Annotated in this window: 96 protein-coding genes (1 of these 96 running past the window's edge); 60 read left to right on the top strand and 36 right to left on the bottom strand. The window is 33.3% G+C overall.

Translation table 11 applies throughout. The features are described from left to right. The 5 genes from ACFSC2_RS00480 to ACFSC2_RS00460 all read right to left on the bottom strand — a co-directional run. Positions 1-443 carry the 5' portion of a cell division protein FtsX gene (locus tag ACFSC2_RS00480; protein ID WP_379817290.1) on the bottom strand. It extends 433 nt beyond the left edge of the window, so 443 of the gene's 876 nt are visible here — the first part of the coding sequence; it begins with the start codon at positions 441-443; its stop codon lies off the left edge, out of view. A 243-nt stretch (positions 444-686) separates the two neighbouring features. Continuing rightward, positions 687-1,280 carry a molybdopterin-dependent oxidoreductase gene (locus tag ACFSC2_RS00475; RefSeq protein WP_379817289.1) on the bottom strand — a complete coding sequence of 198 codons (594 nt, stop codon included), beginning with the start codon at positions 1,278-1,280 and terminating at the stop codon, positions 687-689. A gap of 18 nt (positions 1,281-1,298) precedes the next feature. After that, positions 1,299-3,302 carry a TonB-dependent receptor plug domain-containing protein gene (locus tag ACFSC2_RS00470; protein ID WP_379817288.1) on the bottom strand — a complete coding sequence of 668 codons (2,004 nt, stop codon included), beginning with the start codon at positions 3,300-3,302 and terminating at the stop codon, positions 1,299-1,301. A 73-nt stretch (positions 3,303-3,375) separates the two neighbouring features. Further along, positions 3,376-5,934, bottom strand: coding sequence for a TonB-dependent receptor (locus tag ACFSC2_RS00465; protein ID WP_379817287.1), 2,559 nt, complete (start codon positions 5,932-5,934; stop codon positions 3,376-3,378). 280 nt (positions 5,935-6,214) lie between these two features. Then, positions 6,215-6,565 carry a winged helix-turn-helix domain-containing protein gene (locus ACFSC2_RS00460; RefSeq protein WP_379817286.1) on the bottom strand — a complete coding sequence of 117 codons (351 nt, stop codon included), beginning with the start codon at positions 6,563-6,565 and terminating at the stop codon, positions 6,215-6,217. Between the two features lie 198 nt (positions 6,566-6,763). On the opposite strand from ACFSC2_RS00460, the gene ACFSC2_RS00455 reads away from it, so the two are divergent. The 4 genes from ACFSC2_RS00455 (at position 6,764) to ACFSC2_RS00440 (ending at position 12,286) form a co-directional block, all read left to right on the top strand. After that, positions 6,764-9,790 (top strand): leucine--tRNA ligase, encoded by a 3,027-nt coding sequence (locus ACFSC2_RS00455; protein WP_379817285.1) that lies wholly within the window; start codon positions 6,764-6,766, stop codon positions 9,788-9,790. A gap of 604 nt (positions 9,791-10,394) precedes the next feature. Further along, entirely contained in the window at positions 10,395-11,243 is an 849-nt protein-coding gene (locus tag ACFSC2_RS00450) for an alpha/beta fold hydrolase (RefSeq protein WP_379817284.1), read from the top strand. Position 11,244: 1 nt separating this feature from the next. Beyond that, complete coding sequence (locus tag ACFSC2_RS00445) at positions 11,245-11,712, top strand: RNA polymerase sigma factor (protein ID WP_379817283.1); 468 nt, start codon at positions 11,245-11,247, stop codon at positions 11,710-11,712. Next, the gene (locus tag ACFSC2_RS00440) at positions 11,705-12,286 is read left to right on the top strand and encodes a hypothetical protein (RefSeq protein WP_379817282.1); all 582 of its coding nucleotides are present in this window, start codon (positions 11,705-11,707) and stop codon (positions 12,284-12,286) included. Before ACFSC2_RS00445 ends, ACFSC2_RS00440 begins: the two co-directional genes overlap by 8 nt. Positions 12,287-12,368: 82 nt before the next feature. On the opposite strand, the gene ACFSC2_RS00435 is transcribed toward ACFSC2_RS00440, so the two are convergent. Beyond that, on the bottom strand, positions 12,369-12,767 hold the full coding sequence (locus ACFSC2_RS00435; RefSeq protein ID WP_379817281.1) for an MmpS family transport accessory protein: 399 nt from the start codon (positions 12,765-12,767) through the stop codon (positions 12,369-12,371). Positions 12,768-12,943: 176 nt separating this feature from the next. Here ACFSC2_RS00435 and ACFSC2_RS00430 point away from each other — a divergent pair, with 176 nt between their 5' ends. From ACFSC2_RS00430 to ACFSC2_RS00415, 4 genes are all read left to right on the top strand, one after another. After that, positions 12,944-14,929, top strand: coding sequence for an ATP-binding protein (locus tag ACFSC2_RS00430; RefSeq protein WP_379817280.1), 1,986 nt, complete (start codon positions 12,944-12,946; stop codon positions 14,927-14,929). Between the two features lie 2 nt (positions 14,930-14,931). Further along, a complete protein-coding gene (locus ACFSC2_RS00425; protein ID WP_379817279.1) occupies positions 14,932-15,561 on the top strand; it encodes a response regulator in 630 nt (209 codons plus the stop codon). A gap of 104 nt (positions 15,562-15,665) precedes the next feature. Next, entirely contained in the window at positions 15,666-16,352 is a 687-nt protein-coding gene (locus tag ACFSC2_RS00420; protein ID WP_379817278.1) for a zinc metallopeptidase, read from the top strand. Positions 16,353-16,556: 204 nt separating this feature from the next. Beyond that, the gene (locus ACFSC2_RS00415) at positions 16,557-16,775 is read left to right on the top strand and encodes a hypothetical protein (RefSeq protein ID WP_379817277.1); all 219 of its coding nucleotides are present in this window, start codon (positions 16,557-16,559) and stop codon (positions 16,773-16,775) included. A gap of 106 nt (positions 16,776-16,881) precedes the next feature. Here the strand turns inward: ACFSC2_RS00415 and ACFSC2_RS00410 are convergent, their stop codons facing one another. The 3 genes from ACFSC2_RS00410 to ACFSC2_RS00400 form a co-directional block, all read right to left on the bottom strand. Then, the gene (locus ACFSC2_RS00410) at positions 16,882-17,352 is read right to left on the bottom strand and encodes an Lrp/AsnC family transcriptional regulator (protein ID WP_091494722.1); all 471 of its coding nucleotides are present in this window, start codon (positions 17,350-17,352) and stop codon (positions 16,882-16,884) included. 273 nt (positions 17,353-17,625) lie between these two features. Then, on the bottom strand, positions 17,626-18,375 hold the full coding sequence (locus ACFSC2_RS00405) for a uroporphyrinogen-III synthase (protein WP_163410085.1): 750 nt from the start codon (positions 18,373-18,375) through the stop codon (positions 17,626-17,628). Between the two features lie 14 nt (positions 18,376-18,389). Continuing rightward, the gene (locus ACFSC2_RS00400; protein WP_379817276.1) at positions 18,390-19,058 is read right to left on the bottom strand and encodes a DUF4271 domain-containing protein; all 669 of its coding nucleotides are present in this window, start codon (positions 19,056-19,058) and stop codon (positions 18,390-18,392) included. Positions 19,059-19,164: 106 nt separating this feature from the next. Between ACFSC2_RS00400 and ACFSC2_RS00395 the strand changes: the two genes are divergently transcribed. The 3 genes from ACFSC2_RS00395 to ACFSC2_RS00385 are packed head-to-tail and all read left to right on the top strand — an operon-like array spanning position 19,165 to position 21,706. After that, on the top strand, positions 19,165-19,890 hold the full coding sequence (locus ACFSC2_RS00395) for a polyprenol monophosphomannose synthase (RefSeq protein ID WP_379817275.1): 726 nt from the start codon (positions 19,165-19,167) through the stop codon (positions 19,888-19,890). 10 nt (positions 19,891-19,900) lie between these two features. Continuing rightward, the gene (locus ACFSC2_RS00390) at positions 19,901-21,241 is read left to right on the top strand and encodes a dihydroorotase (protein ID WP_379817274.1); all 1,341 of its coding nucleotides are present in this window, start codon (positions 19,901-19,903) and stop codon (positions 21,239-21,241) included. Between the two features lie 9 nt (positions 21,242-21,250). Then, complete coding sequence (locus tag ACFSC2_RS00385; protein ID WP_379817273.1) at positions 21,251-21,706, top strand: DUF4296 domain-containing protein; 456 nt, start codon at positions 21,251-21,253, stop codon at positions 21,704-21,706. Here the strand turns inward: ACFSC2_RS00385 and ACFSC2_RS00380 are convergent. Then, entirely contained in the window at positions 21,703-22,704 is a 1,002-nt protein-coding gene (locus tag ACFSC2_RS00380; protein ID WP_379817272.1) for an NAD-dependent epimerase/dehydratase family protein, read from the bottom strand. The two genes, ACFSC2_RS00385 and ACFSC2_RS00380, sit on opposite strands and share 4 nt — an antisense overlap. A gap of 149 nt (positions 22,705-22,853) precedes the next feature. After that, positions 22,854-24,089 carry a porin family protein gene (locus tag ACFSC2_RS00375; protein ID WP_379817271.1) on the bottom strand — a complete coding sequence of 412 codons (1,236 nt, stop codon included), beginning with the start codon at positions 24,087-24,089 and terminating at the stop codon, positions 22,854-22,856. A 197-nt stretch (positions 24,090-24,286) separates the two neighbouring features. On the opposite strand from ACFSC2_RS00375, the gene tyrS reads away from it, so the two are divergent. Both tyrS and ACFSC2_RS00365 read left to right on the top strand, forming a co-directional pair. Beyond that, positions 24,287-25,582, top strand: coding sequence for a tyrosine--tRNA ligase (tyrS, locus tag ACFSC2_RS00370; protein ID WP_379817270.1), 1,296 nt, complete (start codon positions 24,287-24,289; stop codon positions 25,580-25,582). Between the two features lie 128 nt (positions 25,583-25,710). Further along, entirely contained in the window at positions 25,711-26,055 is a 345-nt protein-coding gene (locus ACFSC2_RS00365; RefSeq protein WP_379817269.1) for a hypothetical protein, read from the top strand. On the opposite strand, the gene ACFSC2_RS00360 is transcribed toward ACFSC2_RS00365, so the two are convergent. From ACFSC2_RS00360 to ACFSC2_RS00345, 4 genes are all read right to left on the bottom strand, one after another. Then, positions 26,052-27,032: a LuxE/PaaK family acyltransferase gene (locus tag ACFSC2_RS00360; protein ID WP_379817686.1), complete on the bottom strand. Its 981-nt coding sequence runs from the start codon at positions 27,030-27,032 to the stop codon at positions 26,052-26,054. The two genes, ACFSC2_RS00365 and ACFSC2_RS00360, sit on opposite strands and share 4 nt — an antisense overlap. A gap of 150 nt (positions 27,033-27,182) precedes the next feature. Continuing rightward, entirely contained in the window at positions 27,183-27,521 is a 339-nt protein-coding gene (locus tag ACFSC2_RS00355; protein ID WP_379817268.1) for a T9SS type A sorting domain-containing protein, read from the bottom strand. A gap of 229 nt (positions 27,522-27,750) precedes the next feature. Continuing rightward, positions 27,751-28,878: a hypothetical protein gene (locus ACFSC2_RS00350; RefSeq protein WP_379817267.1), complete on the bottom strand. Its 1,128-nt coding sequence runs from the start codon at positions 28,876-28,878 to the stop codon at positions 27,751-27,753. Between the two features lie 204 nt (positions 28,879-29,082). Next, positions 29,083-31,857, bottom strand: coding sequence for a TonB-dependent receptor (locus tag ACFSC2_RS00345; protein WP_379817266.1), 2,775 nt, complete (start codon positions 31,855-31,857; stop codon positions 29,083-29,085). A gap of 235 nt (positions 31,858-32,092) precedes the next feature. Here ACFSC2_RS00345 and ACFSC2_RS00340 point away from each other — a divergent pair, with 235 nt between their 5' ends. The 3 genes from ACFSC2_RS00340 to ACFSC2_RS00330 all read left to right on the top strand — a co-directional run bounded on the left by ACFSC2_RS00340 (position 32,093) and on the right by ACFSC2_RS00330 (position 35,577). Then, on the top strand, positions 32,093-32,776 hold the full coding sequence (locus ACFSC2_RS00340) for a response regulator transcription factor (RefSeq protein WP_379817265.1): 684 nt from the start codon (positions 32,093-32,095) through the stop codon (positions 32,774-32,776). 255 nt (positions 32,777-33,031) lie between these two features. Next, positions 33,032-34,117: a sensor histidine kinase gene (locus ACFSC2_RS00335; RefSeq protein ID WP_379817264.1), complete on the top strand. Its 1,086-nt coding sequence runs from the start codon at positions 33,032-33,034 to the stop codon at positions 34,115-34,117. A gap of 164 nt (positions 34,118-34,281) precedes the next feature. Further along, positions 34,282-35,577, top strand: a complete 1,296-nt coding sequence (locus ACFSC2_RS00330; RefSeq protein ID WP_379817263.1) for a porin — start codon at positions 34,282-34,284, stop codon at positions 35,575-35,577. Between the two features lie 211 nt (positions 35,578-35,788). Here the strand turns inward: ACFSC2_RS00330 and ACFSC2_RS00325 are convergent, their stop codons facing one another. The 3 genes from ACFSC2_RS00325 to ACFSC2_RS00315 form a co-directional block, all read right to left on the bottom strand. Further along, positions 35,789-36,868 (bottom strand): glycosyltransferase, encoded by a 1,080-nt coding sequence (locus ACFSC2_RS00325; protein WP_379817262.1) that lies wholly within the window; start codon positions 36,866-36,868, stop codon positions 35,789-35,791. Between the two features lie 270 nt (positions 36,869-37,138). Continuing rightward, positions 37,139-37,672: a hypothetical protein gene (locus ACFSC2_RS00320; RefSeq protein WP_379817261.1), complete on the bottom strand. Its 534-nt coding sequence runs from the start codon at positions 37,670-37,672 to the stop codon at positions 37,139-37,141. A 63-nt stretch (positions 37,673-37,735) separates the two neighbouring features. After that, a complete protein-coding gene (locus ACFSC2_RS00315; protein WP_379817260.1) occupies positions 37,736-41,167 on the bottom strand; it encodes a hypothetical protein in 3,432 nt (1,143 codons plus the stop codon). A 197-nt stretch (positions 41,168-41,364) separates the two neighbouring features. Here ACFSC2_RS00315 and ACFSC2_RS00310 point away from each other — a divergent pair, with 197 nt between their 5' ends. Both ACFSC2_RS00310 and ACFSC2_RS00305 read left to right on the top strand, forming a co-directional pair. Then, positions 41,365-42,426, top strand: a complete 1,062-nt coding sequence (locus ACFSC2_RS00310; protein ID WP_379817259.1) for a helix-turn-helix domain-containing protein — start codon at positions 41,365-41,367, stop codon at positions 42,424-42,426. Between the two features lie 180 nt (positions 42,427-42,606). Further along, entirely contained in the window at positions 42,607-44,856 is a 2,250-nt protein-coding gene (locus ACFSC2_RS00305) for a TonB-dependent receptor domain-containing protein (RefSeq protein WP_379817258.1), read from the top strand. Here ACFSC2_RS00305 and ACFSC2_RS00300 read toward each other — a convergent pair. Both ACFSC2_RS00300 and ACFSC2_RS00295 read right to left on the bottom strand, forming a co-directional pair. Next, positions 44,853-45,017 (bottom strand): hypothetical protein, encoded by a 165-nt coding sequence (locus ACFSC2_RS00300; protein WP_379817257.1) that lies wholly within the window; start codon positions 45,015-45,017, stop codon positions 44,853-44,855. The genes ACFSC2_RS00305 and ACFSC2_RS00300 overlap by 4 nt on opposite strands. A gap of 44 nt (positions 45,018-45,061) precedes the next feature. Continuing rightward, a complete protein-coding gene (locus tag ACFSC2_RS00295) occupies positions 45,062-45,298 on the bottom strand; it encodes a DUF5808 domain-containing protein (RefSeq protein WP_379817256.1) in 237 nt (78 codons plus the stop codon). Between the two features lie 190 nt (positions 45,299-45,488). Between ACFSC2_RS00295 and ACFSC2_RS00290 the strand changes: the two genes are divergently transcribed. Then, positions 45,489-45,821: a helix-turn-helix transcriptional regulator gene (locus tag ACFSC2_RS00290; RefSeq protein ID WP_379817255.1), complete on the top strand. Its 333-nt coding sequence runs from the start codon at positions 45,489-45,491 to the stop codon at positions 45,819-45,821. Here the strand turns inward: ACFSC2_RS00290 and ACFSC2_RS00285 are convergent. Continuing rightward, on the bottom strand, positions 45,818-46,147 hold the full coding sequence (locus ACFSC2_RS00285; RefSeq protein ID WP_379817254.1) for an SdpI family protein: 330 nt from the start codon (positions 46,145-46,147) through the stop codon (positions 45,818-45,820). The genes ACFSC2_RS00290 and ACFSC2_RS00285 overlap by 4 nt on opposite strands. A gap of 221 nt (positions 46,148-46,368) precedes the next feature. Here ACFSC2_RS00285 and ACFSC2_RS00280 point away from each other — a divergent pair, with 221 nt between their 5' ends. After that, entirely contained in the window at positions 46,369-46,722 is a 354-nt protein-coding gene (locus ACFSC2_RS00280; protein WP_379817253.1) for a helix-turn-helix domain-containing protein, read from the top strand. Between the two features lie 63 nt (positions 46,723-46,785). Here ACFSC2_RS00280 and ACFSC2_RS00275 read toward each other — a convergent pair whose 3' ends face one another. Beyond that, positions 46,786-48,045: an aspartate kinase gene (locus ACFSC2_RS00275; RefSeq protein ID WP_379817252.1), complete on the bottom strand. Its 1,260-nt coding sequence runs from the start codon at positions 48,043-48,045 to the stop codon at positions 46,786-46,788. Between the two features lie 134 nt (positions 48,046-48,179). Continuing rightward, positions 48,180-48,668, bottom strand: a complete 489-nt coding sequence (locus tag ACFSC2_RS00270) for a GNAT family N-acetyltransferase (RefSeq protein WP_379817251.1) — start codon at positions 48,666-48,668, stop codon at positions 48,180-48,182. A 171-nt stretch (positions 48,669-48,839) separates the two neighbouring features. Here ACFSC2_RS00270 and fbp point away from each other — a divergent pair, with 171 nt between their 5' ends. After that, complete coding sequence (fbp, locus tag ACFSC2_RS00265; RefSeq protein ID WP_379817250.1) at positions 48,840-49,844, top strand: class 1 fructose-bisphosphatase; 1,005 nt, start codon at positions 48,840-48,842, stop codon at positions 49,842-49,844. A gap of 210 nt (positions 49,845-50,054) precedes the next feature. Here fbp and ACFSC2_RS00260 read toward each other — a convergent pair whose 3' ends face one another. Further along, entirely contained in the window at positions 50,055-50,486 is a 432-nt protein-coding gene (locus tag ACFSC2_RS00260) for a tellurite resistance TerB family protein (RefSeq protein WP_379817249.1), read from the bottom strand. Positions 50,487-50,654: 168 nt separating this feature from the next. Between ACFSC2_RS00260 and ACFSC2_RS00255 the strand changes: the two genes are divergently transcribed. The 5 genes from ACFSC2_RS00255 to ACFSC2_RS00235 all read left to right on the top strand — a co-directional run bounded on the left by ACFSC2_RS00255 (position 50,655) and on the right by ACFSC2_RS00235 (position 54,169). Continuing rightward, positions 50,655-51,248, top strand: coding sequence for a HupE/UreJ family protein (locus ACFSC2_RS00255; RefSeq protein WP_379817248.1), 594 nt, complete (start codon positions 50,655-50,657; stop codon positions 51,246-51,248). Positions 51,249-51,253: 5 nt separating this feature from the next. Then, positions 51,254-51,685, top strand: coding sequence for a deoxycytidylate deaminase (locus ACFSC2_RS00250; protein WP_379817247.1), 432 nt, complete (start codon positions 51,254-51,256; stop codon positions 51,683-51,685). Further along, positions 51,685-53,268 (top strand): S41 family peptidase, encoded by a 1,584-nt coding sequence (locus tag ACFSC2_RS00245; protein ID WP_379817246.1) that lies wholly within the window; start codon positions 51,685-51,687, stop codon positions 53,266-53,268. Before ACFSC2_RS00250 ends, ACFSC2_RS00245 begins: the two co-directional genes overlap by 1 nt. 121 nt (positions 53,269-53,389) lie before the next feature. Further along, a complete protein-coding gene (locus ACFSC2_RS00240) occupies positions 53,390-53,755 on the top strand; it encodes a nuclear transport factor 2 family protein (protein WP_379817245.1) in 366 nt (121 codons plus the stop codon). A gap of 96 nt (positions 53,756-53,851) precedes the next feature. Further along, complete coding sequence (locus ACFSC2_RS00235) at positions 53,852-54,169, top strand: hypothetical protein (protein ID WP_379817244.1); 318 nt, start codon at positions 53,852-53,854, stop codon at positions 54,167-54,169. A 118-nt stretch (positions 54,170-54,287) separates the two neighbouring features. Here the strand turns inward: ACFSC2_RS00235 and ACFSC2_RS00230 are convergent, their stop codons facing one another. From ACFSC2_RS00230 to ACFSC2_RS00220, 3 genes are all read right to left on the bottom strand, one after another. Further along, a complete protein-coding gene (locus ACFSC2_RS00230) occupies positions 54,288-54,893 on the bottom strand; it encodes an FAD-dependent oxidoreductase (protein WP_379817243.1) in 606 nt (201 codons plus the stop codon). A 2-nt stretch (positions 54,894-54,895) separates the two neighbouring features. Next, on the bottom strand, positions 54,896-55,096 hold the full coding sequence (locus tag ACFSC2_RS00225) for a hypothetical protein (RefSeq protein ID WP_068842256.1): 201 nt from the start codon (positions 55,094-55,096) through the stop codon (positions 54,896-54,898). A gap of 105 nt (positions 55,097-55,201) precedes the next feature. Continuing rightward, positions 55,202-55,780 (bottom strand): MarC family protein, encoded by a 579-nt coding sequence (locus ACFSC2_RS00220; RefSeq protein ID WP_194140354.1) that lies wholly within the window; start codon positions 55,778-55,780, stop codon positions 55,202-55,204. A 317-nt stretch (positions 55,781-56,097) separates the two neighbouring features. On the opposite strand from ACFSC2_RS00220, the gene ACFSC2_RS00215 reads away from it, so the two are divergent. The 22 genes from ACFSC2_RS00215 (at position 56,098) to ACFSC2_RS00110 (ending at position 90,333) form a co-directional block, all read left to right on the top strand. Next, positions 56,098-56,667, top strand: a complete 570-nt coding sequence (locus ACFSC2_RS00215; protein WP_379817242.1) for a DUF3109 family protein — start codon at positions 56,098-56,100, stop codon at positions 56,665-56,667. A 335-nt stretch (positions 56,668-57,002) separates the two neighbouring features. Continuing rightward, positions 57,003-57,980, top strand: a complete 978-nt coding sequence (locus ACFSC2_RS00210; protein ID WP_379817241.1) for a ribonucleotide-diphosphate reductase subunit beta — start codon at positions 57,003-57,005, stop codon at positions 57,978-57,980. A 260-nt stretch (positions 57,981-58,240) separates the two neighbouring features. After that, positions 58,241-60,634, top strand: a complete 2,394-nt coding sequence (locus ACFSC2_RS00205) for a ribonucleoside-diphosphate reductase subunit alpha (protein ID WP_379817240.1) — start codon at positions 58,241-58,243, stop codon at positions 60,632-60,634. 370 nt (positions 60,635-61,004) lie between these two features. Beyond that, positions 61,005-62,402, top strand: a complete 1,398-nt coding sequence (locus tag ACFSC2_RS00200; protein ID WP_379817239.1) for a DUF1800 domain-containing protein — start codon at positions 61,005-61,007, stop codon at positions 62,400-62,402. A 12-nt stretch (positions 62,403-62,414) separates the two neighbouring features. After that, entirely contained in the window at positions 62,415-63,578 is a 1,164-nt protein-coding gene (locus ACFSC2_RS00195; RefSeq protein ID WP_379817238.1) for a DUF1501 domain-containing protein, read from the top strand. A gap of 474 nt (positions 63,579-64,052) precedes the next feature. Continuing rightward, a complete protein-coding gene (locus tag ACFSC2_RS00190) occupies positions 64,053-64,883 on the top strand; it encodes a prephenate dehydratase (RefSeq protein WP_379817237.1) in 831 nt (276 codons plus the stop codon). 81 nt (positions 64,884-64,964) lie between these two features. Further along, entirely contained in the window at positions 64,965-66,110 is a 1,146-nt protein-coding gene (locus tag ACFSC2_RS00185) for a pyridoxal phosphate-dependent aminotransferase (protein ID WP_379817236.1), read from the top strand. A gap of 90 nt (positions 66,111-66,200) precedes the next feature. Then, on the top strand, positions 66,201-67,058 hold the full coding sequence (locus ACFSC2_RS00180) for a prephenate dehydrogenase (RefSeq protein ID WP_379817235.1): 858 nt from the start codon (positions 66,201-66,203) through the stop codon (positions 67,056-67,058). A gap of 12 nt (positions 67,059-67,070) precedes the next feature. Next, on the top strand, positions 67,071-68,153 hold the full coding sequence (locus tag ACFSC2_RS00175) for a bifunctional 3-deoxy-7-phosphoheptulonate synthase/chorismate mutase type II (protein ID WP_095928247.1): 1,083 nt from the start codon (positions 67,071-67,073) through the stop codon (positions 68,151-68,153). Between the two features lie 347 nt (positions 68,154-68,500). Beyond that, positions 68,501-71,770, top strand: a complete 3,270-nt coding sequence (locus tag ACFSC2_RS00170; protein WP_379817234.1) for a VIT domain-containing protein — start codon at positions 68,501-68,503, stop codon at positions 71,768-71,770. 162 nt (positions 71,771-71,932) lie between these two features. Then, positions 71,933-75,139: a VIT domain-containing protein gene (locus ACFSC2_RS00165; protein WP_379817233.1), complete on the top strand. Its 3,207-nt coding sequence runs from the start codon at positions 71,933-71,935 to the stop codon at positions 75,137-75,139. A 139-nt stretch (positions 75,140-75,278) separates the two neighbouring features. Continuing rightward, positions 75,279-76,256: a ribosome small subunit-dependent GTPase A gene (gene rsgA, locus ACFSC2_RS00160; RefSeq protein WP_379817232.1), complete on the top strand. Its 978-nt coding sequence runs from the start codon at positions 75,279-75,281 to the stop codon at positions 76,254-76,256. A 160-nt stretch (positions 76,257-76,416) separates the two neighbouring features. Next, a complete protein-coding gene (gene dtd, locus ACFSC2_RS00155) occupies positions 76,417-76,869 on the top strand; it encodes a D-aminoacyl-tRNA deacylase (RefSeq protein WP_379817231.1) in 453 nt (150 codons plus the stop codon). A 64-nt stretch (positions 76,870-76,933) separates the two neighbouring features. Continuing rightward, positions 76,934-78,841 carry a DUF3857 domain-containing protein gene (locus tag ACFSC2_RS00150; RefSeq protein ID WP_379817230.1) on the top strand — a complete coding sequence of 636 codons (1,908 nt, stop codon included), beginning with the start codon at positions 76,934-76,936 and terminating at the stop codon, positions 78,839-78,841. 45 nt (positions 78,842-78,886) lie between these two features. Then, positions 78,887-80,899, top strand: a complete 2,013-nt coding sequence (locus ACFSC2_RS00145; RefSeq protein ID WP_379817229.1) for a DUF3857 domain-containing protein — start codon at positions 78,887-78,889, stop codon at positions 80,897-80,899. A 44-nt stretch (positions 80,900-80,943) separates the two neighbouring features. After that, entirely contained in the window at positions 80,944-82,815 is a 1,872-nt protein-coding gene (locus ACFSC2_RS00140; protein ID WP_379817228.1) for a DUF3857 domain-containing protein, read from the top strand. A gap of 5 nt (positions 82,816-82,820) precedes the next feature. Continuing rightward, the gene (locus ACFSC2_RS00135) at positions 82,821-84,803 is read left to right on the top strand and encodes a DUF3857 domain-containing protein (protein WP_379817227.1); all 1,983 of its coding nucleotides are present in this window, start codon (positions 82,821-82,823) and stop codon (positions 84,801-84,803) included. 3 nt (positions 84,804-84,806) lie between these two features. Continuing rightward, positions 84,807-85,133, top strand: coding sequence for a nucleotide pyrophosphohydrolase (locus ACFSC2_RS00130; protein ID WP_012022600.1), 327 nt, complete (start codon positions 84,807-84,809; stop codon positions 85,131-85,133). Positions 85,134-85,213: 80 nt separating this feature from the next. After that, positions 85,214-86,437 carry a 3-phosphoshikimate 1-carboxyvinyltransferase gene (locus ACFSC2_RS00125; protein WP_379817226.1) on the top strand — a complete coding sequence of 408 codons (1,224 nt, stop codon included), beginning with the start codon at positions 85,214-85,216 and terminating at the stop codon, positions 86,435-86,437. 352 nt (positions 86,438-86,789) lie between these two features. Then, positions 86,790-87,839 carry a tRNA preQ1(34) S-adenosylmethionine ribosyltransferase-isomerase QueA gene (gene queA / locus ACFSC2_RS00120; RefSeq protein WP_379817225.1) on the top strand — a complete coding sequence of 350 codons (1,050 nt, stop codon included), beginning with the start codon at positions 86,790-86,792 and terminating at the stop codon, positions 87,837-87,839. Positions 87,840-88,317: 478 nt separating this feature from the next. Further along, positions 88,318-89,592, top strand: coding sequence for a kynureninase (kynU, locus tag ACFSC2_RS00115; RefSeq protein ID WP_379817224.1), 1,275 nt, complete (start codon positions 88,318-88,320; stop codon positions 89,590-89,592). 288 nt (positions 89,593-89,880) lie between these two features. Continuing rightward, positions 89,881-90,333, top strand: a complete 453-nt coding sequence (locus ACFSC2_RS00110; RefSeq protein ID WP_379817223.1) for a YMGG-like glycine zipper-containing protein — start codon at positions 89,881-89,883, stop codon at positions 90,331-90,333. A 57-nt stretch (positions 90,334-90,390) separates the two neighbouring features. Here the strand turns inward: ACFSC2_RS00110 and ACFSC2_RS00105 are convergent, their stop codons facing one another. Both ACFSC2_RS00105 and ACFSC2_RS00100 read right to left on the bottom strand, forming a co-directional pair. Continuing rightward, positions 90,391-92,190: a hypothetical protein gene (locus tag ACFSC2_RS00105; RefSeq protein ID WP_379817222.1), complete on the bottom strand. Its 1,800-nt coding sequence runs from the start codon at positions 92,188-92,190 to the stop codon at positions 90,391-90,393. A gap of 168 nt (positions 92,191-92,358) precedes the next feature. Further along, on the bottom strand, positions 92,359-93,915 hold the full coding sequence (locus ACFSC2_RS00100; RefSeq protein WP_379817221.1) for a hypothetical protein: 1,557 nt from the start codon (positions 93,913-93,915) through the stop codon (positions 92,359-92,361). Between the two features lie 107 nt (positions 93,916-94,022). Here ACFSC2_RS00100 and ACFSC2_RS00095 point away from each other — a divergent pair, with 107 nt between their 5' ends. Further along, positions 94,023-96,413, top strand: coding sequence for a penicillin acylase family protein (locus ACFSC2_RS00095; protein ID WP_379817220.1), 2,391 nt, complete (start codon positions 94,023-94,025; stop codon positions 96,411-96,413). Positions 96,414-96,525: 112 nt separating this feature from the next. Here ACFSC2_RS00095 and ACFSC2_RS00090 read toward each other — a convergent pair whose 3' ends face one another. The 4 genes from ACFSC2_RS00090 to ACFSC2_RS00075 all read right to left on the bottom strand — a co-directional run bounded on the left by ACFSC2_RS00090 (position 96,526) and on the right by ACFSC2_RS00075 (position 101,397). Beyond that, positions 96,526-97,968 carry a serine hydrolase gene (locus ACFSC2_RS00090; RefSeq protein ID WP_379817219.1) on the bottom strand — a complete coding sequence of 481 codons (1,443 nt, stop codon included), beginning with the start codon at positions 97,966-97,968 and terminating at the stop codon, positions 96,526-96,528. A gap of 154 nt (positions 97,969-98,122) precedes the next feature. Next, complete coding sequence (locus tag ACFSC2_RS00085) at positions 98,123-99,652, bottom strand: serine hydrolase (RefSeq protein WP_379817218.1); 1,530 nt, start codon at positions 99,650-99,652, stop codon at positions 98,123-98,125. A 194-nt stretch (positions 99,653-99,846) separates the two neighbouring features. Next, positions 99,847-100,653: a helix-turn-helix domain-containing protein gene (locus tag ACFSC2_RS00080; RefSeq protein ID WP_379817217.1), complete on the bottom strand. Its 807-nt coding sequence runs from the start codon at positions 100,651-100,653 to the stop codon at positions 99,847-99,849. A gap of 171 nt (positions 100,654-100,824) precedes the next feature. Further along, positions 100,825-101,397 carry a hypothetical protein gene (locus ACFSC2_RS00075; protein ID WP_379817216.1) on the bottom strand — a complete coding sequence of 191 codons (573 nt, stop codon included), beginning with the start codon at positions 101,395-101,397 and terminating at the stop codon, positions 100,825-100,827. Positions 101,398-101,695: 298 nt separating this feature from the next. Here ACFSC2_RS00075 and ACFSC2_RS00070 point away from each other — a divergent pair, with 298 nt between their 5' ends. Next, on the top strand, positions 101,696-103,036 hold the full coding sequence (locus tag ACFSC2_RS00070) for an FAD-dependent oxidoreductase (RefSeq protein WP_379817215.1): 1,341 nt from the start codon (positions 101,696-101,698) through the stop codon (positions 103,034-103,036). A 91-nt stretch (positions 103,037-103,127) separates the two neighbouring features. On the opposite strand, the gene ACFSC2_RS00065 is transcribed toward ACFSC2_RS00070, so the two are convergent. After that, positions 103,128-104,645, bottom strand: coding sequence for a helicase HerA-like domain-containing protein (locus tag ACFSC2_RS00065; RefSeq protein ID WP_379817214.1), 1,518 nt, complete (start codon positions 104,643-104,645; stop codon positions 103,128-103,130). A 382-nt stretch (positions 104,646-105,027) separates the two neighbouring features. Between ACFSC2_RS00065 and ACFSC2_RS00060 the strand changes: the two genes are divergently transcribed. The 8 genes from ACFSC2_RS00060 (at position 105,028) to ACFSC2_RS00025 (ending at position 111,500) form a co-directional block, all read left to right on the top strand. Beyond that, positions 105,028-105,852: a MotA/TolQ/ExbB proton channel family protein gene (locus ACFSC2_RS00060; RefSeq protein ID WP_379817213.1), complete on the top strand. Its 825-nt coding sequence runs from the start codon at positions 105,028-105,030 to the stop codon at positions 105,850-105,852. Between the two features lie 50 nt (positions 105,853-105,902). Then, positions 105,903-106,514 carry an ExbD/TolR family protein gene (locus tag ACFSC2_RS00055; RefSeq protein ID WP_379817212.1) on the top strand — a complete coding sequence of 204 codons (612 nt, stop codon included), beginning with the start codon at positions 105,903-105,905 and terminating at the stop codon, positions 106,512-106,514. 18 nt (positions 106,515-106,532) lie between these two features. After that, a complete protein-coding gene (locus ACFSC2_RS00050; protein ID WP_379817211.1) occupies positions 106,533-107,081 on the top strand; it encodes an ExbD/TolR family protein in 549 nt (182 codons plus the stop codon). 42 nt (positions 107,082-107,123) lie between these two features. After that, entirely contained in the window at positions 107,124-107,927 is an 804-nt protein-coding gene (locus tag ACFSC2_RS00045; protein WP_379817210.1) for an energy transducer TonB, read from the top strand. Beyond that, positions 107,927-108,154 (top strand): hypothetical protein, encoded by a 228-nt coding sequence (locus ACFSC2_RS00040; RefSeq protein ID WP_379817209.1) that lies wholly within the window; start codon positions 107,927-107,929, stop codon positions 108,152-108,154. The genes ACFSC2_RS00045 and ACFSC2_RS00040 overlap by 1 nt, the downstream gene beginning before the upstream one ends. 5 nt (positions 108,155-108,159) lie before the next feature. Further along, positions 108,160-109,083, top strand: a complete 924-nt coding sequence (locus ACFSC2_RS00035) for a PstS family phosphate ABC transporter substrate-binding protein (RefSeq protein ID WP_379817208.1) — start codon at positions 108,160-108,162, stop codon at positions 109,081-109,083. 16 nt (positions 109,084-109,099) lie between these two features. After that, on the top strand, positions 109,100-110,767 hold the full coding sequence (locus ACFSC2_RS00030; protein ID WP_379817207.1) for a tetratricopeptide repeat protein: 1,668 nt from the start codon (positions 109,100-109,102) through the stop codon (positions 110,765-110,767). A gap of 100 nt (positions 110,768-110,867) precedes the next feature. After that, positions 110,868-111,500, top strand: a complete 633-nt coding sequence (locus tag ACFSC2_RS00025; protein ID WP_379817206.1) for a 7-carboxy-7-deazaguanine synthase QueE — start codon at positions 110,868-110,870, stop codon at positions 111,498-111,500. Between the two features lie 78 nt (positions 111,501-111,578). On the opposite strand, the gene ACFSC2_RS00020 is transcribed toward ACFSC2_RS00025, so the two are convergent. Further along, a complete protein-coding gene (locus tag ACFSC2_RS00020) occupies positions 111,579-112,124 on the bottom strand; it encodes a YfiT family bacillithiol transferase (RefSeq protein WP_379817205.1) in 546 nt (181 codons plus the stop codon). 18 nt (positions 112,125-112,142) lie between these two features. Further along, entirely contained in the window at positions 112,143-112,850 is a 708-nt protein-coding gene (locus ACFSC2_RS00015) for a class I SAM-dependent methyltransferase (RefSeq protein WP_379817204.1), read from the bottom strand. A gap of 72 nt (positions 112,851-112,922) precedes the next feature. Here ACFSC2_RS00015 and ACFSC2_RS00010 point away from each other — a divergent pair, with 72 nt between their 5' ends. Then, positions 112,923-113,417 (top strand): YkgJ family cysteine cluster protein, encoded by a 495-nt coding sequence (locus ACFSC2_RS00010; RefSeq protein ID WP_379817203.1) that lies wholly within the window; start codon positions 112,923-112,925, stop codon positions 113,415-113,417. 105 nt (positions 113,418-113,522) lie between these two features. Beyond that, complete coding sequence (locus tag ACFSC2_RS00005; RefSeq protein ID WP_379817202.1) at positions 113,523-114,758, top strand: ABC transporter permease; 1,236 nt, start codon at positions 113,523-113,525, stop codon at positions 114,756-114,758. The last annotated feature ends 585 nt before the right edge of the window (positions 114,759-115,343 follow it).

Genomic DNA, 115,343 nt, shown 5'->3' with positions numbered 1-115,343 from the left:
TAAACAATGTCTGAAATCATAGCATTTTTACGAAAGTTGTTTTCGATCTTAACAATACTGTCTCTTTCGACATAATCAGCTTTTAAGTGAATGTCGTATGAGTTTAATAACGGATTTTCTCCCAAGAACGTTAAGAAATCCTCGCCGATAATATCTGTATGTTCCTTAGCTGCTTTTTCTTTAGAAACATAAACAGAAGATAATGCAAAAGGCGCTCTTTTTAATTCGGTGTCAAAAGCTTTAATAATACTATCATTAGCTTCGTTTTTGAAGAAAACCGTCATCGCGATTTTTTCTTTAAAATCATCCGCTAATTTTTTAGAATTAATAATGAATAACCCCAGTACTCCCAATAGGAATAATACCAAGAATACACTTAAAACTACCGAAAAATAAGAGGAAATTAACCTGCGCTTTTGAAATTTATCAAAGTTAGAACTCATAGGATGCTTAAATTATGTGGTAAAAATAATAAAGAATTTCTTTATTTAAAGTTATTAACAAACTTTTATATTATAAATATACGATTCGTTATGGAATAAAAGTTCTTATTTAACCGCAAAGTTTGCACGTAAAAAAGAATAGCCACAGATTAAAGGATTAAAAATGATTTTTTAAAATCTGTGTAAATCCTTTAATCTGTGGCAAAAAAACTTAGCAGCTTAGAATCTAAGTGTCTCAGAATCTTATTTTACTTTGTATACTTCGATACTTTTTAACCAATAAACATGTCGCGGTCCCGTTTTAATGTCATTTTTGCAAATCGCAATCATATCGCCGTTTTTAACTGGTTTTCCATTTTCTTCAAAAAGAATATAAGCATTTTCTCCTGTTGGATTATTGAAAAGTTCTGCCCAAGAAAAAGTTGCTTTATAATCGTCTGAAGCTCTTGCCACGATGTAAAAGTTTCGGTCTTTATGGCCGTTTTGTTTGATTTTGGCTTTTTCTAAAATATCTTTCAAAAGAACACCTTTGCAGACTTTATTGTCTTTTTTTACTTCTCCGCTTTGGCAGACTACTTTAAAATCATCAAGTATGGCCACTTTCATCTTTTTTAAAGAATCGACAGTTAAAGTTAACGGATGTTCAACATCGCCTTTTACTTCGATGGAATGATTTACCATTTTTAAACTGTCTTCTGGAGTAAGAACTGGATGTTTGTCATTATCAGTAATTGCCGTTTTTTCTACGGTGGTTTCTTTTTCATCTCTTTTAGAAGAATTGCACATTGCGCACGAAAATGCAATTAGTAAAACGAGGATATAATTTTGTGTTTTCATATAAAATATAATTTTGAATTAGTTGAAATTGAAAAAACGAAGCGTTACAAAAAAATTGCGTCCTTCTTCTGGATAACCTTCGACAAGACTGTAATTTCTATCAAAAATATTGTTTAAACCAGCATCAAGACTGAAATTTTTAGAGATTTTGCCAGAAGCATATAAATTCAGAAGTGTATAATCTGGAACTCGAGCGCCATAACTTGTGCTGAAACGAGGCGAATTAAATTCTGCATTGGCAATCAATCGAAGAATTTTTATCGGATTATATTCTAAAGTTCCCATAACTTTCGTGTTCGGAACATCTGTAAAATGAATATTGGGATTGGTGATGTTTTTTCTTTCGATATAAGTATAATTCAAATTCAACGATAGGTTTTCTAAAACGACATAATTCAATTGTGCTTCAATTCCTTTATAATCAGCTTCACCAAAATTCTGCATTTGCGATTTTCCAGGTTCAACATTGCTTACGCTTAAGATCGCATCTGAAAGCGAACTGTAGAAAAGTGCTGTTTGAAAAGTGATTTTCTCAAAAAGATTTGCCGTATAATTCAATTCGTAATTAATAGCTTTTTCAGGTTTTAAATCCGGATTCGGAATCGCTGTTCCCATTCTATAAGAGTAACGGTCTTTTATAGTCGCAAATCTGGTTTTCTGAGAAACGGTCGCGCCTAATTTATTTTCGTTGTTTAATTGATAGAAAAACCCAATCTGTGCATTAAAAGCATCACTTGCGCCGGCATTTGGAAAATCTGAAATTACTTTTGTGGTACTGTTATAATCTTCGGCTTCATTGTTTTTTCGAATATTATAACTAATACCCGGAATTACAGTAAACTTTGAAGTGACTTTATAAATATCTTCAATACCAATTAAAACGGTATTGTCTATGAAATGACGAACCGGCTCGCCAAGATTGTTTTCACGATGCACATCTTCTTTAAAATGAAAAGCAATTTTTAAATCGTTTTTTGGAATTATTTTAGTGTTGTATTCCAAGTTTCCTCCAAAAGTGTAATCGTTGTAAATGCTTTCGAATGCATACGGTTTTGTTTGAGTCGAATAATTCGCATCGTCGTAACTGTCTAGAGTATTTTTGAATCGATCAAAATATAATCTTGTTTTGAAACTGTTTTTATCATCAAAAGCAGAATTCGAAATAAAGTAAAAACTCTCTTTATCCCAATTTGGCCATTGCCAGAAACGTGGTTTTAGTAAAAGCGAATTTTGCGTATCATAACCCGTATAAACAGGAGTGCCTTTTTCGCCCTGCTGATTGATGTAACCAATTGCGTATTCGCTTTTTTCAGTCGGCGTCCATCCAATTTTAAAACTGATTTTTTGGTCTGTTCGATACGAATTATCTCTTTGTCCACCGTTTTCATTTGCTGTCGGAATAAAATTTGAAGACATTCTCGTAGAATTTCTGTCTAAATAAGAAAATCCGCCTTGAAAATAGAATTTCCCTAAGTTCGAACCAATATTTACATTTCCTCTATAACCGTTTTCATTAATCATTCCTAAAGAACCATCATATTCCAGTTTTTTAGAAGGTTTTCTAGAAACTAGATTGATCGCGCCTCCAAGCGAATTTGGGCCATAAAGTACAGATGAAAATCCTTTTGAAACATCAACTGCAGCTAAATCAAAAGTGGTAAATCTTGCCAGATCAACATAACCGTCATACGGAACATAAACCGGAATTCCGTCCATATAAACCGGAACTTGTCTTAAATCGAAACCGCGAACAGAAACCATCGATTCGTTTCTTGGCCCAGAAGCAGTCAAGCTAACTCCTGGCAGCATATTTAAAGCTTTTGAAACCTCCATTTTGTTTTGAGATTCCATTGTTTTTGAAGTTATTCGGTTTAAAGTGTCTTTGTCTTGATGATTGGTAATAATAACTTCTCCAAGATTAAAGACGTTTGAAATTTTTGAAGAATCTGCTGGTTTTGAATTGTTTTGCTGTGAAAATCCGATCAGTGGAAAGAGCAGAAAGACTAATAATTTTGGTTTCATAAAAATGGTTTTTGCAGTATGTTTTAAAATGAATACTGCTGATTGAAAATAGATTATTTGGTTAATTATTTTTTTAAATTTTACCCGTTTCCCAAACCAGCGAGAGATAATATAAGCCGCCGATTGATGGCCCGCCGAGAATTGATGTATAAGCTTTATTCAAAATATTAGTACCGCCAAGTTTGGTTGTTATTCCTGATTTTTTGAAATAATAATTAACCTGCGCATCCATCGACCAATAAGCTGGAACCGTTCCGCTTACTAAAAATGAAACATAATCAAAGTTGTTTTGATAACGTGCCGTAATGCTTGCACCAAGATTTTTCCAGATATTTTGAGCGATCAAAGTTCCGTTAACGTTAAATTCGGGAGTATTAAAACCGTCTTCCAATCCATCTTTGTCATCAGTTCTGTCTAGTTTCGTGTAGGTCAGATTTGTTAAAGCTGTAAAAGTGTTATCAATTCGGTATTTTAAACCTAAACTTCCACCGTAATTGTAGATTTTACTTTTAGAATTCGTCCATAAACGGTAACGACTTTGAGTTGTTCGAGAATATAAAGAGGTCGGAATTAAATTAGGGTCTGTTGTATTCGGAATACTCGCTTCAACCTGAGCAATAAAATTTTTATAAGAGTTGTAATAAAAATCGGCATCGATAAAAAGATTGTTTTCTAATGCAATTCCTCTAAAACCAATTTCAAACGAATTCACGAATTCTGGTTTCAAATAAGTATATGGATTTTTTTGAAGCGTACTTTTATTTTTTTCGATGGCTTGTGCCTGAGTCAAACCTGCCGTATTTACGTCGCTGTTTACTTGAGATTGAAATTTATCAATCGAAGCTTTTGTATATGAATTCTCAAAAATGCCGTCAGACATAATTCGTAAACCGCCGACACGTTTTACACCACCCGAATTCACGTTCGAAAATCCTTCGAAAATACTTGGGAAACGATAACCATTTTGATAGGACGCTCTAAAACTCAAACTTTGTTTTGGCGAATAAACTGCTGTAAACTGCGGTGTAAATTTAGCTTCAAAATAATCTGCTTTGTCAATTCTTAAAGTCGCTCCCAAACGTAATTTTGATTCGAATAAATCTTTTGTCAATTGCGTAAAACCTCCGAATTTTTGATACGTTAAATTTCCGCCGTCATTTTTTGGGTTGATGAAATAATTTCCATCAGGAACAATAATATAGTTTCTATAATCGACACCGCTCAACAATTTAGCATCAATTTTTTCGAAGAAAGAAACAAAAGCTTTGTCCCAATTAATCAAACCTTCGCCATGAACCAAAGTAGATTTTACGCGCAAGGCTGCGCCGATGTCCCAATTATTGATATCGACTAATTCGTTTTTCTTGTTTTCGTATGCCTCAGTTCCTGGTTCAAAACGTCCTTGATCAGAAAGCATACGCGCAATTTTGTGCGCGTCCGCAACAGCAGAACCGTTTGTTACAGCATTTTTATAAGCTGTAGAATAATCCGCAAACCATTTATCGTCTGATTTAAAAGCACGATCCATATTTTCGGCAAGCGAACGTAAATTATAGGAGTTTCCAGTATTTTCGGTTGTAGCATACGCTTTTACCTGAAAAATGGGTGTATGATAATCGGCCGAAAACTGATTTAAAGTATAATCATCCAATCTAAATCGGTTCGAACGCTGATAAATCGTATTGATTAAAACCGTTTTATAAGTTACAGAAAGTTCGTGCCCTGCTTTTGGACGAAAATAAAGTCCAACATCAGCTTTATAATTTTGGATGTCGTAATCAGAAATATCTGTTTCGCGATAACCTGTTCGGGCCACTACATAATTTTTTCCGTTTAGATTTAAGGTTTTTCGATTTGCCGATTCATTTCCATAACCATTTACTTCATCATAAGCCGGATTATCAGCTCCAAATAAATTGGTCGAAGCATTGGCATTTGGCGCTAAATCGGTTCGATCATCGGCAAACCAATCTGTTCCGCCTGTTGTGGAGGCATTTATTTTGAAAGCCCATTTTTCATTAAAAGCTTTAGCCAATCTAAGGTTAAACTGCGAATACACTTTTGGTGAAAACCGATCCACATTCCCGACATGATTTACACCCGTTAATTGTTGAACACTAATGCCTTCATATTCAAATGGATTTTTGGTTTGAATATTTGCCAGACCGTTAATCGCGTTCATTCCATACAAAGCAGCAGCCGTTCCCGGAATAATTTCGATTTTGTCAATATCCAAATCATTTGCACCCAAAGCATTTGCAATTGGAGCACCCAAATGCGGTGCCTGATTATCAATTCCGTCAACCAATTGCGCAAAACGAACGTTGGTCGAATTGGCAAAACCTCTCGTATTAATGACTTTAAAACCCAAACTCGGCGTAATAATCTGAACGCCTTTTACATTTTCTAAAGCTTCATAAATACTTGGCGAACCCATTTTTTTGGCTTCCGCCGATTTTAATTGCTCGATAGTTATTGGAGAACGCATTAAATTCTCAGAACGACGCGATGCTGTTATGACAATTTCGTTGAGTTCTTCTTTTTTAATACTGTCTTGTGGTTTTTTATTTTCGTTTTGAGAAAAGCTTTTTAGACTTAAAAATAGAATTAATAAATAGAGTTTTTGGTTCATGGTTTTGGTTTGATTTCAGTATGTTTCAAAATGAATACTGATGGGTTTGAAAAATGGTTTTTGGTTGTTAGTTTTTTTTTTAAATTAATTAGATTATTTTTTTTTAACACATAGAAACATAGGTTTTTCTTACTTAAAAAAGTAATTAAAAAGAAACTGGTTTCCAACACATAGCTATGTGTTAAATGACGAGTCATTTTTTGTTTAATCTCATTAAGAAAAGAAAAATCTATGTTTCTATGTGTTTAATTTTCCCTCGCAGTTTAAACGGATTTATTTTTTAAAACTTCAAATTTTCAGTTTCCTTCTGAGCAAATTCTTTAATTCGTTTATGAAGTTCGTTGAAAACGACAATAGCTCTTTCTCCAGCTTCGGTCAATCGCGCACCGCCGCCGCCTTTTCCGCCCAGAAGTTTTTCTACAAGCGGAGATTCTGCCCGCTGGTTCATTTCTTCAACCAATTGCCACGCTTGTCGATACGCCATTTTCATTTCTTTAGCTGCATTGGTAATCGATCCGGTTTTCTTGATATTTTCTAGAAGCCACATTTTTCCAATTCCAATAAATGGGCCTTCAGTTGTCTCTTCAACCCAAACACGGATTTCGATATTGTATTTCTTGGTTTTTGCCATTTATTTCTGAACAAATAAGTATTATAACAATGCAATGATACGTATTTTTACTTAAATTTAAATACGTAATTTGTTATTTTATTTGTTTGTCAATGAAATAGCTTTGCTACAATGCGCAATAAATGTAAATTTGCGCCATAATTCATAAAGTGAGAAAACCTTAGAAGCTTTGTCACTTTGCAACTTTGAACCTTTAAGATGAAATACAATCCAAACGAAATAGACGCCAAATGGCAGAAGTATTGGGCAGAAAATCAAACTTTTGCTGCTAAAAACAATTCTGAAAAACCGAAGCATTATGTTCTCGACATGTTTCCTTATCCGTCAGGAGCAGGATTACACGTTGGGCATCCGCTGGGTTATATTGCTTCAGATGTTTATTCTCGTTTCAAAAGACATCAAGGATTCAATGTTTTACATCCGATGGGATACGATAGTTTCGGATTGCCAGCAGAACAATATGCAATTCAGACAGGGCAGCGTCCAGAAGATACAACACGTGTAAATATTGACGGTGGAGTAGATAAAGAAGGAAAACAAATTGCCGGATACAGAAAACAATTAGATAAAATTGGATTCTCATTTGACTGGGCGCGTGAAGTGCGTACGTCAAATCCTGACTATTACAAACATACACAATGGATTTTTATCCAGTTGTTCAATTCTTGGTATTGCAGAAAACAAGGCCAAGCTTTTGATATTTCTGAGTTGGTAACTGTTTTTGAAGAAAGCGGAAATGCTTTAGTTGAAGCAGTGTGCGACGATAACGTTGCCATTTTTACTGCTGACGAATGGAATTCTTATTCTGAAGAACAAAAAGAAAAAATCTTGTTGCAATACAGATTGACTTATTTGGCAGAAACAGAAGTAAACTGGTGTCCAGGATTAGGAACAGTTTTGGCAAATGACGAAATCGTAAACGGAGTTTCGGAGCGTGGAGGATTTCCTGTTATCCGTAAAAAAATGACACAATGGAGCATGCGAATTTCTGCTTATGCGGAACGTTTGCTTGACGGTTTAAATGATATTGACTGGAGCGAATCGATCAAAGAATCGCAAAGAAACTGGATCGGGAAATCAGTTGGAGCAATGGTTACTTTTAAAGTGAAAAATCAAGATGAGGTAATTGATGTATTTACAACTAGACCTGATACTATTTTTGGAGTTACTTTTATGACTTTGGCGCCAGAACACGATTTGGTTGCTAAAATTACAACTTCAGAACAAAAAGAAGCTGTTGAAGCTTATATCGAAAAAACTTCTAAACGTTCTGAGCGTGAGCGTATGGCCGATGTAAAAACAATTTCTGGAGTTTTTACAGGAGCTTATGCGGAACATCCATTTACAAAAGAACCAATTCCGGTTTGGATTGGAGATTATGTTTTGGCAGGTTACGGAACAGGAGCAGTTATGGCGGTTCCTTGCGGAGACGAAAGAGATTATGCTTTTGCTAATTTCTTTAAAGGTCAAAACGGAATGCAGGAAATAAAAAATATCTTCGCCAATGTTGATATTTCTGAAACTGCTTACGGATCTAAAGACAACGTTGAAATCGCAAATTCTGATTTCTTAAACGGATTAAATTATAAAGAGGGTACTAAAAAAGCAATTGCTAAATTAGAAGAAATTGGTCAGGGAACTGGAAAAACCAATTACCGTTTGCGTGATGCTGTTTTCTCTCGCCAGCGTTATTGGGGTGAGCCTTTCCCAGTTTATTATGTAAACGGATTGCCTAAAATGATCGATTCTCAGCATTTGCCAATTATTTTGCCAGAAGTAGAGAAATATTTACCAACTGAAGACGGATTGCCTCCATTAGGAAACGCTGCAGTTTGGGCTTGGGACACAAAACAAAACAAAGTTGTTGCTACTGATTTAGTTGACAATGTTTCAATTTTTCCTTTAGAATTAAACACCATGCCAGGATGGGCAGGAAGTTCATGGTATTGGATGCGTTATATGGATGCACATAATGAAAATGAATTTGCAAGTAAAGAAGCTTTGGCTTACTGGGAAAGTGTAGATTTATACATTGGAGGAAGTGAGCACGCAACAGGTCACTTATTGTACTCTCGTTTTTGGAATAAATTCTTAAAAGATAAAGGTTTTGCTCCAACCGAAGAACCATTCAAAAAACTGATTAATCAGGGAATGATTTTGGGAATGAGCGCGTTTGTTTATGTTTATTTACTTAAAACAAGAACTAAAGAAGGATATAATAAAGGAAATATAGCAATAGATTTACCATATCCTGAAAAACTATTAATTTCTAAGGCGTCTTATGAACAAATAATTTCAGGAATTGTACCTAATGAAGTAGAAAATTGGGTAGAAAAGAAATACGGTGCAAAATCAGAAAGATCATTTGATATTATTTCTTCAAATGAGGCAGTTCTTACTAGACATATCGATATAAGTTTGTTGAAAGGAACTACGGATGAATTAAATGTTGAAGCATTTAGATCTGATAATAGATATGAAGATTTGAATGACGTAGTTATTTTAAACGAAGAAGAAAAGTACATTTGTAATCGCGAAGTTGAGAAAATGTCAAAATCGAAATACAATGTAGTAACGCCAGATGATATTTGTGCAGAATATGGTGCTGATACATTACGTTTATACGAAATGTTCTTAGGGCCATTAGAGCAGGCAAAACCTTGGAATACTGCTGGAATTTCAGGAGTTTTTGGTTTCTTGAAAAAATTATGGAGATTGTATTTTGATGAGAATGGCTTAATCGTAAACAACGACGAACCAACAAAAGACAATTTAAAATCGTTACATAAAACAATCAAAAAAGTAGCAGAAGATATCGAGAATTTCTCTTTCAATACTTCGGTTTCTCAGTTTATGATTTGTGTGAATGAATTGTCTTCTCAAAATTGTCATTCAAGAGCGATTTTAGAACCATTAGCGATTTTGGTTTCGCCTTATGCACCGCATATTGCTGAAGAATTATGGTCACAATTAGGACATACAACTTCTATTTCGCAAGTTCCTTTTCCAGTTTTTGAAGAAAAACATTTGGTTGAAACTAATAAAGAATATCCAGTTTCTTTTAACGGAAAAATGCGTTTCACAATCGAATTACCTTTGGATTTAACCAAAGAACAAATCGAAGAAATCGTAATGAAAGACGAAAGAACTCAAAAACAATTAGACGGAAAAACGCCAAATAAAGTGATTATCGTTCCTGGAAAAATAATTAACCTTGTTGGTTAATTATTTTTAAATTCCAATATAGAAAATTCCAAATTCCAATTTTAAGATTGGGGTTTGGGATTTTTTTTGTGTTGATTTTTTTGCTACGAATTACACTAATTTCCCCAAATTAAATTCGCGCAATTCGTGAAATTCGTAGCAAATAAAACTTGCGTCCTTTGCGGTTAAAAATGCCCACCAAGATTGGAGTTTGGGATTTTTTTTGTGTTGATTTTTTTGCCACGAATTACACTAATTTCCCCAAATTAAATTCGCGCAATTCGTGAAATTCGTGGCAAATAAAACTTGCGTCCTTTGCGATTAAAAACGCCCACCAAGATTGGAGTTTGGGATTTTTTTGTGTTGATTTTTTTGCCACGAATTACACTAATTTCCCCAAATTAAATTCGTGCAATTCGTGGCAAAAAACTTTACGACCTAGCGCCTTTGTGGCAATAAAACTTGCGTTCTTTGCGTAAACCTTTGCGCCCTTTGCGGTTAAAACCACCCGCCAAGATTGGAATTTGGATTTTTTTATTGAATTTTTCACTTCAGTTGTAACATTTTAATAGTTGTCGTATCCAAAGCATGGATCCGATTATTTATAAACTTAAAAACTATTAAAATGAAAAAGTATATCATATTAGTTATCGCATTCTTATTTTCAGCATTATGTTTAAATGTTTTCGGACAAACAAAATCATATCCGTTTGAAGTCGTAAAAACCGGAAACGGAAAAAAATCAATAATTTTCATTCCGGGATTTGCTTCTTCCGGCGAAGTTTGGAAGGAAACCAAAGCCAATTTCGAAAAAAAATATACTTGCTACACTTTGACAATGGCCGGATTTGCAGGGACAAAACCAGAAGCGAATCCCTCATTTAAAAATTGGGAAAACGGAATTGCGGCATTTATCAAAGACAAAAAAATAGAAAAACCAATTATTGTAGGGCATAGTATGGGCGGTGGACTTGCGCTTGCAATCGCTTCAGATTATCCAGAATTGGCAGAAAGTATTGTAGTTGTAGATGCTTTACCGTGTTTGGCCGCACTTTCAGATCCTTCATTTCAATCAAAAGAAAACAATGACTGCTCACCAGCTGTACAACAAATGACGGCTATGAGTGAAAAACAATTTTATGATATGCAGAAACAAACGATGCCAAGACTTTTGGCAGATCAATCAAAACTAGAAATGGTTGTGGATTGGAGTGTAAAATCGGATCGAAAAACGTTTGCTGAAATGTACTGCGATTTTTATAATACGGATTTGAGAAGTAAAATTGCTTCGGTAAAATGCCCGTCATTAATTTTATTAGAATCTTATTTTATAAATTTAAAACCAGCAATCGAATCGCAGTATAAAAACTTAAAAACAGCTCAATTTCAATATGCCGAAAAAGGAATGCATTTTATTATGTACGATGATACAGCTTGGTATTTGGCTCAGTTAAATAACTTCATAAAATCTTAAAATGGAATTTGAAGAAATCTACAAAACGTATTGGGACAGGATTTTCAGGCTCTGTATGGGTTTTGTCAACAATCACGATGCCGCGCAGGATCTGGCTCAGGAAACTTTTATTATTGTCTGGCAGAAATTGGAAACTTTTAGAAATGAATCTAATATAGGAACTTGGATTTTCAGAATTGCTTCTAATAATTGTTTGCGGCAGATTGAGAAAGAAAAACGTTTCCCAAAATCAGAACTTCCGATAAATTTAAGCGAAGAAAAACAGCGATCAATCGAACCGCAGATTCAATTTTTGTATAAATGTATTGCCGATCTTCCCGAAACCGATCGTATCATTATTTCGTTGGAATTAGAAGAAATCAAACAGGCAGAAATTGCTAAAATCGTCGGACTTTCTGAAGCAAATGTTAGAGTGAAAATTCACAGAATTAAAGAAAAACTGACTCAAAAATTTAAACAAAATGGATAATATAGATTTCAACGATTTATGGAAAAAACAAACCGTAAGTCAGTCCAATATAGAAGATTTAAAAAACAGATTAAAACAGTTTAAAAAAGCCTCTCTGCGCAGTATCTGGAAAACCAATATTATGCTTTTTGCTACTTCGGCTTTTATCATTTTTATCTGGATTTATTATCAGCCACAATTTATTTCAACCAAGATCGGAATCGTTTTAACCGTCTTGGCAATGGTAATTTACGTAGTAGTTTATAATCGTTTATTAAAACATTATAAAGAAATAGATACTAATTTGACCAATCAGGAATACCTTCAAAAACTGATCGAGATTAAAAAAGAACAGCAGTTTATGCAGACCAAAATGCTGAGTTTGTATTTTGTATTATTGATGCTCGGAATCTGTTTGTATATGTATGAATATGCCTCAAGGATGAAATTGCATTTGGCTTTAATTACCTATGGCGTAACGTTGTTGTGGATTGCTTTTAACTGGTTTTATATTCGTCCAAAACAAATTAAAAAGCAGCAGGATAAGATAAATCTCCTTATCGGAAAATTTAAAGAAATAAATAGTCAATTGTAATCATAAATAAAGAAAGCTTCGCCAGATGACGAAGCTTTTCTTTTACCAAAAACAAAAAAAATTAAACTCTAATTTTTGTAAATTATTGTCCAAAAACATAAGATCCAGGCGCAGCTACGATAATACCGTCACTAGTCGCCTTTGCGGTAGTTTCTTTTTGTACTTTTCCGCCTACAATAATCTTAACAGTTAAAGTTTGATTTACAGTTCCACCGTGTCCACTTACTGTTATTCCAGCGCCGTATGTATCTGCAGAAGCAGTAAATTCTTTACTCCAAGGCAATGCAGTAATATCTACATTTTGTCCTCCATTACCAGATTCGATATAGTTAGCACTAATTGTTCCAGTGTAATTTCCACTTACTTCATACTTTACATCTCTAGAGCCTCCTGATACTTTGTCATCGTTATCGCTGCTGCAAGATGCAAATGTGAATACAAGTGTAAACATTAGCATAATTTGTTTCAAATGTGTTTTCATAGTCATTTTTTTTAAGTCATTAATATTTGAAATAATCTATGAACAAAGTTAAAACCTATACAAAGTGAGCACAATACCTGATAAAGTGTATTTTTTTTTACCTGATATCAGGTAAAAAACGCATTCTTTCTTTTGTGGGGTATTTTGTTTTAATAACTTTGAACAAATGCCACCCAATGAAGAAATTTTACGTCTGCTTTATATTCTTTTTTTCTATCTGTTCTTATTCTCAAGTTATTCTTTCTTTGGATGATGACAGGGTTTACATTGATAGTATAGTTAAGATTACCAGAAATACTAAGTCAGACAGTGTAAAATGTTTGAATAGTTTTAGGCTTTCAAAGTTGTTTTTAATGGTTCAGGATGCAAAAAGTTCTAAAGAATATTTGGATCAGGCGAATCGCTTAAAAACTAAATTTCCTTTTTTACAAGATGCCGCACTTTTCTACAATGCTTCTAGTTTTGTAGAAAAAGGAGATATGGACGGTTTTGAGAAAACACTCCTCGATGCCAATTCAAAACTCAAAAAATATTATAATAAAGAGGCTTATCGTCTTCGCGCTATTGTGCTCCAGAATTACGGAATTATGCAGCAGCACAAGAATAACGAAAATGCTTATATGAAACTGTTGGTTAATGAAGCTATTCCGGTTGCGAAAAAAAGCGGCGATTATGAATTAATAAGCGCACTAAATAAAGCGGTTGCGATTATTTTTATGAATAATAACGAACGCGAAAAAGCAGCAGAATATCTGGATCAGGCACAGAAATACATTGAATTCGCAACCAAAAAATCTCCCACTCTCGCAGAATCCAAAATGGAGACTTATATTATAAATGCTGAGAATTTAGTAGAGCTTAAGCATTTTTATGATGCAGAAAAAGTGTTGGAAAAGGCTTTTTCGACTTTAAAAAATCATCCCGACTCCAATTTAAACGATTCTTATTATTATTCTGAAGGAATTTATTTTGCGAAACAAAACAAACATAAAGAAGCTCTAGAAAGTTTTGAAAAAGGCGTAAAGTCCTCCGAAAAACATCAAAACACGGTTGCCTTAAACCGATTGAAATTTGCCGAATATGAAGTGTTTTTTAAACTAAGAAACTTTGATGAAGCCAAAAAAAATCTCGAATATTTAGTAGAAAAAACACCTTTTATAGTTGATAAAAAGAATTACTACAAAGAGCTGTCAAAAGTTTATAATGCTACGAAAGAGTTTTCGAAAGCCTATTATTATTCCAATAAATACAATGTTATAAACGACAGCCTTAACGGAGCGCAGTTGAAAAACGAAATTGTCGAGCTTGAAGCGAAATACAAAAAAGCCGAAAGTGAAAAGAAGATTTCGCTGCTGCAGTCAGAAAATGAAAAAGCGGTTTTGCAGGTTAATAACAACCGATTGAATTCGATGCTTTTTGCGGTGCTTTCGTTTCTGTTGTTTTTGACGGTTTTGTTTTTATGGATTTACAATAATTATCAAAAAAAATTAAGCTTTCAAAAAGAAGTTAATCTCCAGCAAGAATTAGATTCGTTGGAAAATAGAGAGAAATTATCGATCTCAAATGCCTTGATTGAAGGGGAAGAAGTGGAAAGAAAAAGAATCGCGAGAGATTTACACGATGGACTCGGAAGTATGCTTTCGGGACTTAAAATTCACTTGAATCTTGCAGATAAAGAAAAAAAGGTTGATACGACAAATATCAATTTGATGCTTAATAATTCTATTAAAGAACTCCGAAATATTTCTCAAAATTTAATGCCGGAAAGTTTAATGAAATTAGGCTTAGAACACGCCTTAAGAGATTTGTGCGTCTTACATTCTAATTCAGAAACGATAATTGAGTTTCAATATTTGATAAAAAAATCAGCTTTTCCGCAGCATTTTAAAATCGTGATTTTTAGAATTATCCAAGAATTATTAAACAATGCTTTAAAATATTCCAAAGCCTCAGAAATCTTAGTTTCCTGTTCAGAGAATAAAGACATATTTTTTATTACTGTAGAAGATAACGGAGTTGGTTTTGATGTTGAAAAAGTTGAAAAACGAGACGGAATGGGATTGCGTAATATAAAAAACCGTGTAGCATTCTTGAACGGAAAAATAGAAATAGATTCAGAAATTGGTAAAGGAACTTCGACTTACATCGAATTAAAAGTATAAAAATGAATTATAAAACGGTAATTGTAGACGATCATCCAATTGTGATTTCGGGAATAGCAGGTTTGCTTTCGGATTTGGAAAATATCAAAATCGTTCAAAAATTTGAATCGGGAGTTGCACTTTTAGAATATATCGAAGATCATAAAGTCGATTTGATTTTAATGGATATTTTTCTGCCGGTTATAAACGGTGTCGATCTTTGTAAAACAATCAAACAAAAGTATCCAAAAATGGTTATTATCGGTATGAGCAGTCAATCTGAGCGAAGTCTGGTAATGCAGTTTATACAAAATGGAGGAAATGGATATGTTTTGAAAAATGCATCTTTTGATGAATTTAAAGAATGTATTTACAAAGCGATTGATGGAGAAATTGTCTTCAGTGAAGAAGTAAAAACTATTATCAGTCAGCCTTTATCTGAAGAGTTGGAAAGAATTCCGAGTTTGAGCAGAAGAGAACGTGATATTGCATTACTGCTTTCTCAAGGAAAATCGACGCAAGAAATTGCCGATGATTTGTTTTTAAGTTTTTTAACCGTTCAGACGCATCGTCGCAACATTCTTCAAAAATATAAAATGAAAAATGTGGCAGAATTAATCGCTTTTCTGCTTAAAAATAATCTCTTAAATTAGACAAAATTGCTTGAAAAATGTCAAATTGGCATTTTGTTAAATTGGTTCATATTTTGCTGTTTGTTTTGTAACTTTAATTATTAAATCAAAAAACACAAAGAAATATGGGAACAGGATATTTAATTATTGCTGGAGCTATTATGTTATTCAGCTGGCTTGTAAGCTCCCAGCTGAAGAGTAAGTTTGAATTATATTCGAAATTACAATTAAGAAACGGAATGAGCGGCCGTGAAATCGCTGAGAAAATGCTTGCCGATAACGGAATTAGAGACGTTCGTGTAATCTCAACTCCGGGCCAGTTAACCGATCATTATAATCCTTCAGATAAAACAGTAAATTTAAGCGAGGCAGTTTATAATCATAGAAATGCGGCGGCGGCGGCAGTTGCTGCGCACGAATGCGGACATGCAGTACAACACGCAATTGGTTACGAATGGCTGACGATGCGTTCTAAATTAGTGCCGATTGTAAGTGTTGCGTCAAATTATGTACAATGGATTTTGATTGCTGGAATTTTGATGATCAAAGTGTTTCCAAGTTTGCTATTAATTGGGATTGTCATTTTTGCCGCTACAACTTTATTTTCTGTAATTACACTGCCGGTAGAATATGATGCAAGTAACAGAGCTTTGGCTTGGTTAGAAAATAAACATATGCTGACGCAGGAAGAACAAGCGGGAGCAAAAGATGCTTTAAAATGGGCAGCAAGAACGTATGTAGTTGCTGCTATTGGTTCAATAGCAACCTTATTGTACTATATCTCGATTTATTCTGGAAGCAGAAGAAACTAATTTGATAATTGAGATAATTAGTCAATTAGATAATTGGTCAATTAGATAATTTATAGCAAACCCGACAGGTTCTTAAAACCTGTCGGGTTTTGTTTTTAGACGATTATATATTTGAGAATCAAAAATAGGGAAACCTAAATCGCTAATATTACATAATGCAGTTGAGTTATTTTTATTTCCTGATTTAAAATATTTTTTTAACTGTTGAAACTAAAAAAAATAAAAAGCAGCATCCATATTCCTGCAATAAGAAAGATGCAATTAAGATATTGCTTGTTTTGGGATCTATTGTATTTAAATAAAAATATCAAACTGGCAATAATACTTACTGGAATAGAAAGTACAAACAATAGAAAACCTCCTCCAGGTGTGCAAACACCACTCGGAGCAGCTTTTTCTGTTAAAAATGCTGTTGCAAAATAAATTATAAAAAAGAGTATAGTTTTAACTTCTGGGCGAATAGTAGCTAACATTAATTTGTAGAATTTTATTATTGAATTTTAAAATTATCTAATTGACACATTTCTAATTACAACTGAATCTGTCTGTCAATTTGCTGGTCTAAGGAAATAAAAGTTTCTGTTCGCGAAACACCTTCAATAGCTTGAATTTTATTATTTAAAAGAGACATTAGATGTTCGTTGTCGCGGCAAATGATTTTAATCAAAACAGACCAGTTTCCTGTAGTGTAATGGCATTCTAAAACTTCTGGGATTTTTCTAAGTTCTTTTACGGCTTCAGAATTTCGGGAAGCTTTGTCCAGATAAACCCCAACAAACGCCATAGTGTTATAACCCAAAACTTTTGGGTTTACAGTAAACTTAGATCCTGAGATAACGCCGGATTGTTCCAGCTTTTTTAATCTTTGATGAATTGCAGCGCCGGAAATTCCGATTTTATTTGCAATCTGTAAAATTGGTTTTCGGGCGTCGTCCATTAAGTAGCGTAGGATCTCTTTGTCGATACCGTCAATTTCAATTAAGAGCGAGTTGATTTTCATAACTTAAAATTTGAAACTATTTTATGTGATTTGGGTTTAGAATAGAAATCAAATGTAGTTAAAATGCAGGGGAAATAAAATTCCAATTTTTTAGATTCTAAATTCCAATTGTGTATTTAGTATAAAAGCTTTGTCAAAGTTTCAAACTTTGACAAAGCTGTGCTTAATAGGTTTCAACCACGGGAAACGAAAGGAGTTGATCAAAAACAAAAAAATCCAAATCCCAAGTGATTAGTTTGGAATTTGGATTTTAAATATCGTAATTTCTTAGGTTTATTTAGCTTTGTTTGCTTCGGCAATGTACTTTTCAAGAGCCATTGTCATAGAAGGTGTTTCTGGAGTTGGAGCAAGAATGTCGATTCTTAAACCGTGATCCAAAGCTTCTTTTTGCGTTGTGCTTCCAAAAACAGCGATTCTTGTGTTGTTTTGTTTAAAATCTGGAAAGTTTTTAAACAAAGATTTGATTCCTGTTGGGCTGAAAAAAGCCAATACATCATAATAAACATCTGCAAGATCAGACAAGTCACTCATTACAGTTCTGTAAAAAATAGCCTGTGCCCAATCTACTTTAAGTCCGTTTAATGTAATCGGAGCATCAGCGTTTAATTGGTCAGATGCAGGTAATAAAAACTTCTCGTCTTTATACTTTTTGATTAGAGGAGATAAATCTGCAAAATCTTTTGCCCCAACGTAAATTTTACGTTTTCTGTACACAACATACTTTTGAAGATAAAACGCTACGGCTTCAGATTGACAGAAATATTTCAATCCTTCAGGAACTTTGTAACGCATTTCATCAGCCACTCTAAAAAAATGATCTACAGCATTTCGACTTGTTAAAATGATCGCAGTGTAATGATTAAGATCGATTTTTTGTAATCGGATCTCTTTTGCGCTAACCCCTTCCACATGAATAAATGGTCTGAAATCAATTTTTATTTTGTGTTTTTGTTGGAGCTCAAAGTAAGGAGAATTCTCCACTTTAGGTTCAGGCTGTGACACCAAAATTGTTTTCACTTTCATATTATAAACATTTTCTAAGCACTCCCTTTTGTTATCCAATAATAAAGAAAATAATAAGGGGCTATTTCAAGAGCGCAAAGATATAAAATAAAATAAAATAATTTACCGATAATTGCGTTTTGATAAGTTTTGATCGAAATAAAGTAAGAGTATACACTAATACACAGCGAAATGCCTATGATTGTTAGCGGTACAATTTTTGGAATATTGTTGTAATAAAACAAAATCGCGTTAATTGGAAGGATCAAAACACCAATATAAGTTCTATAAGTTACCTTTTGTAAGTTAAAAAGTTCTACAAACTCGTCAATGTTGAAAGAAGCTGCGACAATTTTTTCGATTAAATATTTTCCTAGAATAAAATAAAGCAGAAAAGTAGCAATCCGAATAAAGAGAATCCAATCGGTTTTTTCGGCATAACCAAAAATATTAATCGTAAGCAGTATAAAAAAAGCATACGACACGATTTGCACAAAAAACAAACCTACCGTAAAACTGCTTCGCATGTGGCTGTTGTCGCGATAAATTTTAGCATACTTATCAGAGAAAATAAGCTTACTAAATTCACTGAATCTAGTTTCGTAAGCAGATTTTGTCATAGCAACAACGGCAAAGGTCAGCACAAACAAAAGTGTTGCCCAGTCTTTGTTTTCTAGAATTCGAGGATGAAGTTGTTCAATCATAGCGATGCAAAATTAATAATTTTTTGGTGCAATACTTTTATTATATATTTATTATGAATCAAATGCTATAAAAAGTTTACTTTTGCGGTGAAATTACCCAGAAAAAATGAATGATAGTATTGTCATAATTCCCACATATAACGAAATTGAGAACATAGAAAGTATAGTGAGAGCTGTACTTTCGCAGCATAAATCTTTTCACTTACTGATTATCGATGATAATTCTCCAGATCATACTGCAAAAAAAGTGATTGCTTTACAGGAAGAATTTCCAGATAGACTTTTTTTAGAACAAAGAACCAAAAAGTCAGGTTTAGGAACGGCTTATGTTCATGGTTTTAAATGGGCTTTGGCGCGTGAATATCAATTTATTTTTGAAATGGATGCCGATTTTTCACATAATCCAAATGATTTAGAAAAACTTTATGATGCCTGTCATTTTGGTGGGGCGGATCTAGCTATTGGTTCGCGTTATGTAAAAGGTGTAAATGTGGTAAACTGGCCGTTAAGTCGTGTGCTGATGTCCTATTTTGCGTCGGTTTATGTGAAGTTTATTACTGGAATGAAAATTCATGATGCTACTGCAGGTTTTGTATGTTATAAAAGAGAAGTTTTAGAAAAGATCAATCTCAATAAAATAAAGTTTGTTGGCTACGCGTTTCAAATCGAGATGAAGTATAGAACATATTGTGCTAAATTTCAAATTACCGAGGTTCCGATTATTTTTACGGACAGAACAAAAGGAGTTTCTAAAATGAGTAATGCTATTATCAAAGAAGCTATACTTGGAGTAATTTCGCTTAGATTGAGAAAATTAGTCAATTCATTATAAACCAATCACGATGAACAGGATTTTAATAAAGAATGCCAAAATTGTAAACGAAGGGACAATTTTTGAAGGTGATGTTTTGATTGAAAACGATTTGATTGTTGAAATTGCAGACAGCATTTCGTTGAAAACTTCAGATTGTATCGTAATCGATGCCGAAGGTAACTATTTAATGCCGGGCGCGATTGACGATCAAGTGCATTTTAGAGAACCAGGATTAACTCACAAAGGAGATATAGAATCAGAATCTCGTGCTGCGGTTGCGGGTGGCATCACTTCTTTTATAGAACAGCCAAACACGGTTCCGAATGCTGTTACTCAAGAAATTTTAGAAGATAAATATGTAATTGCTTCTCAAAAATCATTTGCGAATTATTCGTTTATGATGGGAGCAACCAACGATAATTTGGAAGAAGTTTTAAAAACAAATCCAAAAAATGTTGCCGGAATTAAAATCTTTTTAGGTTCGTCTACAGGAAATATGCTGGTAGATAACGAAGCGGTTTTGGAAAGAATTTTTTCTAGTACTCCAATGTTAATTGCAGTTCACTGCGAAGACGAAACGACAATTAAAAACAACCTTGCTTCTTTTAAAGAACAATATGGAGATGATGTTCCTGTAACGGCTCATAATCTTATCAGAAGTGCTGAGGCATGTTATATCTCTTCTTCAAAAGCGGTTGCTTTGGCAAAAAGAACTGGAGCGAGACTTCATATTTTTCATCTATCAACTGCAAAAGAAATGGAATTGTTTACGAATAAAATTCCATTAGAAGAAAAGAAAATTACAGCTGAAGTTTGTGTGCACCATCTTTGGTTTACTGACGAAGATTATAAAACAAAAGGTAATTTAATTAAATGGAATCCTGCTGTAAAAACTGCTGATGATCGAGCAGAACTTTGGAAAGCTTTAAACGATGGCCGAATCGATGTAATTGCGACGGATCATGCTCCTCATACAAAAGAAGAAAAACAGCAGTCATATTTAAACGCACCTTCTGGAGGTCCGCTTGTGCAGCATGCAGTTGTAGCTATGTTCGAAGCTCATCATCAAGGAAAAATCACGGTAGAAAAAATTGTGGAGAAAATGTGTCACAATCCGGCAAAACTTTTTAAAATTGAAAAAAGAGGTTTTATTAAAGTAGGCTATCATGCCGATTTAGTTATCGTGAATCCGAGTCTGCCTTGGAGCGTTAAACCAGAAAATATTTTATACAAATGCGGCTGGTCTCCGTTTGAAGGATTTACTTTTAAATCTAGAATTACGCATACTTTTGTAAATGGAGAATTGGTTTACAATAACTTCAAGGTAAAAGATACCAGAGCTGGAAAAAGATTATTGTTTGACAGATAAAAGATAACGATGAAGAATTTTATAGTAATAGTATTGGTTTTAATTCTTTCTGTAAGCTGTAAAAAAGAGCTTGTAAAACAGCCTGCAAAGCTTATTGACAGAAACAAAATGGTTGATATTATGTACGATTTATCACTATTGGACGCCATTAAATACCAAAAACCACTGTCTTTGGATTCTCTTGAAAGCAGTCCGACAAAATTTATTCTGAAGAAATACAAAGTAGACAGTCTTCAGTTTGCGCAGAATAATATCTATTATGCTTCTGATTACGAAAATTACAAAGATATGTTTGATGAAGTTGGAAAAAGACTTGCCAGAAACCAAAGAGCGATAGACTCTATTGTGAAATTGGAAGAGAAAAAGGCTGCCAAGACAAATAAAAATAAGCCGTCATTAAAAACACAGGATACGATAAAAAAAGCAGAACCAATCACTGATCCGAATATTCCTCAAGATCGTTAGTAATTAGATGAACTTTTTATATAGTGATGAACATCAGAAAAAACCGTTCCTAGAGCGGTTTTTATTTTTTCATTAGAATATAAGTTTTTAGAATACGAAGCTTTTGCAGTTGCTTTGGTGACGCTTCTTCTTCTGAAAAATAAGTTTGAAAATAACCAGTCAGCCATCCAAAGAAAATGCATAAAAACAGGTTTGGCGTGAATAGTAGCTCTCTTTGCTTTTAGTGCATCGGCAATTGTATGTAAGATTTCTTTAAAGATAATATTTTCTGCGATTAATGTAAAACGTTCGTTTTTGATTTCGCTTTTCATTAATTCAGAAGTAATTTTTACGACATCGTCTATAGTAACAAATCCAGTACTGCCGAGTGTGTAAAATGAAAGTCCATTAGATACTTTTTTATAAATTTCATTACTTCCTTGTTCAAAAACAGGAGTTAACTTTGGAGGTCCAAGAATTACTCCAGGATTTACAATAATAACATCGAGACCTTCTTGCTGTCCGCGCCATACTTCCATTTCGGCGCCATATTTAGAAATAGCATAATCACTATGGTGTTTTTCTGGATTCCAGTCGGTTTCTTCTGTGATTTCTTTTTCGTGCGGTGCCAAATCTCCAAGTGCTGCAATGGAACTCACAAAACAAAATTTTTGAATATTATTGGCAAGAGAGAAATTAACCATATTGGCGGTGCCTTCAATATTTGTTTTGCGAAGCGCTTCTTCATCTTTGGGATCAAATGAAATTAATGCGGCACAATGATAAACCTGCGTAATGCCAGTAAAAACATCTTCAAGTGAAGGAACGTCTAGAATGTCAGCTTCAATCCAATTGATTTTTTCGAACAAAGCCTTTTTTTGATACAATTCAAAAACTGATTTTGTTTTATGAATATTGTTTTTGCTTCTATAAATAGCCTTGACGTTTTCTCCATTTTCTATTAAATGAAGTAATAAATGTGCACCGACTAAGCCTGTTCCTCCAGTTACTAATACCATTTTGTAAAGATAAGTTTTTGCTTTAAAGAGGCAAAGTTACAGAGAAACAAAGTTCCAAAGGTTTTGTTGGTCTGGTTATACAAGAATAAAGCAGTTATATTAAATGTTTTGATCTAATGTAACTGCTTTTGTTATAAGAAATGTTCTTTTTATAAAATAGTGTAAGATAAAAGAAGATCTATACTGCTGAAATTTGTAGAAAAAGGCACATAGTTGTTTAAGAGGTTTTTGCCTGCATTGTATCTGATTTCGGTGCTGATTTTGTTTTTAAAATTATAGCCGAGACCGTAACCAAAGTCGCCTTGAGCCTTTCCATCTAAATTTATATATTTAGATTTATAAGTAAATTTCCCGTTAAGAGTAATGGCATAAAATGCATTTATGAATATTTTTGAGTTTTGACTTATAAAGAAATAGTGTCGCAGACCTACGGGTAAAGATAATCCAGTATATTTCACTGTTGATGGAAATTCAACATGCTTACTGTCCGTAATACTATAAATTACACCGTATTCTTGGTTGTCTTCATATTTTTGATAGAATAACCCCATGAATGCGCTCCATTTATTTTTGTTGAATGGGAAAATATATTCTCCTTCCAAACCAAATGTTGGTTGGGTTTTGTTATTATATTCAGCGCTTTGGTATCCACCACTTTGAGCTCCGTCTACTGTTAGAGAAGTAAAACTTACACCTGCTGATACTTTCAAAGAAAAAATGCCTTTGTTTTTAGAGCTTATCGCTTTTTCAATTGTGTGAGCGTCGGAATTGTTGTATTTTAAAAAATACTTAACCAATGGCTCTGTCTTGTATGTCAGTCTTTTGATTTCGTTTTCAGTGATATTTTCGTTCTTTATGTTGTTGAATATCTGTTGTTTGAAATAATTGTTTTCTTCTGTTGTTTGAGCTCCAGTTTGGTCATTTACTAAAAGGAATTCTTTATAAACAAGTTGTTCAGTAGGAATATTGTCTGTTTCGTAAAAGAACCTTGTCATATCTTTACTTAAATAATTGTATAAAGTAGCTTTTCCTTGCACTAAAACTCTTAAAAAAATAGTATCTTCTTTCCAGACAGGATTTTTTGTAGTCGAAATATTTTCTAGTCGATTATCCGACATATCAATTTTTACTTTTGCTCTTTTAAATGCTGCATTGTTTTCTATTCCAAATTCTTTTACAGTTGCAATAGTTTCTGTTTTGATTTCATTGTCATTAATAGAAATTTTGTACTTGAAGTCGACTGGGTTATTGCTCCAGTCAATATTTTTTATGTAACATTCGGTTTTTGTTCCGTCATTTGAAATAAAATAACCTTTTTCGAAAGAAATTTGAGCGTTAATTACCGAGAAATAAAGAAATAATGTAATGAGTAAAATTTTTTTCATATAAATAATTTAAGTGGCCGAAAGTATATAAAATAATTTAGGTTTTTTTACGGTTTTCCACATTTAGCTTTTTTTAAAGATTTAAAGTTTTTGGACTGTTCTTGAAATCTATTTTTAGAATTGTTTTTTTGATATTGTAATTGCATTTTGATATTGCCATTACCATTGATTATATTTGCGCAAATTATTTTAAAAAAATGAAGAATCTAGTTGAAGAATTAAAATGGCGCGGGTTATATCACGATAGTATGCCTGGAACAGAAGAGCAATTACTAAAAGAAGTAACAACGGCATATATTGGTTTTGATCCAACGGCTGATTCACTGCATATCGGCAGTATGGTTCAGATTATTTTATTGGTTCATTTAAAGAATTTTGGGCATCAGCCAGTAGCTTTGGTTGGAGGCGCAACCGGAATGATTGGTGACCCTTCTGGAAAATCTGACGAAAGAAACTTGTTGAACGAAGAAACGCTGGCTAAAAACGTTGCTGGTATTAAAAGTGTTTTATCTCGTTTCTTAGACTTTAATTCAAACGAAGCTAATGCACCAGTGATGGTAAATAACTACGATTGGATGAAAGAATTCTCTTTTATCGATTTTGCACGTGAAGTTGGAAAACGAATCACTGTAAATTATATGATGGCGAAAGATTCTGTAAAAAAGAGAATCAATGGAGAAGGGGAAGGAATGTCGTTTACGGAGTTTACTTACCAATTAATTCAAGGTTACGATTTTTATCATTTATATAAAAACAATAACTGTATACTGCAAATGGGTGGTTCTGACCAGTGGGGAAATATTACCACAGGTACGGAATTAGTCCGCAGAATGGGTGGCGAAAATGCAAAAGCTTATGCCTTAACAACTCCATTGATTACAAAAGCTGACGGTTCTAAATTCGGAAAATCGGAAGGCGGAAATGTTTGGCTGGATGCTGATAAAACTTCGGTTTACAAATTCTACCAATTTTGGGTAAACACAACAGATGCTGATGCTGAAAAATATATTAAAATCTTTACTTTCTTGGATAAAGATACAATCGATGAATTAATTGCTGAGCATCAAACAGCACCGCATTTGAGAGTTTTACAAAAGAAATTGGCTGAAGAAATTACAATCTTTGTTCACAATCGCGAAGAATTAGAAAAAGCAATTCAGGCGTCAAATATTTTGTTCGGAAATTCGACTGCGGATGATTTGAAAAAGTTGGATGAAAAGACTTTCTTAGAAGTTTTTGACGGAGTGCCACAAGCTGAAATCGCAAAAGCTGATCTTGAAAACGGATTGGAAATTATTACTGTTTTAAACGAAAAAACTGGTTTCTTTAAATCGAATGGAGAAGCAAGACGTGCTTTAACTGCAAATTCTATTTCGGTAAATAGAGAAAAAATAAAAGAAGACTTTGTTTTAACTGCAAATGATTTGATTAATAATCAGTTTGTGTTATTACAAAGCGGAAAGAAAAATTATTTTGTGATTCGAGTGGTTTAGTTTTCAATCAATACGTATAAAAGATCCCAATATTTCAGAAGAAGTGTTGGGATTTTTTATTTATTTTTTTTGAATGAAATCAATCGTATTTTTTAGTAAGTTTATTCACTGAAAAAAAATACAAAAAGATGCTGGGATTTTTATTTATTTACTGGATATGGAAGGCGTTTGCCAATTTGGCTCTTCAATATAATAAGAACAAATGGACTTACTTCATAATCGGAATTGTGGCATATTACGGAAGCACAATGATTTCTGGCTTTACCGCAGGTTTATTGATGGTCTTAGTAAGTGGAGCTGTTGGTGTAACTGAAGATAGTTTTAATAATGCAGCCTGGAATATACTTTTTGTGCTTTGCGGTATTTTAGGATGCTATGGTACTTATAAGCTTTTAGAAAGAAAAGCGATAAAAGAATGGGCATTGTCTAAAAAAGAAGGAATTGAAAGTATTGGGATGACAGATGAAAATTAAAGAACCATCAAGTTACAACCACGAATATCAGAATTATCAAAACGTCCCAAAACCTCAAAAGAGTTGTTGGGATTTTTTTTACCTAAATCCTGCGTAGCGATAAAAGAGCATGAATTAATGTTAGCTAAATCAATAACGTTGATACCGCCAGTTTTTCCGTCTTTTACATAAGTTAAAGCATCTTCTGGATCACGAACGAGAATATGCATCCATGACGGACATTCGAAAACACCTTCGCCTAAGGAATAAGCTTGCGCTAAAAGTTCGGTCATTCCGTATTCGGAGTGAATGGCAGAAACTCCAAAACCTTTGCAGAGGATCTCATGAAGTTCTTCTCGAATCATTTCTTTACGTTTTCCTTTCATACCGCCCGTCTCCATAATAATGGTATTTTGAAGATTGAATTGATGTTTTTCGATTAAATCTAACAAAGCATAAGTCACACCAATCAAGATTACATTTTGTCCTCTTTCTTCTAATTCTAAAAGCTTTTGTGTAAGTTCTTCGTGATTGTGTAAATAAAATCCACTTTCGGGCTGATTAGAGAGTTTTATAAGGTCTTCGACCATGTAAATTAAAGAAGAGGCTTCACGTTCTAAATAAGACGGTAAAAGAGCTAAAACAACGTAATCTTCGATATTGCCATAGAATTCTGAAAATCCTTTGCGGTAACTTTCTTCGTAAAGTGTAACATCTGTTACCAAATGTCTGCTTGTTATCATTCCAGTTGTACCGCTGCTGGTAAAAGTTACCTGCGCAGGATCATTGTTAGAAACAACATCATGGCTTTTGAAAAACTGAATAGGTAAAAAAGGAATTTGTTCTAATGATTTTACCTGTTGTGGATTTACGTTTAAAAAATCACAAAAATCACGGTAAACTTTATTGTTCTCGTGCTGCAAACGAAACACTTTTAGTGCTATTTTTTCAAATTGTTTCTGACTCGAAATGGTAAAGATGTCGCTGGCTGTGATCAAAACTTTTTTTTGCAAAGATATTGTTTTTAGTCTTCAGTGTTTAGTTTTTTAGTCTTCAGTCACTATTTTCAATTTAGTTTAAACTGAATACTTGAAGGCAGAGCACTGAATACTAAAAAAGCTCCCGTTAAAGGAGCTTTTTAAAATATTTTATCGAATAATTAATTTTCGTGTTGCGGAAGCATTTTGTTCGCTGATTTTTATGATATAAACACCAGGTGGTAAATCGGCAACATTAAGTTCTTTTGAAGATAAATGGGATTGAAGTACTTTTTTTCCTAAAATGTCAAACACAATAATTTCCTTTTCAAGATCGTTTTTAGAAGAAATATATACTTTTCCGTTTGTTACGGGATTAGGGTACATGCTAAGTCCCTCAATAGTCGTAGACTCTTGAGGTTTTGGTAATTGTTTACTGTCTTGGGCGGAAACGCTCAGAGTAAAGAAAAATGCCAATAAGAATGTAATATAAAAGTAGTTTTTTGCCATCGCGTGTATTTGGATATAGTAAATATACAAAAAAAATTACAAAAATGACGCCAAAAAAAAACATCCTAAAAAATTAGGATGTTTTTAACATTTTGTACTGTAAGTTGTTATACACTTTTATTAAATATCGATGGTCAGATTAGATTTATTCTACTGCGGATAGATAAAAATGAAAAAATCTGTCTGAAGTGTTTCAGACAGATTTTCTTATTTGGTATTTAGACTTTAATTATTTTGTCCAGTTAGCCCAAGTTGGTAATTCAGCACCAGCACCAGCACCTACGTTACCAGTAGTTGTTCCTGATAATTTAGCACCTGTAGTGTCATTGATTTGAGCACCGAAAGTGTAGTTAGTGATAGTAAAGTTACCAGCAGCGATATTTGCAACTGCACCAGCATCTGTAGAGATTTTAGTAAGAGCTGCAGGCATATCGTCAGCAACATATAAGTTTGTGTAAGCTTGTTTTCCACCACCTTCTTTGTAGTTGATTGCTTTTTCGTCAGCTAAGAAAGCAGCACCACCTTTAATGATAGAGATATTAGTGATTTTAGCATTTGTCATTGGAGTAGCTCCACTTGGATCTTTTGCGTTTGTAGATCCTTCAACACCAGCTTTAGAAACACCTTTGATGTATACGTTTGTAGCAGTACCTTGCCATCCGTCAGCAAAATCTAATGAATCATCATAAGAGTTAATGATTGTTAAGTTAGAAGCGTTTACAGCACCTCCAAAGAACTCAATTCCGTCATCACCACTTTCGAAAGTGTAGATATCAGATACTACAGTTCCAGAACCTACTCCGAAGAAAGAAACTCCGTTGTATTCTTTTTCAGAAGTATATTTAGAACCTGTGTAAGAAATTTTCAAGAAGTTAATGTTTCCAGAAGAATCTGTATTATCATTACCTCCGTAGCTTAAACCACCTACTTCAGAAGTACCATTGTCTCCAGTATTTACTTTACCATTACCAGCGATAATTAATCCACCCCAGTCACTTTGAGCTGGTGTAGCTTTTCCAGATGTCATGATAACTGGTTTTGCAGCAGTACCGTTGATGTTGATTTTAGCATTTCTTTCTACAGCGATATATAAAGAAGTTGGCTCTGCAGTAGCAGAACTTTTGATTACTGTTCCGGCAGGAATAACTAAAGTTGCTCCACCTTTTACTACTAAACCTCCAGTTAAAGTGTAAGTTTGAGTTGGGTCTAAAGTAACAGTACCGTCATTGATGTTACCTTTTAAATCGTCAACTTTTAAAACGAAAGAGCTTTTGTTATCGTTTTTGTTGTCATCAGAACTACAGCTTGTTAAAGCAAGTCCTAATATTGCAGCCATTGCAAATAAACTTTTTTTCATTTTGTTGTGTTTTATTGTTTTATTTATTCAAGGCAAAGTAAATCAATGTATGTTTTTGCTGAGTTAAGTCGATATTAACAATCTATTAAGTATATAGAGGTAAAAATCCTTTGTCTTAATATAAAATTTACATTGTAGTTTAAAATAAAAAAAGGTGATTAGTTTTTCTAATCACCTTTTTTATATTTATTTTGAATCTATTTCTTAGAATGTATAGTTTAATGTAAGTCTAAGATCTGAACCTGCTTTGTATGATGTAACTGTAATGTCACCAACAGATTCTTTTCCTGGTACTTTTCCTTGTTCTTGTACGCGCTCGAAAGTTGGGTTCAAGATGTTGTTGTAGATTATACCCAGCTTTAAACTTTTAGTTAAACTTGTATTGAAGATGAAATCTAATTTATTTACTGCTTTGTCAACCATGTTTCCAACTCTTGAAGTTCCAATTACTGCTAATTTATCAGAGAAATAAGAGTAAGATACCGTAGCAGAAATGTCTTTACTATTTGCAAATTCAGTCAAGAATGATAAGTTAGCATTTGCTAAGAAATTAGAAGCTCCAGTCAATTTACTTTCTGTAAAAGTAAAGTTTGCTCCAAAATCATTTTCATTGTTTACTTTTTCATTGCTTAGATCTTGATTTGTGTATAAATATGATCCGTTTGCGTCAAAAGAAAGTTTTGTCTTTAGATTGTCAGTTTTTTCAATTTCAAAAATATCTTTTCTAACCTCTACTTCAACTCCTGCTACTGTTCCTTTATCTCCAGTATTTGCATAAGAGATATCATTTGAAGATGAATTAAGGAACATCTCGTTAATTGGGTTTTGAATAATTTTTCCGAATGCTGTTACAGATATTAATTCTCCTGCTTTTGGAAAATATTCCCATCCTAAATCGAAGTTATAGTTTGTTGAAGCATATAATCTTGGGTTTCCTTCGTAAGCTTGTGCAACATCTTCGTAGATAATTGGCACTTTTTCTTTAAACTGAGGAAGTGTATACGTTTTACTTGCAGAGAATTTTAAATTCTGTTTATCATTCAATGAATATTTTGAAATCAAACTTGGTAAAATGTTAAACTTTGAGTCATTAGAATTGTCACCACCTGGAACTGTTGTTGTAATGTAGAAAACATTCTGAGTCAATTGTTCTAATCTAGCACCTAATATTACACTCAATCTCTCAGTTAAAGAATATTGAACATTAACAAAACCAGCATTGATATCTAGGTTTCCAGTATATAATTGGTGAATTCTGTTTGAGTAAGATGAACCCCAATGTGCAGGATCTAAATAATTATCTACATGGTGGATATCTTCCTTAGGAAAAGAAATTGTAGTTCTGTTTGGGAAGAATGAATATTGTTCCATGTCATAATCTACATCTTTGAATTTTCCAGAATAACCAACAGTTACTTTTCCTTTGTAAGTATCATCACTGCCTTTTTTGAAGTTGTATGAAAGAGCAACATTTGCTGCGATTTCATTTTCTTTTAAGTTCTGAAAAAATCGGTGATTATTGATGTTTGAATTGGTGAAAAAAGTATAATCTACAGCATTAGGAGCAAATACAAAAGAGTTTTGCATACGATCTGGAACTGCACTGTTAGACATACTGTATCCTACTCCCCAGTTTAAATTCCACTGGTCGTTGAATTTGTTTTTTCCTGTTAATTGATTTACAATTAATTGAGTTCTTTCAAAAGTTCCACGTTTGATGAAACCTGTGATTTGCTGCATAGCATCTCCACCACCATCAAAATTCTGGTTTGTTCCTTCGTATTCGCTATAATCTTGATCACTTGAATTTAAGAATAAAGAAGTAAAGAAGATTGAATTTTTGTTGTTGATTTTGTAATCAGCAGTACCCATAACGGTTGTTGTAGTGTTATGTTTGTAAGCTGTTCTCACAAAGTCAGAAAATATATCTCCGTCAGAAGTAATTCCTCCTCTGCTGTAACCTTGTGTGTATTTGTTTTTTGCGCTGAAAGATCCAGTGATAAAAGTACCAATTGAACTTTCGTCATTGATATTAAATTTCTTTCCTCCAGATAATGTATAGAAAGCATTTAATACGTTTTTGCTATTTTGTCTATCCCAGCTTGTTGAATAACTGTAAGGCTGAAGCGGTGCATTAGGAACACCAACTTTTTTAAATCCAAAATAATTAGGTCCGTCTTGCAGGTAAAAGTTATCTTGTCCTAAAACATTTGTGTTTGCACCAGAACCGATTGAAACACTAACGAAAGGTTTTCCACTGAATTTTTTTGCAGCAATATCAATATTTGCCCCGCCAAAATCGGCATAGTTTTGAGCTTCAAAAGTTTTACTGATTCCAATATTGTCTACAATATTTGTTGAGAAAATATCCAAAAGAATATTTTTGTTTGATGGATTGTTTGATGGCAATGGAAGACCATTTAAAGTTGTTACATTGTAACGGTCACCTAAACCTCTTACGAAAACATTTCCAGAATCATCTTGTTTAGAAACACCGCTTACTTTCGCAACAGCATTCGCAACGTCATTTACACCTTTTCGCGAAATTTCTTCAGCTCCGATAGCCGCTTTAAAAGAAACTGCATTTTTTTGATCTAAAAGTAAAGCCGATTCTTTCTGCTTGTTTACTGCAGCAGATTTTACTACAACATCTTTAAGAGTATAACTTCCAGAAGAAAGTGCTTGATTGACAACTACAGTTTCACCTGCCTTTACAGCGACTGGAGTTTCAACAGATTCATATCCTAAAAAACTAAAAACAAGTGTATAATTTCCTGGATTTACAGCCAACGAATATTTTCCGTCAACGTCGGTATTTACGCTAATATTTGTACCTTTAATTAAAACATTAGCAAATGGTAAAACTTCGTTGTTCATTTCCTTGTCGGTTAGAACGCCAGAAATTGTACCTTTGTTTTGCGCGATCGAAATCGTACAGATAAATAATGCAATTAATAGAAATCTTAAATTGAATTTCATTTGTTCAGTGTTGTGTTAATTTATTTTGGTGCAAAGAAAGAACTGCACCGTGAAGTCGATGTTACGTACTTGTTATGTTTTTGTGTTGTTAAGATTATCAAATTGTTACCAGATTAAATTACCGTTAACACCAATTTTTAAAGGTTCTTTTGTTAGTATATTTACGCCGTGAAAAAAAAACATCGGATAAATAATTACAAACATTTGATGTAAAAAATCTCAATTTTTGCTATTTATGAAAAAAACACAAACTAAGATTTTATTAGTTGACGACGAACCAGATATCTTAGAAATCGTTGGCTATAACCTAGCTCAGGAAGGCTACCAGATTGTTACAGCTTCTAATGGAAAGGACGCTATAGCAAAGGCTCAAAAAGAATTGCCTGAATTAATTATCATGGACGTGATGATGGCAGAAATGGATGGAATGGAAGCTTGCGAACATATTAGAAAAATTCCTGAACTAAGTAATGTTATCATAACATTCCTTACTGCTAGAAGTGAGGATTATTCTCAAGTTGCTGGTTTTGATGCAGGTGCTGATGATTATATTACCAAACCAATCAAACCAAAATTGTTGGTTTCTAAAGTAAAGGCTTTATTAAGAAGGTTAAAAGAACAAGAAGTCGTTACAGATACAATAAATGTAGGCGGAATCGAGATTAACCGTGAAGAATACAAAATCATAAAAGGGAATGTCGAAATTGCTCTGCCAAGAAAAGAGTTCGAATTGTTTTATCTTTTAGCTTCTAAACCTGGAAAAGTTTTTAAAAGAGACGAAATCTTAGATAAAGTCTGGGGTAACGAAGTTGTTGTTGGAGGAAGAACAATTGATGTTCACATCAGAAAACTGCGCGAAAAAATCGGAGAAGATCTTTTTAAAACAATCAAAGGAGTTGGTTATAAATTTGAAGTTTAATTTTTTAGAGTTTCTAAGACGCTAAGCTTCTAAGTAATTAAGGCTGGCTGACTTGAACTTTAGCAAAGATTAAATATTTTCAAATCATCTTAAAATATTCAATACATTTAAACCATATAAGAATTGAAGGTGTACAATCTTCATTTTCTTATATGGTTTTTGAGTTATTCATTTTTTGTTTTTGATTTACTCAAAAGAATACAGTTTAAAAACAAAACTTAAATTTCTTAATATCTTAATGGTTCAATTTTTTCAATGAAAATTAATTTTAAAAAAACATACAAATTTGCTATTAAATCGGCGTTGTACATAAGTCTATTTGCAACAGGATTTGTTCTTATACTGATGTCTTTATTTTACAAAGAACAACAGCTGAAACACCAAGTAGCATTCGGAATAATTTTCATTATAAGCATTTATATCTTCTCGTTTTTGGTTTTACAATACCGCGTAGAACGTTTTATTTACAGAAGAGTAAAGAAAATCTACGATGAGGTTTCGCTTTTAGAATCGACAACGCTTATCAACCAGCCAATTAATACGGATATGGAAACACTTTCGCGTGAGGTGAAAAAGTTTGCAACCGATAAAAAGCTAGAAATCGAAATGCTCGAAATTCGTGAACAATACCGCAGGGAGTTTTTAGGAAACGTTTCGCACGAATTAAAAACACCATTATTTACTGTTCAGGGTTATGTCTCGACTTTACTTGACGGAGCGATGGACGATAAAAACATTAGAAAAAAATATCTAAAACGTGCCGAAAAAGGAGTGGAGCGTCTTATCTATATTGTAGAAGATTTGGATATGATTACCAAATTAGAATCGGGCGATTTAGATTTAAATATGACCGATTTTGATATTGTTGAATTGATTCAGAATGTTTTTGAATTATTGGAAATGAAAGCTGATAAAAAGAAAATCAAATTGGCTTTTGAAAGTAAAAATGTACAGTCGGTTATTATTCGCGGAGATCAAGACAGAATTCAACAAGTTTTAGAAAACCTAATTGTCAATTCTATTAAATATGGAAAAGAAGGCGGTTTAACAGAAGTCGGCGTTGTAAACTTAACGAAGAAAAAAGTCTTAATTCGCATTAGTGACAACGGAGAAGGAGTTGAAAAACAAAACATTCCAAGACTTTTTGAACGTTTCTACCGCGTTGATAAAAGCGGCACGCGTTCTGAAGGAGGTTCTGGTTTAGGATTGGCGATTGTAAAACATATTATTGAAGCACATAAAGAGAAAGTTTACGTAGAAAGTGAGTTCGGAATTGGTTCTGAGTTCTCTTTTACACTCGAAAAAGCCAATAAATCGCAAAAAGCTGAGGTTAAAAAATAGTAACCAAACTTTCGCTAAAAGGCGTAAAAACTAGGGTCTTAACAATAAATAAACTTTTGGTTTTGACCCGTAACATTAAATTTTTATTATGGTAACATCTGGTTAATGATTTCTTAACATAGGTGAGTCATCTTTGCATCCTGTAATTAAGGGCATTAGAAAAAATGATAAAAAAATTAATTGTTGCAGTTTTATTAACGATTACTTGTGCAGCTAATGCACAAGAATTAAATAAACAGGATGTAAAAAACGAAGTAATGCGTATTTTAGATTCGATTAATAAAGCAAAACTACCGGAGACTAAATCTGGAGGGGGTGTTGAAGAGCATTGGTACGACAGAATCTCCTTAAGAGGATATGCTCAAATTAGGTATAATGGCCTGCTTTCTACAAACGATAAAGTTTCTTGTGATCAGTGTGATAGATCTTGGGGGACAACTTCTACAGCTCCAGACGCCAAAGCCAACAACGGTCTTTTTATTAGACGTGCACGTTTAGTGTTTTCTGGGCAGGTACATCCGAACTTATTTTTCTATTTTCAGCCTGATTTTGCCAGTTCGCCAAGCACCGGCGTTCAGAATTTTGTCCAGATTCGTGACCTTTATGTTGATGTTTCTTTTGATCCTAAAAAAGAATATCGTGTTCGTCTTGGGCAGAGTAAAATTCCATATGGTTTTGAAAATATGCAGTCAAGTTCACAACGTTTGACTCTGGATCGTGCAGACGGAATCAATAGTTCTATACAAAACGAACGTGATTTGGGTATATTCTTTTATTGGGCTCCGGCAGAAATCAGAAAACGTTTTGCCATGCTGGTAAATGACGGTTACAAAGGTTCAGGAGATTTCGGGGTATTTGCTCTTGGAGTTTATAATGGGCAAATCGCCAATAAACTAGATGGAAATAGAGATTTGAATGTAGTAGCGAGAATTACGTATCCGTTTGTTGTTGGAAGTCAGATTATTGAGCCTGGAATTCAGGCTTACACAGGAAAATGGGCTTTTACAGGAGAAATTTCATCTGGTGTTTCAGTAGATAATCCGCAGTATGTAAAAGATCAGCGTGTTGGCGCTACTTTTGTTTTGTATCCAAGACCTTTTGGAGTTCAAACAGAATACAACTTCGGAACAGGACCTCGTTATAATACACTAACCAAACATGTTGATGTTACAGATTTAAATGGAGGTTACGTTTTATTAAATTATAAATGGGATATCAAAAAGATGCATGTTTATCCTTTTGCTAAATTTCAATATTATGATGGAGGGAAAAAATATGAAAAAGATTCCAGAAGTTATGTAGTAAGAGATTTTCAATTTGGTGTCGAGTGGCAGCCAATCAAAGCTTTTGAATTAACTGCTGAATATGTCCTTGCCGACAGAACATTTGAAGACAGCGCATTGCCAATCAACAGACAACAAGGAAATGTTTTGAGATTACAAGCTCAGTTTAATTTCTAAAAATGTAGAGAGATAAGATTTCGTATAGCATAAAAAAAATGAATTGCCTCCAGCTTTAACTGGAGTTTTTTTTATAGCAGAAAAAGGCTTTAGCCAAATTAGTTTGGTAAAGCCTTTTGTTGTTTTATTTTAATACCAGTTAAAGCTGGCAATTGAAATTTTTCGGAAGAAAATAATAAGAATAAATTTGGCTAAATCCGAGTTCAAAATATTAAGCAGTTTTATCTTCAAAAACAGAAAATAAAGAATCCCAATCAATTTCATTTTCAAACTGAGACAACCCTTTAAAAGATTTTACTTTATCAAGATTTGAAATGGTAAAATCGTCTTGCAAAGCATACGGAACCAAATTTTCATCCTGAAGTTTTATAGCCAGATATTCCTGTTCGTATTGACCTGGAGTCGGAATAAAAAATGCTTTTTTACCCAATTTTGCCAAATCCATAACGGTAGTATAACCCGAACGACAAAGCACAAACTCACTTTCGTTAAAAGTCTGTTCTAGTTGTTTGGAGTTCATGAAATTGTAATAAGTCACATTTCCAGCCTGCCATTTCTCCTGCGATTTTTCTACAATTCCTTGTACAAAAACCACTTTCCCATCAAATTTAGCTGCTTCTTTCTGTAGTTTTTCATCTAAGAAAGTTCGTTGTGGCTCGGGTCCAGAAAGTATAATCATCAAATCGTAAACTTTTGGAGTTTCCTTTTTCTTCATACGACTCAACGGACCGATATATTTAAGGTTTAGTTCATTGGTTTTAAGATGACCTAAATCTCCCGTAAGATTTATTTCTCCATTGGTATCCGGAACCCAGCATTCATTGTACTTTTTAATTACATGCTGATGACATTTACTCGTAAACCAAGTGGTGTTTCCAGTCATTACATTCAATTGATGCGTCATAAAAACAGAAGGTATTTTTTTACTAAAAACACCTAATCGGTTATCCGAGATTATGCCGTCGATACCGTGTTTTTTGATCCAGCTGTTAACCATTTTTTTCTCATCTAAAATCGCTGTGATCATTTTCGGAAGATTTTTAATCAGCTTCCATTTAAAGTTTTTACCATTCTTGGCATATTCAATATGATAAGAAGGCAGTTCTAAAGTTTGTATATAAGGAAATTCTTTTCGTAATAAAGCCAGCGCAACTCCGTCTGAAGCAATGATCGGAATATAATTGTTCTCTTGAAGCGCCTTTATAATCGGAATGCATCTTGTAGCATGTCCTAAACCCCAATTTAATGGAGCTACTAAAATAGTTTTATTCGCAGAATAGTCGATGCTCATTTTTAACACGTTTTAAAAACGAAGATAAAGAAATATGTTTTCCATGTTATTTCGAGCGCATTACTAAATTATTAAGTGTAATTTAAGTTTCTAAGCAGCTGAGAGTTGAGTTTCTAAGTTTTTTTTCCGTTAAATAATTTTATTGAGATTATCCTATTTCTGTAAATATGATACTACTCTGGAGTATTTCTTATACTATTTAAATAAAAAAAACCGAACGTTATGTTCGGTTTTAATAAGTTTTTGGATTTCATTTTAAAGCTTAGAATCTTAGTCCTGAATATAAGTCTTATTACCATTTTTATTGATGTAGTACTTACCGCCTTTTGGACCTGTATACACTTTTTTTCCGTTGTATTCTCCCGTAACCTTGTCTGGTGTTTTTGGAGCTTTTTCATTGGTTTCTTTTACAGTCTTTGTGGCAGATTTTTTTGCAGCTGCGGCATCTTTTTTAGCAGATTTTGCTGTTGCGTCTGCTTTGTCTGCGGCTTTTTTAGCTTTGTCAGATTCAGCAGTTGCTTTTTTTGCATCGCTTTTAGCTTTTGCCGCTTCTTTGTCAGCCGTTTTTTTGGCTGCATCAGACGATTCTTTTTTTGCTTTTGATGAAGCTGCTTTTGCGTCATCCGCTGCTTTTTTAGATTTTGAAGCTTCTTTTTTCGCATCAGCAGCAGCTTTGTCTGCGCTGGATTTCGCTTTTTTAGCTGAAGCTTCTGTTTTGCTTTTCGCAGCTTTTGTTGTTGTTTCCTGAGCGTAAAAATTAGAAGAGAAAACAACTAATAAACAGATTAATACTAATTTTTTCATAAGGTTATATGTTTAAATTTCAATTAAAATTAAACAATTTATAGTCATCTTTTTCGCAGTCAATTAAAAATATGCACGAAGCTGAATATTTCCAGTATGAATTGTTGGTCCTGTCTCACTTTTACGGCCTTGATAGTTTACATTAATGTCTAAAAATGAAGTAATATTTTTTTGCACAAGCAGTTTCCAAACCAAGTTAGAGCCCGCCTGTAAACCTTCTAACATCTGAAAACCCACAGAAGAAAATTCGTTGCCGTTAAATTTATTTTCATAAAAAGAAAACTCGCCATTTACCGTTATTTTCTTTTCGCCGGCATAAGAAAATGAAGTTCCTATGCGGTTTTGATCTAAAGTTTCAAAATTTCCAATTTGATTTTTTTTGTTTTGAAGTTCATAAAAGAAATCCCATTTGGTGTTTTTAGAAAACAAATAGCTGATTTTCGGTGCAATCTGCCAGCCGTTTATGTCATAATTTTTCTCCACAAAATCTTCTGAAACCAAATCTGTTTTTATCGTTTTTGCAAAGAAATTAAACAACCAGCTTTTTTGATACAAATGTGTGTATTGCAATTGGTGCGAATAATTCTGAACATTTTGAGAACCTATAGAAAGCAGACTTTTTCCTTTATTAACCAAATAAGAATAGGTAACAGAATGTTTCTGTTTGCCTCTATTATAAAACAAACTGTTTCTGAAACTCGAATTCAATCCTAAAATATTTTCTTCAGAAGAATTAAACGGATTGAGTTCCAGTTTTTCGCCTTCGCTTCTCACTTTTCGATCCATCAAAAAAGAAGTCTGATTGTAGAAATACGAAAGCAGTTTTTTAAGCCCTTTTTCATTCTGCCATTGCAGCGGATTCAAAATCAGCGACTGCGAGAATTTATTCTGATTGGTTTTTATATAAATCTGATTCGGTAAAAAGATGCGGACATATTTAGCTTGATCTGGGAAAGGAGCAATTTCAAATTCTTCCAATTCCTGAATTCCGTTGCCATTGTAATCATTCCATGTATAAACTCCTTGACCGGTTGGAACTTCAACATATGTAAATTCCTGTTGCGCGATTGTTCCAGAACTAGTTTCGTACGCTGTGCTGATCTGCATTAATTGATTAAAAAAACGATCGTTGTATAAAATTCTTGAATTCAGCGAAGGTTCATTTTTTTTGGCAGTATCTGTAAAATCCAAATTTCTATAACTTGCATAAACCGCTAAATCAGTGTTTTTGTTTTGAATCAATTTCGATTTTAAATAATACGTCTGCGAATTATTGACATGTTGTAATAAACCGTTTTGTAAACTATCATTTCTTCTCTGTAGAAAACCGATTTCGACAAAAACTTTTGTACTGTCACCGCGTCCTGTAAAAACGCCGTATTCAGAAAACCTTTGGCTTAAAGCCGAAAGTTGATTGGTAACTTTATCTTTTTCCTGATTATCTTCAAGCTGAAAACTGCCGCCAACCCAATTTTTTCCAAAATGATATTTAGTTCGGGTTTGATTGCGAATGAATTTTGAAGTCGAAGCCGTTGCATCAGAATTTAAAAAACTGCCATTGTTTTCAATCGTCCAATTTTTTAATTTGAATAGAGCAGAAGTAGTATGTCTTACGCCAGTATAACTTTCGCTGAAATCTAATTTTTCAAATTGATAGGCAAACAAACCAAGATCCGAAGTTTTCTTTTCTTTAAATAAGTCAAAATTTAAACCCGTAACCAATAAACTTTGATTTCCCAAAAGTGTTCCGGTTAAATTCCAATCACGATTAAATTCGATATTGTATAATCGTTCGATCGATTTAAAATCCTGCTGTACATATTGATAATTGGCAAAAGCATCCAAAGTCCAGCTTCTCGAAAAAAGACGTTTTTTAAGATTGGTTTTAAAAGCGATTCCTTTATTATCATTGTCATCAATTCCCGAAAATAAATTCTGATCGTTGTTGCTAACCGCTAATTCAAAATCAACCAAAGTTTTTTCGTTCGGATTGTATTTTCCTAAAAATGTAGCTACTTGAAGTTTAATCGGTGCAACCAATTGTACAATTGGCTCGTAATTTCCTTGCAGAATTCCGTTAACGGGCGAAACATATTGATAAATACGTTCAACCGAATTATTGTTTTGAATGATATAATTTCCTGCGTTTGCTCCAACCAGACTAAATTTTACATTATAAAGAACATCAGCAGAATTGTTTGAATATTCGTAAGCTTCAATACCGTTGACGAGAATCTTTTTATACAAAATTTTATTTTCAGAATAAGTGTCTTCGTAGGCAGAAGGAGCTTTCATCAGATTTGTATCATCGCCGGCCTGACTCAAAATCTGGACTTGTTCTGTAGAAAGATTTTGCTGTAGAGGCTGATTTTTCATGTCATTTTCAGAATAAATATAACCTCCAAAACTCCAGTTTTTATTCTCGTGCGTAGCGCCCGCATACGTTACAAGACGATTGTAATTTCGCTCCGAATATTGGTATTCAATATTGATACGCATTTCAGACGTAATCGTGAAAAGTGAAGTAAAGACAATTTCTCCCGCATTGTAATCAATAACATAATCGTTGTTTTCCCCGCGTTTCAGCAGAACACCATTTACATACACACGTTCTGAACCCGAAATAACCAAAACGTACAATTCGCCATTTTGTCCTTTCAATTTATACGGACCCTGATTTCCTTCTTGACCAATAAAAGTACTTTTAGCGTATTGTCCTTTTACAAAAGCTACAGAAGCAAAAACATTGGTTTTGTTTTGTTCCCCACCAAAGTTAAAACTGGCAGAAAGTCCCTGTACTTTTTTATTAAAACTTAGAAATTGCGTTTTCCGATTTTCCAGAAAGACATCGCCGGCGCGAATGTTCCAATCCTCACTGAAAAGTTCCATGAAAATATTATCAAACTGATCGAGTTTCTGCGAATAACCGCCGTCTTGAAGCGGAATATTATTATCCTGCAATGAAGCACGTAAACTAACCTTGTCGGATATTTTTCCAGTAATCTGTAAATCGAGATTGGAGTTTAAAACCGTATTTTGATTGTTTCCCACAGTAACACCTCGCGTGATGCTTCCAGAAGTATTTAAGCCGTCAAAAGGCGTAACTTTTTTGGTGTTATTGTTTTCGATTCGATACAGTTTTTCGGTACCAAGATCGTTGCTTACAATTTGATCCGATTTGTAGAGACTGTATTCTTTTGTCAATAAATCGGGATATTTGAGATAATTGACAATTAAAGTATCGGGAGCAGCAGTTATTCTTTCATTTAAAATCAAATAGCCTTTTTCAAAATTGATCTTGTAAAAAGTAGAATCTAGAAGCTGTTTTTTAGAGTCCAAAAGTTCAAAAAAACCAGAGTTAATGCTGACTTCTTCCAGACGGATGGTATCTTTTGATGCGATTACTTTTTTTGTTTTATACAACGATTCATTTTCCTGAGCCTGAAGCACAGAACATAACAGAAACACCGTAAAAAACAGTAATTTTTTCAACATAAATACTTTAACTCTAAAAAAGCCAAAAGTAGTATTTATAATCAACAAATTAAGGCGCTTTTATTTATTGAAAAATGATAGGCTTTTGCGTTGATTCTCTATTTATTAAAATTTTAGATTTAAAAATAATTGAAGCAAAATTCTCATAATAAGCCAATCTTTTTTTAGCTTTGTTTAGGATATAACGAACTTAAATTATGGATACTAGCAAAGAAATTTTATTCTTTTTTAGTGCTTTGGGAGCTTTCAACGGAATTATTCTCGGAGTTTATTTTTTCTTTTTTACCAAGAAAAAATATCTGACGAATTATTTTCTCGGCGCCCTTTTGTTTGCCTTAAGTATTCGAATCGGAAAATCGGTATTCGTTTATTTTCACCCCGATCTGCCAAAAATGTATCTGCAATTTGGGCTTACGGCATGTTTTTTCATCGGACCTTGTTTGTACTATTTTATTAAATCGGCAGTTGATGAAATTCAGATCATGCCAAAATCTTGGAAATTGATATTTGCATTTTGGGGAATTTTAATTGTCTCTGTTGGCATTTTGTATCCGTACAAAGTTTATCCAAAACTTTGGGGCGGTGCACTTATCAGAATTATTTACCTGCAATGGTTTGTTTATATTGTATTTGCAGGTTTTGAATTTCGTAGTGTTTTAAAGAAAATCGTAAGCAGAAAAGAAAAAACGACTCCAGCCGAAATGTGGTTCGGAATGTTGTTTTTGGGCACTTTTTTATTATTTCTATTTTATTTTCTATCTATTATGGGGGCACCGGGCGCTACCTATATAAGTGGTGCAGTAGTTTTTTCATTCATTTTATATTTAGGCATTTCGATTCTTTTGTACCGAAAAAAAACAGACGATTTGTTTTTATTGAATGCAAAGATTTCTAATAAAAAAATAGATTCTGAAGAAGCAGCAACGTGGACTGAAAAATTAGAAAACGCCATGAACGAAAAGGCTTTGTATAAAAATCCTAACCTCACGCTTCAAGATTTATCTCAAGAAATTAATATTTCAAGTCATCAGTTGTCGCAATTCTTAAACAATAATTTAGGCAAGAATTTCACCAGTTTTGTCAATGAATTTAGAATAGCTGAAGCGTGTAAAATTATAGCTTCAAATGATAAACTGACTTTGGAATCTGTTGGTTATGATGTTGGCTTTAATTCGAAATCAACTTTCTTCGCAGCATTCAAAAAACATACAGGAACCACGCCTTTAAGTTATCAATTACAAGAATTATCGCCTAGATAAATTTATTTTGCGTTTCAGAAAAAAAAACTTTGCACCTTGGTAGCTTAGAACCTTTGTACCTCAAAAAAAGTGTACTAATTTATAAATCCGTACTCCCGATTTCTCTTTCTGCGACCTCATTCACTGATTTTTAGGAGACTTTTGCTTCAAATCAAAGTCAAACCACTAATCATTAAGTTTATGAGATTTCTTATCGTTGTTATCATTTCTGTTTATTGTCTGATTTTTTCATCAATAGAAATAAATGCACAAGCTGTAAAAAAAGTCACAGATAAATCCTTTGTAGAAGAGGATAAATTAATCGTAAAGACAGAATCGTCATTATCTTCCTTAGATTCAATAATTGTCAAAGATCAAGAGCGCAATAAGTTAAATGAAGTCGTTGTAAAAAGTCAAGCTTCATTGGTAAAACATACAGCAAACGGAAATATAGAAGTTGCCGTAGCTAATACTTTACTTGCGACAAGCAGTTCTGTAAACGAATTATTGTCGAGAGTTCCGAATGTTGTGGTTGCTGATGGAGAAATAAGCCTTCTCGGAAAAGGGGAAGCGATTATTTATCTCAACGGAATTTTGATTAATTATGAAAGATTTGCTGCAATTCCAGTTTCTCAAATTCAGAAAATTGAAATCATTTCGAATCCGTCTTCCAGATATGATGCCGAAGGAAAAGCTGTTATCAATATTATTACAAAAAAAAAAACTCAAAACGGATTGATGGGAACGGCTAATCAGCATGTATCAGTTTCCAAATTTGGAGGTACAAGCTATAATACACTTTTAGATTTTAGTTATTCTAAAGGAAAATTCGCTTTTATAACCAATTACGGTCTGCAGTTAGGAAGAAATCGCGAATTATTATATACGACAAGAACACGCCAAAATCCAGACGAATATATGAAATCTGAATTAACAACCGATTGGAAAAGAAGGTTTAATAATTATTCGAATTTCGGAATTGGATTTCAATATAGTTTTTCTCCAGATAATTATATTTCACTGGCTTATAGCGGAAATGTAAATGATTTAGGAGGAATTACAGAAAGTCGAAATTCAATTACTGATAATTCGAAAACCAGTTTTTATGCAACAGATGTAGACCGAAATGATGTTCTGCTGAATCAGTTTGTTAATCTAAATTATAATATGAAAACCGATCAAAAAGGTTCAACATTATTTATAGGTTCGCAATTTTCCAATTACAATCAGAGTATTGGAGATTTTATTGAAGAAAACAGCTGGGTTGACAAAACGGATGCTGAAAGATATTTGAAGAATAATGTAGGAAGCAGAATTAACATCATAGCCCTTCAAGCTGATTATTCGAAGAAATTGAATGAAAAAGCAAAGCTGGAAATAGGAGCAAAGTTTAGCCATGCGACTATAAAATCTGAAACAGATTTTTTGATTGCTGATGCCGATGATATGAATTATGAGTTAGATGACGAACTTTCGAGCGATTTTGAGTATAAAGAAAAAATTGCTGCCGCATATTTAAATTATTTTGGATCGTTGAGCGAAAAAGTCAATTTTTCGCTTGGAACAAGAGCCGAAAAAACAAGCTACAGTTTATTTACGGATGCCGGCGGAATTCAGCAATTTGAGAAAACATACAGTAATTTTTTCCCTAACTTACTTTTAAATTTTAATCTTTCAGAAGACTGGAAAGGACACTTTTCGTACGTGTCAAGAATTACACGACCAAGATATCAGGCTTTAAATCCGTATGTGATTTATCAGGATCCTTTTACTACGATTGAAGGAAATCCGAATCTGCTTCCAGAAAAAACACATGCTTTTGAAATTGGAATGATATACAAAAAGGTTGATTTCAAAATCGGATATACTTATAAAATTGATCCAATTTCTGCCGCTGCATTGCATGGAGATACTCCAAACAGTTATATTTTAAGAGCTTTGAATCTAGAAAAAGGACATGTCTTATTTGCTTCAATTTCAAGGTCATTCGCTCTCAAATGGTGGAATTCTACTAACATAATTAGTATGAATTTAACCAAATCTATAGACAATTATTATTCGTTTGAGTTTAGTCCAGTACAACCACAATTTTATTTTTATTCTAATAATACATTTACAATTGCACAGCTTTTTAAATTACAGCTTTTGGCTTGGTATTTAAGTGACAGAAGTTATGGTTTGGGAAGTGAAAACAGCCGTTCGACGGTAACTTTAGGGATAGAAAGAAATTTTTTTAAAGATGCGCTGAAACTCAATTTTACAGCCAATGACATCTTTCATAAATTCATGGTATCTGGGGATTATAACGTTGGTCAGACGCAGATTTATTATCATAGAACTTATACAAGTAACTATTTTAAACTTATAGCCACCTACAATTTTGGTGATTCTAAAAAAACAAATTACAAAAAGTCTGAGATTGAGCAGTCGGAGAATAATCGTGCGCGTTAACTTTTGATTTTGTCATAAAGAGAAAGCGAAAAACTAACCGCTAGAAAAACCGAAATACCGGCTTTAATTTCGCATCCCGAATGATTGGACTGATAAAAAGAAGCTGCAAAATAGAGGGAACCTAAAATTGGAGCGATGTATTTTATTAAATAAAGTTTCATTTTTTTTTGGATGAATAATATGTTGTAGGTAAAATTTAAAAAGTTTATTGACCCAATTTCATTTTTTCAGAAATTATAAGTAAAATGCCAATAAAAACAAATACTAAAAAAACAGAATTTGGGTTGGCAAAATTAACCGTCCAGCCGAGTTCTTTAATTCTTTTGGGCGGAAGTAATCTTGTATCTTCCGGATTATAGTAAAATATTCCCCAGATCCAATTATCGGGATCTTGATTCCACCGTTCTTTCGTTTCTTCAGATGGCTCGTTATTGTCTTTCATTTTAGTAGGTTTTTAAAATCAAGGGCAATTGTCTTTGTAAGACGAAGTTAAGGTTTTTGTAAGTGGTTGTCTTATTCGTTTTTCGGGTAATTTAGGATGTTCTTATAGATTTAACAGAAAAAAAGTTTTTTTATGTGAGTATATTTTTACATTGCTGTCCTCTATAGTGTGAAAGTAAATTCTTTTTAGTATGAATACCATTATTGCCTCAAAGCTTAAAATACTGCGGAAAACCAATAACTTATCTCAAGAGCAAATGGCAGATCATTTGCGTATTTCGCAATCTGCATATGCCAGAATGGAAAGCGGCGAAAGTCATTCCTGGGCAAATCATATACTTAAAATTTGTTCCATTTTTGAAATTGCACCAGAAGATTTGGTCAAAATGGAAAATCTAGAAAATAATCCAGACTTCGCTTATCCAAAAACTTTTTCTCAAAAAGCAATTGAAGAATACGAAAGCAAAATTGAAGAACTTAAAAGGGAAATTGAAAACTTGAAGAATGGTAAAACAGAAAATTAAGAAGGCATTCTTTTTAATTTTCTTTCTGTTTTATAAAAAACAATCCCAATAACTACAAACAAACCAATAAGAGACATAAAGTCAAAATAAGGGTAATTTGGATCTATATTATACAGCACTACTTGGAACCCTAATAGGATAAAAAGTAAAATTATAATAAGTGTTGTACTATACTTTTGAGCGAAATCCCAATTTGATTTGTTTTTCTTAGAGTTAGAGGTTCTGTAGCCATAAAAGTCATTTATATTCTTTGGCGGAAATATTCTTGATATTATAAAAATAATGAGACAGATTATATAAATAGGACTTTTGTAAATTATTTCCATGTTTTTTTAATTTTGAAAATCGAGTACAGTAAATTTAACTCAAATATTTCACGTAGGAAAATGATTAAACTAAAAAAGATAATTTATGTGATTAACAGGGAATGTTTTTCAAATTTAAAATGAATCGACAGAAAGTTTTACCCGAAAACAGGGTGATAAAAATCTATAAGCGAATAATTGTAACTTATTTCTCATGTTTATATTTGTAAAAATAACTAAATATGAATAAAACTGTAGGGAATAATTTAAAAACATTACGCAAATCAAAAAATATGTCGCAGGAAGAAGTTGCAGATCAATTGAATATTTCGCAATCTGCTTATGCAAGAATGGAGCGGGGCGAAAGCACTTCTTGGGCAATACATTTTAATAAAATCTGCCAGATTTTTGAAAGAAGTCCAGAAGAATTGGTTAAAGAAAAATTAGGTCTTGATAAATTTGAAAACTTAATCAGCATCGAACGTCAGACAGAGCTTGCAATGATAAATGTTTATAGAAAAATAATAAGGCAATACGAACTCCAGATAGAAGACCTTAAGGGAATAATCAATTATTTAAATAAAGGTAAAAACTAAAAAATGTTCCATCAATTAAGATGAAACCTTTATAAGGAATTGAAATAATTAACGCTAAGAAAATTAGTTAAGCTCTTTGGTTACAATCTGCATTGTTTCGCGGCTAACTTGTTTCAATAAAACTTCTTTGTTAGCTTCAACAGTATGCGATGCTTCTTCTGTAAAGTGACGAATCGTATATAAGGTCACATTCTCACTGTAATCAACTTTGAATTTTTTAGAAAGAATTGCATTTAGTTCAGGGAAATTTCCAAACTTATCTTCTACACAAACAGAAAAACTAATAGCCGAATTCTGAATCAAGTTTACTTTGATTTTAAATTCATGGAACAATCCAAAAATCTCACTGATGTTTTCTTCCATGATAAAAGAAAAATCAATAGACGAAAGCGAGATTAATAACTGCTCTCTTTTTACAATAAAACAAGGATATTGCGGCTCTAAATCGACACCTTTAGAAACACAAGTTCCTTTTAAAAGTGGATTAATAAACGATTTTACGTATAACGGAATCTCTTTTTTCTGTAACGGCTGTAATGTTTTTGGGTGAATAACAGTCGCTCCGTAAAATGCTAATTCGATTGCTTCACGGTACGAAATCTGGTTCAACAAACTTGCATTTTCAAAATAACGAGGATCGGCATTCATTACTCCGGGAACATCTTTCCAAATCGTTACGCTTTCAGCATTCAAACAATAAGCAAAAATACCCGCAGTATAATCAGAACCTTCACGGCCAAGAGTTGTGGTGAAATTATTATCGTCAGCACCAAGGAAACCTTGTGTGATATTCAATACTTTTCTTGGTACATTTTTACTGATGTTTTGCTGTGTAACTTCCCAATCAACTCCTGCATCTCTATAATTTGCATCAGTTTTAATAAAATTACGAACATCCAGCCATTGCGTCTGAATTCCTCTGAAACTCATATAATGACTTAGAATATTAGTAGAAATTAATTCTCCAAAACTTACAACTTGATCATAAACAAAGTTATAATTAGGAGATTTATTATGAGCTAAGAAATATTCTAATTCCGAAAATTGTGCATTTACAGCAGCAAATACTTCATGATTTTCGTCGTCAAATAAATCCAGCAAGATTTGATTGTGATATTTTTTTATTTGCTGTACAGAAGAACCTAATTCTGTTGATTTTTCGAAGTAATTCTTAATGACAACTTCCAGAGCATTTGTTGTTTTTCCCATAGCAGAAACTACAAGAATTACGTCTTCGTAACCTACTTTTTGTAAAACGTCGTATACGTTTTTAATTCCATCTGCATCTTTTACAGATGCTCCTCCAAATTTAAATACTCTCATTTTTAATTTATAGATTTTAGATTTTAGATTTCAGATTTGGGGCTAAATCTGGTATTTATGTCTTTTGCCACTAATTTCACGAATTAGCACGAATTGGATTTGTGTAAATTCGTGAAATTCGTGGCGATACTTTTTTATAATTTTTCTAAGAACGAATTAATTCCGATTTCGTCCATTTGAACGACCTGCCAATCATCAAGGATTTTGGCACCTGAGTTCTTGTAGAAATTTACTGCTGGTGTGTTCCATGCAAGAACATTCCATTCTACTCTTCGTACATTATCTCTTTTTCCTTGTTTCATAATTTCAGAATAAAGAGCAGATCCTAAACCAGTACCGCGCATTTTTTCTTTTACAATTAAATCTTCAAGGTGAATTGTCTTTCCTTTCCAGGTAGAATAGCGGTAATAGTATAATGCAATTCCAACAATTTCTTTTTGTTTTTCTTCATTTTCAATCTCTGCAACAAAGACATTAAATAATGGTTTTTCGCCAAAGCCGTCACGCACTAAATCTTCTTCTGTAATTACAACCGCCTCGGGTTCTTTTTCGAATATTGCCAGCTCCTGAATTAGCTCCAACACCGATTTCATGTCTTCAGGATTTCCTTTTCTAATATTCATATATTCTTATTATTAATCTCTTATTTTCTAAAAAAGCGTTTTTTTAAACAGTACTTTTTGCTGATTATTAGCAAATATACAATAAGAGCAAACTAACAAAATAATTTTTAAATCATTCTCACAAAAAAAACGATATTTGTGACTTAAATTTAAAACTACAACGATTTAGCAATGGAAGAACGCAATAAAACACTGGGAGAGTTTATTATTGAGAACCAGAAAGCATTTCAGTATTCGTCGGGAGAGCTTTCCCGAATTATCAACTCGATTAGATTGGCCGCCAAAGTGGTCAACTATAAAGTTAACAAAGCAGGTTTAGTGGATATTATAGGCGCCGTCGGCGAACAAAATATTCAGGGTGAAGATCAGCAAAAATTAGATGTCTATGCAAACGAAGTATTTATCCAGACGTTAATAAACCGTGAGATTGTCTGTGGTATTGCTTCTGAAGAAAACGACGATTTTATAACAGTTCAGGGGAGCGACAACTGTCATAATAATAAGTACGTGATCTTAATGGATCCGCTTGACGGATCTTCAAACATTGATGTGAATGTTTCAGTTGGGACTATTTTTTCTGTTTTTAGAAGAATAACACCAATCGGAACTCCGGTAACAAGCGAGGATTTTTTACAACCGGGAATCAATCAAGTTGCAGCAGGCTATGTAATTTATGGAACTTCGACCATGCTGGTTTATACAACGGGTTATGGAGTAAATGGATTTACATTAAATCCGGCGATTGGAACATTTTACCTTTCGCATCCAAACATGAAATTTCCAGAGAATGGAAACATCTATTCGGTAAACGAAGGGAATTATGTTCATTTTCCGCAAGGCGTAAAAAATTATATAAAATACTGTCAACGCGAAGAAGAAGACAGACCTTACACATCAAGATATATCGGAAGTTTGGTTGCCGATTTTCATCGAAATATGATTAAAGGAGGTATTTATATTTATCCGACAAGTTCAAAAGCACCAAAAGGAAAATTACGTTTGTTGTACGAATGTAATCCGATGGCATTTATAGCCGAACAAGCAGGCGGAAAAGCAACAGACGGTTTCGGAAGAATTATGGAAATCCAGCCGACAGAACTGCATCAAAGAGTTCCGTTTTTCTGCGGAAGCAAAAAGATGGTAGAAAAGGCTGAGGAATTTATGAAGGCTGAATAGAAGTAATTCAGTGATCAGTTTTTAGTGGTCAGTAACAGTTCAAACCTAACAGGTTTTAAAAACCTGTTAGGTTTTTTTGTTTCAAGTTTTAGGTTTGATAATGAGTATAAACAGCAAACCCGACAGGTTTTTAAAATCTGTCGGGTTTAACTATTAATTTCTTTTCGAGCTAAGTAGAACTGAATACTAAAAAACTGAATACTTGAAATTCTATTTATTCATATTTTCCATTTCGAAAAGGAAAGTATCCAAATCTACTTTTTTATCTACAAGAGAAAGTGCTTTTGATACAATATAGTTTACGTTTCCTGGAGTAAAGCCCAAAGCCAGTCCCATACGTCTTAACATTACTTCTTGTAAATCTCCTAAATGGTGGTCAACATGTACCATTCTTGCTAAATCATACAAACGCTCCAAACGCTGTGTGTATAAGTAAGGAGGATTTATTGGATGTTTCCACGGATCAGCAAGTATTTCTTTATATTCCTCATCCGAAATTTGTAATGTAGAAGCAATTTTGTTCAAGAACTCTTGTTCTTGTTGATTTATTTTTCCGTCAGCAAATGCTACGCGCACAATCGCAGAGAAATGACCTCTGTTTCTTTGTTTGAATTCGTTATCAAATAATTCTGAAAATGGCATAATTAATTAGTTTTTAAAGAACAAATATAGTCCTATTTTTAAATTATTGATTTTAAATTTCTCATAAAATTTAACTTAATTTTGTTGTACGATTTGAGAGTGTAAATCTTTAATTTTGAAAATTAATCGTAAGTTTACAACCCCTAATTATTTAATTTAAATATACCTATGTCACAATTTTGGATTTATTTTCAAATAGGATTAAAACACGTTTTAGATATCAACGCTTACGATCACGTTCTTTTTTTAATCGCCCTAACGGTGCCGTATTTGTTTAAAGACTGGAAAAGAATTTTTGTCTTAGTTTCGATCTTTACGATTGGCCATACTTTAGCTTTAATACTTTCGGTTTACGGAATTGTAACAATTAAAGTAAATCTGGTCGAATTCCTAATTCCGATAACAATATTAGTTACAGCATTATATCATTTATTTACAGCAGGAAAGACCTCAAAAAATGATAGTATTAATCTGGTATTTTTCATAACTTTATTCTTTGGAATTATTCACGGTCTAGGTTTTTCAAATTATTTCAAAACAATATTAGGAGGATCGCCAACATCAAAACTAATCCCTTTGGGAGAGTTCGCTTTAGGAATCGAAGCCGCTCAGTTGATAGTGGTTTTTGTAGTGTTAGTAATTTCATATATAGTGCAGACCGTATTTCGTTTTTCAAAACGCGATTGGGCACTTGTAATGTCGGCTTTTATTATCGGAGTAGTAATTCCGATGATTATCGAAAGTCCGATTTGGAACAGATAAAATAAATGGAAGTAAAACAAAGTAATAAATACGATAAAGCGTATCTTAGAATTGCCAAAGAATGGAGTTTACTCTCTTATTGCAAACGCAAACAAGTTGGTGCAATTATCGTAAAAGACAGAATGATTATTTCTGACGGCTACAACGGAACACCGTCTGGATTTGAAAACTGCTGTGAAGATGAAGACGGATTAACAAGATGGGATGTGTTACACGCCGAAGCAAATGCAATTTTGAAAGTAGCGCGCTCGACACAATCCTGCGAAGGAGCAACATTATACATCACACTTTCGCCTTGTAAAGAATGCAGCAAACTAATTCACCAATCGGGTATAAAAAGAGTGGTGTATAAAGATGGATATCGCGATGATTCGGGAATTCAATTTTTAATAAAAGCTGGTATAGAGGTTGAACATATTCCTGTTTTAGAAGAATAATGAAATTTAATTCGAAATATTTACCAATTGTAATCGGTGGGACTTTTGCCCTCGGAACTGTTCTCGGAAGCCTTATGAGCGCTCCCGCAGATGATCAGCTTTTGGCTAAAAATTACTCTAAAACCAAACTCAATAAACTTATTGATTTTATCAATAACGAATATGTTGACAGTATCAATACCGATTCTATAGTAAATCTTACTGTCGACAATATTCTTTCAAAATTAGATCCACACTCCGTTTATATTCCGCCGACAGAACAAGCAGAAGTTGCCGAAAGCATGAAAGGTGATTTTGTTGGAATCGGAATCAATTTTTATATGTATAAAGATTCGGTTGCGATTATAAAACCAATTGAAAATGGCCCTTCAGCGAAAGCGGGATTAAAATCGGGAGATCGAATTCTCTTTGCTGGAAAAACAAAATTGTACGGACGAAGACTTCCTTCTGATAGTTTGTTTTCTAAATTAAAAGGACTTCAAGGGTCAGAAATCGAATTGACCGTTTTTAGAAAATCAGAACAAAAGAAACTGAAATTTAAAGTAAAACGTGACGTAATTCCAATCAAAAGTGTTGATGCTTCAATTATGATTGGAAACAAAACGGGTTATATCAAAATCAATCGTTTTGCAGAAACTACTTTTAACGAATTTAAAACTGGTTTAGCGCGTTTAAAACAAAAAGGAATCGAATCTTTGGTAATTGATCTTCGTGATAACGGAGGCGGTTATATGGAAGAAGCGATTGCTATTGCAGACGAATTCTTAAAAGACAAACAGCTGATTGTTTTTACAAAAAGTAAGAATGGCTCAACTGAAAAAACATACGCCACAAAAGCGGGAAGTTTTGAAAGTGGAAAAGTATATGTTTTAATTAATGAAAATAGTGCTTCTGCAAGCGAAATTTTAGCTGGAGCGATTCAGGATAATGATCGCGGTACGATTGTCGGAAGACGTTCTTTTGGAAAAGGTTTGGTGCAGAGAGAAATGGATTTTAATGACGGATCGGCTGTACGATTAACTGTGGCGCGTTATTACACTCCGACAGGAAGATCGATTCAAAAACCATATAAAAAAGGAAACGAAGAGTATTTTAAAGAATCTGAAGCGAGAGTAGCGACAGGCGAATTGTATGCAAAAGACAGTATAAAAGTTGCCGATTCATTAAAATTTAAAACACCAAAAGGTAAAATTGTTTACGGTGGCGGCGGGATTGTTCCCGATGTTTTTGTGCCGATGGAAGCGGAGCATGGAAATGAAAATGTGGCTTACTTAATGCAGACAGGAATTGTCGGCCATTTTGTTTTTGAAGAATTAGATAAAAACAGACATGCTTTTGACGGCATTCAGTTCAGTGAATTTTTGACTAAAATGAAAAATTCTGACGTTTACTTCAAAAAGTTTAAAAACTATATTTTGCAAACCGGTTTAGATTTAAAGCTGGATAATACAAAGGCGTTGGTAAATCGTTACATTACGGCAGAATTTGCCAGACAATTGTACGGAGAATTGTATTATTATGACGTAATCTTAAAAGACGACGCGATGATCAAAACAATCCTAAATCCGAAGCCGAAGAAATAAATAAAGATTAAAAAAAGCAAATAATAGCTCTGCCGAATCTGCTCAATCTGCGAGAAATACTTTTTTCAGCTCGCAGATTGAGCAGATTCGGCAGATTTTTTTTAATTTTAAATAAAAAAAGATGGATATAGCCAAAGTTGTAAATGCTGAAATTGAACTTCTAACAGCAGTCAAAAACTCTGATATTGCTGTTTTAGAAAAACTGCTTCATGACGATCTTCTTTTTAATCTTCCGGACGGAAATACAATCACAAAAGAGTTTGATTTGGAAACTTATCGTTCTGGAAAAATGAAAATAGAATCGATAGAAGCTTCAGATCAAATTATTAATTTGATTGAAGAAACAGCAGTTGTAGCTGTTACAGTTTCATTAAAAGGAACTTATGATATAACTGCAATTAACGGAGTGTTTAGATATATAAGAGTTTGGAAAATATCTAATGAAATTTTGAAAGTTATTGGTGGAAGCTGCATACAGCTGGCATAAATTTTGTCTCAAAAAAATAATAGTAACTTAAGATAAAAATTAGCCGAGATTACGTTAATCTTGACGTAATTTGCGGTAAAGAAAAACCCAAATTATATGAAAAATTTAAAGAGAATAAGCGCCTTATTGCTGCTGGTAACATTTATGATTTCTTGTACAACTATGAAAAATGATGCTAATACTGCAGTTTCTGGAAAAGTAGAATCAATTGAAGGAGGAAAAGATGGTTATACTGCAAAAATTACAACAGACAATAAAGAAGTGTATTTTGCAACGATCAGTATCGTAAACGTTGGCGGCCCTCAAAATTACAAACAATTAAAAATTGGCGACGTAGTTTCTGTAAAAGGAGAAAAATGGAAAACCGAAGATGAAAATCATATTAAAGTGACGGAAATCGTTTCGGTTAAATAAGAGAGTTTACCATACAACAAAAAATAAACCATATAAGTGATATAAGTTCATTTAAATTTTATGCACAAAGCATATATGAACTTATATCACTTATATGGTTTAATAATTTATGAGATTTTTATCGAATGCTGTCGTGTGCATGAGTCTGCACGCCGTTGTTCCATAAAGTTAGAATATCTGTTGCTACAGCAGCACCGCTTCCGGCAGCGATGGCTAGTTGGCTTCTCCAGCCTGCAAGTGTTCCGATTACGTAAATACCGTCAGCTACTTTATGATCTTCGTTTTTAAGCTGAATTCTTTGTTTTTCTGCAAGCGCTTTTTTATGAGGTTCTACAAACTGCATTAAACCTTCAATATCAAAAGTATTAGCAGAACCAATTCCGATCACAATATTTTTTGTCTGATAAGAATTTTTATTGGTCACTACAGTGAAATCAGAATAACTGCCTTCAATACGAATTACTTTTTCATTTGGAATTTGAGTGATATGCGGATATGAAGCTGCTAAATCCTGAGTGCTTTCTGTAAGAAGTTCAGAGCCCAATTTACCTGGCGTTACTCCATAAGCATTGTAGAAAATTGCTTCTTGAAGAGAAGAATTTTTCTGATGCGTAAAAATTCCGATTTTTTTGTCGGCAGCAAAAGCTTTCTTATGAGCAGAACCTAAGACCAAGGCACAGGACATTCCTGATACGCCTCCGCCGATAATTAAAACGTCAAACATTATTATCTGCCGTTTGTTTTTTCTTCGATTCTTTTTGAAATTCTAAAAATCAAAAGAATCAGAACAGCGCAAAATGAAGCTGCAATTCCAATAAAAGCTACAATACTATCTCCCTGAAAAGGATTTTTAAAGTCTAATAGCGTAATATTAAAAACAATTAAAGCTAATGCTAAAAGCACTAAGATTGAAGTGAAAATTTTCATAAGATTGTTTCTATTTGTCTAAAATAATAAAGTAGAACTACAAGCAAAAAATGGCTTATAATTGTATTTTAGAAATTTTATGGGGTAAAAGTATAAAAATTAATTTTAGACGAACAAACCTTTAACATTAGCAGCGAATAATTTAACAGCAATTGCTAAAAGTATTACTCCAAATGTCTTGCGGACAACGCCCAGTCCGTTTTCTCCTAACAAATTTTCGATCTTTTTAGAAGACTTCAAAACCACATAAACCAATATAATATTTAATAAAATCGCGATGATAATATTTATGGTGTGAAATTGTGAACGAAGCGATAACAAAGTAGTCATAGTTCCTGCTCCGGCAATTAAAGGAAATGCCAATGGAACAATAGAAGCAGAGCCCGGTTCTTCGTCACGATAAATTCGGATTCCTAAAATCATTTCTAATGCCAGAAAGAATAATACAAAAGAACCGGCAACGGCAAATGAATGAACATCGATACCGATTAAGTTTAATAAACCTTCTCCAACAAATAAGAAAACAATCATAATAGCGCCGGCCACAATTGAAGCTTTTTCAGATTCAATATGCCCAACCTTTGCTCTTAAGTTTACAATAATCGGAATTGAACCAACAATATCAATTACTGCAAAAAGTACCATACTGACCGTAACAATTTCTTTAAAATCGATTTCTAACATATCGTTTGATTTTTAGTGTTTAAAAAACTGCTGCAAAAGTAGTTAATAAAGTTAGGTGTTTTTTCTGTAGCTTGTATTTTTGTTATAAAAACACGTTTTATTGGTTTAAAAAGTGATATTTGTAACATTTGTGTTTTTTACCCCGAAGTTTCGCAAAGATTTTTCGCAAAGTTTCTCGAAGATTAAATTGTGAAAAGAACAAAAATGAAATAATTCTTTGTGAATCTCTGTGAAACTCTCTGCGAATCTCTGTGTTGTATTTTTTATCTGTTTTCTTTGACTATCTTTGCACTTTATAATTACAGTATTTTAAGATCATGTTTCAGTTAGGAAAAACGATTATTTCGGAGGATATTCTTGAAAAAGAATTTGTGTGCAATTTGTCTGCTTGTAAAGGAGCTTGTTGCGTGGATGGTGATGCAGGTGCGCCTTTGAACGAGGCTGAAACTAAAATCATGGAAGAGATTTACCCAACAGTAAAGCCATTTTTGCGTAAAGAAGGAATTGAGGCAATCGAAGCCCAAGGAACTTGGGTTACAGGAACAGACGGCGATTTGGAGACACCGCTGATTGATAATAAAGATTGCGCTTATGTAATTTTTGATGGTCAAACTGCTCTTTGCGGTATCGAGCAAGCTTATAATCAAGGAATCGTAGATTGGAAAAAGCCGGTTTCTTGTCATTTATATCCGATCCGTGTAAAAGACTTCACAGAATTTGCAGCAGTGAATTACGATAAATGGGATATTTGCGATGATGCTTGTTCTTTAGGAAGAGAATTGGAAGTTCCGGTTTATAAATTTGTCAAAGAAGCGTTGATCAGACGTTTTGGAGAAGATTGGTATTTGGAACTCGAAAAAGTAGCTCAAGAACTTAAAAACTCGTAAAAAAACATATCCGCTTTGTAGTCTTTTTGACTACATGTTTTTAACTCAAAAAAATAAAGTTTTAACTCAAAAAAAACTTTTCAAAACAATTAAAAATTACTTGCTTTTTATATTTTAAAGTCTATATTTTACAGCACTTTCCGAAGAATTAAGGCTTTTAAATATCTCATTTACAAATATTTAAATATTGTCTGAAAATTATCGCAATTTTAAGCCTTTGTTAAAAACTACGTCAGATTGTGAATAAGTTTGAGTTTGATTTTTGGCGTTAATTGACAATCTTTGTACTGCTTGTTCAAGAGCAAAAAATCAATAAAAAATTAACAAAATCTGTCATGTCTCAAATCGAACCAATATTACAAGAAAATAAAAACCGATTCGTTATTTTTCCGATTAAACATCATGACATTTGGGAGTGGTATAAGAAGATGGAAGCTAGTTTTTGGACTGCAGAAGAAATCGACTTACACCAAGATTTGACAGATTGGAATAATAAATTGAATGATGACGAAAGATATTTCATTAAGCATATCTTAGCATTCTTTGCTGCGTCTGACGGAATCGTAAATGAGAACTTGGCAGAAAACTTCGTAAACGAAGTGCAATATGCTGAAGCTAAATTTTTCTATGGTTTCCAGATCATGATGGAAAACATTCACAGCGAAACTTATTCTTTATTAATTGATACATACGTTAAAGACGAAGCAGAAAAAACACAACTGTTTAATGCTTTAGAAGTTTTCCCTGCAATTGCTAAAAAAGCAGAATGGGCTTTAAAATGGATTGAGTCTGATTCTTTCGCAGAAAGACTTATTGCTTTTGCTGCTGTAGAAGGAATTTTCTTTTCTGGAGCTTTCTGTTCAATTTACTGGTTGAAAAAACGTGGATTAATGCCGGGATTAACTTTCTCAAACGAGTTAATTTCGCGTGACGAAGGCGTACATTGTGATTTTGCAGTTCACCTTCATAATCATCACTTGATTAATAAAGTGCCAAAAGAAAGAATTAAAGAAATTATCGTTAATGCTTTAGATATCGAAAGAGAATTTGTAACAGAATCACTTCCGGTAAGTTTAATTGGTATGAATGCAGCGTTAATGACGCAATACTTAGAATTTGTTGCAGACAGATTATTAGTAGAGTTAGGCTGCGAGCGTGTTTATGGATCAGCAAATCCGTTTGATTTCATGGACATGATTTCTCTTCAAGGAAAAACTAATTTCTTTGAAAAACGTGTTGCAGAGTATCAAAAATCAGGTGTGATGAACACTGACAGCGATGCTCAGAAAATTTCATTTGATGCAGATTTCTAGACAACAAGAATAATTTAGTGACTGCTCTTCAAGCGGTGCTAAAACGATTAACAACATTTTTTTAGGTTGAATCTCTTTCCCAAATCGAAGATTCAATAGCAATTTTTGACCCTTTTAAATTTGATTTTCGAATTTGAAAAGGGTAACTATTGAGAATGTCATAATTCTCTAAAATTAATTTTAAAACACGCAATGTTTAGGCACTTGGATTCGTTTTCAATGTGACTTTCATTTTTTCAATAACTAAAAATAGTAAGCTTATGTATGTAGTAAAAAGAGATGGCCACAGAGAGCCCGTAATGTTTGATAAGATTACAGAGAGAATTAAAAAATTGTGTTACGGCTTAAACGAGCTTGTAGATCCTGTTAAGGTAGCGATGCGTGTTATCGAAGGATTGTATGATGGTGTTTCTACTTCTGAATTGGATAATCTTGCAGCAGAAACGGCGGCTTCTATGACTATTGCGCATCCAGATTATGCACAATTGGCAGCGCGTGTGGCAATTTCAAATCTACATTCAAATACCAAAAAATCTTTCTCAGAAACGATGAAAGATATGTATAACTACGTTAATCCAAGAAACGGACAAGATGCGCCATTACTTTCGGATGAGGTATTTAAGGTTATTCAGGAAAATTCAGCTTTCTTAGATTCGCATATTATTTATACGAGAGATTTTAATTACGATTACTTTGGTTTTAAAACTTTAGAGCGTTCGTATTTATTAAAAATAAACGGAAAAATTGTAGAGCGTCCGCAGCACATGTTAATGCGTGTTTCTGTTGGTATTCACTTAGACGATTTAAAATCGGTAATTGAAACTTACGATTTAATGTCTAAAAAGTTCTTTACACATGCAACGCCAACGTTGTTTAATGCAGGAACTCCAAAACCGCAAATGTCTTCTTGTTTCCTTTTGGCGATGCAGGATGATAGTATTGACGGAATCTACGATACATTAAAACAAACCGCAAAAATTTCGCAGTCAGCGGGAGGAATCGGACTTTCTATTCATAACGTTCGTGCAACTGGATCTTATATTCGCGGTACAAACGGAACTTCAAACGGAATTGTTCCGATGCTTCGAGTTTTCAACGATACAGCTCGTTACGTAGATCAAGGTGGTGGAAAACGTAAAGGTAGTTTTGCGATTTACATCGAAACTTGGCATGCTGATATCTTCGATTTCTTGGATTTAAAGAAAAATACAGGAAAAGAAGAAATGCGTGCGAGAGATTTATTCTTCGCGATGTGGACTTCAGATTTGTTCATGAAACGTGTTCAGGAAGATTCAACTTGGACTTTAATGTGTCCAAACGAATGTCCAGGATTGTATGATGTTTACGGAGAAGAATTTGAAGCATTATATACCGATTATGAATTTCAAAATAAAGGAAGAAAAACAATCCGTGCTCGTGAATTATGGGAGAAAATCCTAGAATCTCAAATCGAGACTGGAACGCCGTATATGTTGTACAAAGATGCAGCAAACCGTAAATCGAACCACAAGAATTTAGGAACAATTCGTTCTTCTAACTTGTGTACAGAGATTATGGAGTTTACTTCTAAAGATGAAATTGCAGTTTGTAACTTGGCTTCGATCTCATTGCCAATGTTTATTGAAAATGGAAAATTTGATCACGAAGCGCTTTACAATGTTACAAAACGTGTAACTCGTAACTTGAACAAAGTAATCGACAGAAATTATTATCCAGTAAAAGAAGCAGAAAATTCAAACATGCGCCACCGTCCGGTTGGATTAGGAGTTCAAGGTTTGGCAGATGCTTTTATCATGCTTCGTATGCCGTTTACAAGTGACGAGGCTAAAAAATTAAACCAAGAGATTTTCGAAACTTTATACTTTGCTGCAGTTACTGCTTCTATGGAAATGGCAAAAGAAGAAGGTCCGTATTCAACTTTCGAAGGTTCGCCAATGTCAAAAGGAGAATTCCAGTACAATATGTGGGGAATGAAAGATGAAGAATTATCTGGTCGTTGGGACTGGGCTTCATTAAGAAAAGAAGTGGTAGAACATGGAGTTCGTAACTCTTTATTAGTTGCGCCAATGCCAACAGCATCGACTTCTCAAATTCTTGGAAACAACGAAGCTTTCGAACCTTATACTTCAAATATTTACACACGTCGTGTATTGTCTGGAGAATTCATCGTAGTAAACAAACATTTATTGCACGATTTAGTAGAAAGAGGTTTATGGAACGAAGACTTGAAACAAGAAATTATGCGTCATAATGGATCTGTTCAAAACATAGATATTATTCCGCAAGACTTAAAAGAGCTTTATAAAACGGTTTGGGAAATGTCGATGAAAGATATTATCGATATGTCTCGTCAAAGAGGTTATTTTATTGACCAATCTCAATCGCTGAATTTGTTCATGCAGGATGCAAACTATTCTAAACTAACGTCAATGCACTTCTACGCTTGGCAGTCTGGTTTAAAAACAGGAATGTATTACCTAAGAACAAAAGCAGCTGTAGATGCGATTAAATTCACATTAAATAACGATAAAAAAGAGGAAACAGCTCCTTCTTTAGTTGCGGAAACTGAAGCAATCAGTGTTGAAGATTACAAAGCAATGTTATTGAAAGCACAAGCGGCGGATCCTGAGGATTGTGAGATGTGTGGGTCTTAATAATTTTAGATTTTAGAATGTAGATTTTAGATTTTTTAATCTGGAAATAAATATATAAAGCAGTTGTCGTTTTGATAACTGCTTTTTTGTTTTTAACGATATAATTTTAAATATAGCCCGTGGTTTCAACCACGGGAACACAAAGGAGATACATTGTATTCTTCCAGTTCGTTTCCCATGGTTGAAACCACGGGCTATATTTTGATTATGATAGTCTATATTGTGTTAACAATATCCCCAAAAAATCCCCGTTTTAATTAATACCAAAGACTTTTTAAATCTTAGCACCTCAGAATCTCAGCGACTTACTTCCTTCAAAAATTAAACCTTTTTTAGAGAACGAAGTCTTATTAGTAATAATTTCCAAATTATGAAAAAGAACAGTCTTTGGTCCTTACGCTTGGGGTTTTCTGGAAAAGAAGCCGAAAAGATAGAAAAACTTGGATTAGAAAAATTTCTAAAGCATTCCTATAATTCCAAATTTGATACAACACTTCCGGACTTTCTGCAAGATCAGCCTAAAACAACTTTAGAACTTAAACAATTACGGGAATTAATCAAGACATCCGATCCCGAAACCAAAAAAGTATTTCAGAAAAAAGAAAATCAGGCAAACGTCGCATTTAAAAAATGGTGGATTAACAAAATGCGAACGGATGAATTTCCGCTTCGCGAAAATATGGTTTGCTTTTGGCACAATCACTTCGTGTCGACTTCACAGAAAGTAAAAGTCAATTACTGGATTTATCAGCACAATATGATTTTAAGGGAAAAAGCTTTTGGTAATTTTAAAGAATTGACCAAGCAGATTCTGAAATCGAACGCGATGGTAAAATATCTCGATAATGGTGACAACAAAAAAGGAAAAGTAAACGAAAACCTGAGTCGTGAATTACTGGAATTATTCACTATCGGAATTGGGAATTATTCGGAAGAAGATATTAAGAACGGCGCAAAAGCTTTAGCAGGTTTAAATGTCGGCGACGATGGTGCTGTTTACAGAAAAAATGCAGAAGACAATACCGATAAAACCTATTTCGGGAAAACGGGAAATTGGAAAGCCGATGACTTGGTTGATATCATTTTTGAGCAAAAAAACATTCCGTATCTCATTACACGAAAATTGCTGAAATGGTTTGTATATGATAATCCGCCAGAAAAACTAGTAACTTATTATGGTGATTATCTCCGAAAAGTAAAGTTTGAAATTGAGCCTTTATTGACCAAGATTTTTACCGAAGAATATGCGAAAGAAACGGCTGGAAGTAAAATTAAAAATCCGCTGGTTTATATTCTGCAGTTGACGAATGAATTGCAAATGGAAGATTTTGATAACGGCATGGTGCAATATTTTCTGAAACAACAAGGGATGGATTTGTACAATCAAACCAATGTGAAAGGTTGGGACGGAGGAAATTCGTGGCTGACTTCGCAGATCTATTTACAGCGAAATAATACTTCGGATTTGTTGTGTAAAGGAAGAACTATAACAGGGAAATTTTTAAATAAAATGAATTCAGAACCTGAAAAACCTGTTTTGGAAATCAACAAAGTTAAAGTCAAGGTTCAATTTGATGACAGTGGCAATAATAAAACCATTATTTCTGAATTGTCAGATCGCTTGCTTTTTAAAACAAATGAATCGATTCAAAAAGATATGGAAAACCTTTTGAAATATGATTTTGATCCCAAAGAACCTAATGCCGATGCAGCAGTAATTCGGTTATTCAATTATATTACAAAACTGCCCGAATATCAATTAATTTAAAAGTTTGATTTCATGAATAGAAGAACTTTTTTAACGTTGACAGGAACTTTTACAGGTGGAATGCTTGTGCTTCCAGATTTTCTGCACGCTTTTGGAACGCAGCAAAATTTAATTGTAGGCGAACAATGCGTTGTTTTTGTACAGTTGAATGGAGGTAATGACGGATTGAATACTTTTATTCCTTACGATGATCCGCTGTATTATGATCTGCGAACAAAAATCGCTTTTAATAAAGAAAGTGTTGTTGGAAAAAATAGAGGAATGGGATTTCATCCGTCCTTAAAAGATTTTGCCCAAATGCAGCAAAACGGCGATTTGACAGTAATTCAAAATGTGGGTTATCCAGAACCTGTTCGCTCTCATTTCAGGAGTCAAGAAATTTGGCAGACAGCAGTAGATTCTAATAAATATGTAAACGAAGGCTGGCTTGGGCGCTATTTAGATCTGCAATGTAACGGACATCAGCCAACGGCGGGTGTGAATTTAGATTCGATTGATAATCTGGCTTTGAAAGGAATTGAGCCGAATTCGATTACGGTAAAAGACCCGAATCGTTTTAAAGTGAAAGGCGGTATGGAAGATTCTAAATTATCAGATAATCCGCAATTGGATTTCGTTCGAAAAATTGCCAATTCGGTTAGCGAAGGTTCAGATGAAATTCAGAAAGCATTGTTGAAATCAAAATCAGAAACCAGCTATCCAAAAACCGAATTATCCAAAAACTTAGAATGGATTGCACGTTTGATAAAAGGAAATTTGAATTCAAAAGTATATTACACGTCTTTAAACGGATTTGATACACACGACAATCAGCTTTCTATTCATGAAAGAAAATTGACAGACTTAAACGATTCACTTTTTAGTTTCTACAAAGATTTAAAGCAAGCGAACTTATTGCAAAATGTAACAATTGTAGTTTTCTCAGAATTCGGAAGACGCGTAAGAGACAACGGCAACGGAACCGATCACGGAACGGCAGCACCAATGTTTATTATTGGAGGGAATAATAAAGGAGCTATTTTAGGAAAAAATCCAAATTTAGCTGATCTGGATAATGGCGATTTAAAATATGAAACTGATTTTAGAAGTGTATACGCTTCGTTATTAAAAGAAAAACTCGATTTTAATTATTCTAAAATCGGTATTAAGAATAAGCCAGTTTCTGGTTTGTTTTAAAAGTTTTTTTAGCCACGAATTTCACGAATTTCCGCTAATTTTATTTTGAATTCATTAAAGTAGATTAGTGAAATTAAATCTAAGTTGAGAATAATTCGTGTTCATTAGTGAAATTCGTGGCGAAAAAACCTTAGTACCTTAGCATCTAAGAACCTTAGAACCTCATTTTAATATTCTCATTTTAAGCTGATTTTTTTACATTATCATACAAAACCTCCTAAATTTGTTAAGAAATCCTTTTTTGTTTCATAAAATGCAATATTTTTTTTGGAGGGGTGAAAATAATTTATACATTCGCAGAGAATTTAAACAATAAGACAAACAAAATGGCAAGTAACCGTTTTTATTTTAGCAACAATTTTTATTTCTTCTTTAGTAGAAGTCAGGATTGTGCTATGGTTATTTGAGATAAAATTTAAGACAAATAAAACTAATATACAATCCTGATGCAAATCAGGATTTTTTTTTGACTATATGACAACTAAAATTGCAATACAAGGTATTAAAGGTTCTTTTCATCATCAGGTTGTGAAAGAGTATTTCTCTGAAAATGTGGGTATTGATGAATGTTTGTCTTTTGAAGAATTAATCGACAGCCTTCTTGCCGGAAAATCTGATCAGGCCGTGATGGCGATAGAAAATTCGATTGCAGGGCCGATTATTCCGAATTATGCTTTGATTGATAAGAATAATTTACACATAATTGGAGAGCATTATTTAAATATTCAACAAAATTTAATGGCTTTAAAAGGTCAGAAAATTGAAGATATAAAAGAAGTTCATTCGCACCCGATGGCACTTTTGCAGTGTATGGATTTTTTGAAACAATATCCAAATATCAAATTGGTTGAGGATAAAGATACGGCAGAAACTGCGAGAAGAATTCAGGAAAAACAGTTAACCGGAATTGCAGCAATTGCAAGTCAGACAGCTGCCGAAATGTACGATCTTGATATTATTGCACCGGCGATTCAAACGATTAAAAATAACATGACTCGTTTCGTAATCATTAAAAAGCAAAATTCATTTTTACCAGAAAGCGAAATCAACAGAGCTTCGGTAAAATTTGAATTGGATCATAAAAGAGGAAGCCTTGCAGCGGTTTTAAATGTAATGAGCGACTGCAAACTGAATTTAACCAAAATTCAGTCGCTTCCAAAAATTGAAACACCTTGGAAATATTCGTTTTTCGTAGACGTAACATTCGAGAAATATGAAGATTATGCAAAAGCAAAAGCCTTATTAACGATAATGGCAGAATATTTTAAAGTGCTTGGGGAATATAGAGATACTAAGCCTTTGTAAAGGAAATTCAAGTTTAAAAATCCAAGTTCCAATTTTTTGGGAGTAAAAATAGAAAACTCTAAAAGAGAATAAATAAAAATCATGATAACAACAGCAAAACGATTAGACACAGTTGAAGAATACTACTTCTCATCAAAACTAAGAGAAGTAAGACAGCTGATGTCTGAAGGAAAACCGATCATCAATATGGGAATTGGAAGCCCGGATTTGAGTCCATCGAAAGCAGTAATTGAAGCAGTAGCTTCGGCAATTCAGGACGAGAATGGGCATGGTTATCAAAGCTATCAAGGATTACCAGAAATGAGACAGGCGATGGCAGATTTTTATAAAGATCAGTTTGGAGTTACTGTAAATCCCAATAATGAAATTTTACCATTGATGGGTTCCAAAGAAGGAATTATGCATATTTCGCTGGCATTTTTAAACGAAGGCGATCATGTTTTAATTCCGAATCCAGGTTATCCGACTTATACTTCGGTAACCAATTTGGTAGGAGCGGTTCCAGTTTATTATGATTTGAAAGAAGAAAACAGCTGGGAACCAGATTTCGAATCTTTAGAGAAATTAGAGCTGGAGAAAGTAAAATTAATGTGGCTTGGTTATCCGCACATGCCGACAGGAGCGAGAGGAAGTTTAGCGTTATTTGAAAAATTGGTTGCTTTTGCTAAAAAACACAATATATTATTGATTAATGACAATCCGTATAGTTTTGTTTTGAATGATAATCCGATGAGTTTATTGCAGGTTGAAGGAGCGAAGGATGTGGCTTTAGAATTAAATTCATTAAGTAAAACATTCAATATGGCAGGCTGGAGAGTCGGAATGGTTTTAGGAAATCCTGAAATTATAGATGCAGTCCTAAAAGTAAAAAGCAATATGGACAGCGGGATGTATTACGGAATTCAAAAAGGTGCTATTGCAGCTTTAAAATGTGATAAATCTTGGTTTGAAGATAACAATAAAATCTACAGACGAAGAAGAGAATTAACCGAAAAGCTGGCAGAAAAATTAAACTGCAAAGTATATAAAGAAGGAGTTGGATTGTTCGTTTGGGCAAAACTTCCAGAAGGAATAGAATCAGCAGAGAAGTTCATTGACGAAATATTATATGAGAAACATATTTTCATTACACCAGGAACCATTTTTGGAAGCAACGGTGAAGGTTATATCAGATTCTCATTGTGTGTAAAAGAAGAAAAAGTACAAGAAGCGATTGATCGATTTTAGATATTAGAATGTAGATTTTAGATTTCATATTTTACGAACCTTGCGGTTAAATAAGGTTGGAATTTTAAATCTTGGAATTTTTTAAAAATTATGAAAGTATACGTAATAGGAATAGGGTTAATAGGTGGTTCGATGGTGTTAGACATCAAAGGACGTTATCCTGAAGCGACTATTTTAGGAATCGATAATAACGAAAAACACGTACAGGAGGCAATTGAGTTAGGTGTTATCGATGAAGCGGGAAGCTTTGAAGATTTACAAAAAGCAGATTTTGTAATCGTTTCGGTTCCAGTTGATGTGGCGCTGACAGTTTTGCCAAAAGTATTGGATTTAGTGGGAGATAAAACAATTGTTTTTGAAGTAGGATCGACTAAAAAGCCAATTTGTGAAGCAGTAGCTGGTCACCCGAAAAGAAGAAATTTTATTGCAACGCATCCAATTGCCGGAACGGAGTTTTCGGGACCATCGGCAGCAATAAGAGGTTTGTTTCAAGGAAAAACGAACATTATTTGTGAAGTTGAAAAAACGGCTTTTAAACTGCAGGAAAAAGCATTGAACCTTTTCAGTTCAATTGGAATGAGGATTCGGTACATGGATCCGACTTCGCATGACAAACATATTGCTTACGTTTCGCATTTGTCGCACATTAGTTCGTTTATGCTTGGGAAAACGGTTATGAATAAAGAAAAAGACGAACAGGATATTTTTGACATGGCGGGAAGTGGATTTGAAAGTACGGTGCGTCTGGCGAAAAGTTCACCAGCAATGTGGACACCGATTTTCAAGCAAAACAAAGAACACGTTCTGGAAACTTTAGAAGAATATATTGCAAATCTCAGTCGGTTTAGGGATTTGTTGAAAGATGAAGATTACAATGCCATTTTTGAAGAAATGGAAAGTACAAATAAAATAAAAGAAATATTAAACGGATTAACAATTAAAAAGTAAACACAATTAAAAATGGAAAATAAAAAAGAAATGAGAAAGTGGTTAGAAGATTTCAATTTAAATCACCCACTTGTGATAGCTGGACCTTGTAGTGCAGAAACGGAAGATCAGGTTTTGAAAATTGCTCACGAATTAAAAGATTCTAAAGTAAGCGTTTTCAGAGCTGGAATCTGGAAACCAAGAACGCGTCCGGGAGGATTTGAAGGTGTTGGTGAAATCGGATTAAAATGGTTACAAAAAGCTAAAGCTGAAACTGGTTTATTAATGGGTACTGAAGTTGCTACTGCAGCGCACTGTAAACTAGCTTTAGAACACGATATCGACGTATTATGGGTTGGTGCACGTACAACTGCAAACCCTTTCGCAGTTCAAGAAATTGCTGATACATTAAAAGGAACTGATAAAATTGTTTTGGTTAAAAACCCTGTAAACCCAGATTTAGCTTTATGGTTAGGTGGTGTTGAGCGTTTACACATGGCAGGTATTGAGAAATTAGGTGTTATCCACAGAGGTTTCTCTACTTACGAAAAAACAAAATACAGAAACATTCCAGAATGGCAGATTGCTATCGAATTACAAAATAAATTCCCTGATTTACCATTAATCATCGATCCATCTCACATTACTGGAGATCGTAAAATGATTTTCGAAGTAACGCAGGAAGCTTTAGATTTGAACTACGATGGTATGATTATCGAAACGCACTACGATCCAGACAACGCTTGGTCTGATGCTGCACAGCAAGTAACTCCAGATTCTTTGAAACAAATCATTAAAGATTTGACTATCAGAAAAACGGATGATACTACAGATGAGTACAGCCAAAAAATGACAAAACTAAGAGCGAACATCGACGTACTTGATGCTAATTTATTAGAGCTTTTAGGAAAACGTATGAAAGTAGCTGATGAAATCGGTCAGGTGAAAAAAGATGCTAACGTTGCGATTCTTCAAAACAACCGTTGGAACGAAATCTTAGGAAAAATGATTTTAGAAGGTGAGAAAAAAGGTCTTACTGAAGAGTTTGTTTTAAGAATGTTCAAAGCAATTCACCAAGAAAGTATTGGACACCAAGAGAAAATTTTCAACGCATAATTTTTTCGAAACCATATAAGTGATATAAGAAAATTTAAGTTTATTGTAAGCTTTGTTTTAAAGTTTTCTTATAACATTAATTGAAAATAGATTGTTTTTTAAAATCCCTATTACTTTGAAAAAGGTAATGGGGATTTTTGTTTTTAAAACATAGCCCACGGTTTCAACCGTGGGACGCAATGCATATTTACAATCTTATCCCCACGGTTGAAACCGTGGGCTATGTTTTCAATCTTTATCTAATATTCTCTTATATAACTTACATGGTTTAATTTTTTTTAAAATTCCTCCCAACCTTTTTGATTTTTTTATTCTCTATATAAATATACAATCTAAACTTTCGAGTCATGAAATCAAAAATGTTTATGCCAGTAGATTTTCAAGCCAGTTTGAAATTATTATTTTATGTTTTGTTGTTTTTCGGAACAAAAACTTTTGCGCAAAGCCCAGAATTAACCGTTAAAGGAGACGAAGCCGAAAAAGTCAAAATGAGTCAGCTTATTGTGAATGTAAAAGTGGTTGGGAATATTGCTTACACAACAACGGAAATGCATTTTTTTAATTCAGGAAATCGCCAGATGGAAGCTGAATTAATTTTTCCGCTGCCAGAGAATGTTTCGGTTTCAAGATATGCAATTGACATTAACGGAAAAATGCGTGAAGCCGTTCCAGTAAATAAAAACAAAGGCAAACAGGTTTTTGAAGCAATTGAACATCGTAGAGTTGATCCGGGATTGTTAGAAAAAGTAGACGGAAATAATTTTAGAACAAGAATTTATCCTTTAATGCCAAATGGCGAAAGAATCGTAATTATTGGTTACGAAGAAGAACTTTCGGCATCAGACAAAAATAATCTGGCGTATCAATTAGTAAGTCGTTATCCTAAAAAGCTTGAGAAATTTGAAATCAATGTTTCCGTTTTAGGAACCGCAGCTTCGCCGACTATTGCAGAAAATTCGGGAGAACAAATTATCTTTTCAAAATGGAATCAGTCTTTTCAGACTTCATTAAAAAAAGAAAATTTTCAGCCTTCAGAAAAAATAGTTTTTACTATTCCAATTAAAGAAAATATTCCAAGTGTTCTAACACAGTCAGTTGGCGGACAATATTATTTCTACGGAAATACTTTTGTTGAAGGAAATAAAACAGCAAAAAAAGCACCAAATTCTATTGGTTTGATTTGGGATAATTCGCTGAGTTGTCAAAATCGGGATCTAAAAAAAGAATTGAACTTACTGGATGCTTATTTTCAGAAAATAAAAAATACAAAGGTGACACTGTACTTTTTAAATTACACTTTTGAAAAACAAAAAGAGTTTAGTATTTCTAATGGAAATTGGAATGAATTAAAAACGGTTTTAGAAAATACAAAATACGATGGCGGAACTCGTTTTTCAAAAATAAATTTTCCTGTTCATGATGAATTTTTATTCTTTTCTGACGGATTATCTTCTTTAAGCGAGAATATTTTACCAAAAACAAATAAACCCGTTTATACAATTACATCTTCTGTCTCTGCTGATTTTGCTTTTATGAATTTTTCTGCCATGAAAACGGGCGCTGCTTTCATTAATCTGAATCAGTTAAACGGAGCAAATGCTTTGGATAAATTAGTAAACAATAATTTGAAGTTTTTGGGTGTAAAAGAAAATTATACCGTTACAGATTTGTTTCCTATGAAAGGCACTTCGGTTTCTGGAAGTTTTAGTTTTTCGGGTATTTCTTTAAATCCAAAAAATCAAATTACGTTATTATTTGGTTATAACAACGAAGCGATTTTAGAACGAAAAATTACTTTAGATGCATCTTCTCAAAATACAAATGAAGTTACTATTGAGAAACTTTGGGCGCAGAAAAAAATCGCAAACCTTGAATTGCAATATGATAAAAATGCAGAAGAGATTGAGACTGTAGGCAAGAAATATGGAATCATTACCAAAAACACTTCGTTGATTGTTCTGGAAAACATTCAGGATTATATTATGTATGATATAGTACCGCCTGCAGAATTGCGTGTCGAATTTGACAGAATAAAAAAACAAGAACAAGCTAATAATCTGGCAGTACAAAAAAATAATTGGCAGAATGTCGATCGTTATTTTAGTGAATTAGAGAGATGGTGGAAAGAAGATATCAAACCAAAACCGCTGCCAAAACCTGAAGTTGTAAAACCTCGGGCATCAAATAACGTTTCTCAAACAACAGGCAGCAGAAATTCCCAATTAGCTGTGGGATCTGTTTCAGGAATTGTGGTAGATCGGGAAGGCTTGCCTTTACCAGGTGCAACCGTTTTAGTATTGGGACAAAGAGAAGGAGTTCAAACTGATTTTGATGGTAAATTTTTAATAAAAGCACCAGAGAATAGCACTCTTCAAGTTTATTATGTTGGTCTTGATACGAACTCTTTTAATATTGGAAGAAACAATCAGTTTACGATTACTATGCGTGATACTTCAGTAGAATTAGAATCAGTGGTTGTAACTGGGTATGCATCACAAAAAAGATCAATGGTAACTGGTTCTGTACAAACAATTTCTTCAGAAAGTATTGCCGAGGATAAAGATATTTCAGAAGAGATTACAAGTAAAGTTTCAGGACTTCAAGTCACACCTGCTCCGTCTGTTAGTGCTGACAAAGCTATCGAAAGCAATAAAGAAACAAATTTGGAAGCAAAAAATGATGCAATTGCAGAAGAGGAATCACGAGTTGTTGAAAGTTCTCCAAAAAAATGGAATCCAGATAGGCTTTATTTAAAAGCTTTGGCATCGGCACCAAAAGAAAAACAATACGATTTGTATTTTGAATTGAGAAAAGAACAAGAGAGAAATCCGAGTTTTTATTTTGATGTTGCTCATTTTTTCTACAATCAAGGAGATGTAAAAAAAGCACTTTCGGTGATTAGCAATATTGCCGATTTAGGTTTAGAGAATCATCAGCTTTACAAAACGTTGACTTACACTTTGCGTCAGTGGAAAGATTATGAAGATGCATTATTTACGGGAAAACAAATTGCAAAATGGAGAGCACACGAACCGCAGAGTTTGCGTGATTATGCTTTGGCTATGGAAGATGCAGGAAAATACCAAGAAGCTTTTGATGAATTGATTAAAGCACTTGAAGTGAATTATTATGGAGAAATGAGTGGACAATATCAAGGCGTTGAAGATATTATTTTGATGGATCTTAATCGTTTGATGGCAGCACATTCTGGATTAAAATCGGGTAAATTAGATAAAAAGTATCTTGCGAAAATGCCAATTGATATCCGAGTTATAATGAATTGGAATTTAATGGATGTTGACTTGGATTTACATATTATTGAGCCAAATGGAGAAGAGTGTTATTTTGCGCACAGAAATACGCAGGCTGGAGCGAGATTTTCAAAAGATTTTACACAAGGTTATGGCCCAGAGCAATATTTAATTCGAAATGCAATGAAAGGTAAATATCAAATCAAGACAAATTATTTTGGTGAAAGAGAATTAACAGAAAGTGGTCCTGCAACGGTTATGGTCGAAATTTATACAACCAAAGCCGGAAAAACGACAAGAACTTTAAAAACAATTCAATTAGGAAAAGTAAAAGAAAATGAGATTTTAGCCGAAATTGTTTGGTAAGAATATATGCTCTTCCAAGGTTGAGACTGTGATTTTTTTTAACCAATGGAAATTATTTTTCTAAAAAATAATTAAGTCAAAAACTTAAAACGACTTCATTTTATTGTAAGTTTATTTTTGTTTTTTATCCCACTATTAATAGACTATCTAAACTCCTGTGTAATGAAATTAAAAATGTTTAAGCCTGTAGATTTTCAAGTTTATTTGAAATTGTTATTGTATGTTTTGTTGTTCTTTGGAACCAAAACTTTTGCTCAAAGTCCGGAATTAATGGTTAACGGTGATGATGCTGAAAAAGTCAGAATGAGTCAGCTTTTGGTTAATGTAAAAGTGGTGGGAAATATTGCTTATACGACTGCCGAAATGCATTTTTTTAATTCGGGAACTCGCCAGATGGAAGCAGAACTTATTTTTCCGCTTCCCGAAAATGTTTCAGTTTCAAGATACGCCATTGATATTAATGGAAAAATAAGAGAAGCCGTTCCAGTAAATAAAAACAAAGGCAAACAGGTTTTTGAGGCAATCGAACATCGTAGAGTTGATCCAGGATTGTTGGAAAAAGTCGATGGCAATAATTTTAGAACCAGAATTTATCCGTTAATGCCAAACGGAGAAAGAATTGTAATCATTGGTTACGAAGAAGAACTTTCGGCTTCAGATAAAAATAATCTGGCCTATCAATTAGTAAGTCGTTATCCTCGAAAATTAGATAAATTTTCAGTGAAAATCGCTGTTATTGGGGCTTCAACTTCACCAAAAATTACCGAGAAATCATCTAGAATTTCTTTTTCAAAATGGAATCAGTCTTTTGAAGCTTCTTTCGAAAAAGAAAATTATCAGCCAACAGAAAAAATAGTTTTTGAAGTTCCGATACAAAATAATACACCCAGTACTTTGATGCAGGATGTTGGCGGTCAATATTATTTTTATGGAAATCTTTTTATTGAAGGTGCCAAAAAAGAAAAAAAAACACCAACATCAATTGGTTTAGTCTGGGATAATTCGTTGAGTTGTCAAAATCGCGATCTTAAAAAAGAATTGGATTTATTGGATGCTTATTTTCAAAAAATACAAAATACAAAAGTGACTTTGTATTTCTTGAATTATACTTTTGAGAAACAAAAAGAGTTTGTTGTTTCTAATGGAAATTGGAGTGAATTAAAAACGGTTTTAGAAAATACAAAGTACGACGGCGGAACACGTTATTCGCAATTGAGTTTTGCAGATCATGATCAATATTTATTTTCTACGGACGGATTGTCTTCTTTGAGTGAAAATTCATTTCCTAAAACTAAAAAAACGGTATTTACCATCTCCTCCTGCGTTTCGGCAGACTTTGCTTTTTTAAATTATACCGCTTCTAAAACGGGAGGGAGTTTTATTAATTTAAATCAGTTGAGTATCGAAAATGCTTTGGATAAATTAACTACAACGAATCTGAAATTTTTGGGAATAAAGGAAAATCTTTTAATTACTGATTTATTTCCGATGGAAGGAACTTCTGTTTCAGGAAATTTTAGTTTTTCGGGCATTTCATTAAACCCAAAAAATGAAATTACGTTGTTGTTTGGTAATGGGAACGAGGCTGTTTTAGAGAGAAAAATAACTTTAGACGGTACAATTCAAAACACAAATGAAGTTATTATTGAAAAACTTTGGGCGCAGAAAAAGATCGCCAATCTCGAACTGCAATATGAAAAAAATGCTGAAGAAATTGAGACTTTGGGAAAGAAATACGGAATCATTACCAAAAATACTTCATTAATAGTTCTGGAAAATCTGCAGGATTATATGATGTATGATATTATTCCTCCCACAGAATTACGAGCAGAATTTGACAGAATTAAAAAGCAGGAACAAGATAGAAATATCGCAAAACAAAAAAGCAGCTGGGAAAATGTAGATAGTTATTTTACAGCATTAAATACTTGGTGGAAACAGGATAAAAAATATGTCGCGCCAAAAGTTTTACCAAAGTCTAAGGCAAAAAGAAGATCTGGAACTATTTATGGTAATGCTGATGCTGTTTTAACAGTTGATGAGCCGGTTGGTTCAGGACCAGTTAGCGCAATGGTGACAGAAAATAGTGCACCACAAGCAACGCCTCCATCTGCAATGAAACTAGAAAGAGCAGAAAATCAAGCCAAAAAAGAAAAATCGTATCGACCTGCGAGAGTTATTACTCCAGGATTAGCGACGGCTGTAAATCAATCTGTTGCTACACGCGATGGGGACAAAGCAGTAAAAGAAGATGATTATAGTACCGCTGTTGTGAGAGGATATTTATCTAATAATTCGAATAAGGAACTTTTAATAGTTGTAGATGGACAAATTTTTGAAGGAAAACTTGAAGATATAGTGAATGCTGATATGGTTTCGGTAGAAAAAATTACAGATCGTTCTATTACCTCAATTTATGGAAACAGAGCGGAAAATGGAATTATTAGTGTTACTACAAAAAATCCAAACAAGTTTAAAGTTTGGAATCCCGACAGATTGTATTTAAAAGCATTAGCATCGGCGCCAAAAGAAAAACAATACGATTTGTATTTAGAATTAAGAAAAGCGCAAGAAAAAAATCCGAGTTTTTATTTTGATGTTGCGCACTTTTTCTACAATCAGGGAGATGTGAAAAAAGCATTACAGATCATTAGTAATATTGCCGATTTAGGATTAGAAAATCATCAACTCTATAAAACATTAACTTACACTTTACGTCAATGGCAGGATTTTGATGATGCTGTATTTACAGCAAAACAAGTGGTAAAGTGGAGATCGCATGAACCGCATAGTTTACGTGATTACGCTTTAACTCTTGAAGATGCTGGAAAATATCAGGAAGCTTTTGATGAATTAATCAAAGCACTGGAAGTAAATTATTATGGCGAAATGCGCAGCCATTATGAGGGAGTTGAGGATATTATTCTGATGGATTTGAATCGAATGATTACAGAACATTCAGGATTGAAAACCGAAAAATTAGACAAAAAATATCTAGACAAAATGCCAGTAGATATTAGAATAATCCTGAACTGGAATCAAATGGATGTAGATTTGGATCTTCATGTTATTGAACCAAATGGTGAAGAATGCTACTACAGTCACACTACGACTGAGGCCGGCGGAAGATTTTCAAAAGATTTTACGAGAGGTTACGGACCTGAGCAGTATTTAATTCGAAATGCTATTAAAGGAAAATATAAAATAAAAACAAATTACTTTGGCGAAACAAAACTAACCGAAAATGGTCCGGCAACCCTTATGGTAGAAATTTATACAACCAAAGCCGGAAAAACGACAAAAACTTTAAAAACAATTCAGTTAGGGAAAGTAAAAGAAAATGAGATTTTAGCCGAAATTGTTTGGTAAGAGTAAGAAATACAAAGGATAGATTTTAATTTTAAAAGGCGAAGTTGCGTTGTTCAATTCTAAAAACGTAATTTTGCCTTTTACTTTTTAGGTTTAATGAGAAATCTAAAATCTAAAATCAGAAACCTAAAATTAAAGAATGACAGGAACCGTTTATAAATCTACAGGAAGCTGGTACACCGTAAAATCTGAAACAGGAGATTTTGTGGAATGCCGTATGAAAGGGAAATTTAGAATAAAAGGTATCAAAAGTACCAATCCTATTGCTGTAGGCGATATTGTTGATTATGAATTAGATGAAACTTCTGATGCCGTAACGGGAACAATCCACAATATTCACGAAAGAAAAAACTATATTGTTCGTAAATCGGTTAATTTATCTAAACAAATTCACATTATTGCATCGAATATTGATCAAGTTTTTTTGCTGATTACAATCGATAATCCGCCAACAACGACAAGTTTTATTGATCGTTTTTTGGTTACTGCAGAAGCATACGGAATTGAAGCGATTCTTGTTTTCAATAAAATAGATACACTTACAGAACAAACTTTAGACGATCAGCTTTATCTGCAGCATATTTATACTGAAATCGGTTATAAATGTCTTCGAATTTCATCTACAGAAAATAAAGGTGTTGACAAGCTGAAAGAAATGATGATTGGTAAAGTCAGTATGTTTTCTGGACATTCTGGAGTTGGGAAATCGACTTTAGTAAATGCAATGGAACCAAGTTTACACTTAAAAACTTCGGTAATTTCAGAACAAAGTAAACAAGGACAGCACACTACAACTTTTGCTGAAATGTATGATTTGTCTTTTGATGCGCGAATTATTGACACTCCAGGAATCAAAGGTTTCGGAATTGTAGATATGGAACCATCAGAAATCAGCGGTTATTTTCCAGAATTTTTCAAATTAAAAGATCAATGTAAGTTTAACAATTGTTTACACAAAGAAGAACCGCATTGTGCTATAAAGACAGCATTAGAAAAAGACGAAATTGCTTGGTCTCGTTACAGCAGTTACCTTAAAATCTTAGAAGGCGACGACGAACACTATCGTACAGATACCTACGGAGAAGATCGCGCGGCGAGTGATGAAACCAGAAAGTAAGGTTTTAAATTCCAATATCATCTTTGTCAAAATGAAATTCCAAATACCAATTCAAGAACGAACGTTTGTATTGTAGAGATGCACTGCAGTGCATTTAACGCATAGTTAAAATCTGTAAAATCCTTTAACCTGTGGTAAAAAACCACAATTTACAATTATAATGAAAGTAGTTATCCAAAGAGTTTCAGAAGCATCCGTAACAGTAGATCAAAAAAAAGTAGCCGAAATCCAGAAAGGGCTGTTATTATTAGTCGGGATTGAAGATGCAGATACTCAAGAAGACATTGATTGGCTCGTTGGAAAAATTATAAAAATGAGGATTTTTGGAGACGAAAATGACGTCATGAACTGCTCGGTTCAGGATGTTGACGGCGATATAATTGTTGTAAGCCAGTTTACACTTCATGCTTCAACAAAAAAAGGAAATCGTCCGTCTTATATAAAAGCGGCTAAACCAGATTTTGCAATTCCGATGTATGAGAATTTCGTAAAAACTTTAGAAAAAGAATTTCAAAAGACAGTTCAAACCGGAATTTTTGGCGCCGATATGAAAGTAAATCTGTTAAATGATGGTCCTGTAACGATTCTAATTGACAGTAAAAATAAAGAATAAAAATAAACTAAACATTTGTTAAGAGTTTCTCAAAATAATATATATTTGACGAAATTCCTTACTAATGAAAAGCCCTTATTACTCGTTTATTTTTTTATTATTCTCGCTATTTTCTAATGCTCAAAAACCAGAATATTCTGTTCTGACTATTGCTGATAGTTTAAAAGAAAATGCAAATGCAGTTGTTCGTCTAGATCAGAACGATATTAGTATTTTATCACAACGAAGCATGGTTGCTAAGACACATCGCGTTGTAACGGTTTTTAATGAAAGCGGTTTTGATGTAACAGATGCTTATGAATTTTACAATAAGTCAACATCAGTAAAAAATATCGAAGTCATAATTTATGACGGTACTGGAAAGGAAATCAAAAAAATCAAGCGAAAAGATTTTAGAGATCAAAGCGTAGTAGGAGGCGGAACACTTTTTTCAGACAGTAGATATTTGTTTTTAGATTACACTCCAGTTTCCTATCCTTTTACAGTAGAATTTAACAGCGAAGTGCAGACTTCTGCAACGGCATTTATTCCCAGATGGATACCACTTCATGGTTTTAATTACAGTATAGAAAAATCGGTTTTAAATGTTACGTATCCTGCCGACTTAGGTTTTAAGAAAAAAGAATACCAATTTGAAAATTTCAACATAAAAAAAACGGTTGATACCAACACACAGCTTTCCTATACGATAGCCAATATTCCTGCGCAGAAAAGAGAAGATAAAAGTCCTTCATATTCAACGCTTTTTCCAAAAGTATTGATGGGCTTAGAGCGTTTTCATTTAGAAGGCGTAGACGGAAACGGAACAAATTGGAACGATTTCGGAAAATGGTATTATGATAAAATTTTAGCCGGAACAACAGATCTTCCAGAAGAAACCAAAACGAAAATCAAAGCCTTAGTCGGAAACGAAAAAGATCCTATTAAAAAGGCAAAAATAGTTTACGATTTTGTACAGAAAAAATCAAGATACGTAAGCATTCAGGTTGGTATTGGAGGCTGGAAACCGATGCTGGCTTCAGATGTAGACAGGTTAGGATATGGCGATTGTAAAGCTTTAACCAATTATACGAAAGCATTGCTGCAGGCAGTAGATGTTCCGTCATACAATACTGTTTTATATGGAGATCCTAGTAAAACAAATATCGAAGCCGATTTTGTTTCTATGCAGGGAAATCATATGATTTTGTCAATTCCGAATGGCGATCATTATACTTGGCTCGAATGTACCAGTCAAGACGATCCGTTTGGTTACCAAGGAACATTTACAGATGATCGAGATGTTTTGGTAATTAAGCCAGAAGGAGGCGAAATTGTCAGAACAAAAATATATGAGGATAATGGCAATACACAAAAAGACAAAGGAGTGTATACTATAGATGAAAACGGAAATTTTTCTGGAACGCTTTCAATCATTTCTGAAGGATCTCAATACAGCATAAAATCAAGAGTAGAACATTTACAGCCAACAGAAAAAGAAAAACATTATAAAGAATATTGGGATAACATCAATAATCTAAAACTTGGTAAAATCAATATTACAAATGATAAAGAAAATATTCGCTTGATCGAAGATATCCAGTTGAGCGCTTCCAACTATGGTGCAATTTCGGGAAACAAAATGATGTTTGTTCTGAATTCATTTAATCAGACAGATGGAAGTGTAAAGCGTATTCGAAACAGAAAAAATCCATTCGAAATTCAGAGAGGTTATTTGGATACAGATGAAATTGAAATTAATCTGCCATCGGGTTTTAATATCGAATTTATTCCTTCTAACTATGAATTGAAAGGGAAATTTGGAGAATACAGAACAGAAATCATCAAAAAAGAAAACAATAAACTAATTTATAAAAGATCAATGTTTCTTAATAAAGGAAAATATTCAAACAAAGAATATGATGAATACCGCCTTTTTATGGAACAAGTTTCCAGAAATGATAATGCCAAAATCATTCTGACTAAAATTTAATAAACATACCCAAAAATAAATCAAAACCAACCAAAACCAAAAACAATGAAAATCGCTAAATTATTAAGTAGTACTCTTTTTTTACTCCTTGCGACTTTTGTAAGTGCACAGGATCTTAAATTGGGAAAAGTATCTATTGCTGAATTAGAACAAAAAACGCATCCAAAAGATTCTGCCGCGACAGCTGCTATTTTGTACAAAAGAGGAAACGCTAGAATAGAGTTTAATGAAACTGATGGATTCATCCTTGCGACAGACGTAGAAACAAGAATAAAAATCTATAAAAAGGACGGTTACGAATATGCGAATCAGCAAGTAGCTTATTATCTAGATGGTAACAGCAGAGAAATGGTCACTTTTTCTGATGCTTATACCTACAATCTTTTAAATGGTAAAGTAGAAAAAGTAAAAGTAAAGAGCGACGGTTTTTTTGATGAAGAAGTAAATAAATATCGCGGACGAAAAAAAATTGCTTTCCCGAATGTTAAAGAAGGTTCTATTATAGAATACAAATATACTGTTCGTACCAAAAATATCGGCTGGATGCCGGATTGGGAATTTCAAGAAGAAATACCGGTGAATTTTTCACAATTCTCCACGTTTGTTCCAGAATATTATGTGTTTAATATCAGACAAAAAGGATATATTTTTCCGAAAGTTTTGGTAGAGAAAAACAACAAAAGCATTATGTTTACGGAAAAAGAAAGGGAAGGTTTTTATGTCGTGCAGACTAATTTTTCAACAAGTAAAGTAGATTATCTAGAAACAAAAACAACATATTTACTGGAAAATATTCCAGCAATGAAATCAGAAGATTTTGTAAATAATATCAATAATTACAGAGCAAGCTTAGAGCAGGAATTATCAATGATAAAATACCCAAATGCGCCAATCAAAGTGCTTTCGCATGATTGGGAATCTGTAGCAAAAACGATTTATGATCTGGATAGTTTTGGTTCAGAATTAAATAAAACCGGCTATTTTGAAGATGATTTAAAGCCTTTATTAGCAAATGCAAAAACGCCGGAAGAAAAAATACTGATTGTTTTGAATCTTGCAAAATCAAAAGTAAAATGGAATGATTTTATGGGTTATGGAACCGATAAAGGAGTTAGAAAAGCTTACAAAGAAGGTTCTGGAAATATTGGCGACATTAACTTGATGCTTACAGCAATGTTAAGATATTCAGGTTTAGATGCCAACCCGGTTTTAGTTAGTACACGTTCAAATGGTATTTCGATTTTCCCAAACAGAACAGCTTTTAATTATGTTATTGCTGAGGTAGAAACGCCTGCAGGAAAGGTTTTATTAGATGCTTCGGATAAGTTTTCGGCACCAAATATTCTTCCGGTTCGAACTTTAAACTGGCACGGAAGATTAATTAGAAAAGATGGAACTTCTGAAGACATTGATTTAATTCCGAGAAAGAACTCAAATGATATTGTTTTTATGAGTTACGATATTGCGCCAGAAGGTAAAATTACGGGTAAAATTAGAAGACAATGTACGGATTATAATGCCTTTCAAACAAGAATGAGTCTTGAAGGAGTTAAAGAAGAAGAATACTTAGAGAAATTAGAAAACAAAAATCGAAAAATTGAAATCAGCGATTACTCACGTAATAATGTAAAAGACATTTTGCTTCCTACAATCGAAACGTATTCTTTTGCTGGAAACGATTTATGTGAGGTAATCGGCGGAAAAATTTACATCAATCCATTATTGTTTTTTGCCAACGAAAAAAATCCGTTTAAACAAGAAGTTAGAGAATATCCAGTAGACTTCGGTTTTCCGTTTTTAGATAAATTCAATGTAACAATAAAAATTCCAGAAGGTTTTACGGTAGAAACTTTGCCAACGCCTTCTGCAATTAACATGGAAGATAATGTCGGAAGCTTTAAATTTAATATAGCTGTTAATGAGGATGTTCTACAATTGACTGTTGTCAACCAGATCAATGAGGCCATTATCTCGACAGAACAGTATGATATGCTAAAAGAATATTACAAAGGACTAGTTGCGAAACAGACAGAAAAAATTGTTTTAAAAAGAATCTAGTATAAATGCGTAATATATCTCTACTTTTTTTGCTGTTTTTTATAATGCTGAAAAGTAATGCTCAAGATTCAAAATTTGGCACTATTACTATTACAGCGCTCGAAGAAAAAGTCCATCCACAAGATTCGGCTGCTGTCGGCGCTGTGTTATTTAGTCATGTAAAAATGAATCTGAAAATGAATGGGAGTACAGAGAAAGTTACTCGCAAAAAAGTAAAAATTTATAAAAACGGGGGATATAATCTATCCAATATTCAATTCTATTGTCCGGCAGGAAAATCAAATAATGTCGAAATAGTAAATGCCGCTACTTATAATTTGGTTGACGGAAAAATTGTTAAAACAAAACTGACTTCTGAGAGCGAGTTTGTTGAGAAAACAAATAATGATTTCTGGATAAAAAAAATAACATTCCCTAATGTAAAAGAAGGTTCTATTATTGAATATGAATGTAAAGAATGGGGTGGCTATTTGAGTGATTGGAGTTTTCAAGAAAATATTCCAGTAAATTATTCTGAACTTGTAACCATTATACCCGATCCGTATGTGTTTAAGAAAAATATTAAAGGAATATATACACCAAAGGTGATTTCTAAAGTTGCCAATACTTATGGTTACAGTGCAATAGAAACCAGCTATTTGTTTCAGAATCTTCCAGCAATGAAGGAAGAAAGTTATGTCAATAATATTAATAATTACAGAAGCGGTATTTCTTTCGAATTAGAAAGCGTTGCCATACCAGGACAGTTTTACAAATCATTTTCTAATGACTGGACAAACGTTGCTAAAACAATTTATGATTTTGACAATTTTGGACCAGAACTTAATAAAACAGGTTATTTTGAAGATGATTTGAAAAAGCTTTTAGAAGGAAAAAATACTTCGAACGCAAAAATTACAGCAATATTAGATTACGTAAAGTCAACCGTTACTTGGAACGACTATGTGGGATATTCCTGTGCAAAAGGGGTAAGAAAAGCATATAAAGATAAATCAGGAAATTGTGCCGATATTAATTTAATGCTGACGGCAATGCTTCGTCATGCAGGATTAAAGGCAAATCCGGTTTTGACAAGCACACGTTCTAATGGAATTGCTTTTTTTCCGACTTTATCTGCATTCAACTATGTAATCGCTGCGGTCGAAAACGGGGATGAATTGATACTTTTGGATGCCACAGACAAATATTCGGCTCCGAATGTACTTCCGTTAAGAGCTTTAAATTGGTTTGGAAGATTAATTCGTAAAGACGGAACTTCTGAAAGTATCGATTTAGCGCCTAAAAAAACATCCTTAGATAATATTACCGTTGACTATGCAATTGAAGCAAACGGACAGATCAGCGGAAAAGTAAGACATCAGTTTACAGAATACAATGCAATGGCTTTTAGAAATAAGTTTGAAAAAGCTAAAAAAGACAACTATTTGGACAGTCTTGAAGAAGAACTGGGGAAAATTGAAATTAGAGATTATTCTCAAATCAATATAAATGATATTTTACTGTCTCCGGTTGAAATTTTTTCTTTTTCTGGAACCGACTTGTGCGAATTGATCGGTGATAAAATTTATATTAATCCGATGCTGTTTTTTGCCAGTACTAAAAATCCTTTTAAGCAAGATAAAAGAGAATATCCGATAGATTTTGGATTTCCTTTTTTAGAGAAATACAATATTAATATTAGAATTCCAGATGGCTTTGTTTTAGAAACAATTCCTTCAGCCAATGCATTAGTGATGGAAGAAGGGCTGGGGACTTTTAAATACAATATTGCAGTTAATGAAAATATGCTGCAACTCCTGATTATCCATCAAATTAACGTACCGATTGTAACCACAGATCAATACGGAATAATACGAGAATATTACAAAGAAATGATTGCAAAACAAACGCAGAAGATAGTTCTGAAAAAGATTTAAAAAAAATGAGATTTTATACAATTGTGTTTTTACTTTTTTTGGTTTCTAAAATCAATGCTCAAAATTATGAATTAGGAAAAGTAACTGTTGCAGAGTTACAAGAAAAAGTAAATAAAGTGGACACAACTGCTCCAGCTGCAATTTTGTTTAAAAAAGGAAGAACTTTTTTTACCTACAATGTAAAAACGGGTTTTTCGGCCAGCAGTGTTTATGAATTTAAAATTAAAATTTATAAAAAAGAAGGGCTGAAATGGGCCGATCAGAAAGTGCGTTTTTATATTGGCTACGAAAATTTAAATCCGGATCAATTAGAATTTAAAAACGCGGTAACCTATAATCTCGAAAATGGTGCTGTCGTAAAAACGAAATTAAATAGTCAGGGAACTTTCAAAAAGAAAATTAATCAATATTGGGGAGAAAAAACAATAACACTTCCTAATGTAAAAGTCGGCTCTATTTTAGAATACAGCTACACCGTAAAATCAGAAAATATTGTAAAACTTCCTGATTTTGATATTCAATATGAAATTCCGGTCAATTACTTCGAATACAAAACCAATATTCCAGAATATTACATTTATAAAACCATATTAGTCGGCAGGCAGCCTATAGAAAGTGATACAAAATTTACAAGCGGAAGCAGTTCTTTTGAAAATGAACATTCGCAAACTACTAATATTTCATATAAACAAATAAGCTCGATTTATAGTGGGAAAGATATTCCGCCTTTGACCGACGAACCATTTGTTAATAATCCTGATAATTTTAAAGGAAGCATTCAGCACGAATTAGAAAGAATCCGTTATCCGGATCAGCCGGTTAAGGATTATACAATGACTTGGGATGGCGTGGCTTCGACAATTTATAAAAATGAACATTTTGGAAAAGAACTGGATAAAAAAGACTTTTTGCTGGACGATGTAAAACGACTTTTAGGAAACGTAACCAGTCTGGAAGAAAGGATGAATCTTGTTTTTCAATTCGTTCAAAATAAAATAAATTGGAACGAAAAAAACGATTACTATACCGATAAGGGAGTTTTAAAAGCTTATACAGAACAAACAGGAAATGTAGCCGAGATTAATTTTATTCTGATAAATATGTTGAAACTGGCAGGAATAGAAGCAAATCCTGTTTTGGCCAGTACTTTAGAAAATGGAGTTCCGGTTTATCCGACAAGAACTGGATTTAACTATGTAATTGCGGCAGCAGAAATAGACGGAAACCAAATTTTGCTTGATGCCTCTCGTAAATTTACAACTCCAAATATTCTTCCTTTAAATCTTCTAAACTGGAAAGGAAGACTTATTAAAAGCGACGGAACGTCTAAAGAAATTGATCTCGTTCCAGCTGTAAATTCTAAAGAAATGTCCAACCTATTGGTACAGCTTGATGATAAAGGAAAATTAAAGGGAAAAGTTAGAGTACAATATACTGATTATGATGCTTATCGTTTTAGAATTCGCAACAGCGATAAAAGCGAAGAAAATTATCTTGAAAAATTAGAACAACAACTCGGAGATTTAAAAATTTCGGGATATAGTGTTGAAAATAAAAAAAGCAATTTTTCTAAACCGATCACAGAAACTTTTTCATTTGAATCGGACAATCAGATAGAAATTATTGGTGACAAGATTTTTATCAATCCAATGCTGTTTTTTAGAAATTCTAAAAATCCTTTTAATCAGGAAAACAGACAAATGGCAGTGTATCTCGGTTATCCAAGTTTAGAAAAGTATAATCTCAATTTAGAGATTCCTGCTGGTTATGTGGTAGAATCGATGCCGGCTCCTGTGCGATTTTCGCTGGAAGATAAAACAATCAGTTTTACAATGAATATTTCTAATGACGGAAACAAAATTCAATTTAGCAGCTTACAGGAAATTAATAGTAGTATTTTTGCGGTAGAAAATTATCAAGGTTTAAAAGATATTTTTCAGAAAATAATTACCAGTCAAAATCAAAAAATAGTACTGAAAAAAGCTTAAAAAATGGATTTAAAAAACGCACAATTAGACGTTGATACCTGGATTAAAGAACACGGTGTTCGTTATTTTAACGAATTAACTAATATGGCACAGCTTACAGAAGAAGTAGGTGAAGTTGCCAGAATTATTGCACGTCGTTACGGAGAACAATCTGAAAAAGAAAGCGATAAAAATAAAGATTTAGGAGAAGAATTGGCAGATGTTGTTTTTGTTGTTTTATGTCTGGCAAACCAAACAGGGATAGATTTGCAAGCCGCTTTTGACAAAAAAATGGATTTAAAATCGGTTCGTGATAAAGACCGTCATAAAAACAACGATAAATTAAAATAATGTGATATGTGCAGGGAAAGTTTTGGTGTATGCTTTTTTTAAAATAAATTTGCCAAAATGCACAAAATAACACTCCTAAAATGAATTTATTACTACAAACCAATCATAAAAATTTACAAGGTCAAATTGCGGTTACAGGCTCTAAAAGCGAAACCAATCGTTTATTACTTTTAAAAGCTTTATTTCCGAATATTACTTTAGCCAATACTTCAAACTCTGATGACAGCGAAGTAATGCAGAAAGCCTTAGTAGGAAATGACGAAATTGTAGATATTCACCACGCCGGAACTGCGATGCGTTTTTTAACGGCTTATTTTGCTGTAAACGCAGACAGAGAAGTGGTTATGACAGGTTCTAGCAGAATGCAGGAACGCCCGATTAAAATTTTAGTTGAAGCTTTAGCACAATTGGGTGTTGAAATCTCTTATGAAAAAGAAGAAGGTTATCCGCCAATTAGAATTAAAGGAAAAAAAGTTACAGCTTCAAAAGTAAATTTGGCTGCAAATGTAAGCAGTCAATATATTTCGGCACTTTTATTAGTAGCTTCAAAACTAGAAAATGGTTTAGAATTGACTTTAGAAGGCGAAATTACCTCAATTCCGTACATCAAAATGACTTTGGCTTTGTTGAAAGACTTAGATATTCAGACTAGTTTTGAAGGAAACGTAATTAAAGTTTTTCCAAAAGAAGCTGTTGAAAGCAAAGAAATGGTTGTAGAATCAGATTGGAGTTCGGCATCGTACTTTTTCAGTTTGGTTGCTTTGGCAGATACAGCATCAATCACTTTGACCAGTTACAAAGAAAACAGTCTTCAGGGAGATTCAGAGTTAGTTTCTCTTTATGAAAAACTGGGTATTAAAACTACTTTTGACGGAAACAAAATGACTTTGGTAAAACAAGAAAATTTCAATTACCAAACAGTAAATTTTGAATTAAACAATACACCGGATATTGCACAAACAATCGTAGTAACTTGTTTAGGTCTCGGAATCGGATGTCACTTGACAGGTCTTCATACTTTAAAAATTAAAGAAACAGATCGTTTAGAAGCTTTAAGAATCGAGTTAACAAAATTAGGAGCGGCTATTTCAGTTACCAACGACAGTTTAACTTTGAATGCTTCCCAGAACATCAATCATAATGTGAGAATTGCTACTTACAACGATCATCGTATGGCGATGGCTTTTGCACCGCTGGCATTAAAAGTGCCAATTATCATTGATGATGCCGAAGTAGTTTCAAAATCATATCCAGATTTTTGGAATGATTTAAAAGCATTAAAATTTGAAGTTTCAGAATTATAGTTTTTAAACCATATAAGTAATATAAGTTCATTTTAGTTTAATTGCTAAATTTTCAATATCAATTGCCTCCAGTTTTGACTGGAGGTTTTTTTATTGTTTTTTGGGATTTAATAAAAATAACAATTCCAGTTAATATGAACTTATATTTCTTATAGGGTTTAAAATTATATATGGTTAAAAAATTACAAAAAAGCAATTTTTTTATTGTTTGAAACAACACAAAATCAAGCACTTTTGAAAATAAACGCAAAAACACTTGACAACGCCTATCTCACAATCGTATATTTGCAACCGATTTACAATTTTGGATAAATAAGTCTAAAATAGATATTTAAAAATCTACCATTCAAATATGAAATTATCACACTTCAATTTCAATTTACCAAAAGAACTTTTAGCTGAATTTCCAGCAGAAAATAGAGATGAATCTCGTTTAATGGTAATTGATCGCCAAAAAAACACAATCGAACATAAAATGTTTAAAGATGTTATCAATTATTTTGATGACGGAGACGTTTTAATTCTAAATAATACAAAAGTTTTTCCTGCACGTTTGTACGGAAACAAAGAAAAAACTGGAGCTAGAATTGAAGTTTTCTTGTTAAGAGAATTAAATTCTGAGCAAAGACTTTGGGATGTTTTAGTTGATCCAGCTAGAAAAATCCGTATCGGAAATAAACTTTATTTTGGTGACGATGATTCATTAGTTGCTGAGGTAATCGACAATACAACTTCTCGTGGTAGAACTTTACGTTTCTTATATGATGGTTCTTACGAAGAGTTTAGAAACAAATTGACAGAACTTGGAGAAACTCCAATTCCTAAATATATCAACAGAGATGTTACTCCAGAAGATGCTGAGAGATACCAAACTATCTACGCAAAAGAAGAAGGAGCTGTAGCGGCACCGACTGCTGGTTTACACTTCTCTAAACACCTTTTGAAAAAATTAGAAATCAAAGGAGTTAATTTTGCTGAGGTAACTTTACACGTTGGTTTAGGAACTTTTAATCCAGTTGAGGTAGAAGATTTATCAAAACACAAAATGGATTCTGAGGAATTAATCATTACTCAAAAAGCTTGTGATATCGTAAATGAAGGAAAAGCTAAAAGAAAACGTATCTGTGCGGTCGGAACAACTTCTATGCGTGCGATCGAAAGTTCTGTTTCTTCTGCAAATACATTGAATCCGTACGAAGGATGGACAAATAAATTTATTTTCCCTCCTCACGATTTTAGTATTGCAAACTGTATGATTACAAACTTCCACACGCCAAAATCAACATTATTGATGATGATTTCTGCTTTCTGTGGACATGATTTAATGAAAAAAGCATACGAAGAAGCGATTAAAGAAGGATACAAATTCTATTCTTACGGAGACGCGATGTTAATTCTATAATTAGAATTTATCTTATAAAGAAACCCGACAAGTTTTAAAGACGTGTCGGGTTTTTTGTTCTTAAATGGTTTTAAGTTTCACGTTCGTTGTGAAATTTACCGCAAAGTACGCAAGGAATTTATTAGCCACAGATTATAAAGATTAACACAGATTTAAAAATCCCTTTAATCTTTTAATCTGTGGCTAGCTTTTTATATAATCATTTCGCAATTTATTCAGAACATAGCCCAAGGTTTCAACCTTGGGTAAGTATCGTGTTCCAATCTTTGTGTACCCAACATTGAAACCTTGGGCTATATTTTATATAAAGCTCGCAAAAATGTTTTTAAGACAAAGCTTTGCGTTCTTTGCGTTTGTAAACGTTAACCTTTATAAAAAATCTTTGCGCACTTTGCGGTAAATCACGCAAAGAATATCAACATGAAACTTTAAACAAAACAAACAATTTTTGTTATTTTAGCAGGCAAAACAAAACACAATGACTTTTCAAAATACACGCGAGTTTGCACAGCAGCTCGATACTCAAGATACTTTAAATCATTATCAAAACGAATTTATTTTTCCTAAAGTAAATGATAAACGAGTAATTTACTTCACAGGAAATTCTTTAGGATTACAACCGAAACGCACCAAAGCTTATATTGATGAAGTGATGAACGATTGGGCAGAACTGGCTGTCGAAGGTCATTTTTATGCCGAAAAACCTTGGTGGGATTATCAAGAAAGATTTGCAGAACCATTGAGTAAAATTGTCGGTGCGTTTCCGTCAGAAGTTACGGTTATGAACACTTTAACGGTAAATCTTCATTTATTGATGGTTTCTTTTTATCAGCCGACAAAAACACGTTATAAAATTATCTGCGAAGAAAAAGCATTTCCGTCAGATCAATATATGTTTCAAAGTCAGGTGAATTTTCACGGATATAAACCTGAAGATGCCATTGTTGAAATTAAAAGAAGAGAAGGCGAACACAATATTCGTCTAGAAGATGTTTTAGCCAAAATCGAAGAAGTTGGAGATGAACTTGCTTTAGTTTTAATTGGAGGAGTTAACTATTATACAGGTCAGGTTTTTGATATTAAAACCATCACTGCAGCCGGACAAAAAGCGGGAGCAAAAGTCGGTTGGGATTTAGCACACGCTGCCGGAAATATCAAACTGGAACTTCACGATTGGAATGTAGATTTCGCAGCTTGGTGCAGTTATAAATACATGAACTCAGGACCTGGAAATGCTTCTGGATGTTTTGTACATGAAAAACATCACAATTCAGATCTTCCAAGATTTGCCGGTTGGTGGGGACATAATAAAGAACGTCGTTTTAAAATGGAACCGAATTTTGATCCTGTTCATGGTGCAGACGGATGGCAGATTAGTAATTTACCAGTTCTTTCATTAGCGCCATATTTGGCTTCTGTAGAAATGTTTGCCGAAGTTGGAATGGATGCTTTGATTAAAAAACGTGATCATATTACCTCTTACTTAGAATTTATTCTTCACGAAATTGATAAAGAAGTTGCAGGTAATTTTGAAGTTATTACACCTTCAAATCCAGCAGAAAGAGCTTCTCAATTATCGGTATTTTTGCATGGAGAAGGTAGAGCTTTATTTGATTATTTGATGAAAAACGGAGTAATTACAGACTGGCGCGAACCAAATGTAATTCGTCTGGCTCCAGTTCCGCTATATTGCTCTTACGAAGATATGTATGACTTTGGACAAATCTTGAAAAAAGGAATTTTAGGGAAATAAAAAAGAATATTTCGCAAAGGCGCAAAGTTTTTATTTAAGTAGATGAAAATCATACAATTTGTCATTTCGACGAAGGAGAAATCTTCGTAAGAAACTCCACAAAGATTGGCGACATTCTGTGTAGAATTTTTACTTCTTTCGAAATGACAGAGAGTATAAAAGACGCTCAGTTAATCTGTGTAATAAATGTAATCTTATAATTTTATAAACTTTACGTAAAAATCTGTAATAATCAATATAGCAGATTTTTAGTAATTTGTAGTGTATAATTTTTTAAATACTACAATCATGAAAGCCTTATATATATTTATCGCAGCCATGTCTTTGTCTATTGTCTCGTGTCAGAAGCAAAGCAAAGAAGAAATAAACAGAGCAAAACAAGCCAGCATAGATTCGATGAGAGTTGAAATCAATAAACAAAAAGTTATTGATTCTATGAAAGTTGAAATGCAAGCTTTACAAGAAAAGCAACAAGCTCAACAAAAAGCGGCAGAACAAAAAGTTGTAGTTGTGCATCAAAATGACGGAACAGCAACAGCAGCATCAGCGCCTGCAGCAAAAAAGAAAGGCTGGAGCGCAACCGCTAAAGGTGCCGTAATTGGTGCCGGTGTAGGTGCAGCGACTGGAGCTATTGTCAGTAAGAGAAAAGGGGAAGGTGCCATTATTGGCGGTTTGGCCGGAGCTGCTTTAGGAACTGGTACCGGAGCTGTAATTGACAGTAAAAACAAGAAGAAAGAATAATTTATATATTAAAAATAGAAAACCCCAAATTATCAATTTAATTTGGGGTTTTTCATTTTAAACCAACTCGTTAACCGGAATTGCAATACCTACTAATTCGGATCTACAAGAATCGAGTTGTGGTAAGTCTCCCTTAAAGGCTGTGGTCGATTCAAATAAATTTTTATAATACTCAATTCCATCTAACAAATTTGATTTAAAAGCATTCCATTTTTTTAATTGAGCGTTTGAGAATTCCCCAGAAAATGATTGGATTTCATTTCTAAGATAATCCACGTACATTCTCAACTCCTTGATAAAAAGGTTTGGTCGATTGGGGGTTCTTAAAACCGATTTATGTCCGTAAATGTGATGCATCATATCATTAAGGCTTACTTCCTGATCAAAATAAGCTAAGTTGGGCCCAGGGCAAATTACAACACCTTGCGCCTGACCTTTAATTTTAATATCATTTTCTAAATAAGAAGCATTTGCCAAACCAACGCACAAACATGATTTTTCGGTAATTTTGATTTTGCTTTTTTCAAATTCTTCTTTAGAAATAGTATCTTTTCTGCTTTCTAATTCCTCTAATTTAATATCCTGATATTTTTTTGAAGCCGTACAAATTCCGTGCGGATCATATTCTTTGCTCAATGCTAGGAATTTTTTTGGACATGAACTTCCTGCTTTATTTTCCTCGATTCGTTTTTGTTTTAAAAATTCGTTAGAAGTTCCTTTCAAAGTATTAAACGGAACTCCCAAAGGCGAAATGTTACTCAGGTAAAAATCATCTTCTTTGGCATTCATCAATAAATTTCGGGTTTCCTGATCGACAGAAGTCGCTTCTGGAACTAATAGAAATGGTGAACCCCAGCCAATAGAATCGACTTTATATTCGTCTAATAAAAAATCATGTTCCTGAGAAGTTCCCACACCGCCCTGAACCGTAATTTTTATCTCTAAAGGAGTGTTTGGAATTCTTTTATTTTTTAGCTCTAAAGCTTTAATCATTAAATCATGAGCTGATTGTACCAATTGTTCTTTTTTTGCCTTGAATTCGTCTAAAATCGGCCCTAATAAAAGTCCTTCTGTAGCAAAGGCGTGTCCGCCGCAATTTAATCCCGATTCAATTCGATATTCAGAAACCCAAAGTCCTTTTTTCGCTAGGAAATTTCCTTGGATCATTGCCGATCTAAAATCACTTACTTTTAAAATGATTTTCTTTTTCAGTTTGTTATTTTCATCAGGAAAAAAAGCATCGAAATTTTCAAAATAACTAAAAAGTCTCGGATTCATTCCTGCAGAAAGTACAACAGACGATTCTAAATTACTTTTTGCAAAACCTCTCAAAGCAGCATGCGCATCGTTAAACTCAATCGGAAGCTGTTCATTTTTGATGAAATTGTCTTTGTCTAATTTCGTCATGATATTTACGTCTATTTCTCCAGGAAATAGATGCGACTCGATGTAATTTTGAATGTTTTCTTTAAAAGAAATTCCGTCTTCCAGCAAATTTTGAAAACCTTTTTTTATGTCAGAAGTATTCGGAAGTGTGTTGATGAAATTTTCTACCGCGGTTTTGCTTTCGGCTAATTCGGTTTTGAAATTTTCGAATTTTTCTTTTACAATTTTATCGACCAAGTTGAGATAAGAAGTAATTCTTTCGGCGCGATAATCGTGAAATTTCTGGCTGATTTCCTCGTACGGAAAATTAAATTTTGTACTGTAAAAGTTTCGCATCTTTTCGATCAAATCATCATCGGCAAGGGCAATAACAGACGAAATTCCGTATTGTGCCACTCGAATCGGACTGTCAATGGTATAAGCAAGTCCCATAACCGGAATATGAAAAGTATGCAGATTATTTTTTGTCATTTGTATTCGGATTAAAATAGAAACAAATGAAAAAAAATATTTTTTTTGAAAACCTGATAATTGTCAGGTTTGTAAAATGCAGCCACGAATTGCACAAATTGCACAATTTTTTGCACACCATTTAAAAATAATAATTCGTGAAAATTCGTGTAATTCGTGGTAAAAAAATTAAATCAAAATCTTCTTCAAAGATTCGGCGATGTTGCGCCATAAAAAGTTGTAGAATGATTTTTCCTGAATACGTTCTAATTCAACATCGGCGGTTTTTGCATTGTCTTTAGAATCATTTTTGACTAATAAATTGGCAATGGCACTTTTTAATTTTGCTTCTTTTTCAGGATTCTTCTTTTTGAAAAGTTTTACTTTAAGATCGTCATAATCAAGAGAAGCATTTCCTTTTGAAGTAATATCATTTCCGTAAAAATTAAATCTGTATTTATTAAAAACTCCTGTAAAAGAAGCATTCATATACGGTTTGCTGAAATTTCCCATTGCTCTTACGTCAAAATTGGTAATAGAACCTTGAATGTGAAAACTGTCTTTTTTATCCAAAACATTAAAATTCCAATTGACATTCAGCGGAGACGTTTTCATAAAAATACAATTGATTTTGATTTTTACATCGTCGGTTTTCTTTAGTCCAAAACCACTTCGCAGATTTGTTGCCTGCAAATTAAAACGATCAAAATTTAAAACGCCCGGACCTTTAGAAAAATCAATTTCTTCTTCATAAACCAATTTGGATTTTAAAACTTGTAAAGTATCAACTTGCAAAGGAAATTTGATATTTCGCAGTAAATGATTGTAGAGGTATTTTTTGCTCAAATCATCTTTCGGCATTTTACCACGGTAAATATTAGCATTTACATGATTCATGACGATAGAATTGACTTTGAAGAAAAAACGTTCGTTTTTAAATCCCCAATCCATTTTATTAATGTCGGCGGAATCTAATTTTATGGTATAAATATCTTTTTCTTTCTCTAACTGACGAACAAAAGTTTTTCGTTCATACTGCGGAATTAGACTGAAATTATTAATTTTTGCATAATTGTTTTCGGTGCTGATTTTTCCAATATTGATATGATAAAAATGACTGGGTCTGTAAAATAAACTATCGCAGATTAACGTATATTTTTCGTATCGAAGCGGTAATTTTTCATTTAGAGTTGTATCTGTAATTAAAATTCCTTCGAGTTTTAAAATGATTTTTTTAACACTGAAAAGAGGTTTATCATTGTCTAAAGAAACGACGTCAACAGTTCCTTCATTCAAATAAATATTTCTTACGGCAATGATTTTTCTAAAAGGCTCAACAATTTCTGTCTTGATGCTTTTTTTATTGTTCAGCAGTTTTTCGCCTTTTTTGTATAAAATAATTCGGGGTTTATTGACAATAATACTTTCTGCCTGAATAATATCGTTGAATGCTAAATCCCAAATATTAAAATGTTTGATGGTTATAGATTCGATTTTAGAAAACAAACCGTTTTTACTGTCTTTTGGTTCGTTTTTAGGACTTACCAAAAGTGTCTGAGCGTAAATATTTCGAGAAAAAAGAGAAACTTCTATTTTTTCATAGTTGATATTATAAGCTGTTTTATTGTTCTCATGTATCAATTTGGGTAATTGTTTTTTTATCCAATAATTGAGACCAATATTGATTAAAATCACAAAAACGAAAATAGAAACTACGGCAATTGCTATTTTTTTATAGATCGACATTTATGCTATTAATTTTTATTACATAAATTTAGACTTTTAAAAATGATGTCCCTTATAAAATTTATCAGAAAAGTTACATCATGCAAATTTTATTTATTTTTTAAAATATGAGAATAATTAGAAAAATCTTTCTGGCTCTTTTAATTGTAATTGTCGTGCTTGCGATTGGTATCTGGGCATATATTTTTCATCTAAAACCAAAATACGAAGGTGAATTAGAATTAAAAAACATCGAAAAAGAAACCACAGTATATTTTGATGAATTTGGAGTACCGCATATTTATGCCGATTCAGAAAAAGATGCCATGACCACGCTGGGTTATGTACACGCACAGGAAAGATTATGGCAGATGGAATTACTTCGTCGTATTGCGCCGGGAAGACTTTCTGAACTTTTTGGATCGGTGGCATTGCAGAACGATAAGTTTTTTGCTGGAATTGGAATTGAAGAAGCTTCCGCGAAAGCGATTGCCAAACTGGACAAAAACAGCGAAAGTTATAAAATGACGCAAGCTTATCTAGACGGAATTAATCAATATTTGGAGGAAGGAGTAACGCCGATTGAATTTACTTTGGTTGGGGTTAAAAAAGAAAAATTTACCATAAAAGACGTTTACAATATTTTTGGATATATGTCTTTCAGTTTTGCTATGGCGCAGAAATCAGATCCTTTGCTGACAGATATTAAAAACAAATATGGGGTTGAATATTTGAAAGATTTAGGAATCGAAGGCGAATTTAATACCACAAGAATTAAAATCTCGAAAGAGAAAACCGAAGAATATACCGAGATTTCAAAATCTATATCGGCAATGTTGGATCAATCACCGATCCCGCCTTTTATTGGCAGTAACAGCTGGGTTGTAGGACCGCAGAAATCAAAAACGGGGAAAGTAATTTTTGCTAATGATCCGCATATTGGTTTTTCGCAGCCGGCAACTTGGTACGAAGCACATTTGATAACGCCAAAATTTGAATTATACGGTTGTTATCTGGCCGGAACTCCGTTTCCGCTTTTGGGACATAATCGAGATTATGCGTACGGATTGACAATGTTTGAAAATGATGATATTGATTTTTATCAGGAAAGAACCTTAGGCGGTGATCCAAATCAATATGAAACTCCAGATGGTTTCGGGAAATATGAAATCAGAAAGAAAACAATAAAGGTAAAAGATACTTCGGATGTGGTTCTGACAATAAAATCAAGTCGTCATGGACCAATCATGAATGATTTTATAGACCGTTTGGAAAAGAAAAATCCAATCGCAATGTTGTGGACCTATACGAGTCAGCCAATCCAGATTCTGGATGCGGCTTATGGACTTTCGCATGCTAAAAACAAAGAAGATTTTAAAAATGCTGTCAAATTAATTGCAGCGCCTGGATTAAATGTAATGTACGGCGATGCGAAAGGAAATATTGGCTGGTGGGCTTCTGGAAAATTATACCGTCATAATGAAGGCGTAAACACACATTTAATTTTGGACGGAACAAGCGGTAAAGATGATATTGTTCGATTTTTAGATTTTGATAAAAATCCATCGGCAGAAAATCCAAAATGGGGATATGTCTATTCGGCGAATAATCAGCCGGAAACTATTGATGACGGTTACTTGTATCCAGGGTATTATCTGCCCGAAGACCGCGCAAAAAGAATCTCAGGATTATTGGATGGAAAATCAGATTGGGATAAAGAAGCTATTTCAAAAATGATTTACGATAATACCTCGAATGTAGCACCAGAAGTGGTTAAAAATTTGATTTCGAGTTTAGATAACAAACCACTTTCCAACGAAGAAAAAGAAGCGCTAAATATTTTAAAATCTTGGAAAGGATCAACCAATCTAGAAGACGTCGCGCCAACGATTTACAACAAATGGATTTATCTGTATTTGAGAAATACTTTTGAAGACGAAATGGGCAAAGAAAATTTTAAATTGTTCTTAGACATTTCTGTCGGAAAACAGATTATTGCAAGACAAATTACAAACCAAAATTCGGTTTGGTGGGATAATGTCAAAACCAAAAACGTAAAAGAAACCAGAGCAGAAATTGTTTCAAAGTCATTTCATGATGCCGTGGCGTCATTGCAAAATCAATTAGGGAATACAATTTCAGATTGGAAATGGGGAAAAGTACATACCGTAGAACACGAGCATCCGTTAGGAAAAGTAAAAGCATTACGCGGTATATTTAACGTCGGTCCGTTTGATTCTCCAGGCTCCAATGAAGTAATTAATAATTTGTTTTTCGGATTTAATAACGAAGGAAAATATTATACCAAAGGCGGTCCGTCAACCAGAAGAATCATCGATTTTGCAGATATAGAAAACAGCTGGAGTATTCTGCCAACAGGACAATCTGGAAATCCATTTAGTAAACATTACGACGATCAAGCCGAAATGTACAATGCAGGGAAGTTTAGAAAAATGAAATTGAATAAAGAGGAAATTGTAAAAACGTCTACGAAGTTGATTTTGAAACCGAAGAAATAAATTTTGTTTAAGGTTTCAAGTTTCAGTTAAAAAAAATCTGCCTAAGTTTTGAATTTAGGCAGATTTTAATTCTTAGCAGCTTAGAATCTCAGTATCTCAGTATCTCAGAACCTTATTTCGAGATCTCTGCTAAAACTTTTTTCCCAGCTTCATTAGTTGGATCGAGTTCTACCGATTTTTTATAGTTTACAATAGCCAGCTTTTTGTCGCCATTGGCTAAATAAGCTTCACCCAAACTGTCATAAACATTTCCAGATTTTGGGAAAGTTTCTGCATTGATTTTAAAAACTTCAATAGCCTCTTTCTTTTTTCCGTCTTGCAGTAATTGATAACCCACACGATTCATATCGCCTTCTTTAACAGCATACGTAGGGTCATTTTTAAATTTTTTGTAAGCTTCAGTTCCAGCCAAAGCACCTTTTTCTGCATAAATATCTAATAAATCCAGAGCCAATGATTTTTTCGGCTGATTGAAAGACTGATTGTATAAAATGGCACGAATCGCAGTATTCATTTCGCTCAAAACAGTTCCGCCAGTATTATTTAGTAAAACGACAAGATTTTTATCTGCAGGAATTCGCGAAATAATGGTGTTGAACCCGTTAATGCCTCCGCCGTGTTCAATAACATTTAGTTTCTTGTCACCATTTGGTACTTCATAAGTAGACCATCCATAGCCATAGAAACCATTCCAAGCTTTGATGTAAGGTTTGAATAACAATTCTCTTGATTTTTCTGAAAGCAGTTTATTGGTATAAAGTGCTTGATCCCATAAATACAAATCTTCTACAGTAGAATACAAAGAACCTGCTGCATACGGAATGCTCATATCAAGATACGCTGCGTTAACAACTTTCTTGCCTTGTTTTTCGTAACCTGCAGCTCTGTTTTTTAAGATAACATCGCTGTGATCGTAACCCGAATTAACCATTTTTAAAGGCGTAAAAATTATTTCCTGCAAATATTGCTCGTAGGTTTTGCCGGTAGTTTTTTCGATAATATAACCTAATAAGAAATATCCCGAATTACTGTAATTGAATTTTTCTCCCGGAGTAAATTCAAGTGGAAGACTCGAAAAGGTCTTTACAAAATCTTCTGGAGTATACGGATTTCTTGCTTTGTCTTTAAAAAAATTAGGCGCATTAGTATAATTCGGAATTCCAGAAGTATGTGTCAATAAATGATGAATGGTGATTTTATCTCCATTTTCTTTTGGATAGTCTTTCAAATAAGTCGTAATCGGAACATCTAATTTTATTTTGCCTTCTTCGGCTAATTTTACAATCAACAAAGCGGTAAATTGTTTAGAAATAGAACCCAGCCTAAATTTTGTATCTGGTTGGTTTGGAATATTCCATTCCATATTAGCAGAACCAAACCCTTTTTTAAAAATTATTTTTCCGTTTTCTGCCACCAAAGCCGAACCGTTAAATTGTCCGTATTCGTTGTATTTATTTAAAAGATCTTCGATTTGTTTTGCTTTGTCTTGTGCAGTGACAACAGTTGTAGAAAGCAAGACAAAAAAGCAAAGTGAAAGTAGTTTGATTGATCTCATAATGATTGATGATTATGGTTTAGGATTAATAAATGATTCGTTTTTGATTGATGATTGAAACTTGTAATAAAAAGATATCCAGTATATTAAATCGAAATTACGATTTTTTTAATGAATATTTTTAACGTCTTTAAAATGTTAGACGACCGAATTTCTATTTGGTTTCAATTTCAATCAATTTTTTTCCATTTTTTCCTAAATAATGCGTAATTACCTTTTCATAAACCTTATATCCATCGTCAACATTTGTAAAAATAACGATTCCTTCTTTGGTTTTTGGCAGTATGAAAGCCAATGTCTGCACCCCTTTGTCTGCACCGCCGTGAGACAAAGCATATTCGCCGTTTCCGAAATCATAAATTTCAAAACCTAAGCCAAAATATTTATTCTTTTTAGTCTGCACTTGATGCGCATTCATTTCTTCAAAAACTTTTTGGGATAATCCGTCACCATTTATTACACTGCATAAAAAAGTTGCATAATCTGAAATTGTGGTCATTAAATCATCAGCAGCATTTGCCGTTTTAATCTTGGTGGGTTCGTAGGCATTTCCTTTGTTATCATAGCCGATAGCAAAACGTGAAAGATCAATTTTGTCATTCCAAATTAATTGAGAATCATTCATTTTTAAAGGTTTAAAAACCAATTCGTCTGCCAATTGTTCTAGTTTTTTATTGAATTTCTTTTCTAATGCTTTTCGCAGATATTCAAAACCTTCGCCAGAATATTGGTATTTTGTTCCAGGCTTGAATTTAAAATCCAATTTGCCGGATTCGTTAAAATACCTCCAATTCGGAAAACCAGTCTGATGGCTGAGAATAATTCTCGTAGTCAATAATTTATGATTTGGATCTTTTGCAATATCTGGATCAATCCAATATTTATCCAGCGGTTCGTCCAAACTCCATTTTCCCTGACTTACTAATTTTAAGGCAACCATTGCAGTGATTGGTTTGGTAAGCGAAGCCACATTCCAAATGGTATTGTACGGCGCCGAAACACCTTTTTTAATTTCGCCAAAAACTTTAATTTGCTTTAGTTTTCCTTCAGCAATAATTCCGATTCCGAGAGCTGGCACGTTATTTTCTTTTAGCCATTTTTCAGTTTCCAGATCGTTGTCAAAAAGAGCAGTTTGATTTAGGTCTTCGTTTGAAGGTAAGTGGTCGTAACTCAGAATTCTTTTTAGTTTCCAATTGTTGTTTTCTAAAATCCAAACGTGAGTAAATCGTGCCTTGCCAACAAGTTTTTCGTTTTCTTTTAATAAAGGTTTTCCTTTCTCTGCATTCGTTTCATAAAATTGATGAATACCATTCTGAACTGCTCCATATAAAATACCATCTTTATATAAAGGGAAAATCTGAGTACTTCCATCAACTAATTCTCTTCTTGATTGATAGGTAGTTGGAGAATTACATAATCCATTTTTGAATGCTTTTAAAGATTCGGATTTGTTTGAAAGACCGCCTTTGTCATGATAAAATTCGAGCTGATCACTAAACAAATTTTCAGATTGGGAAAGGTCGCAGGTATTAAAACCAATATTAAAAAGCAGGCTGTCACGAGACATAATAGCTTTATACAAATCAGAATTTTTATTTTCCTGAGAAAATCCGATTGAAGATTGAGAGAGTAAAATCCAAATAAGAAGGATTTTGATTGTTGAAATTGAATTGATGTTTTTCATTTTGATTGATTGAATTGATGATTGAAAGTTGAAATGTAATTAATTAACACATAGAAACATAGAATTTTGTAGCCCAAAAAAGAATGTGGTATGAAACACGTTCTTCAATCTATGCCGCTATGTGTTAAAAACTAATTTAAACGTTTGCAAAAATACTTCAATCAAGATTTTGGAAATTGTACAAAAACGAAATTTTATCTTTTCTGCGAAAGAAAATATGAATCGGGATTGAAGGTTTTAGGAGTAGTTTTTGTCACATCTTTAAACTTTCTGATAAAATGCGACTGGTCAAAATATTTATTATAAAGCGCAATTTCAGTAAGATTCATTTTTTCTAAATCGGCATTTACCATTTGATCAACGGATTTTCTGAATTTTAGAATCTGAGCGTATTTTTTGATCGTAAGCCCAGTTGCTGATTTAAATTTAATTTGAATTGATCTTTGAGAAGAATGTATTGTTTTTACTATTTCAGAAACTGAAATTTCGTCCTCATTCGATTTGATTATTTCGCATACTTTTTCAATTGAATTTCGGTTTGAATTTAAATCAGCCAATTCTTCAAAATAACAGTTTACAGTTTGCAGTGTTGTATCTACAGCGTCTTGAATATTAATTTTGAAAGGCAGTTCAGTAGTATCAATTTTAATAATCGAATCGGTAAAATCACTTAAATCATATTTAGGAAACATCGAAAGGGTCCAAGCATGAAGCTGTATTATCGTGACTTTAGTTTTGGGCTGAATATTGACTAAAACTTTATTGGTCATTTGTGAACAAAAATATACACCTTCGTTCATTTCATATTTCTTTTTGCTGGTGTGCACTTCGATTGCATTTCCGCGAACAATGGCGAGATTAAAACAGCCGTTTGGGAGAACAAGTTTATTTTCGATCAAGCTTTCGCCTAAAAAATTATCCAGACACCATATTTTATTGACAAATCTTTCGGATTTGACGCTTACATAATGTTCAGAATAAAGATTTAAAGCATTTGACATTAAAATATTGTTTAATTAATTCTAGCTGATTGGATTTTTAAGGAGTCGACCCATTCTTTAAAGGAGTCTAGATATTTAAGTATTTATGTTTGTGAATATTAATTTGCTACGCCCATTGCAATTAAAGCGATCACTAAAAGTTTTTTCTGCATATATTTTATTGATTTGAAATTATAATTTTTCGAGTTCTTGGTTATTTAGTTTACAAAGAACCGCAATGCTTATTATCTGTAAACTCAGATAAATTGAAATTGGAAAACCAATGCCGTATTCGTGCAGATCAGACTTATTCGCAGGTAAAGCATATAATATAATTGCTGCAATTATCGGCAGGACAAGGATCACCCAAAATGCGGTTTTATTATCAGGAAAAGAGATCACCAGCCGAATGCAGTAAAACATAAGAAATCCTGTTACTAATAAAGGCGCAGCAATTCCCAACGGTCCTGCAATTACCGTTAGTAAAATACCTAGTGTAAATCCCACAAGCAGAACTAAGAGGCATGCGACACATAGATAGATCAGGAGCGAAAAAAAATCGGCAACCTTATTATTAGAAAAAAAACTAACAAGTATTGCTGGAAAAATACAACAATAGCCGAAAGAGGTCAATAATCCACGATCGTTTTCTCGATCTATCTTGGCACAAATAAACATCCAGGCAATGATGAGTACTAATGACGAAACAATAAAAACGATATTTCGAGTGAAGGATAAGTGCTTTATTTCTGTACTTAGTTTCATAATTGTTTTCGGTGCTTAATTTATAGGCTAAAATACTTAATATTCGCCTAGTTTATACTCTCGGCCTGTAGAAATTGAAATCTTTAAAAAGACTGTTGTTTGTTGTGAAAACTGATGTCGCATGAGGGATAGAGGCGATATCCTTTTATGAAGAGAAACGGAATAAAAGATAAAGCTGAAAGCCCGACCCGCTTTTTTCGGCGGGACATGCCCAATAAAACACTAAATATTTCCTTTATTTTTAAGGTCTTGTGTTTTTATTACTTATTTTTACAATCTTATTATTAGATTTTCTTTGATGCAAACTTCATTAAAAATTGCTGTTGTTGGTTCTGGATTGGTCGGATCGCTTTTAGCAATTTATCTTAAAAAAGCAGGTCATGTCGTTCATGTTTATGATCGCAGCCCTGATATTCGTAAAATAAATTTTTCTGGACGTTCTATAAATCTTGCCATGTCAAATCGCGGATGGCGGGCTCTTGATGCGGTTGGAGTTGGAGAGTCAGTTCGCGAAATTGCCATTCCGATGGATAAACGTGCAATTCATTTGGTCGACAAATTGAATTTTCAGAATTATGGACAAGACGGAGAAGCTATATATTCGATTTCGAGAGGAAGATTAAATAGAAAAATGATTGATCTTGCCGAAAATGCCGGTGCTGAATTCTTTTTTGAACAGAAAATCTGGGATGTAACCATGAGTGACGCAACGCTTCATATCGGCGAAAGCGAAAGAGGCGAGTGGGAGGAGAAAAAATACGATATGGTATTTGGTGCCGATGGTGCTTTTTCGAGAATCCGTCACAGAATGCAGCGCCAAAGTATGTTCAACTATTCACAGGAATTTTTGACTGTAGGATATAAAGAACTAAATATTCCAGCAAATCCTGATGGAACTCACAAACTAGATAAAAACTCTTTTCATATTTGGCCTCGTGGTGAGTATATGTTGATTGCACTTCCAAACTTGGACGGAAGTTTTACCTGTACACTTTTTATGCCTTTTGAAGGAGATAACTCTTTTGCATCACTTACAGATCGAAAAGAAGTAGAAGATTTCTTTGCAAAGAAATTTCCCGATTCAATTGAAGTAATTCCGGAACTAGCCAATGATTTCTTTAAAAATCCAACTAGTACCTTGGTTACAATGAAATGTTTTCCGTGGACATACGAAGATAAAATTGCGTTGATTGGAGACGCTTGTCATGCCATCGTTCCGTTTTACGGACAAGGAATGAATGCTGGTTTTGAAGACATTACCGTTTTGAACGAAATGATTGAAAAGTATGGTGATGATTGGAAAACAATTTTCTCCGAATATCAAATTTCCAGAAAACCAAATGCAGATGCGATTGCAGAGCTTTCATATCGAAATTTCATGGAAATGAGTACTAAAACGGCAGATGAAAAATTCTTACTGCAAAAGAAAATCGAAAAAGCATTTTCAGACAAACATCCAGACAAATGGATTCCGTTATACAGTCGTGTAACTTTTAGTGATCGTCCTTATGCAGAAGCCCTAGCAATTGGAGATTACCAAAACGGAATTATGGAAGAAGTTCTTCGAATAGAAAACATCGAAAGTATTTGGAATACTCCTGAAGTAGAAAATAAAATATTAGAATTACTTTCTAAATAGGTTTAAACCATATAAGTTATATAAGTTCATTTAAAAAACTATGCGCAAAGCTTAATTGACTTATATAACTTATATGGTTTAAATTTTTAATTTATTTTTTGAAGATTTTAGTCAAAACTCCAAACACTCCTCTTATAAAGGTAGCGCTCGTTACGACTTTCAAAACAGATTTAGTAACGACTTCAGTAGTGGTTGGTCCTGATTTTGTAGATTTTGCTGGCGTTTGTTCTTCTTGTTCGGCAGCTACTTGAGTTGCTTCTTCGATCTTTTTAGTTAGAATTTCGTAAGCACTTTCGCGGTCTATTTCTTCAGCATATTTTTTAACCAATTTTGATTTTTCATTTATTTCTGCGATTTCATCAGACGTCAAAATATCCATTCTACTCATCGGCGCGCGCATCATCGTCGCAACCAAAGGCGTTGGAATACCTTTTTCGTTAAGTGCAGTTACTAAAGCTTCCCCAATTCCTAAACTTGTTAATAACTCATCTGTTTTATAATATTCAGAAGTAGGGTAATTATCTGCCGTTTTTTTAATCGCCTGACGATCATTTGCAGTAAATGCTCTTAAAGCATGTTGAATCTTTAATCCCAACTGAGCCAAAACACCACTCGGAACATCCATCGGATTTTGTGTGACGAAATAAACACCGACCCCTTTTGAACGAATCAGTTTTACAATCGTTTCAATTTGTTCTAAAAGTGTTTTGCTGGCTTCATTAAAGATTAAATGCGCTTCATCAATAAAAATTACTAATTCTGGTTGAGATGCATCTCCTTTCTCTGGCATTTTTTGATAAATCTCTGCCAATAAGCTCAACATAAAAGTGGAGAATAATTTTGGTTTATCTTGAATATCTGTTAAACGAATGATATTTACGTAACCTTTTCCGTTTTCGTCAATTCGCATTAAATCGTCTGTTTCAAAAGAAAGTTCACCAAAAAACAAATCACCGCCTTGTTGTTCTAGTTCAATAATCTTTCTTAAGATCGTTCCCGTTGTAGAAGTAGAGATTTTGCCATAATTGGCCGTGATTTCCTCTTTTCCTTCTTCTGTAATATAATTAATGACTTTTTTAATGTCTTTTAAATCTAATAAAGGCATTTGGTTATCATCACAATATTTAAAGATAACTGCGATAACTCCCGCCTGTGTATCATTAAGATCTAATATTCGTGAAAATAGAACTGGTCCGAACTCCGAAACCGTTGCGCGCAGACGAACGCCGTTTTGTTTAGAAAGGGACATTAATTCTACAGGAAAAGCAGATACATTAAAAGGTATATCAATTTTAGCATGGCGCTCTGTAATAAAACCTTCTTCTTTACCTTCTTTAGCTATACCACTAAAATCTCCTTTAATATCCATCATCAAAACCGGAATTCCAGCATTAGAAAGCTGCTCCGAAAAAACCTGAATTGTTTTGGTTTTTCCAGTACCAGTTGCACCGGCGATAAGTCCGTGGCGGTTTAATGTTTTAAGCGGGATTTTTACGTGTGCTTCCGCAAGTGGTTCACCATCAAGCATTGCGCCTCCAAGAATGATGCTGTCTCCCTTAGATGCGTAACCATTATTTATAGCAGCAATAAAATTGTCTTTTTTATTCATTTTTTTATTTGTAATTTAGTTGGTTATATGAGTGTTGCTTGTATTTTGGGCATTTTTATGATGGTTTTTTTTAGTAAGAAAAAGCCTTTTTTGATTGAAATATTAATAAAAAAAAAATCCGCAGCTTTTTAAGAAGATATCAAAGGAATCTTTGAATATTTACTAAAACGTTGTAATTTTTCTAATTATAGTCCTTTTTTTTGTTTTATCTAAAAAATGATGTCAACAAATTAATGAGATATTTTTTAAATTGAAGTTAAATTTCGGTCAATAAAATTAAAAAAAGTTTTTTTATTTAAACTAAACGTATAAATTTGCTCCTCTACAAGTTAAATATAACTAAAAAATAAAAATTATTTAAAACTATTAAAATTAAAAAAAAATGGCAAACGTTAAAGTTAAAAAAGAGAGCACTTCAAATGGGGGAGGAATGGTTACAGGGATCATTATTGTAGCGTGTATCTTAGTTGGGTTTTTAATCTGGAAATTCGTGATGGGTTCTCCTGCAAACTTTGAAGGTGGAAATCCAGAAACAGGTCACCCAATCAATACTTTAGGAATGGTATATAAAGGAGGTTTCATTGTACCAGCATTATTAGGTATGTTCTTAATGGTTGTTGTTTTTTCTATTGAAAGATTTATTGTTATCGGTAAAGCAGCTGGAAAAGCTAACTTAGATACATTTATGAAAAATGTACAAGGAAACATTAAAGAAGGAAACATTGAAGCTGCAATCGCTGCATGTGACAAACAACAAGGTTCAGTTGCAAATGCAATTAAATCTGCTTTGATTAAATATCAAGATGTTAAAAAAGAAGGTTTCAACAGTGAAGAAGCTTCAGAAGTAATCCACAAAGAAATCGAAGAGGCTACTTCATTAGAAATGCCAATGTTAGAGAAAAACATGACTATCGTTTCTACTTTAGTATCTTTAGGTACATTAGGAGGATTATTAGGAACTGTATCAGGTATGATTAAAGCGTTTGGTGCGTTAGCTTCTGCTGGTACTCCTGACCAAGCTGCTCTTGCAACAGGTATCTCTGAGGCACTTATCAACACTGCAACAGGTATCTCTACTTCTGTATTAGCAATTATCTCTTACAACTTCTTTACTGCTAAAATTGACGATTTAACTTACTCTATCGATGAGGCTGGTACTACTATCGTTAATACTTACAGAAAATTCAGAGGAAGTTTAAGACAATAATTAATTTTTGATATTTAATTTCTATATCAAAAAAATAAAATAAAAAGATAATGGCTAAAATAAAAATGAAAAAAAAGTCGACATCGACAGACATGACTGCGATGTGTGATGTTGCATTCCTTTTGCTAACGTTCTTTATTTTGACCGCTACTGCTAAAGTGCCTGAGGCACTACCTGTAGATACTCCATCTTCTACTGTACAAAGTAAATTACCAGATTCTGATTTGGCTATTATTACAGTAGGTAAAGGAAAAGTGTTTTTTGACATCAAAGGAAGAGAGCTTCGTAAAAGAACTCTTGAAGGAATGGGTGCAAAATACGGTATGACTTTTTCTGAAGATGATAAAACTAAATTTGCATTAATGGATGACTTCGGTGTGCCAATTGCAGGTTTAAAAGGAATTATCGACTTGAAAGCAGCGGATAGAACGAAAGCAGAACAGCCTGGAATTCCATTAGATTCGTTAGATAATCAATTAAAAGATTGGCTTTTAGTTTCTAGAAGAGCTGCAATTGATCTTGATGATAAAGAATTGCAGATTGCAATAAAAGGAGATGCTAAAGAAGAATATCCAAAAATCAAAAAGATTATGGATATCCTACAAGATCAGAAAATCAATTCCTTTAACTTAGTTACTGGAATGAGAGGAAAAGACTTTTAATTAAAAAACATACACTAAATGGCTGAATTAAATACCGGCGACGGCGGTGGTGGTAAAGGTGGCAAAGTAAGAAGTAAAAAGCAAAGCTCGAAAGTCGATTTAACGGCTATGGTGGATTTGGCATTCTTATTGATCACGTTCTTTATGTTAACTACTTCGTTGTCAAAACCTCAATCGATGGATTTGTCGTTACCAGACAAAAATGAAGATCCGAAAGATAATAAGGATTTAAAAGTTGATGAGAAGCGTACGATGACCATTATGATGGGTGAAAATAATAAACTTGTATATTATATGGGATTATTAGAAGAGCCAATCGCTGGACCAAAAGATATTGCTTATGGTAAAGATGGAATTCGTAGAGAATTATTAGCTCGTAAAAAATCTGTTATTGAATATACAGGAGATAAAAATAAAGGAATTATCGTTATTATTAAACCTGGTACAAAATCTAAATATAAAAACTTAGTTGATATTTTAGATGAGATGGCAATTTCTGGAGTTGGAACTTATGCAATCGTTAATGATTTCCAACCTAAAGAAAAAGAATTGTTAGAGAAGAAATAAGATTTATTTCGTATTTTATCAATAACCTAATAATCAAGAAAAATGAAATTAGATATAATTAAAAATCAGTGGCTTGATATCGTATTCGAAGGACGAAATAAGATATATGGTGCATATGAGCTTAGAAAATCTAACGGTAAGACGACTGTAAAAGCGCTTATCATTGGTTCTATTATTTTTAGCTTTGCTGTTGCGGCTCCTCTTATTGCTAGTTTCTTACCTGACTCAACAGATGAAGATGAGAATAAAGATATTAAGATTGCAACGGTAAAATTACCTCCAAAACCAAAAGAGGAAATTAAACCAAATCAACCACCACCACCACCACCACCACCAAAAGTGGATCAGGTTAAGTTCGTGAAACCGGTTGTTGCAAAAACAGAAGAGATCACTGAAGATCCACCAAAAATTGTGGATTTAAAGGATAAAAAAGTAGGTTCTGAAACTATCAAAGGAGATCCAGATGCAGTTTTAACTGTAGATGAGCCAGTTGGTAAAGGTCCAGTTGCCGAAGTAGTACAAGAAGATAACACTGTATATAACACAGCTGGTATCGAAGTAAAACCAGACTTTCCAGGAGGAATTGAGAAATTCTACAAATTCGTAGGAAACAACTACAAAACTCCAGAAGAAGAAGGTTTAAAAGGTAAAGTTTACGTTACGTTTGTAGTTGAAAAAGACGGGTCATTAACAGATATTAAAGTTTTAAGAGATATCGGTTATGGTACAGGAGCAGAAGCAATTCGTGTTCTTAAAAAATGTCCAAAATGGACTCCCGGCGAGCAAAATGGTAAAAAAGTTAGGGTATTATACTCTCTTCCTATTACTATTCAATCTGCAGAATAATGTTAAAAGATATGCTTAATAATATTCAGAAGAAATCGCTCAAAGAGCGATTTCTTCTTGTTTTAGGAATACTGTTTTTTTTAATTTATCTTGTACTCGGTTTAATGATTATGTTTTGGGAAAAGCTTCCTTTAAACATGGAACAAAAATATAGATATGCTTTTGGCGGATTGTTGATCGTATATTCTGCAATTAGATTTTTGAGATTAATTAATTCAAAGGAATAATAAAGATGTTGAAATATAGTAAGGTATTTGGTTTGTTTATTTTTGTCTTTTTGTTTGCGATGTGCAACCAAAAAAGCAAGAATGATGCTCAGAAAGAAACTATTTTAAAAGGGGCTATTGATGTTACTGTCGACGAGACTGTAAAACAAATTGTTGATGATCAGGTGGCTGTTTTTGAAGGAACTTACTATGATGCAAAGATTACAGTTAAACCTAAATCAGAGGCAGAAGTAATAAATGATTTACTAAATCAGAAAGCGAAGGTTGCTATAACTGCACGTGATTTGACTGCTGAAGAAAAAGCACGTTTTGAGAAAAGTAAGATTAATCCGCGTGTTACTCCTTTTGCTCAAGATGCTATTGCATTTATTTCAAATAAAAGCAATAATGATACTTTAATTGCGTTGAAAACCGTAATCGATTTTATGCAGGGTAAAGCAGATCCAAGAATCAAGGGATTGGTTTTTGATAATCCGAACTCTAGTACAGTTCGATTCATGAAAGAATTAGCGAAGATTAAAGATATTCCAAAAACCGGCGTTTTCTCTTTCAAAACAAATGATGAAGTAATTAAGTTTGTTTCAGAAAACGATGGAATGATTGGTGTAGTTGGTGTAAATTGGCTTTCGCAGCCTTCTCAAAACACAACTGATTTAATCAAAAAAATTAATGTTTTGAGTGTAAAAGGATTAAATAGTAATCAATATTACAGCCCTACTCAAAACGACCTTGCTGAGGCAAAATATCCTTTGGCACGCGATTTGTTTATAATCAACTGTCAGGGTTATTCAGGACTAGGAATGGGATTCGCTTCATTTATAGCGGGTGATATTGGACAAAGAATCGTTTTAAAATCAGGGTTGCTTCCTTATAAAATCCCGGGAAGAAAACTGAAAATAAGAAATGAAATTATAAAAGATAACGAATAAATTAATTACGATAAAGATGAATAAATTTAAAATTTTTAGTCTTGCATTAGTTGTCTCGGCAACTGCGACAAAAGCGCAAGACATCAATCAGGCAAAAAAAGCAATTGATGCAGAACAATTTGATAAAGCAAAAGGTTTGTTGAAATCTATCATTAAAGCAAAACCTTCTGATGGTGAAGCAAATTTTGTTTTAGGAAATGTTTATTTGAATCAATCTGTTGTTGATTCTGCTAAAATTTATTTCCAAAATGGTTTACAAGCTTCTGATAAGAAAAACTTAAATTATATTGGTTTAGGTCAATTAGATTTAGATGCAAAAAATACTGCAGCTGCACAGGCTAATTTTACATTAGCTACAAAAGATATGAAGCGTAAAGATGTAAATGAGTTTATTTACATTGGTAGAGCTTACATGAATTCTGAGAATCCAGATTATAAAGCTGCTATTGCTTCATTGCAAAAAGCTTTGGCTGTTGAGCCTCAAAACGCTCAAGCGCTTTTAGCAATTGGAGATGCTTATTTTGGAGATAAAAATCAAAATGATGCTTATAAAGCATATCGTGATGCTTTTACAGCGGATAATACTTTATTAAGAGCAAAAATGCAGTCTGGGGTTCTGTTGAAAAATGCAAAATCTTATGATGAAGCAATTAAATCTTTCAACGAAGTTATTGCTCTGGATGCTAACTACGGACCTGTTTACAGAGAACTTGCAGAAACATATTATAAATGGGCTAGAAATAAACCTTCTACAGCTAAAGTTAATTTGCAAAATGCAATTACAAACTACGAGAAATATTTGAGCTTAACAGATTATTCTCTTGATTCTAAAATGCGTCACGCAGATTTCTTGATTTTAGTAAAAGATTACAAAAGCTTAGAAACTGTTGCAAACAAAATGATTGCTCAAGATAAAGTTAATCCAAGAATCTACAGATATTTAGGATATGCAGCTTACGAAAATGGAAACGTTGATGTAGCTATCAAATCTATTGAAGATTACATGAAAGTTCCTTCAAACAAAGTTATTGGTAGAGATTATTTGTATTTAGGTTTTGCAAAAATCAAAAAAGGGACAAATGCTGAAGGTGTTGTAGATCAAGCTGCTTTTGATGCTGGTTTAGATGACATTAAAAAAGCGATTGAATTAGAACCTCTTGCAGTGGAAGAATTAGCTGATTTCGGAAAAGCGTTGTTTGGTAAAAAACAATATACTCAGGCAGCAGCATTATTTGAACTTGGTGCAAATAACAAAGAGTCTAAAAACTATTTAGATGATGCCGTTTATTATGGAATTTCTGTTTACTACGGAAATGCTGGAAAACCTGCAGAAAGCCGTGACAAAGCTGCTTTAGAAAGTGCAGATGCTAGTTTTGATAAAGTTTTAGCTGCTTCTCCTAGTTATGATGAAGCTTACTTGTACAAAGGAAGAATCAATAGTTCATTGGATAAAGATGATTTGATTATCAAAAACTACGAAGAATATGTAACTAAAATTACTGCAAAAGGTGCAGAAGAATTAGCAAAACCTGCAACTGCTAAGAAAGTCGTTGAGGCTTACAATGCAATTGGTGCGGCATATGCTAATACTGATAAAGCAAAAGCTGTTGAATACTTCAATAAAACTTTAGTTCTAGATCCTGCAAATACTTACGCAGCTCAATCTATAAAAGCTTTAAAATAATTTAGATTTTTAATCATATTTTAAAAACCGATAGTTCAAAAAACTATCGGTTTTTTTGTTACGTATATTATTGACTATCTTTGCACTTTAAAATAATAAAATGTTACCAAAAGAAATACAATTAGAAGTAAATAAAGGAGCAATGTTGCCTTTGATGGAAGAGTTTTATACAATTCAAGGAGAAGGATCGCATACAGGAAGGGCTGCTTATTTTATTAGAATTGGTGGATGTGATGTAGGATGTCATTGGTGTGATGTGAAAGAAAGCTGGAATGCGGAAAGTCATCCGCCTACAAGTATTGATTTAATTGTTGAAAATGCAGCGAAATATGCTGATACGGTTGTTGTAACTGGTGGGGAGCCATTATCTTGGGATATGACACTTTTGACTCAAAAGCTAAAAGGCAGCGGTTTGAAAGTTCATATTGAAACTTCTGGAGCTTTTCCGTTATCGGGAACTTGGGATTGGATTTGTCTTTCGCCGAAAAAAAATAAATTGCCGACAAAAACCGTATATGATAATGCACATGAATTAAAAGTGATTATTCATAACAAACACGATTTTATCTTTGCTGAAGAGCAGGCACAACTTGTAAATGATAATGCTATTCTTTTTTTACAGCCTGAATGGAGTAAAAAAGAAGAAATGACACCGCTTATTGTTGATTATGTAATGAATAATCCAAAATGGCGAGTATCATTGCAAACGCATAAATATCTGAATATACCATAACAAAAAAATCTCTTCATTTGAAGAGATTTTTTTGTTTACAGGAAATATACAATTGTATAAAAAATAAACAATTTGGTTTTAACCCCAATTTTTATATTTCTTCAAAGAAGTAATATGGGCTAAATGATGATTTCCGTGCCAAGCATACATGCCAATAATTTTTTTCAATTTATTTTCTGAATTATCAGAAGGATGAACAAACGTCTTTTCTAAATCGGCTTCAGATAAATTCTTCATGATGTAAGCTAGTCTAAAATGCAGACCTTTTAATAAATTAAGAGTCGGCTCAATAGGCATTTTTAAATTATCTGGAAGTTCACACCATAAAACTTCATCATAAGCTTTAATTACAGGATTGTTTTCTGTCAAAGCCCATTTTATTCTGATAAAACAATGCATATGACTTTCGGCACAATGATGAATAACTTGTCTCACCGTCCATCCGCCCGGGCTATATGGAGTATCAAGCTGTTCATTGCTTAAATGCAGAACTTCTTTTTCCAGCCTTTTTGGAAAAGTTGCGATCTCTTCCATTTTCTGAGCAAGATATGCCGCAGTATAAGAATCAGGTGCTAAAAATTTCCCAATAGGATATTTTAATTTCTCTAAAGATAGTTCTGTCATAACAAATGATTTTGATTTTTAAATGGATAGTCTGGCTAAATAATCAAAATGTTCACCCTCAGTAATCAATTCACAATTTAATCCATTGGCAATTGCTGCATTTTGAAGTGTATTATAGTCTAGATATAACCAATCAAAAGGTTCTTCTTTTTCTCCTTTGTAACTTATGTTAAAAACAAGCTCTCCGTAATAATCATTCTCAGAAGGAATCCATTTACCGCCATCTTCATCTTCATCAAACATATAAATAATATCAGAACTGTCTATTAAAATTTGACCGCCCAGATTTAAAAGAGATTTTAATTTTGATAAATAGATGTTACAGTTTTTCAATTTTCCAAAAATTCCTGTTCCATTCATTAAAAGTAAAATGGTATCGAATTTTTCTCCTTCAAAATCTAATATATTTTTTACTTCGACACTTTTTAAACCTCTAAGTTTACAAGTTTCAACTGCTTTTTCAGAAATATCAATTGCAGTTACTTCTAAGTTTCGTTCATTTTGCAATGATAATGCGTGACTTCCTGCTCCGCATCCAACATCAAGGATTTTTCCTTTTGCTAGTTGAAGTGCTTTTTGTTCAATTTGCGGCATTTCATTATAAGAGCGAAAAAGATATTCAACGCTCATTTCATCTTCTTCAGAAATAGAAGTTTCCGTAATAATATCTTCGGGTTTATTGTTGGTTTGGAAATCGAATATCGCTTTCCCAAAAAGATCTTTCATTGTTTTAATTCAAAGATTAAGGTTTCAAGTTTAAAGTTGCTTAATTTTGCAGCTCAACTTTAAATTTTAAACTTGAAACAAATTTTAAATAACTTAAATAAGTTAGCCAAAGATAAGCATAACGAAAACAAAAAGTATTTCGATAAGCTCAAAAAGAAGCAGCCTAAAAATTTAGATTATATAATGCAGGATTTGCATGACGCAGAATTTAAAAAAACGGATTGCTTAAAATGTGCCAATTGTTGTAAAACGACCGGGCCGTTATTTACTTTGGCAGATATTGAAAGAATCTCAAAACACTTTAGACAAAAGCCACAGCAATTTATTGATCAATATTTGAGAATCGATGAAGATAAGGATTATGTTTTGCAAAGTGTTCCGTGTACTTTTTTAGATAATGAAAATTATTGCATGATTTATGAAGTGCGTCCAAAAGCATGTCGCGAATTTCCACATACAGATAGAAAGAAATTTCATCAGATTTCGAATCTAACCCTTAAAAATGTTGCAATTTGTCCGGCAGCGTATAATATAGTAGAGGAGATGAAGAAAAAACTTCCTCTGTAAAAATTAAAAATCATTAATAGTTTTTAAGAGAATCTGATTTTCTGTTTTTAAAACGTATTTTTGAGTGGAGAATAGATTAATAACTTTTAGAAAATCTCTTTTAAATTGAATTTAGAATATTTTATAGCCAAAAGACTGATTACTGCAAAAGATTATAAAAGCAGTATTTCGGCACCTATAATAAAAATTGCTATTTCGGCAATTGCAATTGGTATTATCATGATGATAGTTTCTGTTGCAACTGGAATTGGTCTGCAGAAAAAGATCCGAGATAAAGTTTCAGCATTCAACGGGCAAATTATTATATCAAATTATGATAATAACAATTCTGAAATTACGATAGTTCCGATATCCAAAAAACAAGATTTTTATCCAAATTTTAAAAGTGTTCCAGAAGTTACGCATATTCAAGCAATCGCAAGTAAAGCTGGAATTATAAGAACTGAAAATGCATTCGAAGGAATTGTTTTTAAAGGGGTGGGCGCAGACTACGATTGGAATAATATTAAAGAATACATTGTACAAGGTAAGTTGCCGGATTTTTCAAAAGGATTAAATGAAGATGTTATTATTTCGAAGTTCCTTGCAGATAGATTAAACCTGAAACTTGGAGATGAATTCAATACCTTTTTTATAAAAGAAGAACAAGGAAAATTACCTAACAGTCGTCGATTTAAAATCTCAGGTATTTTTAATTCTGGATTTCAAGATTTTGATGCGACTTATATAATAGGAGATATTCGTCATATCCAAAGAATTAATAAATGGAGGGAAGATCAAATAGGAGCTTTTGAGATATTCATAAAAGATTTTAATTCCATAGAGGCAACAGGGAATCAAATTTATGAACAGACATCATCAAATCTAGATACAAAAACCATTGTAAAAAAGTATAGCTATATTTTTGACTGGCTTAAATTGTTTGACTTTAATATTGTTATAATATTAGCAATAATGATTTTGGTAGCCACGATCAATATGGTTGTAGCATTATTGGTTTTGATTTTAGAAAGAACACAAATGATAGGGATTCTTAAATCTATGGGAGCAAATAACTGGGCGGTTCGAAAAGTGTTTTTGTATAATGCCTTCTATCTAATTATTCGAGGATTGTTTTGGGGAAATCTAATTGGGATTGCTTTGTTGTTAATGCAGCAGCAATTTGGAATAGTTCAGCTTAATCCTGAAAACTACTATGTAAATCAAGCACCAGTATATCTAAATTGGTTTTATATTCTTCTTTTGAATTTACTGACAATTACAGTTTGCTTTCTAGTGCTCTTAATACCGTCTTATATAATAACCAAAATATCACCAGTTAAAGCAATCCGTTTTGATTGATGCTAATAGAATGATAAAGATATTCATAACCCGACAGGTTTCTAAAACCTGTCGGGTTTGTTTTTGTACATAATATATAAGTATAGTGTTTTCATTTCCTAACAGGTTTCCAAAACCTGTTAGGTATAGATCAACATCCAGATAAAGGAGAGCCAAGCATTTCCTAATAATAATTTGGAATTTAAAAAAGTGAAATTTCAATAATAATAAGGAGCTGATACCTGCTGTTCCTTCCAATCTTTGGGCCTCCCGATAGCTATCGGGACCGGCCTCAAAGGATTTTCCCTCCCATCAGGGCTATGGCAGGCAGTTTTCAAAAGAGTTTTTAAGGATAAAATGAGCAAAAAGAGAAGCTGAAAACTAATAACTCCATAAAAATTGTGATGGAATACAAGTGTAAAATGTCAAAACAACATACGAAACAAGAAAAATCCTACTCGGAATCAAAAATAATTAAAATGTAAAGGAGCTGTTACCAGCGAGTTAAGAAAAAGATGGAAAAAAGATGAGAAAAATATAAAAAAAAGGCTTGAAAATGTAAATAAAGGTTCTACTTTTGCACCCGCAGAAGCGAATACGTTCATC

Origin of the sequence: Flavobacterium artemisiae (assembly GCF_042678225.1) — a bacterium.
Taxonomy (GTDB): Bacteria; Bacteroidota; Bacteroidia; order Flavobacteriales; family Flavobacteriaceae; genus Flavobacterium; species Flavobacterium artemisiae.
The sequence above is the reverse complement of the archived record's forward strand: the minus strand, read 5'-3'. Positions and strand labels throughout refer to the sequence as shown.

Excerpts from the sequence above, each read along its gene's own strand:
- ACFSC2_RS00475 (WP_379817289.1), bottom strand. The coding sequence starts at position 1,280 with ATGAAAACACAAAATTATATCCTCGTTTTACTAATTGCATTTTCGTGC.
- ACFSC2_RS00470 (WP_379817288.1), bottom strand. The coding sequence starts at position 3,302 with ATGAAACCAAAATTATTAGTCTTTCTGCTCTTTCCACTGATCGGATTT.
- ACFSC2_RS00465 (WP_379817287.1), bottom strand. The coding sequence starts at position 5,934 with ATGAACCAAAAACTCTATTTATTAATTCTATTTTTAAGTCTAAAAAGC.
- ACFSC2_RS00460 (WP_379817286.1), bottom strand. The coding sequence starts at position 6,565 with ATGGCAAAAACCAAGAAATACAATATCGAAATCCGTGTTTGGGTTGAA.
- ACFSC2_RS00455 (WP_379817285.1), top strand. The coding sequence starts at position 6,764 with ATGAAATACAATCCAAACGAAATAGACGCCAAATGGCAGAAGTATTGG.
- ACFSC2_RS00450 (WP_379817284.1), top strand. The coding sequence starts at position 10,395 with ATGAAAAAGTATATCATATTAGTTATCGCATTCTTATTTTCAGCATTA.
- ACFSC2_RS00445 (WP_379817283.1), top strand. The coding sequence starts at position 11,245 with ATGGAATTTGAAGAAATCTACAAAACGTATTGGGACAGGATTTTCAGG.
- ACFSC2_RS00440 (WP_379817282.1), top strand. The coding sequence starts at position 11,705 with ATGGATAATATAGATTTCAACGATTTATGGAAAAAACAAACCGTAAGT.
- ACFSC2_RS00435 (WP_379817281.1), bottom strand. The coding sequence starts at position 12,767 with ATGAAAACACATTTGAAACAAATTATGCTAATGTTTACACTTGTATTC.
- ACFSC2_RS00430 (WP_379817280.1), top strand. The coding sequence starts at position 12,944 with ATGAAGAAATTTTACGTCTGCTTTATATTCTTTTTTTCTATCTGTTCT.
- ACFSC2_RS00425 (WP_379817279.1), top strand. The coding sequence starts at position 14,932 with ATGAATTATAAAACGGTAATTGTAGACGATCATCCAATTGTGATTTCG.
- ACFSC2_RS00420 (WP_379817278.1), top strand. The coding sequence starts at position 15,666 with ATGGGAACAGGATATTTAATTATTGCTGGAGCTATTATGTTATTCAGC.
- ACFSC2_RS00410 (WP_091494722.1), bottom strand. The coding sequence starts at position 17,352 with ATGAAAATCAACTCGCTCTTAATTGAAATTGACGGTATCGACAAAGAG.
- ACFSC2_RS00405 (WP_163410085.1), bottom strand. The coding sequence starts at position 18,375 with ATGAAAGTGAAAACAATTTTGGTGTCACAGCCTGAACCTAAAGTGGAG.
- ACFSC2_RS00400 (WP_379817276.1), bottom strand. The coding sequence starts at position 19,058 with ATGATTGAACAACTTCATCCTCGAATTCTAGAAAACAAAGACTGGGCA.
- ACFSC2_RS00395 (WP_379817275.1), top strand. The coding sequence starts at position 19,165 with ATGAATGATAGTATTGTCATAATTCCCACATATAACGAAATTGAGAAC.
- ACFSC2_RS00390 (WP_379817274.1), top strand. The coding sequence starts at position 19,901 with ATGAACAGGATTTTAATAAAGAATGCCAAAATTGTAAACGAAGGGACA.
- ACFSC2_RS00385 (WP_379817273.1), top strand. The coding sequence starts at position 21,251 with ATGAAGAATTTTATAGTAATAGTATTGGTTTTAATTCTTTCTGTAAGC.
- ACFSC2_RS00380 (WP_379817272.1), bottom strand. The coding sequence starts at position 22,704 with ATGGTATTAGTAACTGGAGGAACAGGCTTAGTCGGTGCACATTTATTA.
- ACFSC2_RS00375 (WP_379817271.1), bottom strand. The coding sequence starts at position 24,089 with ATGAAAAAAATTTTACTCATTACATTATTTCTTTATTTCTCGGTAATT.
- tyrS (WP_379817270.1), top strand. The coding sequence starts at position 24,287 with ATGAAGAATCTAGTTGAAGAATTAAAATGGCGCGGGTTATATCACGAT.
- ACFSC2_RS00365 (WP_379817269.1), top strand. The coding sequence starts at position 25,711 with ATGCTGGGATTTTTATTTATTTACTGGATATGGAAGGCGTTTGCCAAT.
- ACFSC2_RS00355 (WP_379817268.1), bottom strand. The coding sequence starts at position 27,521 with ATGGCAAAAAACTACTTTTATATTACATTCTTATTGGCATTTTTCTTT.
- ACFSC2_RS00350 (WP_379817267.1), bottom strand. The coding sequence starts at position 28,878 with ATGAAAAAAAGTTTATTTGCAATGGCTGCAATATTAGGACTTGCTTTA.
- ACFSC2_RS00345 (WP_379817266.1), bottom strand. The coding sequence starts at position 31,857 with ATGAAATTCAATTTAAGATTTCTATTAATTGCATTATTTATCTGTACG.
- ACFSC2_RS00340 (WP_379817265.1), top strand. The coding sequence starts at position 32,093 with ATGAAAAAAACACAAACTAAGATTTTATTAGTTGACGACGAACCAGAT.
- ACFSC2_RS00335 (WP_379817264.1), top strand. The coding sequence starts at position 33,032 with ATGAAAATTAATTTTAAAAAAACATACAAATTTGCTATTAAATCGGCG.
- ACFSC2_RS00330 (WP_379817263.1), top strand. The coding sequence starts at position 34,282 with ATGATAAAAAAATTAATTGTTGCAGTTTTATTAACGATTACTTGTGCA.
- ACFSC2_RS00325 (WP_379817262.1), bottom strand. The coding sequence starts at position 36,868 with ATGAGCATCGACTATTCTGCGAATAAAACTATTTTAGTAGCTCCATTA.
- ACFSC2_RS00320 (WP_379817261.1), bottom strand. The coding sequence starts at position 37,672 with ATGAAAAAATTAGTATTAATCTGTTTATTAGTTGTTTTCTCTTCTAAT.
- ACFSC2_RS00315 (WP_379817260.1), bottom strand. The coding sequence starts at position 41,167 with ATGTTGAAAAAATTACTGTTTTTTACGGTGTTTCTGTTATGTTCTGTG.
- ACFSC2_RS00310 (WP_379817259.1), top strand. The coding sequence starts at position 41,365 with ATGGATACTAGCAAAGAAATTTTATTCTTTTTTAGTGCTTTGGGAGCT.
- ACFSC2_RS00305 (WP_379817258.1), top strand. The coding sequence starts at position 42,607 with ATGAGATTTCTTATCGTTGTTATCATTTCTGTTTATTGTCTGATTTTT.
- ACFSC2_RS00300 (WP_379817257.1), bottom strand. The coding sequence starts at position 45,017 with ATGAAACTTTATTTAATAAAATACATCGCTCCAATTTTAGGTTCCCTC.
- ACFSC2_RS00295 (WP_379817256.1), bottom strand. The coding sequence starts at position 45,298 with ATGAAAGACAATAACGAGCCATCTGAAGAAACGAAAGAACGGTGGAAT.
- ACFSC2_RS00290 (WP_379817255.1), top strand. The coding sequence starts at position 45,489 with ATGAATACCATTATTGCCTCAAAGCTTAAAATACTGCGGAAAACCAAT.
- ACFSC2_RS00285 (WP_379817254.1), bottom strand. The coding sequence starts at position 46,147 with ATGGAAATAATTTACAAAAGTCCTATTTATATAATCTGTCTCATTATT.
- ACFSC2_RS00280 (WP_379817253.1), top strand. The coding sequence starts at position 46,369 with ATGAATAAAACTGTAGGGAATAATTTAAAAACATTACGCAAATCAAAA.
- ACFSC2_RS00275 (WP_379817252.1), bottom strand. The coding sequence starts at position 48,045 with ATGAGAGTATTTAAATTTGGAGGAGCATCTGTAAAAGATGCAGATGGA.
- ACFSC2_RS00270 (WP_379817251.1), bottom strand. The coding sequence starts at position 48,668 with ATGAATATTAGAAAAGGAAATCCTGAAGACATGAAATCGGTGTTGGAG.
- fbp (WP_379817250.1), top strand. The coding sequence starts at position 48,840 with ATGGAAGAACGCAATAAAACACTGGGAGAGTTTATTATTGAGAACCAG.
- ACFSC2_RS00260 (WP_379817249.1), bottom strand. The coding sequence starts at position 50,486 with ATGCCATTTTCAGAATTATTTGATAACGAATTCAAACAAAGAAACAGA.
- ACFSC2_RS00255 (WP_379817248.1), top strand. The coding sequence starts at position 50,655 with ATGTCACAATTTTGGATTTATTTTCAAATAGGATTAAAACACGTTTTA.
- ACFSC2_RS00250 (WP_379817247.1), top strand. The coding sequence starts at position 51,254 with ATGGAAGTAAAACAAAGTAATAAATACGATAAAGCGTATCTTAGAATT.
- ACFSC2_RS00245 (WP_379817246.1), top strand. The coding sequence starts at position 51,685 with ATGAAATTTAATTCGAAATATTTACCAATTGTAATCGGTGGGACTTTT.
- ACFSC2_RS00240 (WP_379817245.1), top strand. The coding sequence starts at position 53,390 with ATGGATATAGCCAAAGTTGTAAATGCTGAAATTGAACTTCTAACAGCA.
- ACFSC2_RS00235 (WP_379817244.1), top strand. The coding sequence starts at position 53,852 with ATGAAAAATTTAAAGAGAATAAGCGCCTTATTGCTGCTGGTAACATTT.
- ACFSC2_RS00230 (WP_379817243.1), bottom strand. The coding sequence starts at position 54,893 with ATGTTTGACGTTTTAATTATCGGCGGAGGCGTATCAGGAATGTCCTGT.
- ACFSC2_RS00225 (WP_068842256.1), bottom strand. The coding sequence starts at position 55,096 with ATGAAAATTTTCACTTCAATCTTAGTGCTTTTAGCATTAGCTTTAATT.
- ACFSC2_RS00220 (WP_194140354.1), bottom strand. The coding sequence starts at position 55,780 with ATGTTAGAAATCGATTTTAAAGAAATTGTTACGGTCAGTATGGTACTT.
- ACFSC2_RS00215 (WP_379817242.1), top strand. The coding sequence starts at position 56,098 with ATGTTTCAGTTAGGAAAAACGATTATTTCGGAGGATATTCTTGAAAAA.
- ACFSC2_RS00210 (WP_379817241.1), top strand. The coding sequence starts at position 57,003 with ATGTCTCAAATCGAACCAATATTACAAGAAAATAAAAACCGATTCGTT.
- ACFSC2_RS00205 (WP_379817240.1), top strand. The coding sequence starts at position 58,241 with ATGTATGTAGTAAAAAGAGATGGCCACAGAGAGCCCGTAATGTTTGAT.
- ACFSC2_RS00200 (WP_379817239.1), top strand. The coding sequence starts at position 61,005 with ATGAAAAAGAACAGTCTTTGGTCCTTACGCTTGGGGTTTTCTGGAAAA.
- ACFSC2_RS00195 (WP_379817238.1), top strand. The coding sequence starts at position 62,415 with ATGAATAGAAGAACTTTTTTAACGTTGACAGGAACTTTTACAGGTGGA.
- ACFSC2_RS00190 (WP_379817237.1), top strand. The coding sequence starts at position 64,053 with ATGACAACTAAAATTGCAATACAAGGTATTAAAGGTTCTTTTCATCAT.
- ACFSC2_RS00185 (WP_379817236.1), top strand. The coding sequence starts at position 64,965 with ATGATAACAACAGCAAAACGATTAGACACAGTTGAAGAATACTACTTC.
- ACFSC2_RS00180 (WP_379817235.1), top strand. The coding sequence starts at position 66,201 with ATGAAAGTATACGTAATAGGAATAGGGTTAATAGGTGGTTCGATGGTG.
- ACFSC2_RS00175 (WP_095928247.1), top strand. The coding sequence starts at position 67,071 with ATGGAAAATAAAAAAGAAATGAGAAAGTGGTTAGAAGATTTCAATTTA.
- ACFSC2_RS00170 (WP_379817234.1), top strand. The coding sequence starts at position 68,501 with ATGAAATCAAAAATGTTTATGCCAGTAGATTTTCAAGCCAGTTTGAAA.
- ACFSC2_RS00165 (WP_379817233.1), top strand. The coding sequence starts at position 71,933 with ATGAAATTAAAAATGTTTAAGCCTGTAGATTTTCAAGTTTATTTGAAA.
- rsgA (WP_379817232.1), top strand. The coding sequence starts at position 75,279 with ATGACAGGAACCGTTTATAAATCTACAGGAAGCTGGTACACCGTAAAA.
- dtd (WP_379817231.1), top strand. The coding sequence starts at position 76,417 with ATGAAAGTAGTTATCCAAAGAGTTTCAGAAGCATCCGTAACAGTAGAT.
- ACFSC2_RS00150 (WP_379817230.1), top strand. The coding sequence starts at position 76,934 with ATGAAAAGCCCTTATTACTCGTTTATTTTTTTATTATTCTCGCTATTT.
- ACFSC2_RS00145 (WP_379817229.1), top strand. The coding sequence starts at position 78,887 with ATGAAAATCGCTAAATTATTAAGTAGTACTCTTTTTTTACTCCTTGCG.
- ACFSC2_RS00140 (WP_379817228.1), top strand. The coding sequence starts at position 80,944 with ATGCTGAAAAGTAATGCTCAAGATTCAAAATTTGGCACTATTACTATT.
- ACFSC2_RS00135 (WP_379817227.1), top strand. The coding sequence starts at position 82,821 with ATGAGATTTTATACAATTGTGTTTTTACTTTTTTTGGTTTCTAAAATC.
- ACFSC2_RS00130 (WP_012022600.1), top strand. The coding sequence starts at position 84,807 with ATGGATTTAAAAAACGCACAATTAGACGTTGATACCTGGATTAAAGAA.
- ACFSC2_RS00125 (WP_379817226.1), top strand. The coding sequence starts at position 85,214 with ATGAATTTATTACTACAAACCAATCATAAAAATTTACAAGGTCAAATT.
- queA (WP_379817225.1), top strand. The coding sequence starts at position 86,790 with ATGAAATTATCACACTTCAATTTCAATTTACCAAAAGAACTTTTAGCT.
- kynU (WP_379817224.1), top strand. The coding sequence starts at position 88,318 with ATGACTTTTCAAAATACACGCGAGTTTGCACAGCAGCTCGATACTCAA.
- ACFSC2_RS00110 (WP_379817223.1), top strand. The coding sequence starts at position 89,881 with ATGAAAGCCTTATATATATTTATCGCAGCCATGTCTTTGTCTATTGTC.
- ACFSC2_RS00105 (WP_379817222.1), bottom strand. The coding sequence starts at position 92,190 with ATGACAAAAAATAATCTGCATACTTTTCATATTCCGGTTATGGGACTT.
- ACFSC2_RS00100 (WP_379817221.1), bottom strand. The coding sequence starts at position 93,915 with ATGTCGATCTATAAAAAAATAGCAATTGCCGTAGTTTCTATTTTCGTT.
- ACFSC2_RS00095 (WP_379817220.1), top strand. The coding sequence starts at position 94,023 with ATGAGAATAATTAGAAAAATCTTTCTGGCTCTTTTAATTGTAATTGTC.
- ACFSC2_RS00090 (WP_379817219.1), bottom strand. The coding sequence starts at position 97,968 with ATGAGATCAATCAAACTACTTTCACTTTGCTTTTTTGTCTTGCTTTCT.
- ACFSC2_RS00085 (WP_379817218.1), bottom strand. The coding sequence starts at position 99,652 with ATGAAAAACATCAATTCAATTTCAACAATCAAAATCCTTCTTATTTGG.
- ACFSC2_RS00080 (WP_379817217.1), bottom strand. The coding sequence starts at position 100,653 with ATGTCAAATGCTTTAAATCTTTATTCTGAACATTATGTAAGCGTCAAA.
- ACFSC2_RS00075 (WP_379817216.1), bottom strand. The coding sequence starts at position 101,397 with ATGAAACTAAGTACAGAAATAAAGCACTTATCCTTCACTCGAAATATC.
- ACFSC2_RS00070 (WP_379817215.1), top strand. The coding sequence starts at position 101,696 with ATGCAAACTTCATTAAAAATTGCTGTTGTTGGTTCTGGATTGGTCGGA.
- ACFSC2_RS00065 (WP_379817214.1), bottom strand. The coding sequence starts at position 104,645 with ATGAATAAAAAAGACAATTTTATTGCTGCTATAAATAATGGTTACGCA.
- ACFSC2_RS00060 (WP_379817213.1), top strand. The coding sequence starts at position 105,028 with ATGGCAAACGTTAAAGTTAAAAAAGAGAGCACTTCAAATGGGGGAGGA.
- ACFSC2_RS00055 (WP_379817212.1), top strand. The coding sequence starts at position 105,903 with ATGGCTAAAATAAAAATGAAAAAAAAGTCGACATCGACAGACATGACT.
- ACFSC2_RS00050 (WP_379817211.1), top strand. The coding sequence starts at position 106,533 with ATGGCTGAATTAAATACCGGCGACGGCGGTGGTGGTAAAGGTGGCAAA.
- ACFSC2_RS00045 (WP_379817210.1), top strand. The coding sequence starts at position 107,124 with ATGAAATTAGATATAATTAAAAATCAGTGGCTTGATATCGTATTCGAA.
- ACFSC2_RS00040 (WP_379817209.1), top strand. The coding sequence starts at position 107,927 with ATGTTAAAAGATATGCTTAATAATATTCAGAAGAAATCGCTCAAAGAG.
- ACFSC2_RS00035 (WP_379817208.1), top strand. The coding sequence starts at position 108,160 with ATGTTGAAATATAGTAAGGTATTTGGTTTGTTTATTTTTGTCTTTTTG.
- ACFSC2_RS00030 (WP_379817207.1), top strand. The coding sequence starts at position 109,100 with ATGAATAAATTTAAAATTTTTAGTCTTGCATTAGTTGTCTCGGCAACT.
- ACFSC2_RS00025 (WP_379817206.1), top strand. The coding sequence starts at position 110,868 with ATGTTACCAAAAGAAATACAATTAGAAGTAAATAAAGGAGCAATGTTG.
- ACFSC2_RS00020 (WP_379817205.1), bottom strand. The coding sequence starts at position 112,124 with ATGACAGAACTATCTTTAGAGAAATTAAAATATCCTATTGGGAAATTT.
- ACFSC2_RS00015 (WP_379817204.1), bottom strand. The coding sequence starts at position 112,850 with ATGAAAGATCTTTTTGGGAAAGCGATATTCGATTTCCAAACCAACAAT.